Origin of the sequence: Photobacterium proteolyticum (assembly GCF_001939735.1) — a bacterium.
GTDB lineage: Bacteria > Pseudomonadota > Gammaproteobacteria > Enterobacterales > Vibrionaceae > Photobacterium > Photobacterium proteolyticum.
Genome location: NZ_MJIL01000079.1, coordinates 57,672 through 173,014 on the forward strand (window position 1 = coordinate 57,672; position 115,343 = coordinate 173,014).

82 protein-coding genes and 2 pseudogenes (1 of these 84 only partly in view) are annotated in these 115,343 nt (G+C 48.7%); 36 read left to right on the forward strand and 48 right to left on the reverse strand.

From position 1 onward, the window contains the following. The 3 genes from BIT28_RS15085 to ygeW form a co-directional block, all read right to left on the reverse strand. Positions 1-711, reverse strand: partial view of a YgeY family selenium metabolism-linked hydrolase gene (locus tag BIT28_RS15085; protein WP_075765137.1) — the 5' portion only. It extends 507 nt beyond the left edge of the window; the window shows 711 of its 1,218 coding nt (coding positions 1-711); its start codon is at positions 709-711; the stop codon falls past the left edge of the window. Positions 712-959: 248 nt separating this feature from the next. After that, on the reverse strand, positions 960-2,162 hold the full coding sequence (dpaL, locus tag BIT28_RS15090) for a diaminopropionate ammonia-lyase (RefSeq protein ID WP_075765139.1): 1,203 nt from the start codon (positions 2,160-2,162) through the stop codon (positions 960-962). A 142-nt stretch (positions 2,163-2,304) separates the two neighbouring features. Beyond that, positions 2,305-3,492: a knotted carbamoyltransferase YgeW gene (gene ygeW, locus BIT28_RS15095; protein WP_075765141.1), complete on the reverse strand. Its 1,188-nt coding sequence runs from the start codon at positions 3,490-3,492 to the stop codon at positions 2,305-2,307. A 408-nt stretch (positions 3,493-3,900) separates the two neighbouring features. On the opposite strand from ygeW, the gene BIT28_RS15100 reads away from it, so the two are divergent. Next, on the forward strand, positions 3,901-5,658 hold the full coding sequence (locus BIT28_RS15100) for a sigma 54-interacting transcriptional regulator (RefSeq protein ID WP_075765143.1): 1,758 nt from the start codon (positions 3,901-3,903) through the stop codon (positions 5,656-5,658). Positions 5,659-5,743: 85 nt separating this feature from the next. On the opposite strand, the gene BIT28_RS15105 is transcribed toward BIT28_RS15100, so the two are convergent. Next, positions 5,744-6,202, reverse strand: coding sequence for an RNA-binding S4 domain-containing protein (locus BIT28_RS15105; RefSeq protein WP_075765392.1), 459 nt, complete (start codon positions 6,200-6,202; stop codon positions 5,744-5,746). Between the two features lie 448 nt (positions 6,203-6,650). On the opposite strand from BIT28_RS15105, the gene BIT28_RS29585 reads away from it, so the two are divergent. The 13 genes from BIT28_RS29585 (at position 6,651) to BIT28_RS15170 (ending at position 22,298) form a co-directional block, all read left to right on the forward strand. After that, complete coding sequence (locus BIT28_RS29585; protein ID WP_175577542.1) at positions 6,651-6,824, forward strand: hypothetical protein; 174 nt, start codon at positions 6,651-6,653, stop codon at positions 6,822-6,824. A gap of 213 nt (positions 6,825-7,037) precedes the next feature. Next, on the forward strand, positions 7,038-7,850 hold the full coding sequence (locus BIT28_RS15115; RefSeq protein ID WP_425439638.1) for a TPR end-of-group domain-containing protein: 813 nt from the start codon (positions 7,038-7,040) through the stop codon (positions 7,848-7,850). Between the two features lie 167 nt (positions 7,851-8,017). Next, positions 8,018-9,412 (forward strand): DEAD/DEAH box helicase, encoded by a 1,395-nt coding sequence (locus tag BIT28_RS15120; RefSeq protein WP_075765147.1) that lies wholly within the window; start codon positions 8,018-8,020, stop codon positions 9,410-9,412. Between the two features lie 149 nt (positions 9,413-9,561). Next, positions 9,562-10,854 (forward strand): rhodanese-like domain-containing protein, encoded by a 1,293-nt coding sequence (locus BIT28_RS15125; protein ID WP_075765394.1) that lies wholly within the window; start codon positions 9,562-9,564, stop codon positions 10,852-10,854. A 311-nt stretch (positions 10,855-11,165) separates the two neighbouring features. Continuing rightward, entirely contained in the window at positions 11,166-12,314 is a 1,149-nt protein-coding gene (locus BIT28_RS15130) for an aminotransferase class V-fold PLP-dependent enzyme (protein WP_075765149.1), read from the forward strand. Between the two features lie 100 nt (positions 12,315-12,414). Further along, positions 12,415-13,590 carry a double-cubane-cluster-containing anaerobic reductase gene (locus BIT28_RS15135; RefSeq protein ID WP_083651871.1) on the forward strand — a complete coding sequence of 392 codons (1,176 nt, stop codon included), beginning with the start codon at positions 12,415-12,417 and terminating at the stop codon, positions 13,588-13,590. Further along, positions 13,587-14,375 (forward strand): acyl-CoA dehydratase activase, encoded by a 789-nt coding sequence (locus tag BIT28_RS15140; RefSeq protein WP_075765151.1) that lies wholly within the window; start codon positions 13,587-13,589, stop codon positions 14,373-14,375. The genes BIT28_RS15135 and BIT28_RS15140 overlap by 4 nt, the downstream gene beginning before the upstream one ends. 10 nt (positions 14,376-14,385) lie before the next feature. Further along, positions 14,386-14,652, forward strand: a complete 267-nt coding sequence (locus BIT28_RS15145; protein WP_075765153.1) for a putative Se/S carrier protein — start codon at positions 14,386-14,388, stop codon at positions 14,650-14,652. After that, positions 14,636-15,202: a sulfurtransferase-like selenium metabolism protein YedF gene (gene yedF / locus BIT28_RS15150; RefSeq protein ID WP_075765155.1), complete on the forward strand. Its 567-nt coding sequence runs from the start codon at positions 14,636-14,638 to the stop codon at positions 15,200-15,202. The genes BIT28_RS15145 and yedF overlap by 17 nt, the downstream gene beginning before the upstream one ends. A gap of 242 nt (positions 15,203-15,444) precedes the next feature. Beyond that, complete coding sequence (locus BIT28_RS15155; protein ID WP_075765157.1) at positions 15,445-16,068, forward strand: NAD(P)H-dependent oxidoreductase; 624 nt, start codon at positions 15,445-15,447, stop codon at positions 16,066-16,068. Continuing rightward, a complete protein-coding gene (locus tag BIT28_RS15160; protein ID WP_075765159.1) occupies positions 16,065-18,002 on the forward strand; it encodes a monovalent cation:proton antiporter-2 (CPA2) family protein in 1,938 nt (645 codons plus the stop codon). Before BIT28_RS15155 ends, BIT28_RS15160 begins: the two co-directional genes overlap by 4 nt. A 287-nt stretch (positions 18,003-18,289) precedes the next feature. After that, on the forward strand, positions 18,290-20,563 hold the full coding sequence (locus tag BIT28_RS15165) for a DUF4062 domain-containing protein (RefSeq protein WP_075765161.1): 2,274 nt from the start codon (positions 18,290-18,292) through the stop codon (positions 20,561-20,563). Next, on the forward strand, positions 20,547-22,298 hold the full coding sequence (locus tag BIT28_RS15170) for a hypothetical protein (protein WP_075765163.1): 1,752 nt from the start codon (positions 20,547-20,549) through the stop codon (positions 22,296-22,298). The genes BIT28_RS15165 and BIT28_RS15170 overlap by 17 nt, the downstream gene beginning before the upstream one ends. A gap of 69 nt (positions 22,299-22,367) precedes the next feature. On the opposite strand, the gene BIT28_RS15175 is transcribed toward BIT28_RS15170, so the two are convergent. Further along, positions 22,368-23,252 carry a hypothetical protein gene (locus BIT28_RS15175; RefSeq protein WP_245823704.1) on the reverse strand — a complete coding sequence of 295 codons (885 nt, stop codon included), beginning with the start codon at positions 23,250-23,252 and terminating at the stop codon, positions 22,368-22,370. Between the two features lie 91 nt (positions 23,253-23,343). After that, on the reverse strand, positions 23,344-24,294 hold the full coding sequence (locus BIT28_RS15180; RefSeq protein ID WP_075765165.1) for a LysR family transcriptional regulator: 951 nt from the start codon (positions 24,292-24,294) through the stop codon (positions 23,344-23,346). 138 nt (positions 24,295-24,432) lie between these two features. Between BIT28_RS15180 and BIT28_RS15185 the strand changes: the two genes are divergently transcribed. Further along, positions 24,433-25,245, forward strand: a complete 813-nt coding sequence (locus tag BIT28_RS15185; RefSeq protein WP_075765167.1) for an enoyl-CoA hydratase/isomerase family protein — start codon at positions 24,433-24,435, stop codon at positions 25,243-25,245. Positions 25,246-25,453: 208 nt separating this feature from the next. Here the strand turns inward: BIT28_RS15185 and BIT28_RS29590 are convergent, their stop codons facing one another. After that, entirely contained in the window at positions 25,454-25,609 is a 156-nt protein-coding gene (locus BIT28_RS29590; protein ID WP_175577543.1) for a ribosome modulation factor, read from the reverse strand. Between the two features lie 373 nt (positions 25,610-25,982). On the opposite strand from BIT28_RS29590, the gene BIT28_RS15195 reads away from it, so the two are divergent. Beyond that, positions 25,983-27,209 (forward strand): M20/M25/M40 family metallo-hydrolase, encoded by a 1,227-nt coding sequence (locus BIT28_RS15195; protein WP_075765171.1) that lies wholly within the window; start codon positions 25,983-25,985, stop codon positions 27,207-27,209. A gap of 128 nt (positions 27,210-27,337) precedes the next feature. Next, positions 27,338-27,490, forward strand: coding sequence for a hypothetical protein (locus tag BIT28_RS29595; RefSeq protein ID WP_175577544.1), 153 nt, complete (start codon positions 27,338-27,340; stop codon positions 27,488-27,490). Between the two features lie 82 nt (positions 27,491-27,572). Here BIT28_RS29595 and BIT28_RS15205 read toward each other — a convergent pair whose 3' ends face one another. After that, positions 27,573-27,974: an H-NS family histone-like protein gene (locus BIT28_RS15205; RefSeq protein WP_075765175.1), complete on the reverse strand. Its 402-nt coding sequence runs from the start codon at positions 27,972-27,974 to the stop codon at positions 27,573-27,575. 141 nt (positions 27,975-28,115) lie between these two features. Between BIT28_RS15205 and BIT28_RS15210 the strand changes: the two genes are divergently transcribed. Further along, positions 28,116-28,340 (forward strand): ParD-like family protein, encoded by a 225-nt coding sequence (locus BIT28_RS15210; RefSeq protein ID WP_075765400.1) that lies wholly within the window; start codon positions 28,116-28,118, stop codon positions 28,338-28,340. Beyond that, on the forward strand, positions 28,333-29,121 hold the full coding sequence (map, locus tag BIT28_RS15215) for a type I methionyl aminopeptidase (protein ID WP_075765177.1): 789 nt from the start codon (positions 28,333-28,335) through the stop codon (positions 29,119-29,121). Before BIT28_RS15210 ends, map begins: the two co-directional genes overlap by 8 nt. A gap of 22 nt (positions 29,122-29,143) precedes the next feature. Here the strand turns inward: map and BIT28_RS29975 are convergent. Beyond that, positions 29,144-29,325 (reverse strand): annotated as a pseudogene (locus BIT28_RS29975) (LysR family transcriptional regulator); the annotation flags it as partial. On the opposite strand from BIT28_RS29975, the pseudogene BIT28_RS29020 reads away from it, so the two are divergent. Continuing rightward, positions 29,282-29,434: pseudogene (locus BIT28_RS29020) on the forward strand (glutathione S-transferase); the annotation flags it as partial. The pseudogenes BIT28_RS29975 and BIT28_RS29020 overlap by 44 nt on opposite strands. A 77-nt stretch (positions 29,435-29,511) precedes the next feature. On the opposite strand, the gene BIT28_RS15220 reads toward BIT28_RS29020, so the two are convergent. Next, positions 29,512-30,423: a LysR family transcriptional regulator gene (locus BIT28_RS15220; RefSeq protein ID WP_075765179.1), complete on the reverse strand. Its 912-nt coding sequence runs from the start codon at positions 30,421-30,423 to the stop codon at positions 29,512-29,514. Between the two features lie 126 nt (positions 30,424-30,549). Between BIT28_RS15220 and BIT28_RS15225 the strand changes: the two genes are divergently transcribed. Then, a complete protein-coding gene (locus tag BIT28_RS15225; protein ID WP_075765181.1) occupies positions 30,550-31,449 on the forward strand; it encodes an MBL fold metallo-hydrolase in 900 nt (299 codons plus the stop codon). A gap of 121 nt (positions 31,450-31,570) precedes the next feature. Here BIT28_RS15225 and BIT28_RS15230 read toward each other — a convergent pair whose 3' ends face one another. Together BIT28_RS15230 and torS are read right to left on the reverse strand one after the other, a co-directional pair. Then, positions 31,571-32,209: an HAD family hydrolase gene (locus tag BIT28_RS15230; protein WP_075765183.1), complete on the reverse strand. Its 639-nt coding sequence runs from the start codon at positions 32,207-32,209 to the stop codon at positions 31,571-31,573. A gap of 60 nt (positions 32,210-32,269) precedes the next feature. Continuing rightward, on the reverse strand, positions 32,270-35,227 hold the full coding sequence (gene torS, locus BIT28_RS15235) for a TMAO reductase system sensor histidine kinase/response regulator TorS (RefSeq protein ID WP_075765185.1): 2,958 nt from the start codon (positions 35,225-35,227) through the stop codon (positions 32,270-32,272). A gap of 101 nt (positions 35,228-35,328) precedes the next feature. On the opposite strand from torS, the gene torT reads away from it, so the two are divergent. From torT to BIT28_RS15250, 3 genes are all read left to right on the forward strand, one after another. Next, positions 35,329-36,402, forward strand: coding sequence for a TMAO reductase system periplasmic protein TorT (torT, locus tag BIT28_RS15240; protein WP_075765402.1), 1,074 nt, complete (start codon positions 35,329-35,331; stop codon positions 36,400-36,402). Positions 36,403-36,597: 195 nt separating this feature from the next. After that, complete coding sequence (locus BIT28_RS15245) at positions 36,598-37,056, forward strand: methylglyoxal synthase (RefSeq protein ID WP_075765187.1); 459 nt, start codon at positions 36,598-36,600, stop codon at positions 37,054-37,056. 180 nt (positions 37,057-37,236) lie between these two features. Further along, positions 37,237-38,217: an alcohol dehydrogenase catalytic domain-containing protein gene (locus BIT28_RS15250; RefSeq protein ID WP_075765189.1), complete on the forward strand. Its 981-nt coding sequence runs from the start codon at positions 37,237-37,239 to the stop codon at positions 38,215-38,217. A gap of 59 nt (positions 38,218-38,276) precedes the next feature. On the opposite strand, the gene helD is transcribed toward BIT28_RS15250, so the two are convergent. Continuing rightward, complete coding sequence (gene helD, locus BIT28_RS15255) at positions 38,277-40,367, reverse strand: DNA helicase IV (protein WP_075765191.1); 2,091 nt, start codon at positions 40,365-40,367, stop codon at positions 38,277-38,279. Between the two features lie 191 nt (positions 40,368-40,558). On the opposite strand from helD, the gene yccS reads away from it, so the two are divergent. The 3 genes from yccS to BIT28_RS15270 all read left to right on the forward strand — a co-directional run bounded on the left by yccS (position 40,559) and on the right by BIT28_RS15270 (position 43,530). Next, a complete protein-coding gene (yccS, locus tag BIT28_RS15260; protein ID WP_075765193.1) occupies positions 40,559-42,730 on the forward strand; it encodes a YccS family putative transporter in 2,172 nt (723 codons plus the stop codon). An 86-nt stretch (positions 42,731-42,816) separates the two neighbouring features. Further along, positions 42,817-42,990, forward strand: a complete 174-nt coding sequence (locus BIT28_RS29600; RefSeq protein ID WP_175577539.1) for a hypothetical protein — start codon at positions 42,817-42,819, stop codon at positions 42,988-42,990. A gap of 30 nt (positions 42,991-43,020) precedes the next feature. Then, complete coding sequence (locus BIT28_RS15270) at positions 43,021-43,530, forward strand: GNAT family N-acetyltransferase (RefSeq protein WP_075765195.1); 510 nt, start codon at positions 43,021-43,023, stop codon at positions 43,528-43,530. Between the two features lie 40 nt (positions 43,531-43,570). On the opposite strand, the gene oleD is transcribed toward BIT28_RS15270, so the two are convergent. From oleD to BIT28_RS15290, 4 genes are read right to left on the reverse strand one after another with little or no spacing between them, the layout of a single operon-like run. Next, positions 43,571-44,656: a 2-alkyl-3-oxoalkanoate reductase gene (gene oleD, locus BIT28_RS15275; protein WP_075765197.1), complete on the reverse strand. Its 1,086-nt coding sequence runs from the start codon at positions 44,654-44,656 to the stop codon at positions 43,571-43,573. Positions 44,657-44,677: 21 nt separating this feature from the next. Continuing rightward, positions 44,678-46,441: an olefin beta-lactone synthetase gene (oleC, locus tag BIT28_RS15280; RefSeq protein WP_075765199.1), complete on the reverse strand. Its 1,764-nt coding sequence runs from the start codon at positions 46,439-46,441 to the stop codon at positions 44,678-44,680. A 5-nt stretch (positions 46,442-46,446) separates the two neighbouring features. Next, positions 46,447-47,337, reverse strand: coding sequence for an alpha/beta fold hydrolase (locus BIT28_RS15285; RefSeq protein WP_075765201.1), 891 nt, complete (start codon positions 47,335-47,337; stop codon positions 46,447-46,449). A 39-nt stretch (positions 47,338-47,376) separates the two neighbouring features. Further along, positions 47,377-48,426, reverse strand: a complete 1,050-nt coding sequence (locus BIT28_RS15290; protein ID WP_075765203.1) for a 3-oxoacyl-ACP synthase III — start codon at positions 48,424-48,426, stop codon at positions 47,377-47,379. A 262-nt stretch (positions 48,427-48,688) separates the two neighbouring features. Here BIT28_RS15290 and BIT28_RS15295 point away from each other — a divergent pair, with 262 nt between their 5' ends. The 5 genes from BIT28_RS15295 (at position 48,689) to pfaD (ending at position 67,100) form a co-directional block, all read left to right on the forward strand. Continuing rightward, the gene (locus BIT28_RS15295; protein ID WP_075765205.1) at positions 48,689-49,090 is read left to right on the forward strand and encodes a thioesterase family protein; all 402 of its coding nucleotides are present in this window, start codon (positions 48,689-48,691) and stop codon (positions 49,088-49,090) included. Positions 49,091-49,671: 581 nt separating this feature from the next. After that, positions 49,672-57,519 (forward strand): type I polyketide synthase, encoded by a 7,848-nt coding sequence (locus BIT28_RS15300; RefSeq protein WP_075765207.1) that lies wholly within the window; start codon positions 49,672-49,674, stop codon positions 57,517-57,519. Next, on the forward strand, positions 57,519-59,609 hold the full coding sequence (locus tag BIT28_RS15305; RefSeq protein ID WP_075765209.1) for a PfaB family protein: 2,091 nt from the start codon (positions 57,519-57,521) through the stop codon (positions 59,607-59,609). Before BIT28_RS15300 ends, BIT28_RS15305 begins: the two co-directional genes overlap by 1 nt. Next, positions 59,606-65,446, forward strand: coding sequence for a hotdog fold thioesterase (locus BIT28_RS15310; protein WP_075765211.1), 5,841 nt, complete (start codon positions 59,606-59,608; stop codon positions 65,444-65,446). Before BIT28_RS15305 ends, BIT28_RS15310 begins: the two co-directional genes overlap by 4 nt. 16 nt (positions 65,447-65,462) lie before the next feature. Then, complete coding sequence (gene pfaD, locus BIT28_RS15315; protein ID WP_075765213.1) at positions 65,463-67,100, forward strand: eicosapentaenoate synthase subunit PfaD; 1,638 nt, start codon at positions 65,463-65,465, stop codon at positions 67,098-67,100. A gap of 106 nt (positions 67,101-67,206) precedes the next feature. On the opposite strand, the gene BIT28_RS15320 is transcribed toward pfaD, so the two are convergent. The 10 genes from BIT28_RS15320 to BIT28_RS15365 form a co-directional block, all read right to left on the reverse strand. Beyond that, a complete protein-coding gene (locus tag BIT28_RS15320; RefSeq protein WP_075765215.1) occupies positions 67,207-68,583 on the reverse strand; it encodes a hypothetical protein in 1,377 nt (458 codons plus the stop codon). Positions 68,584-69,182: 599 nt separating this feature from the next. Continuing rightward, the gene (locus BIT28_RS15325) at positions 69,183-69,536 is read right to left on the reverse strand and encodes a GGDEF domain-containing protein (RefSeq protein WP_139310478.1); all 354 of its coding nucleotides are present in this window, start codon (positions 69,534-69,536) and stop codon (positions 69,183-69,185) included. Then, positions 69,529-69,891 (reverse strand): hypothetical protein, encoded by a 363-nt coding sequence (locus BIT28_RS15330; RefSeq protein WP_075765219.1) that lies wholly within the window; start codon positions 69,889-69,891, stop codon positions 69,529-69,531. Before BIT28_RS15330 ends, BIT28_RS15325 begins: the two co-directional genes overlap by 8 nt. Positions 69,892-70,040: 149 nt before the next feature. Beyond that, positions 70,041-72,272: a M9 family metallopeptidase gene (locus BIT28_RS15335; protein ID WP_075765221.1), complete on the reverse strand. Its 2,232-nt coding sequence runs from the start codon at positions 72,270-72,272 to the stop codon at positions 70,041-70,043. 350 nt (positions 72,273-72,622) lie between these two features. Further along, positions 72,623-76,306, reverse strand: coding sequence for a zinc-dependent metalloprotease (locus BIT28_RS15340; protein ID WP_245823705.1), 3,684 nt, complete (start codon positions 76,304-76,306; stop codon positions 72,623-72,625). Between the two features lie 9 nt (positions 76,307-76,315). Further along, the gene (locus BIT28_RS15345) at positions 76,316-77,170 is read right to left on the reverse strand and encodes a hypothetical protein (protein ID WP_075765223.1); all 855 of its coding nucleotides are present in this window, start codon (positions 77,168-77,170) and stop codon (positions 76,316-76,318) included. Positions 77,171-77,904: 734 nt separating this feature from the next. Beyond that, on the reverse strand, positions 77,905-79,770 hold the full coding sequence (locus tag BIT28_RS15350) for an MFS transporter (RefSeq protein ID WP_075765225.1): 1,866 nt from the start codon (positions 79,768-79,770) through the stop codon (positions 77,905-77,907). 154 nt (positions 79,771-79,924) lie between these two features. Further along, on the reverse strand, positions 79,925-80,386 hold the full coding sequence (locus BIT28_RS15355) for a GNAT family N-acetyltransferase (protein WP_075765227.1): 462 nt from the start codon (positions 80,384-80,386) through the stop codon (positions 79,925-79,927). Between the two features lie 26 nt (positions 80,387-80,412). Next, complete coding sequence (locus tag BIT28_RS15360; protein ID WP_075765229.1) at positions 80,413-80,877, reverse strand: MarR family winged helix-turn-helix transcriptional regulator; 465 nt, start codon at positions 80,875-80,877, stop codon at positions 80,413-80,415. After that, positions 80,874-81,497, reverse strand: coding sequence for a DJ-1/PfpI family protein (locus BIT28_RS15365; RefSeq protein ID WP_075765406.1), 624 nt, complete (start codon positions 81,495-81,497; stop codon positions 80,874-80,876). Before BIT28_RS15365 ends, BIT28_RS15360 begins: the two co-directional genes overlap by 4 nt. A gap of 266 nt (positions 81,498-81,763) precedes the next feature. Between BIT28_RS15365 and BIT28_RS15370 the strand changes: the two genes are divergently transcribed. Continuing rightward, the gene (locus BIT28_RS15370; RefSeq protein WP_075765231.1) at positions 81,764-83,140 is read left to right on the forward strand and encodes an L-serine ammonia-lyase; all 1,377 of its coding nucleotides are present in this window, start codon (positions 81,764-81,766) and stop codon (positions 83,138-83,140) included. A gap of 86 nt (positions 83,141-83,226) precedes the next feature. Here BIT28_RS15370 and BIT28_RS15375 read toward each other — a convergent pair whose 3' ends face one another. The 4 genes from BIT28_RS15375 to BIT28_RS15390 form a co-directional block, all read right to left on the reverse strand. Beyond that, on the reverse strand, positions 83,227-84,114 hold the full coding sequence (locus BIT28_RS15375) for a DMT family transporter (protein WP_075765233.1): 888 nt from the start codon (positions 84,112-84,114) through the stop codon (positions 83,227-83,229). Positions 84,115-84,152: 38 nt separating this feature from the next. After that, positions 84,153-84,893: a DeoR/GlpR family DNA-binding transcription regulator gene (locus BIT28_RS15380; RefSeq protein ID WP_075765236.1), complete on the reverse strand. Its 741-nt coding sequence runs from the start codon at positions 84,891-84,893 to the stop codon at positions 84,153-84,155. 86 nt (positions 84,894-84,979) lie between these two features. Then, complete coding sequence (locus BIT28_RS15385) at positions 84,980-87,403, reverse strand: formate C-acetyltransferase/glycerol dehydratase family glycyl radical enzyme (protein ID WP_075765238.1); 2,424 nt, start codon at positions 87,401-87,403, stop codon at positions 84,980-84,982. A 2-nt stretch (positions 87,404-87,405) separates the two neighbouring features. Continuing rightward, a complete protein-coding gene (locus tag BIT28_RS15390) occupies positions 87,406-88,305 on the reverse strand; it encodes a glycyl-radical enzyme activating protein (protein ID WP_075765240.1) in 900 nt (299 codons plus the stop codon). Between the two features lie 154 nt (positions 88,306-88,459). On the opposite strand from BIT28_RS15390, the gene BIT28_RS15395 reads away from it, so the two are divergent. Beyond that, a complete protein-coding gene (locus tag BIT28_RS15395; RefSeq protein ID WP_075765242.1) occupies positions 88,460-89,134 on the forward strand; it encodes a fructose-6-phosphate aldolase in 675 nt (224 codons plus the stop codon). A gap of 251 nt (positions 89,135-89,385) precedes the next feature. Here BIT28_RS15395 and BIT28_RS15400 read toward each other — a convergent pair whose 3' ends face one another. The 7 genes from BIT28_RS15400 to BIT28_RS15430 all read right to left on the reverse strand — a co-directional run bounded on the left by BIT28_RS15400 (position 89,386) and on the right by BIT28_RS15430 (position 101,254). Then, positions 89,386-90,123 carry a hypothetical protein gene (locus tag BIT28_RS15400; protein ID WP_075765244.1) on the reverse strand — a complete coding sequence of 246 codons (738 nt, stop codon included), beginning with the start codon at positions 90,121-90,123 and terminating at the stop codon, positions 89,386-89,388. Positions 90,124-90,210: 87 nt separating this feature from the next. Further along, on the reverse strand, positions 90,211-91,380 hold the full coding sequence (locus BIT28_RS15405; RefSeq protein WP_075765246.1) for a PDDEXK-like family protein: 1,170 nt from the start codon (positions 91,378-91,380) through the stop codon (positions 90,211-90,213). Positions 91,381-91,660: 280 nt separating this feature from the next. Next, positions 91,661-92,737: a toxic anion resistance protein gene (locus BIT28_RS15410; protein ID WP_075765248.1), complete on the reverse strand. Its 1,077-nt coding sequence runs from the start codon at positions 92,735-92,737 to the stop codon at positions 91,661-91,663. 8 nt (positions 92,738-92,745) lie between these two features. Continuing rightward, positions 92,746-93,447, reverse strand: coding sequence for a phospholipase D-like domain-containing protein (locus BIT28_RS15415; RefSeq protein WP_075765250.1), 702 nt, complete (start codon positions 93,445-93,447; stop codon positions 92,746-92,748). Beyond that, positions 93,434-98,365 carry a DNA repair ATPase gene (locus tag BIT28_RS15420; RefSeq protein ID WP_083651878.1) on the reverse strand — a complete coding sequence of 1,644 codons (4,932 nt, stop codon included), beginning with the start codon at positions 98,363-98,365 and terminating at the stop codon, positions 93,434-93,436. Before BIT28_RS15420 ends, BIT28_RS15415 begins: the two co-directional genes overlap by 14 nt. Positions 98,366-98,450: 85 nt before the next feature. Then, positions 98,451-100,544 carry a flotillin family protein gene (locus BIT28_RS15425; RefSeq protein ID WP_075765254.1) on the reverse strand — a complete coding sequence of 698 codons (2,094 nt, stop codon included), beginning with the start codon at positions 100,542-100,544 and terminating at the stop codon, positions 98,451-98,453. A 101-nt stretch (positions 100,545-100,645) separates the two neighbouring features. Then, entirely contained in the window at positions 100,646-101,254 is a 609-nt protein-coding gene (locus tag BIT28_RS15430; protein WP_075765256.1) for a hypothetical protein, read from the reverse strand. 365 nt (positions 101,255-101,619) lie between these two features. Between BIT28_RS15430 and BIT28_RS15435 the strand changes: the two genes are divergently transcribed. Continuing rightward, positions 101,620-102,258, forward strand: coding sequence for a LysE family translocator (locus BIT28_RS15435; protein ID WP_075765258.1), 639 nt, complete (start codon positions 101,620-101,622; stop codon positions 102,256-102,258). Between the two features lie 95 nt (positions 102,259-102,353). Here BIT28_RS15435 and BIT28_RS15440 read toward each other — a convergent pair whose 3' ends face one another. The 4 genes from BIT28_RS15440 to treR form a co-directional block, all read right to left on the reverse strand. Further along, a complete protein-coding gene (locus tag BIT28_RS15440; protein ID WP_075765260.1) occupies positions 102,354-102,980 on the reverse strand; it encodes a DUF1349 domain-containing protein in 627 nt (208 codons plus the stop codon). 32 nt (positions 102,981-103,012) lie between these two features. Further along, a complete protein-coding gene (gene treC, locus BIT28_RS15445; RefSeq protein WP_075765262.1) occupies positions 103,013-104,689 on the reverse strand; it encodes an alpha,alpha-phosphotrehalase in 1,677 nt (558 codons plus the stop codon). A 97-nt stretch (positions 104,690-104,786) separates the two neighbouring features. Then, positions 104,787-106,217 carry a PTS trehalose transporter subunit IIBC gene (gene treB, locus BIT28_RS15450; protein ID WP_075765408.1) on the reverse strand — a complete coding sequence of 477 codons (1,431 nt, stop codon included), beginning with the start codon at positions 106,215-106,217 and terminating at the stop codon, positions 104,787-104,789. Between the two features lie 221 nt (positions 106,218-106,438). Then, a complete protein-coding gene (treR, locus tag BIT28_RS15455) occupies positions 106,439-107,383 on the reverse strand; it encodes a trehalose operon repressor TreR (protein WP_075765264.1) in 945 nt (314 codons plus the stop codon). Positions 107,384-107,748: 365 nt separating this feature from the next. Here treR and BIT28_RS15460 point away from each other — a divergent pair, with 365 nt between their 5' ends. Further along, positions 107,749-108,915, forward strand: coding sequence for a Card1-like endonuclease domain-containing protein (locus tag BIT28_RS15460; RefSeq protein ID WP_075765266.1), 1,167 nt, complete (start codon positions 107,749-107,751; stop codon positions 108,913-108,915). A 72-nt stretch (positions 108,916-108,987) separates the two neighbouring features. Here the strand turns inward: BIT28_RS15460 and BIT28_RS15465 are convergent, their stop codons facing one another. Genes BIT28_RS15465 through BIT28_RS15490 form a run of 6 tightly spaced genes read right to left on the reverse strand, consistent with a single transcriptional unit; the run spans position 108,988 to position 114,786 of the window. Beyond that, complete coding sequence (locus BIT28_RS15465) at positions 108,988-110,118, reverse strand: hypothetical protein (RefSeq protein ID WP_075765410.1); 1,131 nt, start codon at positions 110,116-110,118, stop codon at positions 108,988-108,990. A 41-nt stretch (positions 110,119-110,159) separates the two neighbouring features. Then, the gene (locus BIT28_RS15470; RefSeq protein WP_075765268.1) at positions 110,160-110,843 is read right to left on the reverse strand and encodes an ABC transporter ATP-binding protein; all 684 of its coding nucleotides are present in this window, start codon (positions 110,841-110,843) and stop codon (positions 110,160-110,162) included. Positions 110,844-110,845: 2 nt separating this feature from the next. Next, positions 110,846-112,063, reverse strand: a complete 1,218-nt coding sequence (locus BIT28_RS15475) for an ABC transporter permease (protein ID WP_075765270.1) — start codon at positions 112,061-112,063, stop codon at positions 110,846-110,848. Next, positions 112,053-113,282 carry an ABC transporter permease gene (locus tag BIT28_RS15480; protein ID WP_075765272.1) on the reverse strand — a complete coding sequence of 410 codons (1,230 nt, stop codon included), beginning with the start codon at positions 113,280-113,282 and terminating at the stop codon, positions 112,053-112,055. Before BIT28_RS15480 ends, BIT28_RS15475 begins: the two co-directional genes overlap by 11 nt. Before the next feature lie 18 nt (positions 113,283-113,300). Further along, positions 113,301-114,053, reverse strand: a complete 753-nt coding sequence (locus BIT28_RS15485; protein WP_075765273.1) for an outer membrane lipoprotein-sorting protein — start codon at positions 114,051-114,053, stop codon at positions 113,301-113,303. 55 nt (positions 114,054-114,108) lie between these two features. Beyond that, positions 114,109-114,786, reverse strand: a complete 678-nt coding sequence (locus BIT28_RS15490) for a TetR/AcrR family transcriptional regulator (RefSeq protein WP_075765275.1) — start codon at positions 114,784-114,786, stop codon at positions 114,109-114,111. Between the last annotated feature and the right edge of the window lie 557 nt (positions 114,787-115,343).

Consider the following 115,343-nt stretch of genomic DNA (forward strand, 5'->3'; position numbering starts at 1 on the left):
ACCTTTACCCAGGAATGGGTCGTCTTTCAGGTTGTGAGACAGATCTTCCAGCTGGTTCAGGATTGGGCCCATCTTGAAGATAGCGTTGTCACCACGCTCTGGCGCAGAACCGTGACAGCTCACACCCGCAACGTCGATGCGAATTTCCATACGGCCACGCTGACCACGGTAGATCTGGCAATCTGTTGGCTCAGTAGATACGACGAACTCAGGACGGATCTTGCTTTCTTCGATGATGTACTGCCAGCATAGACCGTCACAGTCTTCTTCCTGAACGGTACCAGTTACCAGCAAGGTGTACTCGTCTTCAAGACCAAGATCTTTGATGATCTTGCCGGCATAAACCATAGAAGCCATACCGCCTTCCTGATCCGATGCACCACGGCCACCGATCACTTCGTCATCTTCCATGCCCTGGTACGGGTCGAAATCCCAGTTGTCCATGTTACCCACGCCAACGGTATCGATATGGGCATCCATTGCAATCAGATGCGGACCATGACCGATCCAACCCAATACGTTACCCATAGGGTCGATTTCTACTTTGTCGAAACCAACTTTTTCCATTTCCTCTTTGATGCGCAATACGACTTTTTCCTCGTCGCAGCTTTCGCTTGGGATTGCAATCATGTCACGTAGGAACTGGCTCATATCCGCTTTGTAGTCTTGGGCTTTTTCCAACACTTTGTCGAATGGGATGTTCATTGTCATTGTAATTCTCCTTGGGCCGAACGGTGGTCATCGCGTCCGGCATGATGTTTTGTATTTGAAGTTGATTCGCCCTGTTTTCGATGACATCTACAGCGCGCTAATTAATTCTTTTTTCTGCTATTCTTTCACCTGGGCTTTGTGGATTTAGTGCAGCTCGTTAGTACTAGGACAAAGAGAAAGCGCGGAGTTGATACCTATCAATGAGCACTTTCGATGCAGTCATTGTGCTAACGAGCAAAAATAAATCCTCAAAGCGTTGGGTGCTTGCCTTGCCACACTACTTCACGGTAGTGAACAGGATCGGTATCCCCTTCGGTGTTTACTAGCAGCACGACTGAGTCTTTGTTCAGGCCCAGTTTTTCCATCAGCTTTTCGCGCTCTGGGTGGTAGTAAACAGCGGCCAGCATACCTGCGCCTACGGCACCGGATTCACCGGAGACAACCCTTGGGTCTGTGCCTAGCGGGTTACCCAGTACTCGCATACCTAGTGCGGCTACACTGTCCTGACAAGAAACGAACTGAGTCGAGCAGTCGCGCAGTACCGGCCAGCCAATCGGGTTAGGTTCGCCACAGGCCAGGCCAACCATGATGGTTGCCAAATCGCCTTCGACATTGACCATTTCGCCTTGCTCGCTGATACCTGAGCGATAGATACAGTCAGCCAGATCCGGCTCGACAATCACGGAATGTAGCTTGTCGGCACCGTATTGGTCACATAGGTAGCCCAGTACACCGCCGGCCATTGCACCAACGCCTGCCTGCAGGAAGACGTGTGTCGGACGCTCTACCTGCTGCTCTTTCATTTGGTCGACAGCTTCTGCAGCCATGGTGGTATAGCCCTGCATGATCCAGGTTGGGATTTCTGTATAGCCTTCCCAAGCGGTGTCCTGCACAACTTTCCAGTTATTCTCCTCGGCTGTTTTAATCGCCAGGCGAACGGTGTCGTCGTAGTTCATATCGGTAACAATACATTCCGCGCCCAGGGCACGAATGTTGTTAACACGCTCGTCGGCTGCGCCTTTTGGCATGTAGACCACGGCATTCTGGCCGAGTTTATTGGCTGCCCATGCCACCCCACGTCCGTGGTTACCGTCTGTGGCGGTCGCAAAGGTCATTTTTTCAGGGATATCGTTTTTCAGTTTGTCGAAATCAAAAGCATTGATGTCGAGCTTGAATTCGTCGCATAGCAAGCGGGCAATCGCGTAAGCACCACCAAGCATCTTGAAGGCACATAAATCAAAACGGTGGGCTTCGTCTTTAATTAAAATTTTGCCAACGCCGATCTCTTTGGCTAAGCAGTCGAGAGAGTGCAAAGGCGTGGGTTGGTAGCCTTCAACTTTCTGATGGAAGGCGCGGGCTTTTTCCGCTTCATCAATGGTGAATAGAGGAGATTGCTGACCGTTATAATGGCGGTTATCGGCTATCTCCATTTTTAGAGAGAATGTAGACACGACCAGACCTCATTGAATGAATTGAGTTAAAAATGCGGGGGAACCGGGATCTGTGCCCCCGCGAAAGGGCTAGAATTAGCCAAGTTTTGTAGCTGTGGCATATATCAGATACTGATAGGGTGGAGTATCCGATATCAACTCGTTACTTAACGCGCTTTTCAGCTTCGTCCAATAACTGTTGCAGAACATCACCAGGTTCCTGGTACTTGCGGTTCATAATCATTGCAGCAATGATATATGGCTTCCAGCTTGCTTCTTTGTAAGTGGCGATACGGTATTTCTCAAATACTGACTCTTCCACTTCACCTTCTTTACAAGAAACACCTGTGATATCGGCAGGCAGACAGTGCATGTATAGTGCTTCACCGTCTTTGGTCTTCTTCATCATTTCTTCGGTGCAGTGCCAATCTTTGTGGTTGGCGTTCTGAGCCAGACATTCCTGCTCAAGTGCTTTCAGGCCATCGTGGTCATTGGCACGAAGCAGCTCGGTACGACGACCCATTACCTGGTAAGGTGCCCATGATTTTGGATACACGATGTCAGCATCTTCGAAGGCTTCTTCCATTGAGGAAACCTGAGTAAAGCTACCGCCAGATGCTTCTGCATTCTTACGCGCTTCTTCAACTACTTCAGGGATTAGGTCGTAACCTTCTGGGTGAGCCAGAGTCACATCCATACCGAAGCGAGTCATCAGCCCGATGATGCCCTGAGGCACAGATAGCGGCTTACCGTAGCTTGGAGAGTAAGCCCAAGTCATTGCAATCTTCTTGCCTTTTAGCTTGTCCAGGCCACCGAAGTGCTCTTCCAACCATGCCAGGTCAGCCATAGACTGAGTTGGGTGGTCGATATCACACTGTAGGTTAACCAGTGCAGGGCGGTGTGGTAGTACGCCTTCCTTAACACCATCATCCAACGCTTCGCCAACTTCACGCATATAGGCGTTACCGGCACCTAGGTACATGTCATCACGAATACCGATAGCATCGGCACAGAATGAAATCATGTTGGCTGTTTCACGGACAGTTTCACCGTGAGCGATTTGAGATTTGCCTTCGTCAAGATCCTGCTGGGCTAGGCCTAGCATGTTGATGGCAGATGCATAAGAGAAACGGGTACGGGTTGAGTTATCACGGAACAGTGAAATACCCAGACCATTTTTGAATACGTTTGTTGCAATATTTTCCTGGCGCATTGCTTTTAGTGCCTGCGCGGTTTTTAATACGCGCTCCAGCTCTTCCGGGCTCTGCTCCCACGTTAAAAGGAAATCTTTATTATGAAGTTCAGATTTTAGTTCATTGATTTCCTTGATTAGTTCATTAATGCTTTTCATTTTATTCTTCCCAGTAATTAAATTTGTTATATCGTGTCCGGCTGGAAAAAGTCTGTAGGGTTAAAACAGACAGCTGACTCACCTATTCCAATATCTGTGCCAACAACGAAACAAAATGGAAAAATAAATTAAAAAAAGCCGTCAGCCCTTGAATTACAAGGGGTAAGAAATTTAGAAGCAATTTATCGCTAACTCATGTTCTTGTCGCACGCTATCACTCACTATCAGTGATAGCGACCAAAATGATAGCGCCCCAGATGCGCTTTATCATATTGATATTCAGGTGTGACCTCGCTTGCAATTCCTATTTCGCATCACGAATCCAATGGGAAACACTGACTTATATCAAGCAGGCATCATTCATTCTTGAGTAACTTTGTTAAGCCTTTCCCAAAAAAGACCTGAATTATGTTGAAAAACGCCCAGCAATCCGAACTCATGCAACTGCAGCCTACTATACTGCGCTTTACACAAATGCTTTCAGCCGTACTTCAGCTGGACGCAGAGGTCGTTGATGCCGATTTGGTCCGTATCGCCGGTACCGGGCCTTACAGCAAATTCTTTGGTAAGAAGCTCAATACAAGCTCAAGAATCTTTCGATATATTCTTGAAACACATAGAGAAAAGGTTGTTGTTAAATCACGTACCGATCCACTGTGCGATGGCTGTTCCAACAAAGGAACCTGTCGAGAAACGGCATTCCTCGGTGTCCCTATCATGGCCGAGGATCGCTGTATCGGGGTGATCAGCCTGGTGGCCTTCACCGAGGAGTCGCGCGAGAGAATCAAGGAAAATGTTCAGTTATTCTCTGACTACATTCAGCACATTTCCCAAATAGTAGTCGCCAAAGTCTTGGCCAGTAACAATGAACATGATGACGGACTTGATGAAGTATTTACCAGCCTGATCGAAAATATGGATCAGGGGGTATTAGTATTAGACGGTAACAGCCGGGTAAAATATGGTAACCAACCAGCGCTGAATAACCTCAATATAGAACGCGAAGAGTTGTCCCGCGTCGAAGTCAATATTCAGCCGCTATCGTTTCACAATAATGAATTAAAGGGACACCAGCAGCACATCATATCTCTTGGCGAACGTCAGGAACTCGTTGTCGGCCAATTTCATGACGCCCGTGGTCACCAGCTTTTTTTAATGGCCTTCCATCAACCAAATAAATCTTTTGCAATCAATGAACCGCAGCCGCAATTTACCAGTGTGATTGGTGAATGCAAAAAAATGCGCCAGTTAAAAACCTTAATATCACGTATTGCCAGCAGCCCGTCGAGCGTGCTAATTAACGGTGAAAGCGGTACGGGTAAAGAAGTCATTGCCCATGCAGTGCATGATTTAAGTACCCGAAGCGATAAGCCCTTTATTGCCATTAACTGTGCCGCGATACCAGATCAGCTTCTCGAGAGTGAACTGTTCGGCTATGTCAAAGGCGCATTTACCGGCGCGTCCAACAAAGGCAAAACGGGTTTGATACAGGCTGCCAACAAAGGCACCTTGTTCCTGGATGAAATTGGCGACATGTCGATGACCCTTCAGGCCAAACTGCTGAGGGTACTGGAAGAGCGCGAAGTCATGCCGATTGGCTCTAACACCGCGATCCCGATTGATATTCGAATTGTATCGGCGACCAACCGCAATTTCGCTGAAATGATTGCCTCGAACAAGTTCCGGGAAGACTTGTACTATCGTCTCAACGTGATCCCTATTCACCTCCCGCCGCTGAAAGAACGTGAAGGTGATGTCGAGCTTCTGGTACAGTTTTTCCTTGATATACATACCCGAAAAATCGGTGTGAGCTACCCGGGCATTGCATCCGAAGCCATGGCCCGACTCAACGCCTATCACTGGCCTGGCAATGTCCGTGAACTGAGTAACCTGATTGAATATTTGGTGAATGTCGTACCGGAAGGCGACACGATTGATGTCGACTTACTGCCTCCCTATTTCGAGCAGACCAAAGTCGAGCACCAAGTCGAGAGTATTCACGCGGACGAGTGCGCTATGAGCCTTGAAGAAATGGAAAAAATCCGCATTGAAGAAGCGATTAATCGGTTGAGCAACCGCAAACTGGTTGCCGACGAGCTGGGTATCGGTATTGCCACGCTTTACCGAAAAATCAAGAAATACGGCCTCAGCGTCAACAGCCATTAATACCGAATAACCAATACTACGTACTCACCATAAAAAGAAACTGCCATTTTAGGCAGTTTCTTTTTTCTTAATAGCACCTATAGAGCTAGAAGCTAATTGGCTTACGACCGGTAGACTGATCGGCCGGCCCGGCTTTGCTCTCCGATTTTTTCTTTCCGCCAGCTTTATTGCCGCGTGTCTTTTTGCCCGATGCCGACTTGCTGCCTCTGCCTTTTCCTGATGCCTGCTTGGCACCTGGCTTGTCTGCTTTTTTTGCCGGTTTAGGCATTGCCAGCTCAGGTTCCTGCGGTGATTCATCAACCGGCTGGTCACAAATCACAACGTAGAATTCATTGTTAAATTCGATCACATCGCCGTCATACATCTTACGGCGCTTACGCTGCTCCAGCTCGCCATTGACGGCGACATAGCCTTCGGCAATAGCATATTTTGCTTCACCGCCGCCACTGACCGCATTGGCAATTTTCAAGACCTTGTAGAGCTCGATAGGCTGGGCTGATACCTCAACCGCCAGCGCTTCTACTTCATATTCTTCTTCAGACATCATATAAACCGAACATGGACAATTTCGAGCTATAGTACCTCATTCTACGGCTTGATATATACCCGAGTAACTTGGCATCACTGGCAATCCTCTATCGGCTACGCTATCCTCGCGCCTTTCAACCAACCGGTAGCATAACGATGTATTGCCCTTCGTGCGGACAGCCGACCTTCTCCCCTCAATCCGAGAAATCGTTTCAGTGTAGTCAGTGCAACTTTACCTTCTTTCAAAACACTGCCTCGGCGGTCCTTGCGGTTATTCGCTGCCAGGGCGAGATTCTAATTGCTACCCGACTAACCGTTTCTACGCCTACAGATGTTGCACCGGTGTGATCTACGCCTGTTTACTCATCCCTAACAAATCATAACAAGGATGATGATTTTTTAACCACCAGACGACAGGATGTTGTTAATTTACCAATTTCTATTTCGCTCGAGGGTATTTCTTCATGCTTACGTTTAACAAAGTGCATGTCTTTTCTAACCTGCCAGACGCAGATATTTGCGATAATGCACCGCAATCTTCCGACGCTGAACTTGCGCGTGAAAAGAAACGCCTGGCCATGCTGGCATCCGTTCAACAAGCCGGTGGTTTTGAGCAAGGTGAATGCCTTCAGGCATAGTCTGCTCTCCCTGTTCTCAGAATTGCCATGGCAACAAATTGATAGCGATGGCAATTCTAAAAACAAAATCAAACGATTATATCTCCCCTATCTCAAATCTCTCGACATCCCCCCTTTAACTGCCCGGCTTGTTAGGTATATAGTCAGCAACTACTAGCAAATTGACTGTTAAAGGACTCAGAGATGTATAAGTGGCTGTTATCTTTGCTTGTTATGACTATGCTGTCTTGGCCGGCATTGGGCGAAGAAAAATACTCGCAGGAAAGTATGTATGACAAACCCCTGATGGAAAGGTATGTCCTTGACGAACTCAAAGCGCTGCGTACCGATCAGCAAGATCTTGAGCGCAGGCTCACTATCGAGATCACCGACCGCGAGCTGAGTGTCGCCGACAAGTCGATGAACTATGCCAATGTCACCGTCACTTACTTCTTCTACCTTATTGCCGGTGCCGCTTCGCTGTTTGCATTGATAGGCTGGCAGTCATTGAAAGAGATCAAAGAAAACACCAAGCAAATGGCCGATCAGCAGCTGCATGATATCGCTGAACAATATGAGAAGAAGTTCCAGTTACTTGAACGCGACCTGAAACGAAAAACGCGGATCATAGCCCAGAACAACAAGGAGATTGAGATCATCAACGAGGTCCACAATCTCTGGCTAAGAGCTCAAGGTTCACAGACTCCCGAGCAAAAGATGGAAGTGTACGACGAGATCCTGAAAATTCGTCCCGGCGATCTCGAAGCCCTGACCCATAAAGCCGATGCGGCCATGGAAATTCGTGAATTCCACTGGGCACTGAGTATCTGTAACCGGGTACTTGAAGTCGATACCAGCAATGCCCACGCCCTGTATCAGCGTGCCTGCGCCTATGCCTGCCTGGGAGCCGAAGAACAGGCCATCATGGATTTGGAACAAGCCATTTTGGGCAGTGCCTCGCTCAAAGAGCTGGCTAGTGAAGAGCAAGATTTCGAATCACTCCAGGGCAACGAGCGCTTTGAGAACTTGATTGCGACAACAGACTAACCGCTGACAGTCCAACCTTAACATCAAAATTATCCGGGCCCGGTTGTCATTCACCGAGAAACGCTGAAGATAAACGGCCCCTAGCACTTTCCCCTCCTCTGCTGTAAGCTAGCCGGCTTCCTGCCTCACGCTATGAGGCGGTTTTTAATTTTGATTGAGACTATCTTATGAGTTTTGCCTCTCTGGGCCTATGTACCCCAATCCTTGAAGCTGTTGCTAACCAAGGCTATGAAAAACCTTCCCCTATTCAGGCTCAGGCAATCCCTGCTGTGCTCGAAGGCAAGGATGTCATGGCGGCGGCACAAACAGGAACAGGCAAAACTGCAGGTTTTACCCTACCAATTCTGGAGCGTTTGTCGAAAGGTCCCAAGGTCCGTTCCAACCAGGTCCGCGCTCTGGTTCTAACCCCTACCCGTGAACTTGCAGCACAGGTTGGCGAAAACGTTGCTACCTATTCAAAGCGACTTCCGCTTAGCTCGGCGGTTGTTTTTGGCGGGGTCAAAATCAACCCTCAGATGATGCGCATGCGCCAGGGCGCTGATGTACTGGTTGCCACACCGGGCCGCCTGTTGGATCTATACAATCAAAACGCAGTCAAATTCAATCAACTTGAAGTGCTGGTACTCGATGAAGCCGATCGTATGCTGGATATGGGCTTTATCCGCGACATCCGGAAAATCCTGGCAGTACTGCCAAAAAATCGCCAAAACCTACTCTTCTCGGCAACTTTCTCTGACGAAATCCGCGCGCTGGCAAAAGGCCTGGTAAACGATCCGGTTGAGATTTCTGTTACCCCGCGCAATGCTGCGGCGCCGAGCGTTAAACAGTGGGTTCACCCGGTTGACAAGAAAAAGAAATCGGCCGTTCTGACCAAGCTGATCCAGGAAAACAAATGGAAACAGGCACTGGTCTTTACCCGTACCAAACACGGTGCTAACCGTCTGACGACCTTTCTTGAGGCTCGTGACATAAAAGCAGCTGCCATTCACGGCAACAAAAGCCAGGGTGCCCGTACCAAGGCCCTTGCTAATTTCAAGAGTGGTGAAGTACGTATTCTGGTTGCTACCGATATCGCAGCCCGTGGTATCGACATCGACCAGTTGCCTCAGGTCGTTAACTTTGACCTGCCAAATGTAGCCGAAGACTATGTACACCGTATTGGCCGTACCGGTCGTGCAGGCGCCGAGGGTCAGGCTATCTCACTGGTCTGTGCCGATGAATATAAAGAGCTGACGGCTATCGAACGCCTGACTCAGCAGATCCTACCGCGCGAGGAAGTGTTTGGCTTTACACCGGCCAACAAGCTACCTGAATCACAACCGCTTCGTCCGCTGAAAGCCAAGAAACCAAAGAAACCGAAAAAGCCGAAAGCTGAACACAAAGACGGCCAGCGCTCTGGTGATAATGCAAGCGGCCACCGAACTGCGCCTAAAAAACCGGGCGCCAACAAGTCAAGTGGCAACAAGAAGCCTCATTCTCGTCGCAACAGCAGTGGCAACAATGACAGCAAGCCGCAGGGGAAGAAGCCCAACGGCAGTAAGTCCCAGAGCCGAAAGCCCTAGGATCGCAAACCCCAAGCTAACAAGCCGTCAGGCTCTGGAAACAAGAGCAGAAAAACACGTACAACAGCGTAAGTCTGTGATCTTATATAAATTATGAACCTGGATGGCGTTATATAATGCCATCCTTATTTCACTACTGGGCCATGCACATGTTTTCTGTCAGACGGTTACTATTCCCACTCATAACCCTTGTAAGTACCCCGCTTATGGCAACCACTTTTGATGAGCTAGCCAAGTTACCACCTAGCGATATTCAGGTGATCGACTGTCGCTCCAGCAACAACTACAACGGATGGCCCGAAGCTTCACAAACACGTGGCGGACACTTTCCCGGTGCAATCAACTTTGACTCGGACTGGTTAAGCACCCTGCGACCTCCGCACCTCGAGCAACTGCTTCAGAGCAAAGGGATCGAGTTAACCAAACCGACTTTCCTTTACTGCGAACCAGAGAAGGCCAATGTCCTGCTTAAGCAGCTTGATAGCATCGGCATCAACAACGTTTCGACTATTTCGCAGAAAATCAGCGACTACTCCGGCCAGCTAGACCATCTGGCGAAATTTGAGAAGTTGGTGACGCCGCAATGGCTAAAACAGGTAATCGACGGCGAACAAGCGCTGTATGCACCGGAAAAAGGCTTCAAAGTTGTCGAAGTCGCGTGGGGGCCACCAACAAAATATCTGGCTGCACATATCCCAGGTTCACTGTATCTCAACACCAACAATATCGAGTCAGAACCTTGGTGGAACCGGGTAGACGACCAGAAGCTTGCTGAAACTATCAAGCAGCTTGGTATCCGGTTTGATACAACCGTCGTGCTGTATGGTCGAGACAATACCGCAGCTGCTCGCGCCGCCAGTATTCTTATGTACGCCGGTGTCGATGATGTTCGCTTGCTTAACGGCGGATGGAAGTCTTGGGTTAACGCCGGTTACCGTACCGAGCCAATGCTCAATAAAGCACCAAAGCATGTCGACTTCGGACGTCCGATTCCATCCCGGCCTGAGCTGATCATTGATGTACCGGAAGCCAGAGCGATCCTCGATGATCCTGAGCACAAATCTCTGGTCAGTATCCGTAGCTGGGAAGAGTATATCGGCAATACCAGTGGCTATAAATACATCAAGCCAAAAGGTCGAATTACCGGTTCCAAGTGGGGCCATGCCGGTTCTGACGCCTACCACCTTGAAGACTTCCGCAACCCGGATGACACCATGATCAGTGCCGATATCATTGAGGCCTTCTGGAAAGACTGGGGCATTAACGAATTGCAGAAAGTCTCCTTCTACTGCGGTACCGGCTGGCGCGCGTCTGAAACCTTCTTCTATGCCTATGTCATGGGCTGGGAAGACATCAGCGTCTTCGACGGCGGCTGGTTCGAATGGAGCGGCGATCCTGCCAACCCAAGCTCAAAAGGGGATGTGGCTCCTGACCACAGCTAATTCACCTATACCCATTTCAATCTGACTGACACTGCTGACACAGAATTATCACCGCATAATATCTGTGTCAGCACGACTTCCATACATTTAATTTACATACCACGTTATCAACTCAAATTATCAATAATTACTGGTAGTTGAACGCCCTTATATGCGATCTATTTCACTGAAATCCTTGTGGTAAATACTAATATATACGCCGCATCTCCTTAAGGGGCAGCACTTCGTGTCGTTATTCCGCGACTAACTGGTGTTTCTGGCTGGATTCTTCTGAGATACACATGACAGCCGAGTATAGGGATAGTGAAATCATGATTTACCTTGATCACGCGGCAACCAGTAACCCTAAGCCTGCACAGGTTGTTGAGGCTATGACTCGTTATATTAGTCAGGATTGTGCTAACCCCGGCAGGGCAAGCCACCCTTTGGCCAATGATGCAAGCCGCCTGATCTTTGAAACCAGAGAAAGACTACTCAATTTCTTTAGCGCCAGCGATGATGCCCATGTTGTATTTACCGGCAACATTACAGAGTCCCTAAACTTGGCATTAAAAGGCCTGTTGGTACCCGGTGATCAAGTAATTGTGAGCAGCATGGAACACAACGCCATGATGCGGCCATTACGCCAGCTGGAACAAGAAGGCGTCATTGTTACCGTTGTCCCTTGCTGCCCGAACACAGGCCTTATCAAGGCAGATAATCTCAAAGCGGCAATGACCCCAAAAACCAAGCTTGTTGCCATCAATCACGCATCGAATACCTTTGGCACCATTCAACCTATCGCCCATATTGGCCTGTTGTGCCGCCAGCAAGGCTGTTTATTTCTCGTTGATACCGCTCAGACTGCGGGAGTCATACCTATCGATATGGAAGCATCCTGTATTGATTTGCTGGCATTCACCGGACATAAAGGACTAATGGGACCAATGGGGATTGGTGGCCTGGTTATTGGTAACAGCCTGCAAGGCGTGACTATCAAACCACTCATCACTGGTGGAACAGGAAGTAACTCAGAATTAGAGGTGCAACCTGACTTTCTACCCGACGCCCTGGAAAGCGGCACGCCAAACCTGCCGGGAATTGCCGGGTTAAATGCGGGGATTAGCTGGTTACAAGATAAAACCGTCGATGCTGTATCCCAACACGAACTAACACTGACCAGACAACTAGTTAAAGGGCTTCAAGCCATTCCTGGCGTGATTCTTTATGGTCCGGACCATACTCAGCCTCGTGTCGGCGTCGTCTCCTTTACGATCAAAGATAAAGATAACGGCGAAATCGATGAACTGCTGGCCTACGAACATGGTATCTACTGCCGAACCGGCCTGCATTGCGCACCTGCCGCACATAAAACGCTCGGCACTTTCCCTAACGGCACCATACGGCTAAGCATTGGCGCGTTCACGACATCAGAACAAATCGAGCAGGCCATATCGGCAATAAAGCAGCTGGCCTCCTAAGGTTACTAATCCAGAACGATTTCTCGGTATCGGGAGCTATCCATAGCCAACACCTGATAGCCGTCAGCTAATTACAATTCAATAAATATAAAGGGATGCTATGTTAGAAGCGAGCAAGGGCGGTGTCACGCCAGAACAAACAGTACCATCACCATTGGACTACTTTAAAAGTGCCATATCTGATGAAATCCGCTACGTCTCAGAACAAAAACAAGCGGGGCATGGGATCGTCGGTTTTTACTGCGAATTCACGCCAAGAGATCTGATTCTGGCGGCCGGTGCAACCCCCATATGTCTTTGCGGTACCAGTCAAAATACCATTACCCATGCTGAAACCGTACTGCCTTCGAATTTATGTCCTCTTATCAAATCATCCTATGGTTACGCCCTCACCGGAGGCTGTCCATTACTCAATGATTCGGATCTGTTAGTCGCCGAAACAACCTGCGACGGCAAAAAGAAAATGTATGAAGTCTTGTCACGGGACAAAAACATGCATGTTCTTGAGCTTACTCAGAAGTCAGACAAAGAACGTGCTTTTCGGCACTGGCTGGCCGAAGTCGAGGAGTTGAAGCAGAAGCTCGAGCAAACCTTCCAGACAGACATCACAGAGGCAAAATTACGCACAGCGATTAAGGCGATGAATGAAGAACGCCGCCTGATCCTTGCCATTCAAGAGCTCGGCCAGCATAAGCCTGCTATCGTATCGGGTTATGAAATCGCCCAAACCCGCTACCGTGTGGCTGGCTTTTCTAAACACCTCGAACAAATGAAGCACTTTTTGGCAATGGCCAACCAGCGATTAGAACAAGGCCATCAGGTCGCGCCGGCCAACGCACCTCGCGTTCTTCTTACCGGCTGCCCTACCGGCCATGGGACAGAAAAACTCATTGAGATTATCGAAGAGTGTGGTGGTGTGGTCGTCGTCCAGGAAGCCTGCTCCGGGATTAAAGGGGTGTACGAAGAGGTTTCTGAACAAGGCGATCCACTAGAAGCGATTGCTCGCAAGCACTTTAATATCCCTTGCTCTTGCATGACCCCAAATGAAGGCCGAAAAGAGTTATTGAGAAAACTCGCCAAAGATTACCAGGCTGACGCTGTCATAGACCTGGTATGGCAAGCTTGCCACACCTATAACGTTGAGTCTGTTTTGATCAATGAATTTGTACGTAAAGAACTAGGGCTTGCTTACCTGAAGGTAGAAACCGACTACTCCAGTTCGGACCGTGAACAACTCAAAGTTCGAGTCCAGACTCTGCTGGAGTTAGCACAATGATCACATGTGGCGTGGATATCGGGTCCCGAACCATAAAGATGGTGTTGTTTGACGGCCAGAATATTATTGATTCAGCTATCACCTTAAGTGGTGCAGCGCCGAGAGACAACGCAGAGCGTTTGTATTCTGACATGCTTGCAGCTAACAAATTTAACCGCTCTGATGTGGCAATGACTGTCGCAACAGGCTACGGCCGTAACTACTTCGAACTGGCCGATAAAGCCTCTTCGGAAATTATCTGCCACACGGCTGGCGTTGCCTACTTATGCCCCCAAGCCAAAACCATCATCGACATTGGCGGCCAGGATTCCAAAGTGATTAAGGTTTCCGAGAGTGGCAAGGTAGACGACTTTGTGATGAATGACCGCTGCGCTGCAGGTACCGGGAAATTCATCGAGATGGTCGCCCATACCCTGGATATGCCTTTGGATCAAACGGGAGCTGCCGCTCTGACGACCAACGAGGTTTGCGAAATCTCTTCAATGTGTGCCGTTTTTGCCGAATCAGAAGTCATTGGTTTGCTCCATAAAGGTGTACCCGCAGAAGTTATTCTCCGCGGTGTATTCCACTCTGTGGCCAAACGAGTGGTATCGCTGGGTCGAAAAATCGGGTTTGCCGAACCTATCGTGTTTACCGGTGGTGTGGCACAAAACCCAGGCGTACTGGAAGCGATTCAGGCCCAGGTAGGAAGCCTGTCTGTTGATATTCCAAGCCACCCTCAACTTACCGGCGCATTAGGTGCCGCCATTATTGGCCAGCAAGTTGCTGCCCAACATTCATTGTAAAGCGAGTTCAATGGAAGATTCAGTTACTTACATTATTACTTTCAATTCAAGCCATCAGGCATTGAAAGCGGAAAGCAAACTCAAAAAGGCTGCATTACTGCCAAAGCTGATCAGCTCTCCGAGAGCGATTAGCTCAAAATGCGGGTTCTGCATCGCACTGGAAAAGTGTGACTGGCCGAATATGACGGATACGCTCAAACAGTTAAACGTGGAATACACCCATTTATATACAAGAAAACTTCTCAATGGAGTAAAACATTATGATCAACAAGATTGATGTTCGCGGAGTCTCACAACAGCAGGCTCTCAATCTGGTAGAAACTGTTTTCGAAGACCAAAACTATAGCAACGTCGAAATTCTCAGCTCAGATCAAGCGATTACGACAGCCCTGATAGACAACCTGATAAAGAAAGGGTTAACCGTCGAGGAAGTGCTGCAAACGCCTGAAGGACAAACGATTATCGCCAGCTCTGGTCACAAGCAGGCTATATTGCCTAAATCCTATGTCATCGCCAATGACAGTCTTGGCCAGGGAAATGAAGTGATCGGTCAAAAGCTGATAAATGCTTTCTTCAATGTCAGTTCCGATTATGAACAGGCGCCAACTTCGATCTTCTTTGTTAACACTGGCGTGAAGCTCTGTATTGACCAGGCTGACACGGTCGATGCACTGCAAAAACTGCAAGAGAAAGGCACTGATATCATAGTTTGCGGTACCTGCCTGGACTTCTTCGAGCTCAAAGATAAGCTTGCGGTGGGTCGTATTGGCACCATGCATGATCTTATTGGTATTTATCACGGCCAAAATCAAGTGATAAGCCTTTAGGCTGTAACGGCCAAGCGCCATGTCGCGCAGTCCATTACCTGCGCGACTATCAAACCGCTATTACCACCTAGAACAGACTTATGCCGCATCTGATCGTTGAACAATACCCCTTACCCGCCCGACGAGCCTCGCTAACAGAACGCCGCTATCTTCTATAATGGTTGCAAGCAACCAGGCAAGAAGTAAGATGAGAAAAATCTGAACATGTTGCAACCAATCTTCGATTTATAGTAAGGAACACTATGAGCCAAAAGGTATTGGTGCTTTTTGCACACCCTTCTCAGCATCGCTCTGAGGTCAACCAGCCATTGTTTGAATTGGCCAAGCAAATTGACGGGGTCACGGCCATCGACCTGTACGCGGAATACCCGACTTTCAACATCAATATTGACCGCGAACAGCAGCGACTGGTCGACCATGATGTGATTATTTTTCAGTTTCCCCTCTACTGGTATTCCACCCCTGCAATTTTGAAAGAATGGCAAGATTTGGTGCTGGAATATAGCTTTGCATATGGTCCTGATGGCAACGCATTAACGGGAAAAGCTTTTTTCTGCTCACTGACGGCAGGCGGAAAGGCCGATGCTTATCATGCAGACGGCTATAACCATTTCACAATTCGCCAACTGCTCTATCCTCTTGAGCAAATGGCAAGCCTGACCGGTATGCTCTACCTGCCGCCTTTTGCCCTGTTTGGTTCGCGCACGGCCCAGGAAGAAAAACGCATTGATAGCCACCTTGCTACCTGGCGCGATCTGCTACAACGACTCGTCGCAGATAAGATAGAGCTCGATGTTGCGGCCCCGGCAGAAAAACTCAATCACTACCTGGAAGCCAATCCGATCAATACAGCGGAGGTCAAATGACCAGCATCTTTTTGCAGGCCTTCGTGTATCTGGTTGCCGCTGTTATCGCCGTACCGATCGCCAAGCGACTCGGGTTAGGTTCGGTGTTGGGCTACCTCATTGCCGGCGTTGTTATTGGCCCGGTTATCGGTCTGGTGGGCGAAGAGACCACCACCATTCAGCACTTTGCTGAATTTGGGGTCGTGATGATGTTGTTTCTCGTCGGTTTGGAGCTAGAACCCAAGATGCTGTGGGCGATGCGAAATCGCCTGATGGGGCTTGGCGGTCTGCAGGTTGGAGGAACGGCTGCCGCGATGATGGGAATCGCTTTGTTCTTTAACCAGCCCTGGACTGTCGCCCTGACTATCGGCCTTATTTTTGCGCTCTCTTCTACTGCGATTGTACTGCAAACCTTCAATGAGAAAGGCCTGACCAAAACCGAAGGCGGCCAAAACGCCTTTTCAGTCCTGCTGTTCCAGGATATTGCCGTTATCCCTATGCTGGCATTTATTCCGCTACTGGCCCTCCCCGAGCTGATTGAACAGGCACAATCTGCCGCTACGTCTGCTGCAGAGCATCATGAGGAATTAAGCCTTGTAGCCGGATTGCCAGGATGGGCATATGGCCTGGTGATCACCGGCTCCATCATTGCAGTTGTGGTTGGCGGCCATTTTCTCAGCCGTCCGCTGTTTCGTTTCGTGGCCAGCTCTGGCCTGCGCGAAATTTTTACCGCAACGGCATTAATGCTGGTGATCGGCATCGCTGCCCTTATGAGCCTGGTGGGCCTGTCTCCGGCACTAGGTACCTTCCTGGCCGGGGTCGTATTGGCAAACAGTGAGTTTCGTCATGAGCTTGAGTCCAACATCGATCCCTTCAAAGGGTTGTTGCTCGGCTTGTTCTTTATCACTGTGGGTGCCGGTATCAACTTCTCAGTGCTATTAAATGACTTTACTGTCATTATCGCTCTGACACTGGGTGTTATGCTGGTTAAAGCCCTGATGCTGTACAGCCTTGCGCTGATGTTTAGAATCAAGGGCAGTGACCGCTGGCTGTTTACACTCAGCCTCGCCCAGGCCGGTGAATTCGGTTTTGTACTGCTGAGCTTCTCGCTGCAAAATCACGTTATCCCTGCCGATATCGCACAGATGCTTTCCCTCGTGGTCGCACTATCAATGTTCCTGACACCGGGGCTGTTTATCCTGTTTGACAAGGTGATCCTTCCCCGGTTCGAGAAGACCTCTAACGACCGTGAAACAGATGTTATCGACGATCAAGGCACGGTCATCATCGCTGGTATCGGCCGTTTTGGGCAGATAGTTAACCGCCTGCTGGTATCCAACGGTGTCAAAACCGTTGTCCTGGACCATCAGGCCAATCAGATCGATGTCATGCGCCAAATCGGAACCAAGGCTTACTTCGGTGATGCCACTCGCCCGGATCTTCTGCATACTGCCGGCATTGAACATGCCGCTGCCCTTGTGGTGGCTATCGACGATCACGAGCACAGTGTCGAGATGGTGAAATACGTCAAACACACCTATCCGAAAGTCAAAGTCATCACCCGCGCCTTCGACCGTGGCCATGGCTACCTGTTAAGGCAAGCAGGAGCAGATATCATCGAATCTGAAACCTATCACTCGGCGTTAGAAATTGGCGGACACGCGATGAAAACACTCGGCTTGCATCCTTTCTTTGTCGAGCAGCAGAAAGCCACCTATAAACGGGTCGAAGACCGTAAATCCGACAAGTTGTATGCCGCCTGGGAAGACGACTCAGAAGACGAGCGCTTCGATAATAACTACCGTGAACTGTTCATTCGCCTGGAAGAGGTAATGGCAGAAGAAATGAAAAAGGATCGTAGCGACAAGCATGCCCGCTCGGAACGAGGCTGGACACCGCCGCCGAAAGGCTATGCCGAAGCCATCAGCGACGAGGAGCAGTCGCAGAACAGTTGATCTCCTCCTCCCCCTGCTACAGCCTTTGGTGCTCAAGGGCTGTAGCCCCTCCAACAGAGAACAATTGATGTCACGTTAGTGATTTCTGCTAACTGCTGTCAGCTATGCACCTTCCGAACATCCTCTGATGATCATGGATCCTTTAAAAACAGATCATTAGCTGTTTTTTTGTTTGTGAATCACCCTATAATCATACGCATTTGATGTCATTGACAATGTGAATGACAGGGGACATTGCGCAATGCAGGGAAATATCCCTGTTGGCAGGTAAGGGACAAACGCCTTTTATGGATAACATCTTTTTTTCTTTCTCTTTCTCTGAATTCAAGCCACTGGTTGAACACATTTCCAAACGTATGGGAGAGTCGGTAACCCTCCAGCGTTGTGGCCTGAAACCTTTCCATTTGGCTCAACTGGAAGCCTTTAAAGCTGCACCGTTAGAAAACAGCCTGCAACAGGTAAGAAACAGCCGCTATATGATCTGTTTGCTGGGGCAGAATATCGGCAGCGAGGCTGAAAGTGGCAAGACTTATATCGAACTTGAAATTGAAGCCGCGCTGGAAGCCGATGTGGATGTCTTCGCCTTTCTGGTTGGTCCTGAATACGACACGCTCGGTAACATGCCGCCAGCTGTACGCCGAGTATATGAGCGCCTCAGTGACTGTGTCACAATCGGTCAGCTTGCAACAAACGATTCGGAGAGCGTAGCCCGGCAAATCACCAACAAGCTTGAAGACGATGTATGGCAAACGCTTGGTGAGGAAGAAAAACTGACCCTGGCCTCGGATTTGCTCGATGTGTCCGGCTTTCCCCGTCACCGGCTCGACCGCCTGCCAGACAGTATTCGCAAGCAGTTAACCCGCATTTACCGCCCAGGCACGCCTGATAATACCAGCAGTCCATTAGCCGCTGATCTTGCCCAACGTAAGCAATGGGCATATCAGAGCCTAACGTATGGCCATCAGGAGCAGGCACTTAAAAACCTGCAAAAAGCCATTAAAGAGTTCGGTTCAGACTTTTTCAGCTGCTTCTGGCTCAGCCGACTTTATGCTCTTCATGGCACCCGCGAAGAACACTGGCGCAGCAGCCATCAATACGCCGAAACGCTGGAAAAAATGCTGAAGGATGAAGATACCCTGCTCACTTCGCTGCACCTTACCCACCTTGGCAGGGCGTATTGCTTTCAGAAAGACTTTGCCAAAGCAGAAAGCCTGTTGCTTCAGGCGATAGAGTCCTACCCGACATACGAAGCACTTGAGTTTCTGGCCGAAGTCTATTTGATGCAAAGGGAGCAAAACAACAATATAGAATGGCTTCACAAAGCCGTTGATACCATGTCATCGCTATTGCGGTTCAAGCTCTCCCACTATGTGCTGGTTGCTGACCGATTTACTGAAAAATATCCCTATACCTTTACTGAAGTAAACACTGAGGTCTCCCATAAACTCGACAGCTTTTACTTCAACATGCACAAATCGCTATCAGACAACCAGCAATGGGCAAAACAGCGATTGTCACTCTCCGCCCCGCAGCCACCTGCGCTTCTTAAAGATGCAGCACTACTGCAACGCGCCTATGTGGCTTCACAGTATGTATGGCAGAACTATCGACTGCTGCGTCGGGCATCATCGCAGTTAACGACTCGCTATATTAATCTTCAACAACAGCTAGACCAGCTCCGTGAGCAAAAAAAGTTCCAGGATCAAGAGCATCAGCTATTATCAGAAGCCCTGACCGAAGCACGCGACTTTCTGAAGGCACGCCATGAACGGCTGGAAAAAGTCATTACGGCGAAAGAGCAAGAACAAGCAGCACACCGAAAATTGCAGGCTGGTAATATCATGGGTGTCATCATGTTCATTGCTATGGGGGCGGGATTCAACCAATCACCAAACCTAGGTATCCCGCTATTGGTCGGCTTCATTCTAACCTTGTGTATCAGGGCTGTTTTCAGCAAAAAGAAAGCCAAGGCAGTGAAAAGTTCCGAGGAAGAAGTCAACTACGTCAGTGAAATTAATCGCTCCCTGGCGCTTTCGCTATCCAGTTTCAACAACAAGATAGTCCAAATCGAACTGAAAACCCTGCTTCATCCGCTGCTCGAAGAGGTCGAGAAGCTGCGCGAGTCTGATATCACTGAGGCTGAACATCAACTCACTACCCTCTATCAAAATCAGTCAGAACAACTCAACCAAACCGCAGCAACCTGTCAGCAAGAGCTCGCTTTGCTCAGACATCAAACCAGCACCTGGCTCACTAAAGTTAACGAGTTTGAACAATACTCCGTTTCTGCTCACAGTGGGCAATATAACCACCTTATGACACGCAAAGGGCGTATCGACGTTGCACGCAAAGTCGAACTGGGTAGCGGTTCATTGGAATCAGCGCTCTTTACCGCCGAGGAAAGCTCGTTAACCGGCCGGGCGCTACATTTAGATGGCGATCGTCTTAAGGCCTGGTTCGATGACTCAATCGTTGCGCGCAGCCTGATAGCCCTGACGGATAACCACACTCAAGCGCAACCAACCACACAGCAGCAGACAAACCATGAATATGGACAATAATACCGGCAGAATGCCACTGGTTATTGCTGTTACCGGGCATCGTGATATCGATGCCCTGCAAGATAGCCGTGACCACCGTAGCGTCTCGGATGCCTTTACAGCCTGCCTGCAATATTGGCTGGACACCGTCGGCCCGGATACTCCGGTTCACCTGTTATGCGGTATGGCACAGGGAGCCGATCTGTTGGCAATGAAGGCCGCCCTGCAATTGAAATCCGCAGGAGCAAGGATCACCCCGCTTCCCTGTCTTGTCGCTCCCCTATCTCAACTAAAGGAGAGCTACGACAACCAGGAGGACTATGAATACGCGGCAAAAATTTGCGAAAAGTATGATTGTACCATCACAGCACCCAGTCAATCTGTTACAAGTGACATGGATGAGGCATATCCTTATCTCTACCAAGGCGCAGTATTTACCCGCTATGCCAATGTCGTTATCGCCCTGTGGGACAGCAAACCAGCCAAAGGGCATGGTGGCACCGCCGATGTTGTCAAAATGCAGCTTGGCGATATTCCCGATATCCCGGAAATAAAAGCCTTGTTCCCCAAAGGATTCGATGGATCCAATGGTGGGGTTGTACAACATATTCCGGTCACGCGTTGCAGGCCTGCAAGCGATGAGGCCGATATCAGCTATCTGACCACGCCTTTAAAAGGATCACCCTACTCCGTTTATCTGTCTTGCAGCCACCATCAAAGCATACAGGACTTTCTGTCTCACGAGTTCACCACGCTGCTTGAACAAATACGCCTGTTTAACCGCAAGTACAAGGGGAACGATACACAAAAGGCCGAACAAGACAGCGCACAGCCAGGCTTAACGCCAGCGTTAAACCGGTTATTCCACTATGCCGATACCAAGGCGGTGAAAAGGCGGGATAAATACCAGAAATCTGTACTGACGTTTTTCTTCTGTGCATTTTTCGCCCTATTGGCACTGGAATTTGTTGAATGGGGTGTGAGCTCAGCCTCGGGGTATATGGTGACAGGCGGTGTCTTGTTTGCCCTTGTTGCCTGCATAGGCCTTTACTGGACATCCAGGCTCAGAGGCTGGAAGCGCGACTATCAGCTATATCGCGGCGTTGCCGAAGCCATTAGATTGAGAGGGTATCTGAACCTTGCCGATATTGCGCCCTGCGAAAGTTCATTGCTGCCAAGACAGATGCGCAATAACCTGCCACTGTTCCAGCAGGCTGTGTACTTAACCGAGCTGGCCTGGTGGCAGGACAAGAGCATCATTGATCCTGACAAGATCAAACACGCCTGGATGGAGAGTCAGATCTCATACCTCAAAGCGCGGCTTACCGCGACACCCGGTAAAGGTTTTCGGGAGATAAAAAAGATTCATAGCAACCTGCTAAAAATGCCAGGCCATTATCACCGAACCCTGGGCAAACTATCTAAATTGCTGATGACGAGTTTTGTGGTATTGCTGGCTTCATTGTTCACCTTGCAGCTCACCGGTACAGCCGATTACTACACCTGGCTCTACCTGGGCATCAAGGTAATGCTATTTGCCAGTGGTATTCTGGCCCTGTGGATCAACCTCGCAGGCTACGAGCACTTGTGTGTGAGTTACTCCCGGCTCATTGCCTTATACCAGCGCGCAGCTACTGAACTGGAGAACACCTCTGATTATCACTACACCCTGCAGGAGCTGGCAAAAGAGGCCTTCAGCGAGCACTGTGAGTGGGTCTACTACAACGCCAAGTCGGAATATAACAGTGGGCATTAAGAACGGTTGACTTACAATTCACCTCAACTAGGCGATACCTGAATGAAATCAGGTATCGCCTAGCCAGCCTTATTTTGGCTCTTCAAACTTGTATTCCTGACCTTTAACCAACACATATGGCGCGCGGTTGTACGTCGCCGTTTTATATTGGACAGCCCAATCAGGGAAAGCATTATTTAAAGGCAAATTAAAACTGGCTTGGATCGCTTTTTCATTCGATGTGATCTGATTTAAGTTGAACGTTGCGAGATCAGAAAAGTTCGCCACATCATAAATCGCAATCGATGGTGTATTCGTAGAGGCACTACTCCACACCCAAGCCTTATAACCACCGAGTAATTCAGGAGCATAGGCAACAACAGGTTCCTTCACCCGAATGCGATAGCGGCAGTTAGTATCAAGCTTTGTGCATGTTGGATGGGAAAACGGCTGGCCGACACCGTATTCATACTCAGAGTCGACATCTTCAAGCTCTAACCCCATATCCTTCATTAAATAAATGAAGTGATTGAAGACATACTTTCTCGCCTCTTCTGGGCTTGCGGCCAACTCGTAAGGCAGGTAGAAGGCTACGCTATCGTAGTCTCTGGCAGTTTTCTTTTTTGTTGAACCTGCGCCAAGAATAAAATGGTCCTGAGCCGTGTCCGTTGCAAGATCATGTGACAAAGAAGTAGGCAAACCAAGCGTTTTGGCGAAGGCGAAAGAGACAACATATCCTGTTAGGCTGCTATTTAAGCCAGCCTCTATCATCGCTTCTTCACGCTGTTTCAAGAGCCTTTCTGCTTCTCCTTTGGGTAAATCATAAACATTTTTTAACCCGAGAGCATTGGCGTAATGCAGAGCAACTGAGTGCTCGGGATTATAGCTATACGGGTGCTGAGGGAGTGGTGTTGGCTTGACGGCGCAACCTGAAAGAGAGCCAACCAATAGACTTAGAACGAGCTTTTTTTTCATTTTATTATGAACATCTGTTTTGTAAGAAGCTGAATTCTATACAGCACCTCACATAAAACAACAAATATCATATAAAACAGTGATATAAAACCTACCCAACACGGCCATACAGCTTTTGAAAATTAGGGATATGCTTTTCCCATATCGGAACATCATCACCGACGATGGTTTTGAGAGTATCAATGAACAGCTTAGTTTTGATGGGGGCATCTCTGTGCGGATACACAGCATAAAAGGTACCGAAGTCATCTAAATGCAACTGCGTCATTATCGGGACAAGTTTGCCCTCAAGGATTTCATTATCAATCATCTGGGCGGTAACCACCGCGAGCGTGTTCCCCGCTACCGCACTTTTCGTGACCATTTCGACATCATTCACTTTATAGGCCACCTTCAGTTGAAAGTGCTTGCTCTCGCTGTTGTCATCCAGATACCTGAATTTGTCGATCAAGAGCCCCGGCGCGGCGTAAGCTGTCGCCGGTAAAGACTCCAACTGTTCAACCGTGTTGATCTCTCCATGCTTTTTGATAAATGCCGGAGATGCCACAATCAATAACCTGTTTCGCGCTATTTTTCTAATAATCAGACTGGAGTTTTTCGGCTTGCCAATACGAAAGCCAATATCAAACCCTTCCCTGACCATGTCCACAACCCGATCTTCTAAACGCAGTTCAATATCGACATCCGGATATTGTTGCTGAAATACCTCTACTGCTTGCTGAACATACTGGCGACCAAACAAGGTCGAGCTGGTGATGCGCAATACGCCCTTGGGCTCGGCATGGTAATTCTGTGCCAGCCGATGTGTCTCATTTAGCAAAGTCCGCAATGACTTAGCCTGATTCACCATTTCGTTCCCGGCGGCAGTTAAAGATAACGAGCGCGTCGTTCGGTTTAGCAAACGAACGCCAAGCTCATCCTCTAATCGGCTGATATGTTTAGAGATGACCGATCGATCAACATTTCTTTGCTCAGACACTTTGGTAAATGAACCGAGTTCTATCACTTCGAGTAGCAGCAATAATCGACTAGAAAAATCCATATGCTTTCTTTTTGTTGCATTATCAGCACCAATTATATGACATTTAGCGCATTTTTCATCACCTATAATACTCCTATAGTAACCACACATTGAGGGCCTGAACTAACAGAGCCTATTTACTCAAGTGAGGAAGATTCCATGAACACACTATCGATTACCCACAACAACGGCATCGCAACAGTCGCTATCAATAATCCGCCAGTGAATGTTCTGACGATTGAACTGATAAACGAAATCAACGAGTTCGTGCTATCGCTAAAAGATGATCGCGATACAAAAGTGGTGGTATTCAAGTCACTCCACGAAAAGTTCTTCCTGGCTCACTTAGATTTGCATGTGATCAACGGTACTCAAGGTGGCCAGGCAGCATCTATCGAATTCAATCACATGATTGCCAACATTAAAGCAATGAAGCAGGTCTCTGTGGCTGTGGTAGACGGTGTAGCGCGAGGGGGCGGTAATGAGTTCGTGATGGCGTGTGACTTGGCTTACGGCACAGAAACTGCCGCCTTTGCCCAGCCTGAAATTCACGTCAACATCCCGACTGGCGGCCAGGGTGCGGTTCATTTTGCAAGAAGAATGGGCAAAAACAAGGCACTGCAAGCGTTGCTTCTTGGTAATGACTTTACCGCCCAACAGGCAGAAGCATTGAACATTATTACCCAGTATGTACCCAAAGCTGAAATGGATGCCTTCCTGGCTCAAACACTTGGGGTGATTAGCCTGCTAGAAGTTCGAGATATCGTGATGTACAAGGCAATCATCGAGGCATCTATTAAAGATGAAAATGCAGGTGCTGAATTGGAATTGCGTTACTTCCTGGAACGCGCAAAGGAAGAAAAAACTCAAGCCATTATCGAGGCATTTCTTGAACATGGCGGACAAACGGAGCGTGAAGCAAATGATATTCAAGGGATCTTTGTCGACACCGCCGCCGAGCTTGCCAAGTAAATCTTAGCCTTAAATCATCAACAGCAGGCGAAACGAAACATAGTCGTAAGCATTAGGAACGAAGTGCTTAGGCGCTCCCCCCCAATATACTGAGACTGGGGGAGCGCCATGACAAGTATCCTATTTAGTATCCGGCTCTAAGTTGTATTAGTACCGACTAGTTAAGTATTCCCTATCGCTTCATCACGATTTCACGTTACCTGCTGCTCTAACCACTGACCTCGTGGTAAGAATCGTTTGCTGCGTCAAGATAACCCTTTATCCAATTGATAATGTATTCTTTTTCATCATATGGGCAATGCTCTATTGTTTCTTGTGATAAATACGCTCTATATCCTTGGTTCCAAAGTTTATCAATGTTCATAACTAATCCTCCGTGATAAATTCCGATAAGACAATGCAAGTCACGTTCCAGTTTTATACCTCTGTTTTTAAACAGGAATTGGAGCGTCGTTTGCGGATTGCGTTGAATATTAAGAGCGAGTAGCAGGAATGTCTCAGAAATAAACTTCAAATAAGAAAGGGGCATAACATGCCAATATAGACGACAAAGGCAATATTTTTACACGCCATTTTGATGAAGCAGATCACAAATTGATGACTCTTACTCTCATTTGAGTATAACAAGCTTTAGGTTAACGGCTTTCTTCTATGGTAAATTTCCATATCAAAATACTGGCATATGGAAAATTGGCAGTAAGATTGCTTTGCACCTAAATAGATTAAAGGGCTAAATAATGAGTTTAGAGAACAACACGGAACAAAAACACGCTTGGCGTACCACTATGCCACACGACCAGTTTGCGTTTATGAAGAAGGTACTGGCCTCACCTTCGCCAATTGGTTTTGAAGCCGCAATGAGCTATGGCGTTATTAAACCTGAATTTGAATCTTTTATGCCAGCCGGCTGGGGAATTCATCAGTTTAAAGGGAATGCAGGTTTAGTTTTTGATTCACATCCTGGTCGTGATGACTTGGTAAGCGTGATGATTGTTGGCCACGCTGACAAAATCCGCATGCAGGTACGCAAAATTGATGATGATGGCAAAGTATGGATCAACACCGACTCTTTCTTGCCTACAACTCTGATTGGTCATGAAGTCAAAGTATTTTGCCAGCACCCGGATGAAGCGGGTAAGTTCAAAGTGATTGAAGGGTGTACGGTTGAAGCTCTGGGAGCGATTCACTTCTCCACTCCTGCTCAGCGCACAGGTGAACAAGGTATTAAGCCAGAATCGATTTATCTGGAGCTACACACTCACGGCAAAGATCGTAAAGCACAAGTTGAAGCTTTAGGGCTACGCCCGGGTGACCCGATTCTTTTAGACCGCCCAATTAAGCATGGTGTATCTCAGGATACTTTTTATGGTGCTTACTTAGATAATGGTCTGGGTTGTTTCTCTGTAACAGAGATTGCGCGTTTAGTGGCAGATGAAGGTCTTGATAATGTTCGTGTCCTTTATACCATTGCAACCCATGAAGAGATTGGTCGGTTTGGATCTACACAGTTAGTGGGTGAGCTTAAGCCAGACGTATTAATTGCTACTGATGTAAATCATGACTACGAAGCAGCACCGGGAATTGGTAACCGTAAAATGAACCCACTTAAGATGGGTGATGGCTTTACCATTGGCCGTGGCTCTGTCATTTCAGAGTTTTTAGTTCAGTCTCTAGAAAATGTCTGCCGTGAGCAAGATATTCCTTACCAGTTAGACTTCTCTGGTCGTGATATGGGTACCGATGGTATGGCAGCTGCGTTAGCCGGCGTTGATAGCGCGGCAATCACCATTGGTTACCCAATTCGTAACATGCATACATCGTCAGAATCTGCCCACACGGGTGATCTACTGGCTTCTATCCATGCTCTTGCCGGGCTATTACGCCAGTTTAATGCAATGAATGATGGTAGAGGCATTACGCATGATGATCTGAAAAATAGCCACATCCGCCTAGACCACATCTAACCAATTGTTTATTAAAAACTATTCAGAGGCGCATAGAAGCGCCTCTTGTTGTTCTTATGTATACCCGTGAGCGTAATCCAAACGACGCCAGATCGAAGTTGGTATGCCCAACCGACAAAGCGCTATCATTGAAACCTCAGCTACTGAAGATTATTGCTAACTGGAATGACACTCTTACTCAGGGGATCACAGAAGAAGAGATCGAACTGGTTAAACGGATCAATCCACCATATCCATATATTCGAAGATATTTGCGTGAAGCTACAACCAAACGTGAATAAGAATTAAATGGAATCCCAACGGAATGCTGATAAGCTTCCAATAAGTTAAAAAACAGCCCCGATAAACGGGGCTTCACAACGATTAAATCAGAAAATCTTCCAGAGATTTTCCTTCATTATCGATAGCGTGTTTCACTGGGGCAGGCATTCGACCTTGACCAGTCCAGGTACGCTCTTCACCATCAATTGTGTATTTATACTTGGCTGGACGAGGCGCACGCTTAGATTTTTTAGGCGTATCAGCTAGCGTTGCCAGCAACTCTTCTGGGTCGATACCGTCAGCAATCAGCATTTCACGGTATGCGTTTAATTTGTGTTCTTTTTCTTTCTCGGCCTGACGAGATTCCGCTTCCGCTTCTTCACGCTCAGCAACCACTGTCTGTAGTTTTTCCAGCGCTTCTTGAAGTTGTTCTAGAGTAAATTCTTCTCGTGCAGCAGCGCGCAGAGAGCGCAAGTTCAATAGTGTTTTAAATACGTCGCTCATAATTCTGATTTTAATAGAAATTTGAGCGGCTACTTTATATCAATTTAAACAGTTGGACGAGGGTTACTTAACTCATGGTGCTTGACTCCACAACATCAGGAGATACAATCCGAATATGTTTTATATATGAACTATATATCAATGGGTATTGTGAAAATTTCTGAAGAACTTCATGAAGAGATAAGAAAAGCAAGTTCTGTTATGTCTCGTTCTATCAATTCACAAGCAGAGTTCTGGATAAAAATTGGCATGCTCGCTGAGCTGCACCCACAACTATCGTTCAACCAGATAGTCTCAGAGCTGATGAAATCAGCCGATGTCTCAGTGGCAAAAGCAGCGAGTGAGAAAGGAAGCACCAATGAATAATAGTGTGAAGATAAAATCGGCTACCGAAGTTGTTTTAATGCGCAACGCTGGCAAGTTGCTCGCGCAGACCTTTCATATGTTGGATTCATATGTAAAACCAGGCATCTCAACCATGGACATTAACGACAAGGTAGAGAACTTTATTATTAATGAGTTGAATGCTCGCCCCGCAAGCAAAGGCCAATACGGCTATCAGTATGTATTGAACTCATCAATTAATGAAGTCGTCTGCCATGGTGTCCCCAACACAACCCAGTTACTGAAAAGCACAGATATCATTAACCTGGACATTACTCTGGAAAAAGACGGTTTTATTGCCGACTCCAGCAAAATGTATGTAATGCCAGAAGCTACACCTTTGGCTAGAAAGCTAGTTAAAGTTACGTACGACGCAATGTGGGCCGGCATTGAAAAGGTTAAGCCTGGAGCCAGGCTTGGCGATATTGGCCATGCTATTCAGCAATATGCTGAGAGCTACGGCTACAGTATTGTAAGAGAGTACTGCGGCCATGGTATTGGCCGAGAAATGCACGAAGATCCACAGGTACTACATTACGGTCTGCCAAACCAAGGACTCAAGCTCAAAGAGGGCATGGTTTTCACGATAGAACCGATGGTGAACCAAGGTGCAGCCAAAGTTAAAACGAAAAAAGACGGTTGGACTGTCATCACGCGAGACAAGAAGCTGTCAGCTCAATCAGAGCATACTATTTTGGTGACAAGTTCCGGTTATGAGGTCCTCACTCTTCGAGATGACGAAACACTGCCTCTCAAGAATTAGCAGCGAACCATGCCATAACGCGTTAGCCCATCAACTGCCCAAGGCACTCTTCACCCATCAACGGATGTGGCCGGGCGCCTAGCACCAGCACAATATCCACCGAAGGGAGGGCTGGCATGTTATCGAGAATTTTAGATCGTCGATGACACTAATTATTCCCATCACGCCAACGGCCAAAGTCCCAACCCTGGTTGATGATGATGTCACCGTATGGGATTCACGCGCTATTTCGGCTGAGATGCATTCCGGCTTCTTTGATGTCCGCAATGAGCTACCGATGAACTGCCACGCCAAAAGGAAGATCGCCCTCAGCGTGTTTAGAAACCGATATTGTCGACGAAGACGAAGCGGAAATACCCGTTTAAAACTGCTCAGTTCACAATGGGGCTCTTAGGGTAGGGCCCAACTGGCGCTTGCACAATGCTTCTCTAAAAAATCCAGAAAAATTCTGACCTTAGGCGGCAGGTGTTCGCGATGAGGATAAAGTGCATATATCCCCCGCGGTTCCAATTCATAATCTTCCAACAGCGGTATGAGCTTGCCGGTGCGAAGCTGTTCATACACTGTTATTTTTGCCATCGCCGTTATCCCCAACCCCTGAATAGCAGCATCAATGACAGCATCTACCGAGTTGATTTTCAGCATGCCACCACTCACCTGATGATCAACACACTTCTGAGTCGCCTTATGACGGAAAGTACCGACTATAGGCGCAGACAGAATGGATAAGGTTATCCAGTGATGCTTTATTAGATCGACTGGAGCCTGTGGCGTACCATGCCTGGCCAGGTATTCTGGTGAAGCAAACACCACAATTGGGGTATCGCATAGCTTTTTGGCAACCAAAGATGAGTCCTGCAATTGTCCTATACGAACCGTCAGATCAATACCCTCCTCTACCATATTGACCACCTGATCATTGAGCTGCAAATCTATCTTCAACAGAGGATATAGTGTCCGCAATTCCTTTATAATCGGGATCAAAATCGCGCTGCCAAACGAAACTGGGCTAGACACCCGCAGAGTACCCGTCGGTTGGTTTTGATATTGTCTCAACTCGCTAAGAGCTATCTCAGCACGATTCACAATCTGCTCACAGTGGCGGTAGTAAATCTCACCGGCCTCAGTGAGACTAAGCTTTCGGGTGGAACGATTAAATAAACGCACCCCGACTTCTTGTTCCAACAGATTGATTTGCTTGCTTACCGCAGACTTAGCAACTCCCAACCTACGTGCAGCTTCAGAGAAGCTCTGTGCCTGTACCACCTTGGTAAAAACACCCACCCGTTTTAGTTCATCCATTTAATCGCTTGCTCAGTACGTTCACTTTTAGTGAACACTGTAGTTCAAAACACCCATCTAGTAAATATAAAGAGAACTGTCAAACTATTCATAGCTGAATGATTAGACAAAAACGAGGAGTGATAAATGTTAAGAAGAAAAAATATTTTAATGCTTATGGCCGCTATTCTCTCATCTCTATTATTGATGAAAGAAGCGATCGCTCAGGAGCAAGTATGGGAGGCCGCTGATGGCGTATACAAATACGGCCCCGGGCATGGATTCAACTCCATGTTTGTGGTCACCAATGAAGGTGTGGTTGTTTTTGACTCTGCGAACACGCAACATTCAAAAGGAATGTTAAATGCCATTAGAGAGATCACCGACCAACCTATTCGCTATGTTATACAAAGCCACAACCATTGGGATCATGCCGGTGGAGGTCAGGTTTTTCGCGACCAGGGCGCATCTATCCTGGCTCACGTAGAAGCTTATGAATGGATGAAAGCCAACCCCCACCCCGATCTTGCGCTGGCAGATGAAGTATGGGCAGGTAAACAAAAAAACATTGTTTTAGGAGGAAAAACGATAGAGCTGCATTACGTAGGAATGAGCCATGGGCTAGGCATGACAGTTTCAGTACTACCTCAGGAAAAAGTGGCCTATATTGCCGATATCGTCACGCCAAATCGTGTAATGTTCACTGTCGTACCAGACTTTAACATTAACGAGTGGAAAAAAGTGCTGGCAAATGTGGAGCAAATGGATTTCGACACGGCCATTTTCTCGCACTCTCACGCCAAAGAACCACTAGGTACAATGAAAGATGTAACACTAGAGCGTGAATATATTGAAGACTTGCAGGCTGCGATTATGGCTGAGTTCAAAAAAGGCACCCCTTTCGAGGCCGTTCCAGGCAAGATCAAACTCGATAAATATAAAGACTGGGCAGGGTATGATGAGTGGCTATCTATGAATGTATATCGCGTGATGCTGGATATGTGGATGGGACCGTACCCTTGGCGTCCTGAGCAGGCATATGAATAGAGATACCCAGCTTTAAACAAAATACTTAGTAAAGTATTCACGCTTTCTCAAACCAGAGTAAATTCATAGAAATGTCGCTGATAACTTAGGCTATCAGCGACATTAATAATAATTAACGCCATCAACCAAGCAATTCAAGCAGCTGCTCCGGGCGGTCAAAAAGATGCGTTGGTGAGGCTTGCTCAAGTTCATCCCTTGAACCATAGCCCCACAGCACGCCAGCCGAGTCCAACTTATTATGCTGTGCAGCGGTCAGATCAACGGCTCTGTCACCAATCATTACAGCATTTTGGCTAATCGTACCGGCCTGGCGAATCGCCTCAAGCTGCTGCCATTTTTCAATGCCAATATCACCACCGCTTACAAACTCAAATACATCAAGCAAACCGAACATAGCCAGGATTTTCTCTGCAAAGTCAGCCCGCTTTGACGTACAGACACCTAGCCGGCAGCCTTCTTTTTCCTTCAATGACAGCAGTACCTGCTTCATATCCGGATACAGATGGTTTTCTGAGTAACCTACTTCGGCATATCGCTCACGATACTTGGCAACTATCATTTCAATGAACAGCGGATCATGGTTACCTGTCAACTGAACAAAAGTTTGATCCAGCGGCGGACCAATATAAGCCGCTATATCGGCTTCGCTTTGTGGAACAAAGCCATAATGTTCAAGGGCGAAATTAAACGACCTGACAATACCTAGCTTTGGATCGCTTATCGTGCCATCCAAATCAAAAATCAACCATTCATAGCTCATGAGACCTCCTTGTTCACTTTCATATTCCTTTACATGTCAGTAGCCTACAAGCAGGGTCTGCTAGGAAGAAAAGGCAGCAAAAAGAGCCTGCTTAGACTCGTCAAAAACTACTGACAATTCTGAGGCATCCAGCTGACTAATATCCCCTTCTTTAGCCGACTTCTCAAACGCCAGGCACACTTTGTGAAGCCTTGTCAGTCCCATCGTTCCTGCCGCCCCTTTCAGGGTATGGGCAAGGCTTGAGACTTGCTGCAAATTACCGTTATCAATTTCAACCAGCAGCTTATCGAGGGTCTCTGATGAAGAGTCGACGAATAAGCTAATCAACTTATTCACCTGCGCTTCACCCAACACCTTCAAATCGCTGCCTAATACGTTTTCATCCAGTAAAGGCCATACTTGTTCGTTGTCCACTTCGTACTGCTCCTGGTTTTGTTCTTTCTCGTGATTCGGCCTGTCTTCTTGCACGGTCCGGCTTACCTTGTCTTCTACCACTACTCGCTTATCACCCGACAAAATACTGCCCAGTGTCTCCACCAGCTGTTTCTCGACCAAGGGCTTTGGCAAGAAACCGGCAAAGCCGGAAGCCAGGTAAATTTCGACTTCTTCGCGGAATACATGGGCAGAGAAAGCCACCATTGGCGTTGGCTCAAACCAAGCCTCCTTGTGCCGTGCCTCCTCGATCCGTCGCAGCTTATGCAGCAAGGTCACCCCATCGGTATCAGGCAGATTGATATCAAGCAAAGCGATATCAAACTTCTGCTCGGCGTAAACCTGCTCGGCCTGTTTGCCATCTTCGGCAATCACAACGGTATGGCCAAGTCGGTGCAAGAAACCTTCGGCAACCAGACTGTTTACCGGGTTGTCCTCCACCAGCAATATGTGTGCAGAAGACAAAGCCTGTGCCTGACTATCAACAACATGGGAGCGCTGCCCCGGCTGTAGCTTGAGGGTAAACCAGAAACAGCTCCCCTTGTTTGGGGTCGAGCGAACACCAATCTGACCGCCCATCGCCTCGATAATCCGCCTGCTGATGGCAAGTCCCAGTCCGGTGCCACCCATCGTTTGGCGCCCTTCAAGAGACTGCTGGAAGGCATCAAACATACTTTTCTGTTCACCCTCAGCAATACCGATGCCGGTATCTTCAACTTCAAAGAGCAACTCGTCGACAAAGGTCGGATCCTGGCTCACCTGTATCCGCACCTGTCCTTCATCGGTAAACTTAATCGCATTGCTAACAAGGTTAACCAACACCTGCCTCACCCGGGTTGCATCACTCACCCAATAATCATTGGTACCGGGTTCGATGTGGCTAACTAGCTTAATGCGCTTGGCCAAGGCACGACTTTCGAGCATATCGTAGACATCTGACACTAACTCAGACAGAGAAAAGTCGTTAAGGCGAATATCGAGGTGCCCGGCTTCAATTTTCGAATAGTCGAGAACATCATTAAGAATATCCAGCAGAGATTCACCACTACGGTTAATCACGTCGAGATATCTCGACTGTTTAGCCGTCAGCCCCGTATCGGCCAATAACGATGCCGTACCCAGTACGCCATTCATCGGGGTGCGGATCTCATGGCTCATCGTCGCAAGAAAGGCAGATTTCGCCCGGTTGGCCTTTTCAGCTTCAGCACGTGCCTTGGCGTGGTTCTCTACTTCCAGATTAAGTTTGCAGTTGGCTTTTTCCAGCTCACTGGTTCTTTGGGCAACTAAGCGCTCTAGGCTGGTTTTGTGTTGTTGTAACTCAGAACGAATTTTTGATTCGACCTGTGCCAGACGATGGCGCTCATAGGCGGTATCTCGCGCCACCATAATGGCCCGCCCCATCTGTGCTAATTCATCTTCTCCCTGAACAGACAGACGAATTTCCAAATCACCGCGAGCCAATGACATTAGCGCATGACTATAGTCGTTGATCCGGCTAATAACACGGGCATAAACATAGCGCCACATGATCAGTACCAGGACCAGCAAGCCAACCACGGAAATACCGATCAGGCTATTTCTCGCCACCGTCAGCGTCTCGTCAACTTTGGTTACGGCCTGCTGGGTGCCTTCATTCGCTGCGGTGATAATATCGCCAACCGTCTGGTTAAGCTGCTGGAACAGCACCAGATTTTGCTGCTCCATCCGCTCAACATCTTTCTTCGCATACAGAAGCTGTTCCTGCGTGCCGAATAACATCCCGCCATGGTTCAACGTCTGCGTTAATTCCAACAACTGCACCGAACGGCTCGGATCTTCTACCGATTTAACCCGATGATGCATCACCGAAACAGCATTGTTATAGCGCTCCTTAATCGCCAGCAGTGATGTAATGCTGTCGACCCGGTTAGAATCATCAAGCATGTTGATCACCTGCAAGGAAAGAAACCGCAGTTCAAACAGACGCTCGGTAAGATCCATATCCACCTCGACCAAACTATCCAGTGCCTTAAACACCGCAGGGGTATCACCGGCATCAACAAGATCGTATATACGGGAAACATTCGCCACCGCAATCGTATTGGCATTGGAAACCTGAGACTGAGACAGGGAGTCTATCTGCAAGGTGGCGTTGGCCATTTCTTCGGTCAGTGTATTGACCTGAGCCTGCAAATCGATTTTTCGTCCGACAAGCAGCCCAAGCATGGCGAGGTTGTCGACAATGCGCTTCACGTCATCCTCAAGCTGGCCCACCAGGGTAGATTCAAAAGAGTACTGCTCCAGCTCGCGCAAGCTATGCTTCAGCCCTTCGATATGAATCGTCAGTGCTTTACCCTGACGTTCTCGCTCCTGCTCAGTGGTCGACTTGGCCAGCACCTGTGCGGTGAAAATAATCCGGGTACTGAGGTCGGAAAGCTCGCGTGCCTCGGCTAGCGCAGGTACCGCGGAGTTAATTACCGTTCGTTCAGTTTTGGCGACCAAAGAGAAGCCAGCCACACCGATAACCGCGGCAATAATCATCAGCCCGGCCATCGACGAGAAGGCAATCAGCAATTTTCGACCGATGCCGCTAGGAGTGAATGTCATACAGAAGAACCACAACAGGAAAAATTAGGTTTAACCACACAAAATAAAGCATTACTATTTTGCCAGCGATACAGGTATAGATGCTATTAATCATGAATAAAATGCGAATTTTTTCTTTCTTATTACTCTTTTTTTCTTTTCAACCGGCCTACGGGGTAGAGATTATTACCCACAAGCCCCCTTTTGCCGGCGATAAACAGTCACGCACCATCACTTATCAACCGTTAACAACGGCATCTAAACCCTGGAAAATTTGCAGCGTGTACCCACACCTAAAGGATTCCTACTGGCTCTCGGTCAACTACGGCATGGTTGAACATGCCAAAAAGCTCGGTGTTGAACTGAAAGTGCTGGAAGCTGGCGGCTACCCGCACCTGGAAAAGCAACAGACCCAGATCAAAGACTGCCACCAATGGGGAGCCGATGCGATTATTCTTGGTACTGTCGACAGCACCGCCTACCAGGGAATACTGTCTCAACTCACCGGTGAAATTCCGGTCTTTGCCACAATCAACGATATTGATGTCACCGATCCCGATATCCGCAAAAACATCACGGCCAAAGTCGGGGTAGACTGGTACGAAATGGGCCAGGCTGCAGGCGAATTCCTTGCCAAGCGCCATCCTCGCGGCAGCGGTGTTGTTAATATTGCCTGGTTACCGGGACCTTCCCAGCGCGGCGGCACCAAGCCGGTTACCCAAGGTTTTCTGGATGCCGTAAAAGACAGTGATATCAATATCATCAAAACTATGTGGGCAGATAACAGCAAAGAGCTGCAACGCAACCTGATCCAAAAGCTCTTTGCCAGTGGCCAGCACCTTGACTATATCGTTGGCGGTGCGGTTGCAGCAGAAGTAGCAATCAGTGAATTGCGCTCCAACCACAAGTCAGACGATATCAGCATCGTTTCGACCTACCTCAGTCACGGTGTGTATCGAGGTCTGCGTCGCGGCAAAATTTTATTCGCCCCGACCGATAAAATGGCTCAACAGGCTATGTTGTCTCTCGATCAGGCCGTTCGCCACCTTGAAGACAAGCCCATCGAACGCGATCTGTCACCCAAAATTGAATGGCTGACTCCGACACACCTGCCAAAAGATGTCATCGCTGATTCCCTGTCACCAGCAGAGTTTCGGCCAGCCTTTAGTGTCTACAACCACAAGGTTCGGCGATAAGCAGGCTAAGCTCTCGCATCACTATGATTTATTGGCATATTATCGTTGTAAGATAGCTCAGGCTATACCCATTAGGCGATTAATGTTACCCACCTTTGATTTCAACTCTTTGGGTTGTACTTCTTTGGTTCGCTTTGATATTAATGTTTATAGTTTTTTCTATTGATAATATTCACCATCTTAGTGGAGTCCTGAATGCAAGTAACGACCCGCACAATGCAAGCCAGCAAGCACATTGCCCTTGTGGCACATGACAACTGTAAAACGCACCTTTTGCGTTGGGTATCAGAGCATAAGGACAAGTTGCGCGCTCATACATTGTACGCAACAGGAACAACCGGCCACATGCTATCTCGCGAGACTGGCCTTGAAGTAAATTGCTTGCTGAGCGGCCCGATGGGTGGTGATCAGCAACTTGGCGCCCTTATCTCTGAAGGAAAAATCGATATGATGATTTTCTTCTGGGATCCACTCAATGCGGTTCCGCATGACCCGGATGTGAAGGCACTTCTGCGTATTTCTGCGGTCTGGAATATCCCGGTTGCAACAAACCGTGCCAGCGCTAACTTCATGATTTCTTCGCCTAAACTTGAGGAAGAAGTGGATATCGAAATCCCGGATTACAACGCCTACCTTTCAGAGCGCCTGGACTGATATACCACTCTCAATATCATCGACAATACATATCGAAGCCTTCTCTCTGAGAAGGCTTTTTCGTTTTCACCCCGAAAATCTTGATTTTACTCACCTATTCTCATTCCTTGTCAGGCAAGAAGCTAAATTTGGCCTACGTTTATAAAAACTAAGACAAAAAAATAACAGAAGTGGTGGCACATGAAAGCATGGAAATTAACCCAACCGGAAGGACTCGGCTCCCTGACGCTATCCCGCGCCGCAAAGCCAACTCCCGCCTCGGACGAAGTCTGTATTGAAGTTAAGGCCGTTGGCCTCAATCCTATCGACTATAAACTCGCAAGCTGGGGCTATGCCACCTGGCAATACCCACAGATCATCGGGCTTGATGTTGCCGGCATTGTTTCCGTGGTCGGAAAAGGTGTCACCCACTTTCAGCCGGGTGATCGGGTGTTCTGCTTTGCCGATCCCCGCCAGGCGGGTGGGTTTGCCAACTACACAGCCGTCAAGGCCCATGCTTTGAGCCGCATTCCTGACTCGGTCAGCTTCGAGCAGGCCGCTGCTCTGCCCTGCGCAGGCTATACGGCGTGGCAGGCGGTCCATGACAAACTGGATATCAAACCCGGACAAAAAATAGCAATTACGGGAGCAGGAGGAGGCGTCGGGGGATTTGCCGTCCAGCTGGCAAAACTGGCAGGCGCAACAGTCTATGCCATCGCCGAAAAGCAGCATCATCATCGCCTGCTTGATTATGGTGTCGATGCCGTGATCGATCCGAAAAACGAGAATGTTGCCATGCGATTGATTGAGCTGACCGAAGACCAGCTCGTACACGCCGCCATCGACTGTGTGTCAGCAAAGTCCGGCAGTATTATGAGTGCCCTCATCCGCTATAACGGCGAGATTGTCATGGTTGCCGATCAATTTAATCAGGTGCCGCTGCTGGCCACCACCAAAGCAATCAGCTTGCATGAGGTAGCACTGCACGGCACCTATGCCCATGGCACGCTCGAGCATATCCATCATCTCGCCGATATCGGCAATACGCTCAGCAACCTGGTTGGCGAAGGAAAGCTGGATCCCATGATTGAGGAGAGCCTGCCGTTTGACAAACTCACGGACGGGCTAGATAAGCTCAAACAGCAACAACACAGCGGCAAGCTGGTTGTTACTGTCGGATAAGCCTGCTCATCTTAAACGTGTTGTCATCATAGCTGCCAATTGCCAGTTGCCCGTGGCCATTAGCTTCTGGCAGCTTTCATCCGTTTGATTTTATTCATCACCGGGTATTTTTCATCAATCAGCTCATTGATAAACGGCGAAGTCTTTTCTGGATCTGCGCACACCCATACATGTTTTTTCGCCCGCGTCAGCGAGACGTAAAACAAGCGACGCTCTTCGGCATCGCTGAAGGCTTCATTACGGGCCTGAAGACAACCAGCCAGCCCAGTTTCACGATCAGGTGCCGGGAAGGTCCCCTTGTTCACATCCAGAATGAACACGTAATCCGCTTCCCGCCCTTTACTTGCATGGCAAGTCATGAAGTCCAGCGACAGCTGCGGCCACTGGCTCTGCCACTCTTTAAGCTTTTCGGGGCGCTGATTGTTATTGCGTCCTAGAAGCAACACCGAGGTCGGCTTGCTATTTTGCGAAGCAAGCTGTACCAACTCCTGCTCCAGCAGATCCTGACAAAGAAGCGTTACCGCCTTGCGTTTTTGCTTCTTGAAGCTGGTCAGGTTCTTTTTCAGCTGCTGAGGGTTTTGCTGAATAAACACGTTGGCAACTTCGCCGATCATGCTGTTAAATCGATAGGTAGTGCCTAGCTCGGTAATATGGCTCGAGCCAAAGCGCTCTTCAAAACCGGTCGTCAGGTTAACATCAGCACCGGCAAAACGGTAAATTGCCTGCCAGTCATCACCGACGGCAAACAACGTCGGGTGGCTCTTTCCTTCCTGTGACGACTTGCAAAGTGCCTCAATCAACGCCAAACGGTGTGGCGAGATATCCTGATACTCATCCACCATAATAAAGCGCCATTCCGGCACGTACTTTCCTTCAACGACATATTCCGTCGCTTTTTGGATCATGGTGTTGAAGTCAATTTGCTTATTAGCTTTCAGGTATTGCTGATAAGCGCGGAAACATGGCCACAACAAGGCCAGCTCGCTCTTCATCCTCGCATGCGAGGCATTGCCTTCACTGGTCTCGATACTCTGGCTCAGCTCCGACTTATTTGTCCCCCGCTGACCGATAAGCTCGATATGGCGCCAGATCCAGGCGGCCAGCTGCTCGCTTTTGGCCTGCTTCTCCATCGAGTTATCCGCCTTGAAGCCGGGGATCCGCCACTGAGTCAGGTGTTTTTGCCAACGTTTGGCGGACGCCGCAGTCTGCCATTGCTCAGTCAGCATCTCGGCTATCCATCTAGCGCGAGCCTTTTCATCCAATGCCAAGGGAGAAACATTCGGCTGCTCACCTTCCACCGACTTGATGATTTGGGTACCCAGGCTGTGGAAAGTAGCGACTTTGATGTTGTTATTTACTTTCTGGCCGAGACGCTCGCCCATTTCCTCGGCAGCCTTACGGCCAAAGGCAAGCATCAGTATCTCTTCCGGCTGCGCAACCTGATTAGCAACCAAATAACCCGCCCGTGCAACCAGCACGCTGGTTTTACCGGTACCGGCTCCCGCCAATACTAAGTTATGATCTTGGTTAATTAACACCGCTTCTCGTTGCGATTCGTTGAGGGGAGAAGACTCAAATTTATCAAACCAGGATGACCACTTTTCCGCTTCTTGTCGCAGCCATTGCTTATTGGTTTCTTCCACCCATGTAGCGTTATCTTCCAGCCAGGGAGTGACTTTCTCAAACGCCATAGGGCGAAAAGACGTCGCCAGTTCATGAGACAGCCCCGTCATTGCCAGCGATTGTTGCAGAAAATGGTTAAGGCACTGATGTTCAGACTGGCGCAAATAGCTTGTCTGACCGGCAAAGTCATCTATCCGGCTCAGCATGTCAGGCAGCACGCTATCAAGTTTCTCAACACGTCCCTGCGCCCAGCTTCGATAGGCTTCGAGCAATATCTCGGCAAACTGTTTGCACTGATTCCAAGGTAGCCCGTGCACCGTCCAGCAGTACTCCTGATCGGCCGAGGTGATTTCCAACGATCCCCAGATCACACCACGATGCACAGCAATCGCACCATCCCAGTCATCAAAAGGGATTTCCTCGGACTCGGTCTGGCTATCCAGGATCAGGCTATTCTCAGCCAATTCAATGCTGCAATAATCTCCCTGAACCAACCACTGTGCTAGCCAACTGGCTGTTAAACGCATGCTGTCACCCAAAGCTTTCCAAAAACAGGTAAAGAGTAACAAGAACTCCGGTTAGGCCATAGCACCTGAACAGCCATTTGAGTAAAATTTCTGCTAATAAATGCATTAGCCACTATTTTTACAAGGGGTATATACCCTTTGAGATATGAACTTTGGTATCTTTACCGCTTCACCTAACTAACTGAGCCAACATGCAAACCAGCCGCTTAAAACTTGCTTTTCGCCGCTACTGGGCGAACGACAGAATTAACTACAGTATTCGAGTTCTTATTGCGCTGGTCGGGATCGCCTTCCCCTGCTGGTATCTGGACGCCACGACCGAAGTCACACCGCTGGTATTGGGGATTATTGCCGCCGCTCTTGCCGAAACCGACGATAACTTGACCGGACGGATAAAAGCCCTTGTGATGACACTGGCTTGTTTTCTTATCGCGGCCTTTTCGATCGAAATTCTGTTTGATTACCCAGTTCTGTTTGCAATCGGTCTGTTTAGCTCGACCTTCGGCTTTATTATGCTGGGCGCAATGGGAGCACGTTATGCCAGCATCGCTTTTGCATCATTGTTGCTGGCGGTCTATACCATGCTCGGTGCCGATCATAGCGTGAATCTCTGGTATCAGCCGATGTTGCTGCTGGCCGGTGCGTCTTGGTATGGCCTGCTATCTCTGACATGGCAGGTCCTGTGGCCCAACCAACCGGTACAGCAAAGCCTGGCTGCCGTTTTTACTGAATTTGCCCACTACCTCGACAGCAAAAGCAAGCTTTTCGAGCCTGTTAACAATATGGTACCGCAACCCTTACGGCTAGAGGCTGCCGGACAGAACGCCCGGGTCGTCGCAGCCCTTAACGGAGCCAAGGCCACTTTACTCAACCGCGCCCGTCGTGGCCGACCGAACGATACCGGCGATAAGTTCCTCAAGATCTACTTCCTGGCTCAGGATATTCATGAGCGGGCAAGCTCTTCGCACTACCGCTATCAAGACCTGGCCGCCGCGTTCCAGCGCAGCGATGTTCTGTTTCGTTTTCAGCGATTACTGACCAGCCAGGCCAAGGCCTGTCGAGAAGTTTCGCATGCGCTGGCAATGGGCAAACCCTACCGGCACGGTGCAGACAGTGTCAGAGCACTCGACGAGCTTCAGGAATCGCTACTGTATCTGAAAAACCAGCACAACCCGAAGTGGCGAACCTATCTGATCCAGCTCGAGTACCTGTTCAACAACCTTGCGACAGTTGAACGCCAGCTTTCAAATGTGAGCAACCCCGATGTCGCACAGACCGGCAATGATATAGAGCTGGCCGACAACGAAGCACGCAATATGAAAGCGCGCTGGCAACGTATTACCAGCCAGTTCACACCGGACTCTATGCTATTTCGCCACGCCTTGCGGATGGCTATCGCATTGACCGTCGGTTACGGCGTCATTCAGGCTCTGGAGCTGGAACGAGGCTACTGGATCCTGCTTACCACCCTGTTTGTCTGCCAGCCTAACTACAGCGCTACACGCCAGAAGCTGGTCCAGCGGGTACTCGGTACATTGGGCGGCCTGCTAGCCGGTATCCCTCTGCTTTACTTGTTCCCAGGTCAGGAAGGACAATTGGTGCTCATGGTGTTAGCCGGGGTCTTGTTCTTTGCCTTCCGCACCGTGCGCTATGGGCTGGCAACCGCGTTCATTACCTTGCTAGTGCTATTCTGCTTCAATCAGCTTGGCGAAGGGTACGCCGTGATCCTGCCCCGTTTAGGAGATACCTTGCTCGGCTGCTTGCTCGCCGTGCTGGCTGTTAGCTTTATTCTGCCTGACTGGCAGGCAAACCGACTGCACAAGGTCATGGCCTCGGCCATTACCACTAACCGCGACTACCTTGGTCAAATCATCGGCCAGTACCGAATAGGCAAAAAAGACAGCCTGAACTACCGCATTGCCCGTCGCGATGCCCACAATACCGACGCCCAGTTGAGTACTGCCATCAGTAATATGTTGGCCGAGCCCGGCCGCTATCGAATGGCAACCGACGAGAGCTTTCGTTTTCTGACGCTCAACCATGCGATGCTGAGCTATATATCGGCCTTGGGAGCTCACAGGACCCAGCTCGATGATGAGCAAACCCATCACCTGGTCGCCAAGGCACACCGCCAGATCCACGCACACCTTGATTGTCTGGCAGAACAACTCGACGGCAACCAATGCAGTCAGGCACCAAGTTCGGATACCGATCTTGAGCAGCAGCTTGCCCAATGGCGGGATGAGGACTGTAAGTCCGTCCGTATGGTCTTGCAGCAGCTTCACCTGATCCAACGAATGCTGCCGGAATTGCACTCGCTGGCGAATAAGCTCGCAGCTCGAACCAACAAGCAAATGGCATGATACAAAACCTAAGACTTGAAGCCGGGCAGTGCAATCCTGCCGCTTCAGGCCATATCAATTGAACTACCACACTGAAAGGAATCAGTATGTCTGGGATTGCCAATACACCTGAACCACCTTATTACGCTGTTATCTTTACTTCCGAGCGTACTGAGGGAGACAACGGCTACGGGCTCATGGCCGATAAAATGGTATTCATCATTCAAGGTCAGAATATCCAAAGTCGAACGAGACTATGGCCTCTAAACCTAAGTATTTAGTTAGGCGGACTTAAAGAGTAGGACAACATTATGATTATTACCGAAACCGAGCGCCTGCGTATCCGTCAGTTGACGGAAGATGACGCCGCCTTCGCCCTCAAGCTCTATACCTCGGAACCTTTTCTTCGTTTTGTCGGCGACAAGCAACTCAAAACTGTTGAAGATGCACGACAATACCTTCTCGACGGCCCTATCAGGATGTATCAGACACGCGGGATTGGCCTGTACTTGGTCGAGCTAAAAGAATGCTGCACCCCGCTCGGTATTTGCGGATTGATCAAGCGCGATTCACTGGATGATATCGACCTTGGCTATGGCTTCCTGCCGGAAAATTTCGGTCAGGGGTATGGCTATGAGTCAGCGCTGGCGGTCATGGCGTATGGGCGACGGAAATTAAAGATGAAGAAACTCGTCGCCATTACCACAGCTGACAACCAACGCTGCATCAAACTGCTGAACAAACTGGGGTTACATTTTGTTGAAAATATCGAAGAGCCCGAAGCCGCACCGGCTCTCGGACTGTATGCCATGGAATTATAACTAGGTACCTGAAACTATAATTTAGCGTCTGGAACTATAATTAAGCGTCCGAAAGCGACGCTTTCAGTTTCTTCATACCGCTATCAATGCTGACCAGCGGCGTATAACCCAGATCACGCTTGGCGGCTGTGATATCAAAATAATGGCTCGTGGACAACTGCCTTGCCACAAAGCGAGTCATAACCGGCTCTTCTTTTTTGCCCAACGCACCGTATACCCACTCTAAAAGCGAGCCGACACAATAGGCCAAGCCTGCAGGCACCCGCTTGTTAACTTCGGGTAAGTCGGCGCTCGCCAGTATCTTGTTCAGCATCACTGCCATCGTAATAGGCTCGTCGTTGCTGAGAAAATACGCCTTGCCGGCACACGCTTTTGCATCCCCGGACAGGCTAACCGCAGCCAAAATATGGGCATAGGCGGCATTATCAACGTAAATCGTATCAACCAGTTTATCTTCCCTGCCAACAAGCTTTAAGCGCCCCACCCGGGCGCGCTCAATCACCCGCGGTACGAGATGAGGATCACCCGGGCCCCAGATGAGGTGGGGACGCAGAGCAACAGTACTCAAACTACTATGGTTTGCCTCGAGGATCAGCTGCTCAGCAATGGCCTTCGACTCGGCATAGTAGTTAAGGTAGCTATCGGCATAAGGGGCAGACTCGTCAATTCCCGCTTCATCCCTTCCTGCAAATGTCACACTCGGTGTGCTGGTGTACACCAGCTTATCTATATCGAGCGTCTGACACGCCTCAATGATGTTACGCGCACCATCCACGTTTGGGAGGAAATAAGCGTCCTTTTCGCCCCAGACACCCGCTTTCGAGGCAACATGGAAGGCCACATCACACCCTTGCATCGCAGCCAGTAATGCCGGCTTGTCACAGATGTCACCCTTGACCATCCTGACGCCCATCAGCTCAAGATCCGGATAACTCCCCCGTGCAAAACCCGTCACTTCAATCCCCGCTGCCCGCAGGTAGCGACAAATGGCCTTACCCAGAAAGCCTCCTGCTCCTGTTACAAACGCATGGCTAACCTTCAGCGCCAGCACCTGCAGTGCCTTTGATTCTTCAGGCAGGAGTTCATGATTAACCGTGCTGCCAGAGATAGTTAGATCACTTACCATCGAGTGCCTTTTGTATGCTCGTTATTCTGAAATACTGTCTTGTGCCCAGACGGCGAGTTTCTCTCGGAAGATTTTCGCATTGTGGCGAATATCAACAGGGAAGTCAGGATGGATCAGGAAATCAGCAATGCCTGCGGTTTGGCGATGTTTCTCACCTATAGCTCTGAGCTCGTCATAAAAATGCTCTACCGCTGATTCTGACTTTTCTAACTCAACCCCTTTTTCAAGCTCTACACACAGCAACGGCGCAGTCTCGCCCCTGATTTCTACACCGACTAGCGCGGTACGTCTGACTTTTGGGTGAGTATTGAAGATACGCTCACATGGGATCGAAAAATAAGGCTCATCATCGAATATCGAACCTGCACGATTGGCCTCGACCCGGTGGGCTTTACGACCACACATCCACAACTGGCCATGCTGATCAAGATAGCCTAAATCTCCCATACGGTGGCGAACACTGTGCTCAGCCGGGCCATCCGCGCTGTCTATGATCTTGGCTTGTTCAGTCGCACTGGCACGATGGTAATAAGAGTGGCTGACCATCGGTCCTTTGACGACAATTTCACCAATCGTACCTACCGGTAGCCGCAATGCCTCGTCCCATTCAGTGATTGGATCTTCTGTGATCGCAATGATCGCTACATCAACCCCATCAACTGGCTTCCCGACGCATATGCCTCCACCGCTATCAGTAATATCGGTCGTATTAAGCAACTGCTCACTCCCGATCATCGCCAGCGGCAAGGACTCTGTCGCACCATAGGAATTTAATACCTCGACACCGTCTTTCAGCATCTTGCTAAAGCGGGCAATCGATGAAATCGTCGCCGGCGCGCCGGCAGAAATCACTCGTCGAATACTGGGCAAGGTATGCGCTTTAGCTTCTGTGCTGGCAGCACCCGCTTGGCCCAGTCGCTCGATAAGGGCCGGATTCACAAACATATTGCTGCACTGATATTGCTCAATAGCAGCAAAGAGGTTATCAGGATTAGCGGTGATCGGCTTGCTGGCATCCATATCAGGCACAATCGATGCCATCCCGAGCGCTGGCCCGAACAGAGAGAACAACGGGAAAGTGGCAAGATCGCGCTCACCAGGAACAATGCCGTAATCATTTTTCAGCACATTGATTTGTGCCTCGAACATGGCGTGGGTATACACCACCCCTTTGGGCGTTCCGGTGCTACCACTGGTGAACAAAATCGCAGCCATTTCATCACTGCCAAGCAATGCCATGTTATGAGTTATTGGCGTCTCGTTATTCGCGTGTGAGGATTGAGAGTTTGCATCGGCTTTCAGCAAAGCCTTAAGGCTTGTACCACCAAAAGCTTTGGCAAATAGCTCACTGCCGCCGACAGTCAACAAACGGCGGACACTCGCCTTGCCCCAACCAAATAAACAGCGCGCAATATGGGCTTTTGGGATCCCGATAAACGCATCGGGTTCGGCCTCGGCGAAACACTGCCTGAGATTCTTTATCCCCATCCCCGGATCGACAAGGATCGGGATCACACCGGCTTTGAACAGGGCAAACGTCAGAGCAAAGAAATCCAGGCTGGGTGTTACCATCAACACCACTTTCATGCCACGGGTAATGCCATACTCAGCAAGTACCCGGGCAATACGATCACTCTCGGCATCAAGCTCCGCAAAGTTCAGTTCCTGATAGCGAAACCTGCCGGTCAGCAACCGCTTTTGCACCGCGACAGCAAGCGCGTCTGGCGTTTCTTCCGCAGCTCGCTTCAAGTGACGACAGATATTGGCCTGATGCTGTTCAGCCATGTGGGCTATACCTCGCTCGACGGCGTATCGTTAAGAAAATTAGTAATAAGAGGCACAACTTCGTCACTCGCATCTTCAAGAATATAGTGACCGCAGTCGGCAAATTCATGCACCGTTGCATGCGGCATTCTCTCACGCCACTCTGCCAAGAAATGCTTGTCAAAGACAAAGTCTTTCAGCCCCCAGCAGATTAACGTCGGCACCTGTGAGAAAGTAGGCAGGCTGGCGGCAATATCAGAGACGAGCTGATAGTTTCTGTCACCTTCGCGCAGCGGAATATCCTGAACAAAACGCAAGGTAGAGATCCGGTTTGCCCATGAATCAAACGGTGCCACATAGGCTTTGCGTACTTCCGGGCTCATCGGTTTACGTTTAACCCCCACATACGATGCTATTGACGAAAACGCATTGAAACCACGTACCAGCCCGGTACCTAGTAAGGTATTGCGGCAAATCCACAGCGCCCACGGGAAAGGCTTTGATTCGGGCAGGTGAAATGCACCGGTGTTCAAGACCACCAGACGCTTGATCCGATCAGGATAGCGGGCGGCATATCCCATGCCGATCATTCCGCCCCAATCATGGACCACCAGGGTGATATTTTCCCGTACATCCAAGTGCTCTAGCAGCGCCTCGAGATCGTCGATACGGTTGCTCAGGGTGTAGTCATATCCATCATCATCCGGCTTATCGGACAAACCGCAGCCAATATGATCCGGCACGATACACTGATGATTATCGCTCAGTGCTGTTACCAGATTACGGTAATAGAACGACCAACTGGGATTACCATGAACCATCACAACAGGCTCGCCCTGCCCCTCATTGAGGTAATGGAGCTTATGACCGTTGCGATCAAGAAAGTTGCGCTTAAAGGGAAACAATGTGTCTAACATGACCATCCTTATACTGTACTGTTTGGTAGTTACCGACTGCTACCACTTAAGGCCCAACATCATGCAGTTTAGCCCGCTCCCTATACCCAGGAAGCTTACATTGTTGCCCGGTTTCAAAAAGCCATGATCATGCGCCATCGCGGCAGTAACAGGCAAAGACACGCTGCCCATATTCCCCATCAGGCGATAGGTAGGGAACTCTTTACCAACGGGGATATTCAATGCATTTAGCACCTGTTTCCGGTTCGATGCCCCAACTTGGTGACAAATAACCTTGTCGACCTGATCGACAACCCAATCACGCTGTTCGAGAAAATGCTGCCAGGTATCACGCGCCAACTGAACCCCTTCCTTAAGCAGGCTCACACCGTCGGTACGCATATACTCACGGAACAACTGCGGCCCAACTTCCTGCAGGCCCCACTGGCAAAGGTCATGATGTTCCGGTGCCGACAGATGGCTCGCACCCAGCAATTGGTGCTGGCGAGTATTGCGAAGCGGAAGGCTACCGTCAGTCAGCAACACTGCAACAGCCCCCGATCCACCGGTCAGCGTTGCTAGCGACTGGGCAAAGTTCTGCATGGTCGGTTCGGCCAGCATATGATCAATGGTGATGTCGACAATGTGACGGGCTGACTCACAAGAAACCACCAGTCCTGCTTTAATCTGCCCCAGTTCGATACGGTTGGCGATATCCAGAATGCCGGAAAGCACGCCAAGACAGGCGTTGCTGATATCGTAAATGGCGGTATTGTTCGACACACCCAGCTCAGAGGCAATTCTACAGGCGGTAGCCGGTTCGTGCTGATCACGGCATACGCCGGTATATATAACAGCGCCCAGATCCTCGACTCTTACACCCGTCTCATCAATCGATTTACGGGCTGCGGCCAGTGCGCCATCAGACAATACATGCCCTTTAGGCCACCAGCGACGCTCTTCGATCCCGGTTAACGCGGCAAGCTGCCCCATCGGGATTCGGAATTTCTGATACAAAGGCGCTAAACGGGATTCAAGCTCGGAGCTTGTGACCACTTGTGGTGCTAGCTCGTAAGCCAGACTATTGATAAAAACGCGGGAATATTTCATTCAACTACTGTAACGGCTCACTATCTCGGCCCATACGGCACCGATCATCATTATTTATGCTTACTTGCGCGTCATTGGAGCAAGAAAAGAACGAGGATTCAATAAAAACTGCCAGATAACGCGATGTAGGCTGGCTCATATGACCAGTACAAAAGATATTATGTCAAAGGCAAACCTCATGTAGAGTGCAACTCGTGATACTTATTCTTGCTCAGGCAGGAAAGTATAGAACACCTTATTGATTTGAGAGACAGAAACCAAAATGAGCAAGGTATATCACCACCCGGTACAAATTTATTACGAAGATACTGACCACTCAGGCGTGGTATACCACCCTAACTTTCTCAAGTATTTCGAACGCGCCCGTGAACATGTCATTGATAGTGACAAGTTGGCGAGGCTATGGAACGAGCATGGGCTCGGGTTTGCGGTCTATAAGGCCAATATGACCTTCCAAGATGGTGTTGAGTTTGCAGAGATTTGCGATATTCGCACCACGTTTACCCTGGAAGGAAAGTACAAGACCTTGTGGCGTCAGGAAGTCTGGCGTCCTGGAGCCACCCGGGCAGCCGTTATCGGCGATATCGAAATGGTCTGCCTGGATAAAGAAAAGCGTTTGCAACCTGTTCCCGAAGAAATCCTGCGCTCCATGATGGATGAATGATCCACGCTTTCACGCCATTCCTGTCACCTTTCAATTATGCTTATTTATAAAAATGAGGTATAGGTCAAGTTTTGGTGAAAATCTGAGTATTTGCACTAAAAACACAAAATAAAGCCATTATATTCAAATGGTTATGAATATTGACAATACAATAAAATAGCTTTTCGATTTTTTAACTGGTCTGAAGAGATCCTACCTCCCCATTCAGGCGATTGTAACGAAAAGCGACCTCGGGTAGGCTGCTGAGCCATCAACGGACGTAGCTGGCTTTATTCTGGATGGTAAGTACCTCCTTTTCTGATAATCGCAGCAGAATTATGATGGATACAACTTATATGGATGAAAGCACTACCGCAAATCGTAGAATGACAGGAATATGCTACTGCTGATATGCACTTATCCATTTCTAGCACATTCCGGCGCATTGCTACTGCCAATCACTTCCTAACCAGTGTATTTCCACACCGGTTATTGCCATTTTTATTACACTTCTACCGACTTGCTTCGAACCAGTTGCCTAGCAGCAATACTCGCACCGAATATTTTGCACCCGATTTTCGGGTGTTCAGTGGAGACTCATAATGAGCCAAACCCCAAACAACACGCCTGAATCGCAAGAAGACAAGCGACTCAACAAGCGTTTGAAAGACATGCCAATCGCTATTGTTGGTATGGCAAGTATCTTTGCAAACTCACGCTACCTGAACAAATTCTGGGATCTGATCAGCGAAAAGATTGACGCGATTACCGAAGTACCTGAAACACACTGGCGTCCTGAAGACTACTACGATGCGGATAAGAGCACCCCTGATAAATCTTACTGCAAACGTGGCGGCTTCATGCCGGAAGTAGACTTCAACCCAATGGAGTTTGGTCTACCGCCAAATATTCTTGAATTAACAGATACCTCACAGCTTCTTTCACTCATTGTGGCCAAAGAAGTGTTGGCAGATGCAAAACTACCGGCAGATTACGACCGTGACAAGATCGGCATTACACTCGGTGTTGGTGGCGGCCAGAAGATCAGCCAGAGCCTGAATGCCCGTCTTCAGTACCCTGTTCTGAAGAAAGTCTTCAAAAATAGCGGGATCAGTGACGAAGACAGCGAAATGCTGATCAAAAAGTTCCAAGATCAGTACATTCACTGGGAAGAGAACTCATTCCCTGGCTCGCTGGGCAACGTCATCGCAGGCCGTATCGCAAACCGCTTTGATCTTGGCGGTATCAACTGTGTCGTCGACGCTGCCTGTGCCGGATCCCTTGCCGCGCTTCGAATGGCCCTTGGAGAATTAGTCGACGGCCGCAGCGAGATGATGATCACCGGCGGCGTCTGTACCGACAACTCGCCGACCATGTACATGAGCTTCTCCAAAACACCGGCATTCACCACCAACGAAACCATTCAGCCTTTTGATATCGATTCAAAGGGAATGATGATTGGTGAAGGCATCGGCATGATCGCGCTGAAGCGACTGGAAGATGCCGAACGCGATGGCGACCGTATCTACTCTGTTATCAAAGGTGTCGGCGCCTCTTCGGACGGTAAGTTCAAGAGTATCTACGCACCTCGCCCTGAAGGTCAGGCCAAAGCCCTCAAGCGTGCCTATGATGACGCCGGTTTCGCCCCTCATACCCTTGGTCTGCTAGAGGCCCACGGTACCGGTACCGCTGCAGGAGATGTTGCGGAATTCAAGGGCCTGAGCTCGGTATTCAGCGAAGATAACGACGAAAAGCAGCACATTGCATTAGGTTCGGTAAAATCGCAGATTGGTCATACCAAATCGACAGCGGGAACAGCGGGCCTTATCAAGGCTGCACTGGCACTGCACCACAAAGTGCTGCCGCCGACAATCAATGTCACTACCCCGAACCCGAAACTGGCTATTGAAGATTCGCCTTTCTACCTCAACACCCAGACTCGCCCATGGATGCAGCGTGTTGATGGTACTCCGCGTCGTGCGGGTATCAGCTCATTTGGTTTCGGCGGTACCAATTTCCACGTCGTGCTTGAAGAATACAACCAAGAGCATGCCCGTGGTGACAAATATCGCCAACGTGAAGTTGCGCAAACATTACTGTTCAGTGCGCCGTCTCGAGACGCATTACTTGCAAGTTTGAAAGAATCGGCAGCAGATATTACAGGCAGCAACACCGATCTCCAGACACTGGCAAAAACTCATGGGTTACGTAACATTGATACCACCCATGCACGTTTAGGCCTCGTCGCTAAATCCGAACAAGACCTCCAGGCTCAGCTAAGCCAAGCCATTTCAACGCTTGAAAAGCAGACGAAAGCACACTGGCAGCTACCAAACGGAACCAGCTACCGTGAATCTGCGCTTGTCTCTGAACAAGGTTCGGCGAAAGTCGCTGCACTATTTGCCGGTCAGGGCTCACAATACCTCAATATGGGTCGTGAACTGGCTTGCCATTACCCAGAAATGCGCCAGCAGCTCGCAAACGCCGACCAGGTCTTCGGCCAAAATAAGAAAACACCGTTGTCACAGGTGCTTTTCCCTATTCCGGCTTTCAACAAGCAAGACACAGCTGCTCAGGAAGCCCTGTTAACCAATACCGCCAATGCGCAAAGTGCAATTGGTGTGGTTTCTATGGGTCAGTACCAGCTTATGACCCAGGCCGGTTTCAAAGCCGACATGGTGGCGGGCCACAGTTTTGGTGAGCTCAGCGCACTATGTGCGTCGGGTGTTATTTCCCAGGAAGATTACTACCAGTTGGCGTTCCAGCGTGGCAATGCCATGGCAGCCAAGCCTGCCGAAGGGGATAGCGGTACCATGTATGCCGTGATTCTCGAGGCAGATCAGCTAGCCGCCGTCGAGACCTGCATCGGCGAGTTCGATAGCGTAAGCATCGCCAACTACAATGCACCAACACAGTTGGTCATTGCCGGTCCGACCGACAAAGCTCAACTGGCCGCTAAAGCACTGACAGGGCAAGGCTTCAAGGCTATCCCTCTACCAGTGTCCGGCGCCTTCCACACCCCATTGGTTGCCCACGCGCAGAAACCATTTGCTGCCGCCATTGATAAAGCGACATTCAGTGCCCCGGCTCTGCCGCTTTACTCCAATGCAACCGGTGAGCTGTATAAGAGTGACGGCAAAGCCATCAAGAAGGCATTCAAGCAGCACATGCTGCAGTCAGTTCGTTTCAGCACTCAGGTTGAAGCAATGTACGATGCCGGAGCCCGGGTCTTTATCGAGTTTGGTCCGAAGAATATTTTGCAGAAGCTGGTTGAGAAAACCCTCGCGGAGAAAATCTCGAGCGAGCAGGCAACCGAACTTTGTACGATTAGCATCAACCCGAACCCGAAAGGTGACAGTGATCTGCAACTACGCCTAGCCGCCGTTCAGCTTGCTGTTGCGGGTGTTACGCTAGACAGTATCGACCCGTATCAGGCCGATATCACCCAGCCAACTGCTACATCACCAATGAATATCAAACTCAATGCGACCAATTACATCAGTGATTCTACCCGAACCAAAATGGCCAAATCATTGGCAACAGGAACGGTAAGCCCAGAAACTGAAATTGTCGAAAAAGTCGTTGAGAAAATTGTGGAAAAAGAAGTGATTAAAACCGAAATCCGCGAAGTACCAGTTGCCGCAGCGCAACCCGCTGAAGCTCCTGTAACAGCCCCCGTACAAACGCCAGCACCTGCACAGCCAATCAACCAGGCAGCATCACCGCTAGCTACTGGCGATGCATCATTGCATGCCTTCTTTGCAGCACAACAGCAGGCCGCTGAACTTCACCAGCAATTTTTGGCTATTCCGCAGCAATATGGTGATACCTTCACAACCTTGATGACAGAGCAGGCGAAGATGGCTGCTTCTGGTATGGCTATCCCAGAGAGCCTGCAGCGCTCAATGGAAATGTTCCACCAGCATCAGGCTGAAACACTGAAAGCCCACGCGCATTACCTTGAGCTTCAGGCAAAGAGCAATAACTCTGCGTTAGGATTGCTATCTTCACAGCCTGCGTCACAGCCAGCTGCTGCGCCAACGGCAGTAGCTCCTGTTTCAAGAACTGTTTCAGCGCCGCTACAGCACGCTCCAGCAACTGCTGCGACACCTGTTGCTCAGGTGCCACACACTGTCGCAGCGACTCCAGCTCCGGTAGCAGCACCCGAGCCAGTACAGGCCAGTGCCCCCGTTCAACAACCTGTGCAATCAGCGACACCGACACAACCATCAATAACAGCACAATCACAGCCAGTAGCGCCTGTTCAAGCCGCAGCTCAGCCTGTTTCTGAAGCTGCAGCCACTGGGCAAACGGCCAATGCTGAAAACGTCATGCTGGACGTCGTTGCAGAGAAAACCGGTTATCCGACAGAAATGCTCGATCTTGATATGGATATGGAAGCTGATCTGGGTATCGACTCCATTAAGCGTGTTGAAATCCTGGGCACGGTACAAGAGCAGCTTCCTAGCCTGCCGGAACTGAACCCTGAAGATTTGGCTGAGTGTCGGACACTGCGCGAAATTGTCACCTACATGAACAGCAAGTTTCCAGCTGGCGCTGTATCGGCACCAGCGGTCTCTTCTGCCGCTCAACCAACACCAGCAGCCGCGCCAACATCAAATGGCCTTGATGCAACGCAAGTTCAAATTACCATGCTGGAAGTGGTTGCAGACAAGACAGGTTACCCAACCGAAATGCTGGATCTAGAGATGGATATGGAAGCCGACCTAGGCATCGATTCCATCAAGCGCGTTGAGATCCTGGGGACAGTTCAAGATCAGCTACCTACTCTACCTGAGCTAAACCCGGAAGATCTGGCCGAGTGCCGTACCCTAGGTGAAATCGTCACCTACATGAACAGCAAGCTACCTGCTTCTGTACCAGCAACTGCCATTGCACCTGTAACAACACCTGCATCAAATGGTCTGGATGCAGCCCAAGTTCAGAGCACCATGCTAGACGTTGTCGCAGACAAGACTGGCTACCCAACCGAAATGCTCGACCTGGCGATGGATATGGAAGCCGATCTCGGCATCGATTCCATCAAGCGCGTTGAGATCTTAGGTACCGTACAGGATCAACTGCCAACGCTTCCTGAGCTAAACCCGGAAGATCTGGCTGAGTGTCGTACGCTTGGCGAAATCGTTGACTACATGAACAGCAAGCTACCTGCAGTGGCAGTATCTGCAGCGCCAGCCTCGGCTACAGCAACTGCACCGGTATCAGCACCAGCTGCAAGCGGCCTGGATGCGGCCCAAGTTCAGAGCACCATGCTAGACGTTGTTGCAGACAAAACTGGCTACCCGTCAGAGATGCTCGACTTAGCGATGGATATGGAGGCCGATCTCGGCATCGACTCTATCAAGCGCGTTGAGATCCTGGGTACGGTTCAAGACCAGCTACCAACGCTGCCTGAGCTAAACCCTGAAGATTTGGCCGAGTGTCGCACACTGGGCGAAATCGTTGACTACATGAACAGCAAACTGCCTGCAGCGCCTGTCTCGACAACTGCGACGGTAGAAACGCCATCACCAGTAGCCGCTACAGTTGCAGCACCAAATACAGCAACAGGTTCAGAAAACGGCTTAGATGCGGCACATGTACAAAGCACCATGCTGGATGTTGTTGCAGACAAAACCGGCTACCCGGCAGAAATGCTCGACTTGGCAATGGATATGGAAGCTGACTTAGGCATCGACTCTATCAAGCGAGTTGAGATCCTGGGTACAGTTCAAGACCAGCTACCGACTCTTCCTGAACTGAACCCTGAAGATCTGGCCGAGTGCCGGACACTGGGCGAAATCGTTACCTATATGCAAAGCAAGCTATCAGGTTCCGCAACATCTGCCCCGGTGGTTGAAGCCATTGCTGAAACCGTAACTGAAGCTGCAAACGTAGAGCTTCCACCTCACAATGAGGTGGCGCTAAAAAAGTTACCGGCGGTAGATAAACTAACAGACTGTTTTTCCAAAGACGCATGTATCGTGATCACCGATGACGGTCACAATGCCGGCGTTCTGGCAGAAAAACTCAGTGCTCATGGCCTTGAAGTTGCCGTAGTACGTAGTCCCCTATCTGCCGCTTCGCCACTGAACAGCGAAATTGCCAGCTACCCGTTAGCCAGTGTCGATGAAGCCGGCGTAAAAGCCGTCATCACAGAAATTGAAGGCAAGCACAAAGCAATTGATGGATTCATTCACCTCCAGCCGGTTACAGCAGGTGCTCAAGCCGACAGCACAACAATTGCCTTGAACGGCGATGCGAAACACAGCATTTCAGTCGCGTTCTTGTTTGCCAAATTGCTTCATACCCAGCTGAACAGTTCGTCAACATCAGGCCGCCACTGCTTCTTTACTGTCAGCCGCATCGATGGTGGTTTTGGCTACCATGATGCTGAGCAGCTAGCCAAGGCAGAACTGAACCAGGCTGCATTGTCTGGCCTGACGAAAACATTAAGCCACGAGTGGCCGAACGTGTTCTGTCGAGCTTTAGATATTGCTCCTGCTGTTGATGCTCGTCACCTTGCAGAAGCCATCACTGCTGAACTGTTTGATATTGATACTCAAACCGTCGAAATCGGCTTTTATGTGCCAAGTAATGGTGAATCGGGCCGAGCAACCTTAACGGCAGTAGAAGCAGGAGCCGCGCTAACGAAGAACACAGCAGCAAAGCTATCCAGCACAGATAAAGTACTGGTCACCGGCGGTGCTAAAGGTGTCACTTTCGAATGTGCGCTAACACTGGCAAAACAGTGCAAGTCGCACTTCATCCTAGCCGGGCGCAGTAAGCATGTGTCAGCCAGCGAGTTGCCAGCATGGGCACAGGGCAAGCAAGAAAATGAGCTAAAACCTGCGGCCATTGCCCACCTTCAGGCTTCCGGTGACAAGCCAACGCCGAAGAAAGTCGATGCGCTATTAAAACCGGTATTAAGCAGCCTTGAAATCAATGCAGCACTAACCGCATTTGCCAATGTAGGGGCAAGTGCCGAATACCTCAGCCTGGATGTATCCAACAGTGAGTCTGTTGGCAAAACATTAGCAAGCCTGTCTCAGGGCGGTGACATCACCGGCCTGATCCATGGAGCAGGTGTACTGGCGGACAGACATATTCAGGACAAAACACTGGATGAGCTGAACCTTGTATACGGCACCAAGGTAGGTGGTCTGGAGGCGGTATTAAGCGCGCTAGATTGCAGCAAACTGAAACTGGTTGCGATGTTCTCGTCTGCAGCAGGCTTCTACGGCAACACGGGTCAGAGCGATTACGCGATGTCCAACGAAATCCTGAACAAGGCCGCGCTGCAATTCTCAGTACGTCACCCACAAGCGAAAGTCATGAGCTTCAACTGGGGACCTTGGGATGGCGGTATGGTCAATCCTGCGCTGAAGAAAATGTTCACCGAGCGCGGGGTATACGTGATCCCTCTACAAGCTGGTGCAGAACTATTCAGCACTCAGCTTCTGGGCGAAACTGGTATCCAGCTGCTTATCGGTTCAAGCATGCAAGGCGCTGAAAGCAAGGAAGACGCTGTAAAAAAGCCTGATGCGGAGTCTGTGCTGGTAGCAAAGAGTCCGCTGACAACAAGCATCACTGTAACTCGCGATCTTGACCCGAAAGCAATGCCTTTCATCAAGGATCACTGCATTGCCGGTAACCCTGTGTTACCGACAGTATGTGCCATCCAATGGATGCGCGAAACAGCAGAAAAACTGTTAGGTGCGAACGTCACTGTTCGCAACTACAAACTGCTTAAAGGCGTGATATTTGAAACGGACGATGTGCAGACCCTGACATTGACCCTGACACCGGAAACAAAACCGGGTACTAAGGCATATGGTCAAATCAAAGCCTTGATCAGTTGCCAGGGCCGACCTCAATATCAGGCGATGCTGGTTACAGAAACAGTCACTGACCCGGGAGAGCAACCGCAAGGAAAAGCCTTTGCGGCGAATACAAGCGAGCCAGTGACAACAGCGAAAGCCCTGTACAGCAACGGCACCCTGTTCCATGGTCCGAGACTGCAAGGTATTCAGGCTGTCGAACGTTTCGATGAATCAGGTTTGCTGGCAACGTGTCAGCTACCGACGGTTGCTGATACCGACTGCGGAGCGTTTGTCGCCACCTTGCATTCCGGTGGATGCCAGCCGTTCGCAGAAGACTATCTGCTTCAGGCGATGCTGGTTTGGGCAAGGTTGAAATACGGCGCAGCGAGTCTGCCTTCTGCAATTGGTGAGTTTGTTTCTTACCAACCGATGCGAGCAGGTGACAAAGGCAAGCTGGAACTAGAGGTCATTAAAACCACCTCCCGCTCTCTACAAGCCAACATCGCGCTCTACCATCAGGATGGTCGCCTGAGTGCCGTCATGAAAGGTGCCAAAGTGACGATCAGCAAGAACCTCAACGAGGCATTCTTGGTGAAGTCCGAGCCAGAAAAGGAGCTTCTGTCATAGTGACTGACTCTTCCAATAAAGCGATGCCGTTGCGCATCGCTCTTTTAGCCCGGCCAGCATCTGCTGCTGGGCTTTCTGCCGATTGTTTTCCTTCGCTCCCAGCCGCTGAGGCAATCTCTGTTTCTGACTTTTCGGAACCCACGATTGTAGAGAACAGTGCTTTTGAGCAAGCGCTTCAGGCAGCCGTTGAGGCCGTCAATCAGGGTAAGCTCGTTCGACTCATCGCAGATGCCGAAAAGGGTAACTCGCAGCCAGACGTCTTGATGCTGGCAGGGTTAACTGCGGCCCAGAACAAAATTCACCCTCATGCGTATCTTTCAGGTTTCGCTGATACTCTCGAGCAAGCTATTGCCCAGTCGCGCCGTCCAGCCGGTGATATCACTCATCAGCAAGATTTTGACACGCTGACAGCCACTCAGAAGTTCGCGGCGTTCTGCCAGTTGATTGAAGATATTGCCGGGCGTTCGCTTTCAGAGCATTACTGGTTTACCGAGCCGCACAAAGCACGAGTCGCCAGCCTCACGTTCAGTCAGCAAAGCAGTGTCGTATTGACTCAGGCGACAGGCCTGCAAGCGCCTCACTCGTTGTTAAATCCAGCTAGGCTGCTGTTTATCGTCTCCGGGCAGAACGAAGCCGAGCTACAAGCAAAGCTGGATCAGCTAAGCCAAAACTTGGACCGTCTGACTGAAAGTGACAATGAACCAGATGCCCTGATCCGTCTGATGAGCGAAAACATCAGACACTATCTGGACCAGACAGCCAGTAAGCCTGATTCATCGAATCCGCAATCACAACAGGTCACTGTGCTTCAGGGGGCTTCCGTGGCTGCCGTGCAGCAGGAAATCTCTGCCCTCCGCAGTGCCCTTCCCAAGGTGATGGCCGAGCACAGCCACTACAAGACACCGGCGGGCAGCTGTTTCTCGCCATCACCAAACAGCCGTGGCGGCGTCGCATTTGTCTACCCCGGTGTTGGTACGGTATATCCGGGCATTTTCCGCGAGTTACATCGCTATTTCCCGGCGCTTTACGCCCGCCTTGAGCGTGAAGGCAACCTCAGAGAGATGCTGCAGGCCGAAAAAACATACGGCACAGACCCTGCTGACATGACGTTGGGCGAACTTGCCATTGCCGGTGTCGGTAGCAGCTACCTGCTAACCCAGCTGTTATGTAAAGAGTTTGCGGTGAAGCCTGATTTTGCCCTCGGCTACTCCAAGGGGGAAGCCTCAATGTGGGCCAGCTTGGGCGTATGGAAAAACCCGCATGCCCTGATCGAGATGACCCAGACCAGCCCGATCTTCACCACGGCGATCTCCGGTAAGCTCACCGCCGTTCGTGAAGCGTGGCAGTTAGGTGACAACGATTCGATCACCTGGAATAGCTTTGTCGTCCGTAGTGAGCCGGAAGCCATTCAAGCTCTGCTGCCTGACTTTCCGCATGCTTACCTGGCCATTATTCAAGGTGATACTTGTGTGTTGGCTGGTTGTGAGAATGACTGTCGTGCCCTGCTTAAAAAGCTCGGCAAGCGAGGTATTGCTGCAAACCGGGTCACTGCAATGCACACGCCGCCGGCAATGAGCCAGCACCGGCAGGTCACTGATTTTTACTCTCAGCCACTTTGCGATCAGCTGCCAGAGCATATTCGCTTTATCAGTGCTGCTGGCCTCCTGCCCAAGAATCAAAGCAAGATCAGTAACCGAAATCAGCCTGTTCAGATTGATAGCCTGAGTATCGCAGACTCCATCGCCGATACTTTCTGCTCGACCTTGGATTTCACGGCGCTGATCCGCAGCGCACGTAAGCAGGGTGCCCGGTTATTTATCGAAGTGGGCGCAGACAGACAAACCAGCACGCTCATCGACAAGATCAACCGTGCTGATAATGTGACAACCGAAAGTTGCACCATCGCGGCAAATGCCAAAGGCGGGGAAGATATTCTCACCCTGCTCAAATGTCTGGCTCAGCTCATCACACACCAAATCCCACTGTCGCTGGAGCCTTTGTTGCAAGGGCTTGAACAGCAGCAATTGAATACCTCGCCGGCAGAAAATATTTCTCTATCGGTGAACAAAATACAAGGAGAGCCAGTTTGAGTTCTCAACACGAAACAACCGACGCGCACAGCACCAGCAAGAAAATTGCCATTGTTGGTTTAGCTAACCAGTACCCAGACGCGGATACGCCAACAGCATTTTGGCAAAACCTGCTGGACAAGAGAGACTCTCGCAGCACATTGAGCGCTGAAAAACTCGGTGCCAATCCCGACAGTTATCAGGGCCAACAGGGAGAATCCGACCGCTTTTACTGTGATAAAGGCGGTTACATCCAGAACTTCAGCTTCGATCCGAGCGGATACCGCTTGCCCGCAGAGAAGTTCGAAGGCCTTGACGACAGTTTTCTCTGGGCGCTGGATACCAGCCGAAAAGCGCTGGCAGATGCAGGGATCCCGTTAAATGCCGCGGTACTAGAACGTACTGGCGTGATCATGGGCGCATTGTCATTCCCAACCACACGCTCCAATGATTTATTCCTGCCGCTGTATCACTCTGCGGTTGAGAAAGCACTGAAAGCAAAACTGAACAACGAGCACTTTTCACTCAGCCCATCCAATACCGTGACACGAGACTCTAATCAGGCCAACGGTGCCGCAGCACATAATGCTTCCAAGCTAGTTGCAGACGCACTCGGCCTGGGGAGTGCCCAGCTCAGCCTCGATGCAGCTTGCGCCAGCTCGGTCTACTCGCTGAAACTGGCCTGTGACTACCTCAATACCGGCAAGGCCGATATGATGCTGGCGGGTGCCGTTTCCGGTGCCGATCCGTTCTTCATCAACATGGGCTTCTCGATCTTCCATGCCTATCCGGACCACGGCGTCTCAGTCCCGTTCGATAGCAACAGCAAAGGCCTGTTTGCCGGTGAAGGGGCTGGCGTCCTGGTACTGAAACGGCTCGAAGATGCAGAGCGCGACGGCGACCATATCTATGCCGTCGTCAGCGGGATCGGCCTGTCCAATGACGGACGTGGCCAGTTTGTCCTTAGCCCGAACAGCAAAGGACAGGTTCAGGCATTCGAGCGCGCCTATGACGCTAGCGATCTGGCACCAGAGAGCATTGAGGTGATTGAGTGTCACGCCACCGGTACACCGCTGGGTGATAAAGTCGAAATGACATCCATGGAGCGCTTCTTTACCGACAAGCTAAACGGGACTCAGGCCCCGCTTATCGGCTCGGCAAAATCCAACCTTGGTCACTTACTCACAGCAGCGGGTATGCCCGGGATCATGAAAATGATCTTCGCCATGAAAGAAGGTGTGCTTCCTCCAAGCATTAATTTATCAACCCCGCTGTCTTCACCTGATGGGTTGTTCGGTTCGCATACGTTGCCGACCCAGGTTCAGCCATGGCCAGATAAAGCCGGGAACCCTGCGCGACGCGCCGGTGTTTCGGTGTTTGGCTTTGGCGGCTGTAACGCACACCTGCTGCTGGAAGCCTATTCTTCTCATCAGGAGCGCCCCGGAGTTACGGCTACCGCTCATGTACACAATCAAGTACAAAATAAAAAGTCGCAGGTATCAGCTCCGCTGAAAATCACCGGCCTGGCCTCGCACTTCGGCTCGTTGAAAACCATTAATGCACTTAATAAAGCCATCGAAACGGGGGCAGATGCCTTTGTCTCTCTGCCGAAAAAACGCTGGAAAGGACTGGATCAGCACCCTGAGCTATTAAGCCAGTTCGGGTTGCATACCGTGCCACACGGTGCCTATATTGATCAGTTCGAGCTGGATTTCTTGCGTTTCAAAGTCCCGCCCAATGAGGATGACCGTCTGATCTCCCAGCAGTTGCTGCTCATGAAAGTTGCAGACGAAGCGATTCGGGATGCCAAGCTTGAAGCCGGACAAAAAGTTGCCGTACTGGTCGCAATGGAAACCGAGCTGGAAATGCACCAGTTCCGCGGTCGCGTTAACCTGCATACCCAACTTGCCGATAGCCTGGACAACATGGGGATCACCCTAACTGACAGCGAATACCAGTCGCTTGAAGCCATTGCCATGGACAGTGTGTTGGATGCCGCCAAGCTCAACCAGTACACTAGCTTTATCGGTAACATCATGGCGTCGCGTATTGCCTCGCTGTGGGACTTCAACGGCCCGGCCTTTACCATTTCTGCTGCGGAGCAATCTGTTGCCCGCTGTATTGATGTCGCCCAGAACCTGATGTCACAAGAATCTCTGGACGCCGTCGTCATCGCCGCCGTAGATCTCAGCGGCAGTGCCGAGCAAGTGATTCTCAAAAACAGCATTACCCCCGTCGCCTCGGCGGCACAAGACAGAGGATGGCATGTCGGCGAAGGTGCCGGTGCAATAGTTCTCGTTGATGAACAAGAAGCGTCCGCTAGCCATAGCTACGGCTCAATCGATGCCCTCGGGTTTGGTTCTGTCAGTCAGAGCCCGTCGGTTACCGACCGCCTTCTGAGTAAAACAGGTATTGCAGCAGACAATATTAGCTTGCTGGAACTTAACCAAGCACCGGAAAACATCGATAGTATCCATCTGCCGCTTTCCCATGCATCACAAACACAAGCCAGCCAGCGTCTGGGCCACTGCTCCGCCGCGTCTGGCATGGCGAGTATGCTCCACGGTTTGCTGAGCCTGAATAAAGTCGCCTCACATACCGACAGCAAGGCTGCTATCGTGGCGAATGTCAGTGAGGGGCAATGCTCACAGCTTCTTGTCACCCAGACAGATACAGAAACACGATCTCTGACTGCACGTCTTGCAAGCGAACTCGCCGTTGACTCAACACGCCAGCTAATCAAGCAGGTTACTCTGGGCGGGCGTGATATCTACCAACATATCGTGACAACGGATCTTCCTGAGCTACAGCAGATCCAGCAAAAAGCTGCTAACGCAAGACCGCGTATACAGCCTCAGGTGAACGCAATGGCTAAGGCTATGCCCTTAACTATGCCCGAGGCCCAGCCTTTAACCAGGCCCGTGGCACCGACGCCATCCGTATCCCCGACTCTGGCAACACCAGACCAGAGTCCGAGCACAGGTATTCAAAGCAATATGACCAACGTCCTATCCGCTAACGATCACAATGACTCAGTTTCAACGCAGAACGCTTCATTTGTCGAAAATCAACTGCTGGCACAGCAGGTCCATCAGGCCTTCCTGCAAAACCGCGAGCAAGGGTTGAAGATGGCTGATGCCCTATTGAAAGCACAGCTTAACGAAGTCACCGCGCAGATGAATGCGGGCAATGGTCAGGGTGTTAACTATCAGCCTGACACAGTTTCAGAGCCGATCTCACCAGCACAAAACGTAATGGCACAGCCAATCCGTAAGCCCTGCATTTGGGACTATGAAGACTTGGTCGAGTATGCCGAAGGTGACATCGCCAATGTCTTTGGCCCTGACTACGCGATTATCGACAGTTACTCGCGCCGGGTAAGGCTGCCAACTACCGATTACCTACTGGTATCGCGAGTGACCAAACTTGATGCCCAAATGCTGGAATTCAAGCCAAGCACCATGACCACGGAATACGACATTCCTGTAGATGCCCCCTACTTAGTCGACGATCAGATCCCTTGGGCAGTCGCGGTCGAATCTGGTCAGTGTGACCTAATGCTCATTAGCTACCTCGGTATCGATTTCGAAAACAAAGGCGAGCGAGTCTATCGTCTGCTTGATTGCACTCTCACCTTCCTCGGTGACTTGCCGCGTGGTGGCGATACCCTGCGATACGATATATCAATCAACAACTTTGCCCGTAACGGTGACACCCTGCTGTTCTTCTTCTCCTACGAATGTTTCGTCGGCGACAAGATGATCCTGAAAATGGATAACGGCTGCGCAGGGTTCTTTACCGATGAGGAGCTCGCAGACGGCAAAGGGGTTATCCGTACCGAAGATGAACTGAAGGCACGTAATCTGGCCGTTAAACAACGTTTTAACCCGTTATTGCATTGCCAGAAAACCCAGTTCGATTATCACGCCTTGCATCATCTGCTGAGTGCCGATATTGCCGGTTGCTTTGGTGACAGCCACATCTCTGACCGAAACCAGCCATCGCTGTGCTTCAGCTCAGAGAAGTTCATGATGATTGAGCAAGTCAGCCACGTTGATCCGCATGGCGGCGCCTGGGGACTCGGCTTGGTCGAAGGCCACAAACAGCTTGAGCCTGAGCACTGGTATTTCCCTTGCCATTTTAAAGATGACTCCGTGATGGCCGGTTCGTTGATGGCTGAGGGCTGTGGTCAGTTGCTGCAGTTCTTTATGATGTATTTGGGTATGCATACTCAGGTCCAGAGTGGTCGCTTCCAGCCGCTTGAAAGCGCACCGCAAAAAGTTCGCTGCCGTGGTCAGGTCGTACCGCAATCTGCCGTTCTGACTTACCGGATGGAGGTAACAGAAATAGGCCTGAGCCCGCGTCCGTATGCAAAAGCAAACATTGATATCCTGCTCGATGGCAAAGTCGTGGTCGACTTCCAGAACTTGGGCGTGATGATCAAAGAAGAAGCAGAATGTACCCGTTACATTAGCTCCTCAGACTATATTGCTGAAAACCATATAGCTGAAGATCATATTGTTGAAAATGTTGTTGCTGAAGCGAAAACAGTACAAACGGCAGCACAAGCAGTAAACCAACCAGCCTCTGCCAACGCACCGCTGATGGCGCAAATTCCCGATCTGAATACAGCAACGAACAAAGGCGTTATCCCGCTTCAGCATGTCGAAGCACCAATAACGCCGGATTACCCAAATCGCACTCCTGACACGGTACCGTTCACGCCGTACCATATGTTCGAGTTTGCTACCGGTGATATCGAGAAATGCTTCGGCCCTGACTTCGCTATCTATCGCGGGATGATCCCACCACGTACCCCGTGTGGCGATCTCCAGCTGACCACCCGTGTCATCGAAGTCAACGGCACCCGTGGTGACTTTAAAACACCGTCATCATGTATCGCTGAATATGAAGTGCCAGAAAATGCCTGGTACTTCAACGAAAACAGCCACAACGCCCTCATGCCTTATTCGGTATTGATGGAAATTTCGCTCCAGCCTAATGGCTTTATTTCAGGCTATATGGGTACCACCCTGGGCTTCCCGGGTCAGGAGCTGTTTTTCCGTAACCTTGATGGCAGCGGCAAGATGCTGCGCAATGTTGACCTGCGCGGAAAAACGATTGTGAATGACTCCCGTCTGCTTTCAACGGTGATGATGGGTACCAACATCGTGCAAAGCTTCAGCTTCGAGCTAAGTACTGACGGCGTACCTTTCTATGAAGGTACCGCGGTATTTGGTTACTTCAAAGGTGAAGCACTGAAAGATCAGCTGGGACTGGATAACGGCAGAGTGACACAGCCTTGGCACATCGAAAATAATCGCACACCTGATGTCACTATCGACCTGCTTGATAAGCAAAGCCGCTACTTCAACGCCCCTCTGTCAGCAACAGGTGAAGCACGTCCACATTACCAACTGGCTGGCGGACGCCTGAACTTCATCGATAAAGTTGAAATAACCAGTGACGGTGGTAAATCAGGCTTAGGTTACCTGTATGCAGAGCGAACGATTGATCCAAGCGATTGGTTCTTCCAGTTCCATTTCCACCAAGACCCGGTCATGCCGGGCTCTCTGGGTGTAGAAGCAATTATCGAACTGATGCAAACTTACGCCCTGAACAAAGATTTAGGTGCCGGTTTCCGTTCACCGAAATTCGGCCAGATACAATCTGAAGTGAAATGGAAATACCGTGGCCAGATCAACCCGCTGAACAAACAAATGTCACTGGATGTCCACATCACAGCGATTAAAGACGAAGACGGTAAACGCATCATCATCGGTGATGCCAACCTGAGCAAAGACGGCCTGCGTATTTACGAAGTCAAAGACATTGCCATCTGTATTGAAGAAGCTTGAGTTAGGAACGAATACTATGACTACACAAACAACCATGAATAACGAAAAGCTATCTCCGTGGCCGTGGCAAGTTGATGAAAATGCTACCCACTTCGATACCAACGCAATGTCACAAGCCCTTAAAGACTTGAGCTTCGGATGTTACGTGATTAATCACCCTGAAAAGGGCCTAGGGATCAGCCAGCAAGCCGAGCTGACCTCTGGCGAGAGTGCCAGTGCCGCCACGAGTCACCCAGTCAGCGCTTTTGCGCCAGCACTCGGTACGCAAAGCCTGGGTGACAGCGACTTCCGGCGTGTACATGGCGTGAAATACGCCTATTACGCCGGTGCAATGGCAAACGGTATCTCTTCGGAAGAGCTGGTTATCGCACTGGGCCAGGCTGGTATTCTGTGCTCCTTTGGTGCTGCGGGCCTGATCCCGTCACGTGTCGAACAGGCTATTCACCGCATACAGGCAGCCCTGCCGAATGGCCCTTATGCCTTTAACCTGATACACAGCCCGAGCGAACCGGCACTGGAGCGTGGCAGCGTCGAGCTGTTCCTCAAGCATGGAGTGCGCACTGTTGAAGCATCGGCATTCCTGGGGCTGACACCGCAAATCGTTCAGTACCGTGCTGCCGGCCTTAGCCGCGATGCTCAAGGTGAAATTATCATCGCCAACAAAGTTATCGCCAAAGTCAGCCGGACAGAAGTTGCCCGCAAATTTATGGAACCGGCACCGGCAAAAATTCTGCAGAAACTGGTTGATGAAGGCCGTATTACAGCCGAACAAATGAATCTGGCTCAGCTCGTTCCGATGGCTGATGATATTACCGCGGAGGCTGACTCTGGCGGCCATACCGATAATCGTCCGCTGGTAACACTGTTGCCGACAATTCTGGCACTTAAAGAAGAGATCCAGGCGAAATACCAGTTCAAGACTCCACTGCGTGTTGGCTCTGGTGGTGGTATCGGCACCCCTGATGCCGCACTGGCGGCGTTCAACATGGGAGCAGCCTATATCGTCACCGGCTCAATCAACCAGGCTTGTATCGAGGCAGGCGCGAGTGAGCATACCCGTAAACTGCTGGCGACAGCTGAGATGGCCGATGTCACTATGGCACCAGCAGCCGATATGTTCGAAATGGGTGTCAAGCTGCAGGTAGTCAAACGCGGCACTCTGTTCCCGATGCGTGCCAACAAACTGTATGACATCTACACCCGCTACGATTCAATTGAAGCGATCCCGGCTGATGAGCGTCACAAACTCGAGACACAAGTATTCCGAGCGACACTGGATGAAATCTGGGCTGGCACCGTGGCACACTTTAACGAGCGTGATCCGAAGCAAATCGAGCGTGCGCAAGATAATCCCAAGCGTAAGATGGCTCTGATCTTCCGTTGGTATCTTGGTCTTTCAAGCCGCTGGTCTAACACCGGTGAAGCAGGTCGTGAGATGGATTATCAAATCTGGGCAGGCCCGGCACTTGGCGCTTTCAATGCGTGGGCAAAAGGCAGCTACTTGGATAACTATCAGGATCGCCGTGCCGTTGATCTTGCCAAGCACCTGATGCACGGTGCCGCCTATTTGGCACGTATCAACCTGCTGGCTTCACAAGGTATCCGGCTACCGGCAGATCTGGCCCGCTGGAAGCCAGAACAAAAAATGGCTTAACTGCATCAGCAGCCAGTCGTATATAGAAAACCAATAAAATCGGCCTTCAGGTGAAGGCCGATTTTTATTTAGCACATAGAGGCTATCAGTCTCAATTTAGCAACTATTACTCTTTAACTAAGTAGCCAATAAGTGAAGTCAGATTATCAACATTGGTATGCATCAGTACAATTTCGCTTGCGTCAGACTTAGTCGGGATAATTGTAAAGTCCAAAACTTCCCCATCCAATTTGACATAAGATTTCTCAAGTGAAACAGACGCCGTATCGATGGTTTGATCTGAAATAATCGTCCCCACACCATTATCGCCTTTACTGTTAGGCTGCTTAATGGTCAGTGTTGAGCTATCGACAGTGATTTCAAACTTGTAATCAAACTCAGCAGAAAGCTTAGATTTATACTTACCATCTAGCTTTGATAAGCTATCTAGCTTCACACCAGTAACAATTTTTCTCATGTCTGGTTTTGGTGGATTACTAAAGTCATCAACAAGCACTGTCCATTCATGACCTGAGATGTTCACAGGATTCAGGGTGAAATTATTCATACGCTCCGCAGGTCCAAACATTAAATATAAGTGCCCCGCCTTGCCTTTATCACCATCAGTTCCAAATGGCTTGCTCAAAATACCCCACGTCTGAACAGCACCACTCTCCTCAGCCGACTTGGCAAATACTTCGCCCTCGCCTTCAACGCTGTAGTAATCCCGGGTAGACTGATTAAATGCCTGATCTAAGTGGAGAACAAGATCATCGGCAAGAATTAGATACTTATCAGATAAATCACTCGCAGAGAAAGCCGTATTTACACTGACCTTTTCAAGTGTTGACTGAAGTTCAGATTGAACGGTGGCTTCCGGAATAAAATCATCATGCTTAAAGTTCATATTGCTATCACGGTTAGCAAGCTTAACCTTATCAAGCAGTTCTTTTTTCAGTACCGTTGTTCTGTCAGCCGCCGGATCATTAATTAATGCTTGAAGATAATTAGTAACATTCTCGCCATTGTTATTAAATTTCAAGCCAGTCAAATCAAGGCTAGTCGCATCTGAACCACGATTAAATGATTTTAAAATGGTCGCGATTGTAATTGGATCGGCATTATTATTAATGTTGCCTACTTTTAGATCGTAAGGCGTTGTGATGCTAGATGGTTGAGGAACAAAACCAATCTGGATCAAATTCTCATCGCTCAAAGTAGCCTTGTTACTCTCATCACACTTACCGATATAAAATGAAACACTCTCACCTTCTACTACTGAATATGTACCGCTTTCATCAGTACAACCTGCGCTATTTTCTGACTTGTAATACAGACCTTTTACAGGCTCATCAATAAAAGAATAGCTATTCAATTGCGGTGCTGTTGGTGTTGTTTGTCCTGCACCTGCTGTAGATGAGCTGGTTGAGCTGTCATTACATCCTGCTGCGGCTAAGGCCGATATTGCAATACAAAGTACTGAGAGTTTCGTTTTGAAAGCCATATTTACTCCGAAAGTAGAAATAAAGTATCAAGGGAAATCATTCACTAAACGCTTACCTTTATAGAGAAGCGTCGATTCTATTTTTGTTAAGAACATTTCCTTCTCCCTTGCCTGACATTGCCTGTATTCATGTCAAAAACGATACTGACAGGATCCATGCATTACACAGCTATCACCTGCAACCGAATCCGACCAAGCCTGTACAGAAGCTGAACAGCATCGTTTTCGAGCACATACTATATAAATTAAATTGCATTAAAATTAATTTTATATAAAAGCTAATGATGGATCACAAAATTAGAGTAAATAAACTAAATATTGCAGGTATGTATAAACAACAATATAAGCAGTTAACCTTGATTCAATGGGTGTAAACACCCATTAAAACTAGGCATAATAACTCGTTAAATGCCTAGATATAGTTACACAAAGATAACCTTACAGTGCACATTGAAAATGGGTTTTCTTAGCCATTTTCATTTTATAAAGAGTTTCGTCCGCCAAGTTAATACTTGTCCTTAACTCTCTTCTGTCAACCGAATATTCGACCCCAAAACTATAACGAATCCTCTTTGATTCAAGTTCTAATTCTATTTTACTCAAAAAATCTTTAGCTCTAGAAGAATGCAATATTGCAATATTGCAATAAACTCATCACCTCCAAACCTAATAATCATTTCATTTTTCTTTGTGTTTTTCATTAAAACATGGGAGAAATTAATTAGTACACTATCACCATACTTATGACCTTTAGTATCATTCAATAATTTAAAGTTATCTAAATCAAAAAATATTAGATCGAACTTTCGCAACCGAATACGATTAAACACTTTCCGATTAAATGCTGATGTTAATTCATCAACGCATTCCGCTAGCTCATGGCGTTCTAACACGCGCTTTATACCAATCGCAATAAACGTAATCCCCAATAGCAGCATACCGTCATCAAGCAATACAACTATTAGCTCTGGCTAATCTATCAAATTGATTATCCAAAAATTCAATTTCAGCAAACATACGATAAGTTGCCTGCAGGATGAACATTGTCATCCCGCCAATAGCCAAGGGTTCATATTTAAACGCAGTAAAACCTGATATAGCAATAGCGATAATTACCACTAAGCTAAGGTACTCAAAAACAAACTCAACCTCAGACTTAAAGTGTAAACTATCAATATCTAAGATAATCAACAATACCGTTAGAGAAAATAAGACAGTCATTAACAATATACGTTTCATTGCAGGAACTCTCACTTCAAATGAAACCAGCTGATTAACCAAATCACTATTAACAAAATGATTATTCATATGATTGCCAACAGGCTATCCCTATCATAGGAAAGCTCCTGCACATTTAACAGCAAGAGTACGGTAAAAAACGTATTCTCTGACGTAAATCAACAAAAAGGCCTTCCTCCAGGTTATGGAGAAAGGCCTTAATCATAAGATCACATCGTTTACTTTGTCATCTCGATTTTTAGACTGGCACCATTGCTTGACGGATTACTTAGCGCTGTCACATATTGCCAGCCACTTGCAGGATTATTGATAGTAATTGACTCCACATTGCCCGGCTCGGTTGAGCTCAACACATAGTTGTTGCTCTCAGCCCAGGTCCACGGGCTATAAAACAAGTCAACATTGCCCTCGCCGTGCCCGCTATTGATATCAATACGGCTAACATCAGCGTCTACATAAAAGTAGTAATATGCCTTACCGTTGCTGATACAGACGGTATTGCCATCATAAATCTGGCCATAACCGTAGGGCCCCTGGACTTTACAGCTATCAGGTATTAGAGCTGGCCCCTGTCCACCGATTGGAGAGTCATCACTTTGCACCACCTGCAGCCAGTTATACCACTGATAGTCTAGGGAAGTGCCAATCGAGGTATTGAGGAAATTAACCCACCCTTGCACATCACCGGCACGGGCATATTGCATTAATTGCTCAACGAGCTCTGGGGACGTTTCAAACAGGAAACGAACTGCCAGATAGCCCCAACGATAAACACGTTCGTCGCCGCTGTTATAGGTGTTATTCAGTATTTCACTAAAGCGGTATCGCTGCTCACGGCCAATCTCTACCGCCTCGTCATAGCGATTTTGATGAGAAATATACTCGGCTAACCCTTCAGACCACCAGACAGATTTATCCTTGTCGATACTGAAGTAATTGAACGGACCATACATGTTGAACCGGCCGTCGAGGTAATGAATATACTCATGGCGTAGGTTCCAGACCAGAATATCGTCTCGCCACGTTGCCTCGTGAGCAATAAAACGAGCCTGATTTCCTTCAACCGAAGGATCCCCTTCTAGGTACATGCCCCCGTTATCGGTACTAATACCAAAGATGGTGCCGGCAAATGATTTATAATCCTCGGTCGAATCAAAAATATTCACTTCGAGGTTGGTGTTATAATCATCATTCACTGGCTGATTGTTAGTATTCAGTACCTGATGAAATAGCGTTTCTTCCTCCGCCAGCAACGCACAAGATTGCTGAAGCTCGGACTGCATCATGCTCTGGGCACGAATCTTTATTGTATCACTACAGGAATGATGGATACTCAGCACAGCATCTTTGAGCTCTTCCTTCCAGCCGCAAATACCAAACTTTTCACACTCTCCCGGATTATAGCGCTCTAATGCCCCGGCAGCAGTTGCCCACGCCTTGGTATTGCGATCGAAGTGGGACATGAAGCTGACGATGCCCTGATTGACTTCCTGTTTCAGGCTATCCGAGAGCCGCCAGTATTTCTGATATTCAAGAAAACGGGCATATTCATTTAGCGCATCAGTCGACTCATAGCTGTAATCAGAATTGTAAATATATTCTGAGGTTGCAACCTTAAGTAAAGCTGCTCGCAAGGCTGTTTGTTGCTCGGCTGATTTCGTATAGGTTTCATCCCAACTTCCGCGATAGAGCGTCGTTAGCGCCTTGGTTAACGCACTACGGTGCGACCATTGTGCCAAGTGTGCCGGGCTAAACTCATTCAAATACCGGGTAATGGATGTAACACTCTGAATATAGTTTTTACTGCTATCCCATGCAGTAAAATACTCAGCCATTGTATTACCCTGAATATCAGTTACTTCAGAAATAAAGGGATTGTTTCGGTAGGTTTCAAGTAAGGAAAGCAACGCTTTATGAGGTCGCTGGTCTTGATATTTCAGCTGCTCATTATTGTACTCTATATAAAATGCACCCCGAAGGTAATAAAACAAATTATAAAGATCATCACCAGTGGATGAATTATAATCCGCTGCTATCACGGCTGCTCGGCGGGCAATATCAATAACATTTTCAGCTTGGTATGTAGCCAGTGAAACGCTGTCATTGCGGCGATACAATTCACTAATACACTCCGAAGATGTATCGGCTATAAACCTGAACAGATCATCGCCGGTAAGCACCGAAAACTGACGATAGTCAGAGCAACCCACACTGTCAGTGAATAGTTCAACATCCCGTTGCCGACGCTCTGATACTGTCGGCGCAGGAATAGTGATAGGAGCAATAATAGTCTCCGATTCACTGTATTTTCTTAGCGGTTCATTATAACCATGTGTTGTTTCACCATCCGGAGAAAACTGAACATTGGTATTATTATCTTCTGCAAATACTGAGTAGCTAGTTAATAATGAAGTAACAAGTAGTGATAACCATCTTTTCCTGATAGCCATAATGTTTCCTTTCCTTAGTTATTATTAATCAAAGGCAACACCTCCCATGCAAAAGGACATGAGTTACCTTTGAATTTTCTGTATTAATTAGAACCAACTGCGAGGAAAAGTATAAACACCAGTGCATATAAAATTTGAGATAAGAATCACTCACCATAGATAAATCTACATTTTACTTTCATTATTGGATATTTGTTCCAATAAATACCAGATATTCAACAGTAAAAGTCACACCGGTTCATCCAGCGCAAATGCTAGCCAAGATAAGCGCTAACATATCACGATAAAAAAGCCCCGGCATATATAACCGGGGCCTTCATTCATATTGCGAGGCTTGATAAAGCGCTCAATTAATGACTTAGTAAATCACTCTCAAGGCTTGCAGTCGAATTATAGACAGGCAGATTTTCCAGGCTTTGTTTCTGATAAGCATATTGCTTGGCTAACAAGGCCTTCTTGGTTTCATCCTGATAGTCAGCAAGTGCAATCACGCTTAACTGAACAGCAGTCAAATCAGCACCACTTTTCTCTGCTGCAGACAAGGCATCAAAGTCACGAACAAATTTGATCATAGCCTGAGCATAAGTGTTATCTGCCGCCGCATAATACGTTTTACCGTTACTGCGGACATAAGTCAGTGGATCAACCTGCCAGCCTGGCTCGCCGCGCATGGTAATTGATCGGGCGAATACCTCATCACGTTGATCTGACATATTTCCGGCCGAATGTTTGACCATAGCCGTCAAGATAGCCTTAATCAACGAAGCTTCTTTATACTTGGGCAGGCCAAAGTAGTTACGAACTGAATAGCTACCCTGGTAAGGCATCTGCTCCAGAGTATCATCCCAGGTAATGCCGCTAAACTCCCCCTTCGGCGCAACAGTATTGCCCTGATCATCTAGAAATGAAAAGTTCAGCTTTTTACCAAGTATAAGTGCATCGAACAAGCCTTTCGTCGGGTCTGTGTAATAAAAGTCATCTGTAACACCATTTAGATCCGCTAGTGCTATATCTGAACGATCTGTCGAAGATCTCGTACCGACACGGTCAACCAATGTCGCTGCCGCCGCCAACTTATCACCCCATTGACCGAGGTAGTCAATATAGTTGGAGTAGTTATTAACCGGAGCCGGACGAGGCGCCTTACCACTATTAAGGTATTTACCCACTTCAGCAGTCACAACAGCCGGAGCTACCGAATCTTTCACGCTGTCATCAAAACAACTCTCTGGAACCTGGTTAATCGCAAAGTTATTTCGATTGCCCCATTCACCAATGATTTCAGCCAGCTTACGGTACTCATAATTGTCATTACCTTCACTGTTTGTTGTTTTTAGCTCACAAACATGATCCGGTTCCAGGATAATATCGATAAGTTTATTTCGAACGTCATTTACTGCTATAGCACTACTACAGAAATACTCGTATGAGAAAGAGGTGTGATCGACATCTTCACCATTACAGATAGACATTCCCTTTGCTACATACATGCGATCACCTAAGTTATTCAACCAAGAGTGCTCTTCGGTAAGAAACTCAGTATATCGATCATAATTATGAATCACATTCCGCCAATCTTGGAACTCTCTGATACGACGGAGAGCATAAGCAGAGATCGTATCTTCATCGAAGTTCGCAGAACTACCACGAATAGTACGGGTGTAGTACAAATCATCATAACGCTCTTGTTCATAGGCAATAATCTCAGCCACGTTGCGCCCTTCATCATGGCGGTTGCAGTCAACGTTTAGTGATACGTTACCGTCTGTACAATATTTATATTCTTTCAGTGATTTAGACGAGTCACTCTTCAACCTGGCTTCCATAGCAGCCACAATACCGTCATAAGCTTCGTGATCCGCTCCAAGCGGGTTTTCTTTATCAAACAGCGCCTTATACAGGGACTTATCCAGCTCAGCAACATTTTCAAATTGTGACTGAGTAGACGTGGATTTAGTGCCGTCTTCAGCGGTAACCTCTACACCTGTAAGTGTTTCCAGCTCACGCTTATAACCAAAACGCAGTGCTGCAAGATCATAAGGACCATATACAGGCAGTGCATTCAGCATAGATGGGTTGTAATCCATGATTGAGGTGTAACCTGGTACGGCTTTAAGACCATGCTCATGCGCTTCTTCCTCAGTGAAGTAGTTATTCGCATCATTACTGCCCTTAAAGTTATGGCGCAAACCCAAGTTATGACCAAGTTCGTGAACGATAGTCTTGCCGTAGTAGACACCAGCAAGGTAGATACCCAGTTTAGCCTTTACCGTCTCATCCAGTTCATCCCATTTTTTCAGCTTGCCGACTTCGCCAACAGCGCCTTCTTTCCAAAGCGTAGGAGCCTGGAAGTCAAATGAGCGACCACCAATTACGGAAGGCATGGTTTTGATCGTTGCACCCAGGCGCATCTCTGAAACCGGGAACATATTGTTCTCAGACCACAAACGGCGCTCAAGCTTCTTAAGCAGGTCCATCTTATACACGGCATTACTTTCATCACCGTTATTCCTTACCTCCTGATAAGCTCGCAGCACCTGCTCTAGCGTCTCTTCAGCCTCCGGTTCTTGAACTTTATCAAGATTAACATCCTGCTGGGCACTGCCCAGATCCATTGCTTCGGTGACTGCCGAAACTACCTCTGTCTCCGTACCGCTGCTATCAGCAGCAGAGCCTTCATCGGGGGTATCATCCTCTGCATGCGAATTTAATACATGCACAATCCGGTCGTTGTTATAGTCAGTAACGATATTATCCCACAACCAGTCAGAGATAGAGCGAAGCACGCCAGAGTACTGGTTTACATGAGCGTGAACAATTTCACCGGTTAACGGGTTAGCCGCTGAAGGGCCGTAACCCGCCAGACCATTGGACAATGGCTCATCAATCAGGTTAATCACATTATACCGCAGGTCTCCCGGCTGTTTACCTGATGGCTCTACCAGTCGGATTGGAGGCACACCAACTTTCACCAGTTGCTTGTTTATCTTAGCAATAGCATCGATAGTGATTTGCTTAAAGAATTTGGTATCTTCGTTCTCATCAAAGCTGTCAGATAGGTGGTATACCAGCGCTTCGGATTTCGGATTAAAGCGATGCAGATATTCAAACTTTTGCTCGAAGCCCCCTGAAATATAAGAGACATCCGTTGTTGTATGACTATTCGCAAAGAAACCATAGGCGTTATCATCACCATTACGGTAGATAATAGGCTCATAATCTTTTGAACGAACAAGATCCAATGGAACCAGTGAATAGAACTGAGAAGCCGTAAAGCTCATCTCACCCATATTCCAGTCAGTCTGGCTTAGAGCATTGATCATACAGCTCCAGTTATTGGCAACAGTGTAGTCCTGCTCCAACTCAAAATTAATTGAGCCGTCTGCTGCTATCTCATACCCCTTCCAGCCGGTATCAGAATTAACAGCCAGTCTTGCTGAACCTACCGGCGTGATACAACCATCAGCAAAGGTGAATAAGTCATCCCAGGTACGCTCTTCGATAGTTACGTCCTGAAATTCTGGGCGGAAGTATTTACGCTCCTGCCAAGCCACCTCGTCTGTATCAACTTGTTCTTCTTCATTAATACAGTCGCCATAGCTATCTTCAGCACACTGGTAATCAACAAAATCTCCCGGTAGAGAGATAATTGGCGCATTGGCGTCGGTATCTCTGACCCAACGCCCCAGATCACCACTGTCCAGTTGTTCCTGATTAATTACATCAGGACTTAGTTCGCGAACCTCAAGTCGACCGGATGAAGCATAGTCCGAGTTTGCATCATAGCTAAGGGTAACCAGCTTTTCCTGACCCTGAGTAAAAGGAGACATCGACACTGCATATTTTGGTGCACGCCCCATCGACGGCATATACAGATAAACCTGATCGGTTTTTATCTGTGACTTTTCGATCTGCTCCTGAGGTTTAGGCAAAGTATCGTATGCCTGATCATCGGCACCACAACCAGCCAATGCTGTTGCTATAGCTGACACCAACGCCAGCTTCCTAAATAAAATTTGTTTTTCCTTTCTCATTTTTCTTCCTTAAAACGAGAGACTTATATTTGCGCCAAATATTGCCTTGTCGCTATCAAATAACTCGAGATCACCCAGATTTCCTCGCTCGGCATCGGTATAAAATCCTGATGTTGATGCGCTAAGCGAGCCGGACAAAACATCTGTAAACTGGTATTCCACATAAGCAGATGCTCCGTAATCAAAAGTGTCACGGCGGGTCCCCTGATAACTAACGGTATTTCCGACCAAAGCCGAAACTCCTGTCGAAAACTTGTTCCGTGAATAATCAGCAGCCATGGATAAGCTATATATCCATTCTGTTAGCGAACGCCCTCCGGCAGTTTTATATTGGTGAAAGTTTTTCCTTATTCTGGGTGAAACGGATATATCCGCTTCCCATACTTTAAAACCGACCGGAAGATCAATACGCAAAGCGGTTTGTAGATCATCATCCCGGGACGCTTCTGAAGTAGGGATAGTCAGTTGACCTGATAAGTCAATCGTTCCGCTTTCTCCAAAGTTATATATAGAATAACGCTTTAATTTGATTAAAGAATCATTCCAAAAGTCTCCTGTTTCATCTTCGAGTGCTCGGTATGCGCCAGTTACAAAATACACTTTATACTGTTTGTTAATTGGTGAGTTTAGTGACAAATCCCAAGATAAATTACGCACCGAACGGTGATCGTCTTTATCATAGATATTTGACTCATAGCCAAAGGTTAAGCTACCACCTAACTTGTATCCAACTACTTCTGTGTTATTTTGACTCGTTTCTTCAGTCGTCTGCTCAGAGTTTACTGCTGCCACTGATGACAAAGAAAACAGTGAAGAAATAGCCAGCGCAGCTATCCGAACACAATAAGAGTGTGTGTTCTGCATACTATTATCCTGTGAAAATACAACTCAAGATATTGTTGATTGTCGTTATTATTTATTAACTCAGCATAAAATTCCGAGCATGAACTAATCTAATTACAATACCTTGGCGACCTAATAATCTCGCTGTTTATTATCCTCCTCAACATTTCCATTCTAAATTAATGAGTTAATATAAAAACAATAACACTCCCTACCCACCAAGCTAGTTGATAGGCTGCTTATTAAAAGCTGATATATTGCAAACTGCTATAACAAAAATATTGAATCAGGCTCAAGGTGACACGTTAAACCACTCATTGAAGTGATTAATGATTATCAATCATTATTGAAATCACAACTAATCATGAAAGCTAACTACTTATTTGCCACAATTTAATATCGGTACGGATCAGCTGTTTACTCAACAAACCCGGTTCAATAAACCAAGTCTGAATAGCTTTTATGATTTGAGTCCAATCAATGCAGTGGAGTAGGTATCCGGAGGGGCTATGTGAGTTATAAAGTCCATTTTAAAATCCATTTATTATCCGTGCTTCAAGAGCTGTGTAAAAATCCATCTAGAGTAAAAAATCTAATCAAGTCCAATATATTATGCAACAGTTGTAACAAAGTTATTTTTTGAACTATAAAACGGAACCGGAAGTCTCATATAGTGATACTTTTTTGCTTGCAATAAAGCTCAACCTGCCTATGAAAAGCAGGTTGAGCGAGTAGTGACTATGTGATTCGAGCTCTTAGCTGGCTATCAACTGCTGTACTTTCGCCTGCAAATCTTTCGCCGACACCTGTTCCGGTTCGACTGCCTTGCCGGCAACAATCTCTACTTTTGACCAGAAACGAGATGGCAAAGTCGTAAACGCACGTCCTCTTTCATGACTAAAGAACGAGCCCCAAACGCCAATCAAACCTAAAGGAACAACCGGTACTGGGTTACGACTGATGATCTTCTCTATTCCTTTTTTAAACTCGTTCATCTCACCAGTTTTAGTCAACTTGCCTTCGGGAAAGATGCAGACAATCTCACCAGCAGCTAACTCCTCGCTAATCCTGTCAAAGGCCTGCTTATAGACTGTCGGTGACCTTCCCTGCGCGCAAATGGGAATGGCTTTAACCCACTTAAAGAAATACTTTGCTACCGGCATATTGGCGATGCCTCTGTCCATTACAAACCTCACCGGACGACGGCATGCGCCTGCTATCAACAACGCATCAACGTAGCTAACATGGTTACAGACCAATACCGCAGCCCCACTTTCGGGAATATTATCCAAACCTTTGTAGTTAAGGCGGTATACAGTGCGCGTCAGCAACCAGACTACAAAACGCAGCATAAACTCATGGACCTGTGAAAATACGTAGATGGCTACCAGCGCATTGCCAACCGACAGCACAAGGAACAATTCAAGGATAGAGAGCTCAAACACATTCAGCAGAAAGACTGCAACAGCCGCACTCAACACCATAAACAAAGCGTTCATAACATTATTGGCAGCAATAATCTGGGCACGACTTTTTTCTTCACTGCGTTGTTGGATCAGAGCATTAAGCGGCACGACAAAGATACCGCCGAAGGCACTTACCATGGCCAAATCAAATAGCATCCGAAGATTTTCGCCATAAGTAACGAATTCACTAGCTGTAATACCCGACTCGACAACAACCTGCTGGCTGGCAAAGTACAAATCAAAACCGAATACACTTATACCAATGGCACCAACAGGAATAATGCCCAACTCAACCTGACCGCCGGATAACTTTTCGCAAAGCAGCGATCCGACAGCAATGCCAACAGAGAAGATGGTCAGCAATACAGTCACCAACTGAGGATTGCCCCCCAGATAATCACGGGCAAAGTTCGGCAGTTGAGTTAAATATGTCGCGCCAATAAACCAGAACCAACTAATAGCCAGTATTGACAGGAAGATCGTGCGATCTTTACGAGCATGATTAACTGTTCTGACCAACTGGGTGAAGGGATTCCAGTTCACCACCAGTGATGGATCATTCGCCTTGGCGTGTGGTATCAAACGGCTGCTCAGGTACCCTAACACAGCAAGCGAGAGCACAGCTCCCGTCACCAATAGCGTTGAATCCTCGGTGGTAAATAGCAAACCGGCAGCGACCGTACCCCCGAGAATCGCCACAAATGTCCCCATTTCAACAACCGCATTGCCCCCCACCAGCTCACGGTCGGTCAGATGCTGTGGCATCAGGGCAAACTTTACCGGTCCGAACAACGCAGACTGGGCTCCCATCAGGAACAGGATCACCAGCAGTGCCGGCACATAGTTAAACCACAGGACGATTGCACCTCCGGACATAATGGCAATTTCAGCCAATTTTATTTTCCGGATCAGCGCAGACTTCTCGTACTTGTCTGCCAGTTGTCCACCAATTGGTGAGAGCAGGAAGAATGGCAGGATAAACAATCCGGCAGCCAGGTTGATTAAAGAAGTACTTTCCGCCTGACTGTAAATCCCGGAGAACGCAATAAACAGTAGCAACACATTCTTAAATAGGTTGTCGTTAAACGCCCCTAACGCCTGTGTACCAAAGAAAGGAAGAAAACGTCTCTTCCCCAACAATGTAAACTGATTCATGTCCTGCCCCTTGCTGTATTCGATCTTTGATTTCCCTTGATGATGCTAATCTACACCACAATCGAACGCTGTTCAATTATATTTTGCAGTATTATTGAGCACAGTTATGAAAGCTAAGGGCATAGAGCTGGATGCTGTAACTTTAGCTCAATCGTTACAATGGCTTAGAGAGAAGATATTGTTTCGACTTGAAACCAGCCTTTGCGTAGCATTGATTGGCAACACTGTTGTTCGCCCAAACATGGAGCTCGACACTCTCTGCGCCATGTTCTTTGGCCCAAGCTTCAAAGTGACAAATCAAGCTTTTCGCATACCCCTGACCGCGGGCAGTTTCGGCAACGACCAGCTCTTCAACATACCCGTAGCTTCGTGGTCGATTCCAGCGCTTTCCCTCTACTTTAACGACATTTCCCAGTAATACCCCAGCAACACCATTTTGCTCTACAACATATAGGTATTGATTATCATCAGACAGAATTTCTGTTAGTTCAGACTCAGTCAGGACATCTTTCGTCCGATTAACAACATCCGGAGCAAGCGCTGCGTTGTGCTCATTTTCAATCATGAACAGCTCTACCAGCGGCTTGTAATCTTCAGGCTTTGCTTTTCTAATCATTGTGTTTTCCTAGTTATTTTCATTTGTTAACTGGCAGGGTCCTCATTTTCCTGCAAGTCAACAACCTCAAGTGCATATTGCAGTTCAGTAAGCGCTTCTGACAACTCGGCCATTCGCTCTTTGCCAAGTTTGATTTCAAGCCGATTTGCAAAATTAGCATGTTGCGGGCCGATTTTCCCGATGGCCTCCAACCCTTTTTCTGTCGGTGTTAGCAGCATGGCTTTGCGGTGAGATGGGTTCGGCATGAACTGAATCATTCCATCTTCTATCAGCTGGGTGCTGGTTCTCTGGACACTCTGTCGTGTTATGCCCATGCGACGAGCTATTTCCGCCTGCGTTAGCGGTTCGTTGAGCACCGCCCCCAGCACCTGCCAACGTGTTGCCGTCAGCCCTGCTGGCTCAGCAAGCTGATCAGCAATTTTCAAAAAACGACCATTAAGCGCAAACACTGTCAGTGCCATTGAACTCAACCTGTCTTGGCGATCACTCACTTTGAAGGTTCCTCCATCAATTGATAAAAACCTGCCGGATCCTTATGTTCAAATAACTGCCACCAGGCTTCCAGCGTATTGTCTGCAAATAGGCCAAGCATACGAAAAATCTCTGCCGCAAAGGCTACCGGCGCGACCCCGCTTGCCGTAATCAGGTTCCCACCCGTTACAGCAGGTTTATCGATATAACAGTCGCTCCCCTTGTAGCCTGTCATTTGCAGAAATTCTTTGGCATTGCTGGTATGTGGCAGCTCATCAAGTAACCCACGTTTTGCCAACGCAGCGGTCGCACCACATATTGCGGCAACAGGAACATCAGCACTCAAATAACGCGCAGCCATATCAACGAAAAGTTCGATCCCACCCTCTGCTGCAGTATCCGCACCCGGCAAAATCAATAGTTGGCTGTCTGTGGGTGACAGGTTATCGAGGCACATATCAGGAAGAATGCGGATCCCCCCCTTGGTCGTGATCGGCTCAAGCGTCTCACCGACAGTCCTGATCTCAAAATGTCCCGGTGATTTCTGAAATTCTGCTGAGTTGATATGAGCAACGACATAGCCATACTCCCAGTCGGCCATCGTGTCATACACTGCCAGATGAATTGTTGCCTTATTCATATGTAACCCCTCCCTTATAAAATTGACAGCATGCTTACACTTTGACAGCGCGCTGTCAATTTTATTGTTAATTCTAAGGATCAGATCTGCCATTTCTTATCATCTATTCCTTATAGCTATTTTTCTCAGAGGTGTGATGTAGATTAAGTTTCCTAAAAGAAACCTTTGTTCATCACAGTGGAATTTGTCTAATATGTTTCGCAATTGTTAAGAAACATGGCGAACGCAGCAGTCCTCGCCCGTTAGAAAAGCATGGAGACAGGTAAATGCCACATAGTATTTTTGAGCTATTCAAGGTTGGAGTCGGCCCTTCCAGCTCCCATACTGTAGGACCGATGGCAGCGGCTGCAGGCTTTGCCACTTTCTTAGTTGAGCAAGAGCTGCTTGACCAAACATTTTCGGTGAAGGTTGACCTTTATGGCTCGCTCGCCTTAACCGGCCTTGGGCATGCCACCGACATTGCCTGTGTCATGGGGCTGATGGGAGAACTCCCTGAAACGATAGAAGCCGATGACATCCCTACCATGGTCAGTATGGTTAAAGGCTCCCGCGATCTCCCATTGGCCGGCAAGCGTTTTGTTCCTTTCGACTGGTCAAAAGATATCGTGTTCCACAACGATACTTTCCTTCCGGAGCACCCTAACGGCATGACTTGTACGGCATACGATCAAGAAGGCAAGATCGTAGCCGAAAAAACCTACTTTTCTATCGGTGGCGGAGCCATTGTCGCCAAAGGTGACGCTGAACAAGAAGCGGCTTCAACATCGCCTCTTCCTTACCCGTTCAGCTCCGGAAACAAGCTATTGGCACTGTGCAATGAGCACCAGCTAACCATTGCCGAAATTATGCTCGCCAACGAACAGGCGCGTAATAACGAGGATCCAACCGCTCGACTTGATCATGTCTGGTCAGTAATGGATCAATGTATTAAGCGCGGAGTAGCACAAACAGGGGTACTGCCCGGCAGCCTCAAGCTCAAGCGTCGTGCTAACAAAATCCACCAGGATCTGACGGCAAGAGAAGAACGTGGCGAGCAGGTAGACTCTCAGGAATGGGTCAACTTGTATGCCATGGCCGTCAACGAGGAAAATGCGGCCGGAGGCAAAGTCGTAACGGCCCCGACCAACGGTGCGGCTGGCGTGATCCCTGCTGTTCTGGCCTACTACATCCAGTTTGTCGCCCCCCAAAATCAGGACAACGTACAAAAAGGCATCCATGATTTCCTGGCAACATCAGCAGCCATCGGCTCACTGTACAAAACCAATGCTTCGATTTCAGCTGCCGAAGTCGGCTGTCAGGGAGAGATCGGAGTTGCCTGCTCTATGGCCGCCGCTGGCCTGACAGAAGTGATGGGTGGCACCCCGGAGCAGGTAGAAAATGCGGCAGAAATTGCCATGGAGCATAACCTCGGACTGACGTGCGATCCTATCGACGGCCTGGTTCAGGTGCCATGCATCGAGCGTAATACCATGGGAGCAGTAAAGGCCATTAATGCCTGCCGATTGGCCCTGAGCGGTGACGGCTCCCATCATGTCTCATTGGACGATGTCGTCAAAACCATGCACCAAACCGGGCTGGATATGATGAATCATTACAAGGAAACCTCTCTCGGCGGACTGGCGATTAATGTCACTGCCTGCTGATATCGCCTAACATCCGCTACACCAATAACCTCCGGTTTTACCGGAGGTTATTCTTTTCTCGCACCACAATCGGCGCACTACTATTGTCAGCTATTCGCAATTGCCTTCTGCCTAAGGAGCTGCTTGGGAGAAAAGCCTGTTACAAACATGGTTCCCACTACGACGAGCACCGAACCGACCAAAGTGTTCATGCCGATTTCTTCACCGAGGAAAAGGTGTCCCCAAAAAATACCGAACACAGGTATCAGGAAGGTTACCGAGAGCGCGGAAGACGCCCCTAGATCAACAATCAATCGGAAATAGATTAAATACGCGATACCTGTACACACCACGCCGAGCAAGAAGACCGCCAGAGCAATATTAAGATTAGGGTTTTCCCGAATTGGTACAAACGGCAGGAAAGGCACAACGATAAGGACCGCAGCCCACATGCTGCCATGGGCATTGTTGAACGACTCAATTTTCGGTGCATTTTTGGCGTAGTTAGAGGCAATACCATAACAAAACGCCGCCATTATCGCGGCCGTTATAGGCAAAATGGCATTCTCACCGATATTGGCAGCTTCCCAGCCAACCAACACACTTACCCCGACAATACCCATGCATAACCCGAGTAAGACGCGTTTAGACAGGGCCGTCTTAGTCCAAATCGCACCAATTATCGCCCCCCAGATAGGCGCGGTAGAGTTCAGAATCGAGAGAGAAGAAGCGTTCAGCGTCTGCGCAGAATAGGCGAACAGCAAAAATGGCAAAGCTGTATTGAACAGCCCCAGGATAAAATAGTGCCTGGCATTGGCAACAAACTGGAGGTTCTTCTTTAGGTAAAAAGAAACCGCCAGCAAGGTAATCGCCGCAAATGCTACCCTGGCTTCAATCAGAACAGCGGGCCCGAGCGGGGTTGCGGCAATGCGCATAAAAAGGAATGACCCACCCCAGATTGCAGCTAAGGTAAGAAGTCTGAAAAAGCTTGCCATATAATTCTTCCAATAAAGCGGTTAGTTGCCAGCTTGTGTTAACCACACAACACGTCTACACCCTGGCTTTTCAGAGCGTTGATATCATCTTTAGGTGCAGCATCATCGGTCAGCAAAATTGATATTTCACTGGTTTTGCCGATTGAAGACGGATAAATCTGACCAAACTTGCTGGAGTCGGTCAACACAATATTGCGGCGGTTCTTGCCGATAATCGTTTCGGCAATTTCTGCCCGCATCATATCCCGACTGGTAAAGCCGGTATCCTGGTGATAGCCGTCAATGCCCAGAAAGGCGGTGCTGAAATGAATATTCTGAATACACAGCTTGGTTAACGGGCCAACCAGGCTCTCCCCCTGATGCTGGTATACGCCGCCAAGCAAGATAATATTGGCTGCAGAGTTGCGAATAAGATGGGCAATATAGGCCGAAGGCGTAATGATCGTCACATCGCCGCGTTCAGCCAGTGTCCGGGCCAACAGTGCATTGGCACTGCCTCCTTCAATCAACACCGTTTCGTTCGGTGCCACCAGCTCGGCCGCTTTATTGGCAAGCTGCTGTTTGATATCGAAGCGGACTTCAAGACGCGCATTCACATCATCACTCTGAAGCGCCATCGCGGCGCCATGAACACGTTTCAGATAACCCTGCTGCTCAAGAAAATTAAGATCCTGACGGATGGTTACCCCCGAGACACCCACTAAATCAGACAAGTCGGTAACCTGTACCCGCTTGCGTTCGTTGACGATTTGTAAGATCTCGTTTTGTCTTGAATTCACAGCGTTTCTCCATAAAAAAGGCCGAGTCAGTGTAACTCAGCCTTCTTTCATTTGAAACTACTGTAAGCGCGTAGTTGAAAGTCTACTTACAAGTCATGCTCAGTACGGGCAATGATATCGTCCTGCGCATCTGGCGACAGCGCAGTAAAGAATGCCGAATAACCGGCTACCCGCACCACCAGATCACGGTATTGCTCAGGGTTCTTCTTCGCCGCCAGCAAGGTATCACGCGACACAATGTTGTACTGCACGTGCCAGCCCTTGTGATGGTTAAAGAAAGTACGGATCAACATAGACAGCTTCAGTTTGTCCCCTTCCGAGGCAACCGCAGCCGGTGACAGTTTCTGGTTCAGCAGAACCCCACCCAAAATCTGGTTAACCTGAATTTTGCCGACCGAGTTATAAACCGCCGTCGGTCCCAGACGGTCCGAACCTGATGACGGGCTTGCGCCTTCCGCCAGTGGTGTGGTTGCCTTGCGGCCATCTGGCGTTGCCATGGTGGATGCCCCGAATGGCACATTGGCAGAAATGCTCGAGGTACCTGCGTAGTAACCGCCACCAATTGGGCCTCGGCCGTAGCGAGTATTCACAAACTGGGCAAGCTCGTCGATATAGGCCTGATATGCTTCCGCCAGCAGGCTGTCAACGGCATCATCATCGTTACCGTATTTCGGTGCGAAGTTTATCAGGCGCTGACGAAGCTGTTCGTTCTCACTGCCGGCAAAATCTTCTGCCAATGCTTTTGCCAGTTCAGGCTGGCTGATTTGCGCCTCGTCAAACACCAGGTGCTTAACCGCTGCCAGACTGTTGCCCAGGTTGGCAATACCGACCTGCAGACCAGAAACCCAATCGTATTTTGCCCCGCCCTCTTTGACGGTTTTACCGCGTTCCAGGCAATTATCGACCAATGACGAACAGAAGATATCCTGCGCCTGCTGCTCCAGCACCGTATCGACTACAGTATCAATCTCAATCGACTTACGCGTGTAGTAACGTACCTGATCGCGCCAGGATTGCATCACTTCAGCGAAATTCGCAAAATTTCCTTTCACCAGCGATTTGTCATGCGGCAGGAAGGCCTTACCCGATGTGGCATCCACACCTTCATTGAGTGCTGCCAGCAAGATACGGGCAAAGTTGATAAAGCTCATACCCGTACAACGGTAACCCCACTTGCCCGGCACCGCCGTTTCGATACAACCGATCGAGGCATAGTTATAGGCGTCTTCTTTCTCCACACCCAGCTTGATGAACTCAGGGATCACGATTTCATCGTTGTTAAATGCCGGCATACCAAAACCGCATTTGATCACCTCGATACAGTCCATTAAAAACGCTTGGTCTAACCCTTCGTGATAACGAACACTCAGGTTTGGCTGGGTAGAACGCAGCTGGCCGCAAGATTCCAAAATCGCCCATGACAGAGGATTGACCGCATCTTCCGGCGTCCCGTCTTTATTCAGCTTCTGACCACCAATACAGACGTTTTGATACAGCGGTGAACCTGCCGATGCTTTAGAGTGTGCCCCCGAGCGGATCTTGTTAACTTCCAGCAGCTTAAGCCAGCAGCTTTGCAGCAGTTCGAGCGCAAAACCCTTCTCAATAGCGCCGTTCTCAAGATCGCGCACGTAGTAATCATTCAGGAACTGATCCATCCGGCCAAACGACACCGAGTGACCATTTGATTCAATTTGCAGCATCAGCTGAACAAAGTAGCTCAGTTGCAATGCCTGCCAGAAAGTCTCTGGAGCATCAGTAGACACATTACGGCAGTTCGCCGCAATCATTTCCAGTTCTGCCTTACGTGCCGGACGCGCTTCGTCATTTGCCATTGACTCAGCAAGCTCGGCATAGCGCACCATGTGCGCCTGGATCGCCAACAACACAATCTCGACCGCCTTATAGAACTGCTCTTTCTTCAGTCCCTCAAACGTAGACACATCATTGGTTGCACGGTACTGGCGAACTTCCTCAATCAGGCCGTTCATACCCAGCTCAAGGATCTTCTCGTTATCCACCGCAAGGTGAGCATCACCTGAGGTCATATTACCTTCGGCCTTGATGATGGTGGTTGCCAGAATGTCCTGCTGCTCGTCGGTAAACAGGCCATAACAGCGATCTTGTACTGTCTTGCCACGCCAGTAAGGTGTCAGACGGTGAATAATCTGCTTGTCTTGTTCGGTTACCGCAAACCCCGCTCCCGAGCGGTCAGCCAGCTCATCAATCTCGGCCTCAATCCAGCGAACCGTGTATTCAGGGAATATAGGTGCAGCACGCACTTTACTTGCCTGGTTACCGATCACCAGTTCATCGTGTTTGATCCAGATAGTACGTGTACGCAGGTGCTCCTCTAGCGCCAATGCACGCTGGACAATCACAGGCTTGTCTTCATTGGCTTGATAAGCCTTGGTATATGCCTCTGCACGTTCGGTACAAATCGGCGGGGTGACAATATTAACCAGCTCAGCTTTGTGTGCTTTGATGCGCTCAGGCAGAAAATTTAAGTCCATGATTAACCTCTGATGGTCACGTTAAGTTGGGTATTGTTGCTCGCGTATTGCTGTGCTCTCTGGAGCAGCTCCGGATTATTCAGCGGTTGGTCCGAACATTCGTAGGGCATATCGAGCAAGCGATATTTGTTGATGCCGAGGGTGTGGTACGGCAGCAGATGAAGCTCTTTGCAGCTTTCAAGTGAAGCTGCAAAATCAATAATTTGTTGAAGCTCTTGGTCTGTATCGTTAAAGCCCGGTACGACAGGCACACGGATCACAATACGTTTGGCAATAGGCGCCAGCTTGCGGAAGTTTTCTTTGATGCGCTTGAGCGAGCCCTTCGCCCAGCTCAGAAACTTCTCTTCATCGGTATGTTTGAGATCAGCCAGCCAGCAATCGATATGAGGCGCCGCTTTCTCGATATTCTTCCAAGGCACATGCATGCATGATTCTATCGCCGTAGGGACATCAGCATCGTGCAACCGTGTTGCGAGATCGGTCACCAAGTCTGGCTGCATAAGCGGCTCGCCGCCCGAGAAAGTCACCCCGCCACCACTTTGGTCATAAAAGGGCTTATCTTTCATTAGGGTATCGAATAGGTAGTCGCTTTCTGCCTCTTTCCCACACACAGTTAACGCCTCAGTCGGGCAAACTCTTTTCAGCGCGATTAGCTCGTCGTCCCTGATCTGCTTGCGATTGATGACAAGCGTATCGCCATCACGCTCAATGCCCTGGCTGGCACCGACGCATAGGTTGCAATCAGCCATGCAGCTTCGCTCGTCAAACAAGACAGAGTGCTTTTCACTGCGGCTTTCAGGATTTTGACACCAAGGACAAGCCAGGCTGCACCCCTTCAAAAACAAGATAGAGCGAATGCCGTCCCCGTCATGAGTCGAAAATCGTTGAATATTAAAATACATCCTATTCCTCGCTGTCGGTTTGATAGATAACCGCGACACCTTCATTAAATGAAATTATTATACTTTCAAATGAAAGCTCAATTGATCTTAATCAAGATCTAAACAACTAGCGGGATCTATAGTTTGTCTATCAACTGAAACGAGACCTATACCCATGATCGAACTCTACCTAGACACTGCCGACATTGAAGAAGTAAAGCGTTTTGATAGCTGCCTGCCACTGAAAGGGGTAACAACCAACCCGAGCATTCTGGCCAAGTCGAAGCAAGGGCTTAACGAAACCCTAAAAGGAATGAGTGAAGCATTAAGTACAACACCAAGGTTTCACGCCCAGGTAGTCAGTACCGATGTAGAGGGAATGGTTGAAGAAGCACGCCAACTCAATGAAATGCCTTATGATATGGTGGTAAAAGTACCGGCAACAGAAGTCGGCCTTGCCGCTATTAAGCTGATGAAAAAAGAAGGTATTCAGGTACTAGCCACCGCAATTTATTCCGCGCAGCAAGGTTTTCTGGCGGCACTTTGCGGTGCTGACTACCTGGCACCGTACGTAAACCGCATCGATGCCATGAATGGCAATGGTGTGGAAGTGGTTGCCGATCTTCAGTTACTGCTTGATCAGAACCAGTTGCCGACCAAGATCCTGGCGGCAAGCTTTAAGAATACCCAGCAAGCAATGGAAGTGATGAAGCTAGGTATCGAGGCCATCACACTGCCTGTCGATGTTGCCGCTCAGATGTTCGGCCACCCGGCAGTACAACCAGCGGTTGATCAGTTTGATCAAGACTGGAAAGGTGCGTTTGGAGATAAGCTTTCATTTGAAAGTTAATTGAAAATTTGAATAAACAAAAGCCACGATAACTACTAAAAACAGTTATCGTGGCTTTTGGTGTGCGACTATAGAATGCGACTATCGAGACCTTTTTAGTATATGGCTAACGTGGAATTGGACATAAACACGTTAGAGTATCAGCTTTATTTCTTGCATTTGGATAACTTGTAGTAATGCACACGATTAAGACTAGAGCTAAGACTACTCTAGGCGGGCTGTTTCAAAGACGCAATAAATCGACACCGTGCTCAATCTGCCTTTTTTATTAATCCTATAACTTTTTGCCTGAACTTTGGATGTTCATTACCCATTGCTCTTGGGTGTGCAATTCTGTAACACCTTGCACCAGCAGCTTCAAATTGCCACAACTTTTTTGGCTCGACATGATTTGTTTTGTACCCCTGAAATTGTTCTACAAATAATTTTTTGATTATTGGATCAACCTTTAGAACACCAGTAGCAAAGATGATATGCTCAGGTTCGTACAGTCGTATTTGCTCTGCCAGAAGCTCAATAGACAAATTGGTGATTTTCTCAAGCTCTTGTTTCGGTCGTCTTAAAGGAGACCTCTTATTGAAATCCCATGCAAACAAGTTTGCGTACACTATACCTTCAGGTTCAACTTTTAACTCTTTCGCTACAGTTAAGAAAAACCTTTTGAAATGGCTCCTATGTTTGGTTCTTACCCTACCATCCTTTCTGTCCTTCAAATGCCATGAATACCTAGACAATGACTCATTAACCACATCATCCAACTGATTTAATTTGTTTTTATCAACGATCCTTTTTATGGTGTTCTTACCATTGTTTGTATTCCAACCCGCTGTTTCCCTACCAACTATCATCACTTTTATTTTTGAAGTTCGGTAAGCCTCAAACGGATAAGTTAAGAAAACACCTGAGTATTTATCATTCTCGAAGCTAAATTCATCTGAGTTGATCGTTGAAAGAATACGCTTGTACTTTTCCTTTAATACACTATCCATATCAATTACCATACATTGTCATTGTATCACCTGATTATAGGTGATGTTCTCACCTATAATCAGGTGGCTATATTCACTATTCCACTTCTATTCTAAAGCAGTCGTAATCTCTTTAAGCATATTAACTATAAAGTCTGCATATCTTTGTCTGTTTGCTTCTATCTTTAGGTAGTTAAGGTTTTCTGGCGTTAGGTTCTTAAAGTTTATTTGGGGGTCGACATATATACCGATTGGCATCGAATTCCAGCGATATGAGTTTACGAAGTTTTCTGTTTTTTTTGCGATTTCTTTATATTCAGGGGAGTTAGAGCCATTTTCACAGTAGATACCAAAGTAAATGTGGTGATCTTGCTCTACTAGAATATATGTATTTTCATAGCCATTCAGTTTTACATTAACATTGTAGTATTTTGAGTTGCGCCTGTTTTCTACATAATTTCTGACTAATTCTTTTGGTGATTCCTGTTCTGTAATGGAGTCGTGGTGTAGTTCACCAAATTCTTGTCTTATGCCTTCTGCAATCTTGTTCCATATGTCGAACTGTAGATCTACCAGTACTTCGTTATATGCACTGAAAAGATCAGGGAATCTCGCCAAGTTGCTGTCTGCAAGTAGTAACGTTTTAAGTTCTTCCATATGATCTTGGTTCTCAATTTTGTTGGTGATCTTGCTGATGATATCTAGGTACTGAATACAAGCTTCGCGTAAAGGAGCATCTCTGGCTGCGACCTCTGTACATTTAGAGATCCATTCGTAGATATCATGTTCATAGCTAGCAAGAGTTAAAGCTTTCTCTTTTACTTTGTCAGGTAGTTCATCTGTGCTTTGGTCACTAGGTTCATAGCCTGTTCGAGTTAAGTAGATGAGTTTGATATTTTCATACCCCTCATCTTTCATTTTTCTGTAGTAGTTCGAGAGTTGTTTTTCTTGGTCTGAAGCGTAGATCTTGTTTTCAATTACGATTGCTGTTTTACCGTTGCGAATGAGGATGTCGATATTCTTGTATTCATTGTCTACCGTAACTTCTTGTGTGAGGTCGAGTTGAAAGTTTTCTTTGAAGTGTTTTAGGAATAGTTTTAGGAAAGCGTTGTGGTGGTTGTGGCTACCCTTTGGATTAAGAAGATCACTTAGGAACCTTGAATGTAGCCTCACTTCATCTGATTCAGATCGCAGTACACAGAATAAGTTGTATTCTGGCTTTCTGGTGTACTTTTCATGTAGAAGCTGGACGTACTTGAAAAACTGGTTGTTTATCATGTTGAGTGCTCTATTAATAAATATGGGGTCAGTCATGCCTTTTGTTATAACATGAGCATTAGTACATGTAGGGCTAAACCCATCAGACACAATTTACAAATAAAGAAGGGGCTCGGGCTTGTTCAACTCTGAATAAAGCTGTCGGCTACGCGACAGCTATTCTTATTTGTTAGACACCAAACGACCAAGCTGTGAACACCAAGCCTGTAAATAAGCCGCTCATTGCCATCTAATCAAAACAAAGCCGCGACACTTCGCGGCTTTGTTATAAGGCTCCACCCTACCCCGGCATTTCCTCAAACGTATCTTGCAGAGCAAACTTCAGATCCTGCTCGGCTTGGACCAGAGCTTCGCTTGCCTGCTGACGTTTAATTCGGCCTTCTTTAACATGGCCCAAGGTATTTTTCAGGGTATCGATGGTGAGCTGATTAACGGTTTGAAGCGATTCGATATCCAAGATACCACGCTGGTAGTTTTCGGAGATCTGCTCTTCCAGTGCCTTTAGCTTCTCGGCATTGCGGACATACTGCTTGTTGGTGTAGTCCTTCACAGTGCGAGTAACTTTCAGTGCTTTCTCTTTCTCGAAGTTGGAGATCGCAATCAGGAACTGGCGCTTCCACAGCGGCAAGGTGTTGTGAATGATATCCTGGATATCTTCCATCAACATCTTGTTGCCTTCCTGCGACAAGCGGATCTGCGGCGCGGTCTGAATCGCGGCCATTCTAACCAGGCTAAGGTTGTGAACCCGCTTTTCAAGCCGTGTCATTGCCTGCAGGGCATCACGATAGGCCTGACCATCAAGCGCGTCATTACTGGCATCGGCTTTTTCTTTCAGTGCAACCAGCTCCTGGTTTTTCAGCTTATCGAGACGCAAGTTGCCAGCATAGATATAGATATCAAGCTGCTGCAACAAGCCCAGGTTTTCGTCATACAGGCCATCTAGCTGCTGGATATCCTGCGCCAGCTTGGTTTCCTGTGCTTCAAGCCGCTTTGCCAGCTCTTCAAGCTGGTCTTTAACGGTATCGAAGCCTTTGACAAACTTACCGAACGACTGGAACAGTTCTCCGATTAGTGGCAGACGAGACAAGAAGCTCTCTTTGCCCAAATCATCAAACTGGGAGCTGCTCATGTTGGTAACCATGGCATGAAGGATATCTCCGGCATCACCGGTATCCTTTGCCCTGATATCTGCCAATACCCGATCAGAAAATGCAGTGATACTTTGCAACGCCTCTTTCCCGAACACCAAGGTAGAGACTGTATCAAACGGATTGAGCTGCTCGGCCAGATCAGCAGCCTGCTGCTGCTCTGTACCGCTTAACCGCAATTCGATTGCACTGGATAATTCTTGAGTCATAACATTCCTTAGTGACTATAGTTAGGGAAGTAGTGCCAAAGTTGCTCGAAATGGCGACTAAAAGCCTGAACATGACGGCCATCGTCGGTTAAAGTGATATCTTCGGAGTTATACTTCGAAGCACTACGCGTCCAGTTAAAACTGCCGTTAATCAAACGTTCACCGTCAAACAAGGCAAATTTATGATGCATATGGTAGCTAGTGTTATCGAGTTTTATCTCGATACCCTGACGGGCAAGGTAGTCGATATCACTACCAACATCGTTGATTTTGTCGTTATCGGTAATTATCCGTACCTTAACACCACGCTTATGGGTCGCTAAGATAGCCTCGGTCAAATCATCATCAGCGATAGTAAATACACAGATATCGACCGATTTCACAGCCCGTTTTAGCTGATGGCGAATACCATTCACACAACTATTGCCCGGCGAGAACCAAGACTCTGCCAACACCTCGCCATCACTGCCGCGCGCCTTGTCCAGCTGCTTGATCACCTGCTCTAGCCACTTCAGCGCCTGCAGGGCATCGCCAGACTCACGAATGATTTGCTGCACCAAGCTAAAGCTCTGGTTACGCAAATACGATAAGTCATCCGCCTTAAGTTCGGCCGTTGCCAGCTTATCAGCCAGCGCACGGCGCTCCGTGTTATCTAGCTTGTAGTCTTCAAAACTCTCAATCAGCAGAGTCTGGATATCAAACTTCGTCACCGTTGGCCTCCTTGTTCGAACGATTCGGTGAATGTTGCTCTTGCAGTAGCGACTGTGCCACCTTAGTGACACTCTGGTTCAATGCCACCATCTGCTGCACCATCTGTCCGGCGCGATCATCCGAGTCACCCATCTGCTGGCGGCGGTGGTAACCGTCTTTAATACTCTGCCAGCGTTGTTGCTGCTCATCGGTCATATCACCACGCAGTTCTGCAAGCTTGAGAAGGTTCTCTTCCGTTCCGGCGGTTAGCGTCTGGGCTTCACCCTGATAGTGATCCTGAAGCAGGGTTTGAAGCTCTTCATCGGTCATCACCGGCGAGATCTTTTCACCCAGCTTGTTCATGTTCCGGTACGAGCCCTGAAGCTTGAACGGTGGTTCAACGCGGTATTCATCCGCCATGGCGGCAGAGGCAATGTACTGCTGATTCACTTTCAGCACGGTTTGCTGCACTTTCAGTAGCTTATCGAGAGTTGCAACAATCTCGTTGGCCTCGGTCGACGAATACGGATGGCTAAGATCACTCAGTGCAATGTTCTCCCCTCTCGCCATCTCGATCATGCTGTACAGATCATTCAGATCCCTTGTCGCCAGCGGCGCCAGAATCGAGTTAGAGGTCAGCGAGTTCTCAATAAAGGACAGCTCAAAGGCCGCTTTCTGATCAGAGAGCATGTCACCCAAGTTGTAGATATCGGCACGGTTTGCCAGCATATCAGGGATTTTGAAGACATCGCCCGACTCGGTATACGGGTTACCGGCCATCACAACGGCAAACTTCTTGCCGCGCATATCGTAGGTTTTGGTTTCGCCTTTCCAGCTACCTTCTACCCGTCGCGTACCATCACACAGCGAAATGAACTTCTGCAGGAACTCAGGGTTAGTGTGCTGAATATCATCGAGATACAGCAGAACATTGTTACCCATCTCGAATGCCAGGTTGATCTTCTCGACCTCACGAGCTGCATTCTGATCTGGGGCATCCTGAGGATCGAGCGAGGTGACCTCATGGCCGATAGACGGGCCATTGATCTTCATAAATACTAAACCGAGTTTGTGGGCAACGTACTCGATCAGCGTTGTTTTACCGTAACCCGGAGGTGAGATCAGCAATAGCATCCCCATTAAATCGGTTCGCTTGTTGTCTCCCATTGCCCCCATCTGTTTTGCCAGGTTGTCGCCAATTAGCGGCAAGTAACTGTCACTGATCAGCTTGTTGCGGACAAATGACGTCAGAGGACGCGGCTTGAACTCACCCAGGCGAATAGTGTGCTTGGCCTGTTCCAACAAAGCTGCACGCTGCTTCAGGTAGGCATCATATTGCGGGATAGTGTGGCTATCATGATGCTGACAGCGCTGAAGAAACTCATCCAAGGTAATCGTCAGCGCACCATCTTGGATCCGCTGGTGCTCACCCAGCAAGCCAGTAACTTTGAGCTGTAAGGAGAAATCGACCGGGCTTAACATTACACGGCTATTGTCGCGAATTGTCGCCAATGCCGCCGCCTCGGTGACAAATGCCTGCCCTTGCTGCTGGTGCTCGCTATAAGCTGTCAGCCATTGCAGATGATCGGCAAATTCCGATGCATCGGATGATGATTCAGGCAACCAGCCCAAACTCCGGCGAAATGCCAGATAAACATCACACAACTCGATAGCATCACGGCTAACCTCAGCCTGCAGTGAAGCTTGCCCCAGAAGGCGGATGGCATAATCGGCACTACGTTCGAGATCGCACGGCACATATTGCGGCAGTTCTTCTATCAGCGCCTCTTTGAGGGCATCAAATGCCGTCACTGATGAAAGATGCTGTTTCATCAACAAGGCATTGCGAGCCTGCTTGCGCCACTGCTCGATATCTTCCTCAATCGTCTCCACCAGCCAGAGCAACGCATTGGCTCTTGATGACTGATCAAAGCGCAGCAATCCAGCCTGCTCATAACATGGCAGCACTGCCTGCAGAATCTTCTCGGCATCGTGGTCATGCACACCTTTGACGTAACCCTCGCGGTAACGTGGCGCGGCATAGGTCTGGATCAGCTTGAGCAAGGTGTTGTCTTTGAGCGCCTTAAGCAGCTCTTCTACCGTCAGGTTCTCCTGCTGTTGCTGAGCTGATTTGAGTACGTTGTAGGCAAGGTATTCGGCACGATAGACATTGTCGGTCTCTGAAGCCACATCCAGTTTGGCCATCGACTGCAAGTCCAGAAATTCCTGGTTGGTTACCGGTTCATAGTAGTCGGTACCAGAGATATGCAAGCTCAACGCGCTATCGTGTTCAACTAAACTAAGATCCAGTGCCTGTTGGTTAACGCTAAATCGATGCTTGCCAAGGCGCAGTACTTTACCGCCCTGCTCGAAAATGTCCTGGTTATCGCGAAGGGAGCGAAGCGCCTGATCCTGTGCAGCCTTAAGGCGACTATCAATCGTATCGGCTTTAACGCTATCACCAAGATCACGAATAGACTTAGACAATTGGTGCAGCTTCTGAACCATGTTATCGGTTGCAAAGAAGCTATTAAGTGCCGCGACATCTTCAAAGCGGGCCACCCGCTTCTCAATACTTTTGAAGGTGACATCCGCCGCCTGATTCAGGTTTTGCACCCGACGTTGCTGCGCGGTGATCAGCTGCTGTTTATGGCCTTCCAGTGTCGACTGGATTTCATCACGTTTGGCATAAATTTCAGCCAAAAACTCATCAAAGTCGGCAAATCGTGATTCCAGCTTTTCCAACTGGCCAATCAGTTTCGCCAGTTGTTCATCGCACTGTTCAGGGGTTTGTGCCTGCTCCATTGCGCTATTAACGGACTGAGCCAACAGCTTGAACTGCGAACTGAACTCGGCTTTCGCCTCGCCACCACGCAGTGCCTGATGCTTTTGCTTGAGGCGGGCCGACGTTGCATTCAGCTTGGCGGTCACTTCCGTTGTCAGATCGAGGATACGTGTAGACTGAGTCGGGTCATCAGTTTCGATATCAGCAACTTCTTCCGTTACCAATGCCAGATTATTACGGACGCGATCGACACGCTCCTGCAATGCTGCCAGCTCAGTGGTTTTCTCGGAAGTTAACAGCTGATCATCAATTGACGCGATATCTTGCTTATACGGGAGATAGGCTTTTTCATCTTGCAGCAGATCCAGCAATACCTTGTTGAGATCCTGCCTGTGATGATCAAGTTGCTCCTGTAGTTCAAGCACCTGATCTTCAGGCATATAGCGATGATCGCGCAATGCCATCACATTGCCCACTTCCGCTTTTAGCTGGGCGAGCAAATCCAGCAGGGTATTGGCTTCATCACGGGGCGCCAGTTTCAGGCTACCCACCAGCTCAGTCACTTTTTCCTGCTGCCGGGCCATAGCAGTTTCAGCATGCTGCTGGAGCTGGCGAACTTTGGCGAACTCATCGATGATGAGATCAGCCGTTGCCATTAGCTGACTTACCGCATCACCAAGGCCGAGCGCTGTCGCATTGCTTAGCCAGTCATAGGTATCCAGTGTTGTCTGACAGGTTTTAAGCAGCGCTTCATAGGCGGTTTGGCTTACTTCTTCGCTTTGCGCCAGCTGACAGATAGACAACAGCGACGAAAGCGCGCGGACTAACTCGGCGTTACCCAGGTTGACCAGAAACGGATCCGCCCCTTCCCTGTTTGTCTGGGTGTAGTTTTCTATATCGGTGAACGGCGTCTGCCAGATCCGCAGCGGGTGGATGGTCGAGGCCTCGGCATTCTCGGATACCCGGAACATCAGCATGCGACCATCGGGATACACACTATAACCATGGCTGTGCATCGGCGCGGAAAATGCCTTCTCAATCAGGTTATAGGTGTAGATAACGTAGGAGCCTTTCTCGACATCAAAGAAGAAATAGAGAATATCTTCGCCATTTGGCGAGGTCACCTGCTTGAAGAAATGCAGCTCTTGCCATGATTCCTCGAAGCTCTTGCTCTCACCGTTAGCCAGTACATAACCATGAGAGTATAAAATACCGTGATTTTCCGGCAGTTCCTTGCCACTGACACCGATGGCATCTGCTCTGACAACTTGCAGGTTCAGCGAGTTATAAATGAAATAGCGATACTCTTTTTCCCGGTTCGGCAGCATTTTCAGCAAGATCAAATCGCCGACTTCAGCATAGGCGATCTCGGCATCGGCGATGGTCTGATAGGCATCATCAACCGGTTCGTCGTAGATCCCCTGTCCTTCTTCGGTATTATTTTCGACCTTGATGGTCAGGTCGCCGCCGACACACTCGACAAACAGACGATCTTTAATCGATACATGCGGGTGTTCGCCGCTGATGTGATCGTCGCGGGTTGTCATCACCCATTCAAAATCATGCTGCTGGGCAGAAGCAAGTGCTCGCTGGCCCTGAGCATCGAGATATCGCACCGAGTCCTTGCCGATTTCAAACCGGAACACTTTACGGTCTTCCGCCCGCATCCCAATTTGAAACGCCAGATACAGAATATTTTCCTGGCGGGAGATTTGCGATAAGCGAGCATCTTTGTAGTAGGTAAACAGCTCGGTAAATTCGTGGCTGAACTGGGGGTCGCTAAGAAATGAGTCTTCAAGCCCTACCGGGTCCATTCGGAATGTGCCGTCATTCTCAGACAGGGTATACAAACCAAATACATCATTCAGAGCGGGCGCTGTTTTAAGCCCCATGAATACCTGATAGCCGAACAGCAACTGGCCATTTACCTGGGCCATGTCGACCGGAATACTTCGGCTATCGGTCTGAACATTGGCTTTGCCGGTTAGCGAGAACTCACTGCCGCCAAAGGTTTCCTGACGCTTTTGATTAAATGTCTGCGCCAGAGATTTTAATGCATCACCTTGCTGGGAAAGCCGGGATTTAAGAACTTCATAGGCCCCAGCTTCGCCAACAGCTTTATCAATTGCACTATCAGTCGTAGTTTCTGTCACTTTACTCAATCCTTGAACCCCCCTCAGGCATTAAGTCTCAAGCCTCAAGCCTCAAGCCTCAAGTCCTAGGGGGGTTGCCTGTCAGTTAACTATCAAGCGAGCTATCTGTTTTAGCTGATAACTTTTCTTTCAGCGTCGATAGCAAGTCAGCTGGGCTGTTGGCCGAATTCAGCAGATTCGCAATGGCGATATTGCTGATATCGTTAGATTTGAGTTCAGTGTTTTCAAGAATATCTTTCAGATCCTGCGGCAGGCTGCGATTACCGTTCATGTACTCGCTAACCAATGGCGACAAGACCTCAGACTCGCTAAAGCGATTATCCAGCGCAGCTGAATCGATCACCGTACGGCGAATCTGCTCCATACCTTCACCACCGAACAGCTTAATATCCGCTGCTGCCAGTGCCTGAGCCAGCGCTTTCGCACTTTCGGACGACACTTCCTGCTGGGCGTTAATACGGGCAATTTCCAGATCTTTCTGCTGCTGAAGCTGCATCACCCACTTGTCGTGCTCACGTGTCTGATCGTCATACTGGCGCGCTGCCTCGAAGCGAGCAGTCTGAGCTTCGGCTTCTGCCAAACCTTTCGCACGCAGTGCTTCTGCTTCCGCCTCACCGGCAGATTGCAGTGCAAAGGCTTCGGCTTCACCCGTTTCCTTAATCGCTACAGCACGTTCGCGTTCTACTTCAACCTCGGCCAAGCCTGTGGCACTGATCTGTTCTTTCTCAGCCTGCGCCATACGCTCTTTCGCAGCCGCTTCACGATCCTGCTTAACAAATTCCGCTTCTGCCTGCTTGGTCTGCACAGCATATTCAGCTTCGGCAATGCGCGTTTTCACAGCCAGCTCATTCTCGGCATCACGGGTACGGATCTTAATTTCCGCTTCGTTTTCAATAAGCAGCTTGTCAGCCTGTTCTTTGGCTGCTTCTTTCTCGGCTTTCGCCGCCACCAGCAATTCAAGCTGTTTGGCTTCTGCTTCTGCCTCGGCTTCAATCATCCGGACTTTCTTCTGGCGGTTAACCTGCTCTGTGGCACGCAGGTTCTCTGTCTCTTCTTCCTCGCGAGCAATCTTACGTTCAATCTCAACACGCTGGGAGCGAGTTTCCGCCACCGACTTCATCGCCTCTTCGACGGTGGTCTCTTTATCCATCTCTTTCTGCGCAACTTCCGCTGCCGTTCTGACTTTTTCAGTTTCTACTGCCCGGCTCAGCTCTTCTTGCTGAATAGCAACCTGACGCTGGTTGGCAATACGAGTCATCTCGACTTCCATCTCGACCGACTCTTTCCTCTTCGAGACTTCTTCTTCTGTCTCTAGCTGAGCCAGACGAGTAATACGCTCGTACTCCTGACGCTTTTCTTCAGCCAGTGCCTGCTCTTGTGCCTTGATAATATCGACCTCACGCTGGGTACGGGCGATACTTTCTTTTTCCTGCTTGTCGAGTTGCAGACGGTTGGCTTCTGCTTCGACATTTTTCTTCTTGATCGAGGTTTGCTCATCCTGACGGATCGCATTGGTTTCCGTGTTTTTCACCGATGTGATCGAGGAGATCTTACGGATCCCTTCAACATCCAAAATGTTGTTAGGATCGTGCGCTTCCAGCGCCGTTTGATCGACCTTGTCGATAACCACATCGTAAATTTTGAAGCCATCCATCTCGCTGCCGATCACTGTGACTACGGCATCACGGAACGCACGGCGGTTCGTCAGCAGTTCTTCAAATCCAAATTGCTTCACGGCTGTCTTCAATGCTTCGGAGAATTTCGGCTGGAAGTGTTCTTTCAGGCGCTCCGGGTTTGATGCACCGATGGTGGTAAATAGCTTGGCGACACGAATAATGTCATCTTCTTCGTGGTTGACACCAATATAGAAATCGACTTTTAAGTCAGCACGAATGTTGTCTTTACAATGCAGGCCTTCGTATTCTTCACCTTCCTGATCTTTGCGACCGCTGCGAACCACCGAAATCTTCTTACGGGTGATGTCCATATATTCCGCACGGTTAACGACCGGCCAGACGAACGTACCAGTCAGAGAGGCACGGGTACGATCAACGCCGTTGATGATCAGGGCTTCACCTTCGTTGCGAACTTTACGATAGCGTGAGGTCAGGAATAGCAAGATCACCAAAACAATTCCAATACCAGCAAGAATAAACATCATGCTTGGAGACAAAACCATCGGACAACTCCTTTGTAAACTTAATAAATAATATAAGCCGTTAGCCTGTTATTCAGGCCAACGGTGTAATGGGTAGGCTAGAAGCAAATAAAGGCAAGAAACTAAATCTTGGCGACCAGGTATTTTTCCAGGCTTGGGTGTTTCGAGATGATGACGACTTCATCGCCGTAGTGAATATCACCCTCTCCCTCAATATAGGCATCTAACTGAATTTCATTTCCGTCCTGGCGGATCACAACCTCGCCATGCTCTGCAGAGATCTGGTTGCTGCGGACACTGGCTCTCATCCCTTCATAGCTAATTTTGGCGAATGCATTTTTGGCATTGAACACCGGCCCTAGCGGCTTAAGTACAAAGGCAGAAATATGAAGAGACAGGTAATAGATAACAAACAGTGCCGGCACGGTAACCGCGTAAAAAACAGCACCAGAAAGCAGGCCAAACAGATATTGATCGAGGTAATACGTCAGCACCACCGCAAAGAAGCTACTCACCGTCAGTGCTACAGGCAATGGAACCTGAGAAACAATTGGCGGCAGCATTAACTTGGCTGACCAGCCCGAATCCAAATCCACGCCATCTGCATCGCCGAGGCTGCCGTCAGACAAATCAAAGATCAGGTCGATGAGCATCAATCCGAAAAAGAGACAGAAAGGAACAGAGAAGATAACGACAGGATAGGACAACAGGGCATTAATGAACGCAGACATTAATAGACAAACCTCAACAGATAAAGCCCAACTATCAAGACATAATATGCAACTCTCTATTCCCCAACAAGATGATTATGATGGCGACAGGCATTTTTGCGGTTTAGCTCACAGCGCGCAAACTTAAATAAAAACAATAACTACCATAAAAAAAGTGCTCAATATTTCACCACTCTTTCTATAGCGTTAACTCCATCCAGCAGCAATAGCGTATAACGCATAAAATTCACTTAGTCATAATTAGTACAAAAAACCACCAAAGAATAATACCGCGGAAATATCAACCAATTTATTGACATCAATTATTCTATTCGACTGAATTTGGAGGTAGAATCCAGCCCTTCTTTCTGAACAGCACCTTGATAATGATAGATTTCACCGTACTGCCGGTATACCTGACGGCGGTAGTCGCCCTATTACTTATGCCCGGACCGGATATGTTACTGATCGCCAGCTCTAGCCTGAGCTATGGCAAAAAAGTCGGCGTATTTGCAAGCCTTGGTAATGCCACCTCTGGTGTCGTACTGACCATTCTTGCCGCAATGGGCGTTTCAGCACTGATCGCCATGAACCCTATTGCCCTTCAGGGCCTGCGCCTGCTAGGTGGTGCCTACCTGCTTAAAATGGGCTGGGACTGTATGCGCACCAACCCGGCAGATGCACCGGATGTCGAACATACTTCAGGCCTGGCTAAAACTCTCTACCGCCGCGCCGTGATCAGTAACCTGCTAAACCCAAAAGCACTGATCTTCTTTGTCCTTTTCCTGCCACAGTTTGTCTCGGGCCAGGTTTCGGCGTCATCGGGCGAACAAATGCTGGTACTTGGACTGTTACTGAATGTGCTCGGACTGCTGTTTAACCTGTTCCTGGTCACTATGGTCGGCAGCCTGGGACAGCCTTTGCTTAAAAATGAAAAATTCAGAACCAACCAGCACAAATTTATGGGGCTGGTGTTCTTTGTTCTGGCTATCTGGCTTTTGGCCTCACAGTTACCGACAGCCTAACCAGAACCTGCTCTTACCTATATACAAAAACACCTCGGCCAGATATCTGGTCGAGGTGTTTTTTTATCTATCTCTAGATATAAACAAGCACTGAGTTACATCTTGGGTGCCGTCCAGCTGCATAGTCCCAACTGAACCTCATCAAAGCGAGCTTCAAAACTCGAATCGAGCGGGCTGCATGCATAGTAGCCGACGCTAACAGGCAACGAGGCTGGTGGCGGGGGGTCCACCTGCCCCATTTCCTGAGTCGTTTCCCCCAGCAAGTGAAGATGAAACACCCGCATCTGACTGTAGTGCTCGCCGTCAAACGAGGATTCAATCAGAAAGTCCGGTCCCCGACGGCTGAGCCTGAACCAGACTTCAGTGGTCGAGGCGATATCCGTTCCCGACCAGTCTGAATATCCAAAGTTTGTCACGACACTACTGAGCCTCGCCAGATGCGGGTTTTCATGCTCGATCGATGCCTTGAACCAATTGTCCTTATTAAGGTAGATAACGATCCCGGCCTGATCCAGCCGGGCTTTATAGTCAAAACGAACCCTAACTGACAGGGTGAAGTTTTCGTCAATGCTGGCCAGCAGCGCCGGAGCATTTTCGTTCTGAAAACCATAATAGCTACGTTGCCAGAAGTCCGTTTCTGGCTCGGTGACGATTGTTAACTCGCCACCGTCCACCAAAAATTGTTTTGGCTGGTTAAGCCAAGTCATTGCTTCAGCATTCATTACCTAATCCCTGTCAACAATGCTCGTTGTTATTATCGGTTGATCAGCAGTACTCGGGTTTCATACGGTTGCAGAGCAAAACAATGTGTCGGTTTTTGCTCGGTAACACCGGCATAGTTCGACAGCACATACTCACTCTCTTCAAGCTCCAGGGCTTTAGGCAGGAAACATTCAACCACTTCGCCATAGTAGTTATTGATACAAACCAGTACCTGAGACTCGGATTCCCGCTTGTAACAGAAGATGCTGTCGTGCTCCGGCATCATATCGGTGTAGTCACCAGTCGTGATAACTTCGATTTCCTTACGCAGCTCAATCAGGCGGCGATAGAAATGGAAAACCGAGTTGTCATCGGCAACCGCTTTTTCCGCATTGATTTCCGGATAGTTAGCAGCTACTTCCAGCCAAGGTGTACCCGCAGAGAAACCAGCATATTGGCTGTCGTTCCACTGCATTGGCGTACGAGAATTATCGCGAGATTTCTGGGCCAGGATAGCCAGCATTTCCTGCTCGGTTACGCCATGTTCGTTAACCATGATGTCGTACATATTGGTACTTTCGACATCACGATACTGATCTATTGATGTATAGCCCGGGTTGGTCATGCCAATTTCTTCACCCTGGTATACATATGGTGTGCCCTGCATCATATGGACAGACGCGGCTAGCATTTTGGCCGACTCGACACGGTATTGCTGATCATCACCGAGGCGGCTGACAACACGCGGCTGGTCGTGGTTGCACCAGAACAGTGCTCCCCAGCCTTTGCCATTGAGGCCTTGCTGCCAGTGGTTAAAAATCTCTTTTAACTGCTGGAAGTCAAACGGCGCCTTGGTCCATTTCTCGCCATTCGAGTAATCGACTTTGAGGTGGTGGAAGTTAAAGACCATCGACAGCTCTTTACTGTCCAGCGAAGAGTATTGCTGGCAATGCTCCAGTGTCGTGGATGACATTTCGCCAACGGTGACCGAACCATATTTCTGGAACACGGCCTCGCTGATCTCCTGCAGGTACTCATGCACCCGAGGACCGTCAGTGTAAAAGCGGCGACCGTCGCCCAGACAGTCATTCGGAAAATCCTGTTGCTTGGAAATCAGGTTGATAACATCCAGGCGGAAACCATCAACACCTTTTTCAGCCCAGAAGCTAATTACATCTTTCACTTCCTGGCGCACCTGCGGGTTTTCCCAGTTCAGGTCAGCCTGCTCTTTGGCAAACAGGTGAAGGTAGTACTGGTCCGTTGCTTCATCAAGCTCCCAGGCATTACCGCCGAACTTGGACTGCCAGTTGGTTGGCGCTCCGCCATCTACCGGATCTTTCCAAATGTAGTAATCACGATAAGGGCTGCTCTTATCCCCCAGTGCCGACTGGAACCAAGCATGCTCGGTCGATGTGTGGTTGACCACGATATCCATTACGATACGGATCCCACGCTGGTGAGCTTGCTCTAGCAGCTGGTCGAAATCGGCCATGGTGCCAAAGTCAGAGTTGATGTTGTAATAATCGGAAATGTCGTAGCCGTTATCGATCATTGGCGAGCTGTAAACCGGCGTCAGCCAAATCGCGTCGACACCTAATGTTTTCAGATAATCGAGCTTTGAGATAATCCCTTGAATATCACCCGTACCCTGACTTCCGCTGTCGCAAAAGCTCTTAGGATAGATTTGGTAAATAGTCGCCGTACGCCACCATTCAAATTGCTCTTTCATCGTGTCTAGCCTGAATGTTGAATTGAAGTTTGATGTGGCTGCCTATGAATACCGGCAGCCAGTTTTTATCGCTGTATTTTGTAGGTTTATCTACTTATTAAGCAGTTTGAGGAGATTGTTCGATTTCGCCTTTCGCCTGTGCACGCTTGTACATAATCAGAGTAAGAGCGATTGGTACAATAACTGCAACTAGCATGGCGACTAGGTATACCATCCAGTACTGAGGCTGGATTGACAGGATACCCGGCAGACCGCCCACACCGATACCGTTCGCCATGACACCGGCGCTACCACAGATTGCAGCGGCAATCGCAGAACCAATCATGGCACTTAGCATCGGGAACTTGTACTTAAGGTTAATACCGTACATCGCAGGCTCAGTAACACCCAGGTAGGCAGAGATTGCAGCCGGTACAGAGATTTCACGCTCGTTGTGTTTTTTGCTGATCCAGATGATACCCATAACAGCCGATGCCTGAGCAATGTTAGACAGCGCAATCAGAGGCCAGATTGGCGTACCGCCCATGTCTTGCATTAGCTGAAGGTCAATCGCATTGGTTGTGTGGTGAACACCGGTGATTACCAGCGGTGCGTACAGGAAGCCAAAGACCATGGCACCCAGAATCGCAAAGTCACCTGTCATTGCCACTTTCGCCGCGTAACCAACTACATCACCCAGCATACGACCGAACGGACCGATGAATGCGTGGGCAAGGATCACTGACACAATGATAGAGACAAACGGTACAATAACCAGGTACAGGTACGCCGGAATAATCCGCTTGAGGTTGGTTTCAATAAACGCTAATGCGATACCTGCCAACATTGCCGGGATCACCTGAGCCTGATAACCGACCTTTTCAATGACGAACAGGCCAAAGTCCCAACTTTCGGGTACTTGCTGCCCGATGAGATAGGCATTCATCAGCTGCGGTGATACCAGAGTCACACCCAGTACGATACCCAGAATCGGGGTCCCGCCCAGTTTCTTCACTGTCGACCAACACACACCAACCGGCAGGAAGAAGAAAATCGCTTCGCCAATCAGCCACAGGAAGGAGTGCACTGTCGCCCAGAACTGGCTGATTTCGGTCAGAGTCTGACCATCAAACATCCGGATGTCGCCGATAACATTACGGAAACCGAGGATCAGACCACCGGTGATGATTGCTGGCAGCAACGGAACAAATATTTCGGCAAGGTGTGAAATTCCTCGCTCCAGCAAGCTCATATTCTGGCGGGCTGCCACTTTTGCCTCTTCCTTGCTGGCGCCGGCACTGCCCGTCATCTCTGTTAAAACTTTATATACCTCGTCTACTTCGGTACCGATCACTACCTGAAATTGACCCGCATTGGTGAAACACCCTTTCACCATTGGGATTTCTTCAATTTCTTTGACGTTAGCCTTGTCAGTATCGCTAAGAACAAAACGCAGTCGGGTCAGACAGTGACTAACGCTAGCAATGTTGTCACTGCCACCGATTAACTCCACCAGACGCTCGATTTGCTGTCGATTAATCTTACTCATGCCGATGTCCATGTTTATATTTGATAGGGAATGTCGTTATTGTTATCCCGCAATGGGAATGTTCCCATCGCTCGGGATAAATAATGGCAAAGCCACCCAAAAAAGGAAATGGGAACATTCCCACAACGTGAATCAGTTCACACATTCAGGTTACTTATTAAACGAGCCCCACCTATAACACGATTGTAGGATAAGCGAGCCCGTTTAGCTTTTCGCCCGGGTTAGAGGCTTGCCTCTTGGGTCAAATGGGTAATAGTCTGCTGCCCGGAAAGCTGCTTAATCAACAAGTTAGCCGAAGCATGGCCTGCCTTGAAGTAGCCCGGATCAATACTGAAGGTATTGGGGAAAATGAAAGAGAGAAGATCTGTGGCCCCGACACCGGATACTTGAATATCGCTGCGCCCCAACTCCTGCAATCGTTTGGCAACGCCCATGGCCAAGGTATCACTGGCACAGACTATCGCCTCTGTTTCAGGTCGGATCACATCATCCGTTAGCTGGTAGGCACTTTCATGGCTAAGCTGGCCAGTCTGATAACACGGGGCGATATCAGCCTTCTGACAGCAGGCCTTATAGGCGTTCAAACGCATCAGGCCGGTGGTCTTATCGCTCGGATCTACCCCCATATAACTAATGTGTTGCTTGCCCTGCTGTACGAAATGGTTCATGGCAAGTTCGATAATGCCATGATTGTCGTAACCGACTGACGAGATCCTATCGGTATCCACCGCAATGACGACCGCTTTATGCTTGAGCGCCTCTATCGCCGACAAATCGCAATCGGAGAAGCCAAACACTATCACCCCATCGACATTACGCTTCTGCAAAACAGCAAGATGTTCGTTGGTTTTCTCGGCACTGAACTGGCTTTCCATGATCACGGCATCGTAGCCAGCCTGATAGATCACTTCCAGGATCCCGCTTACCGCTTTATTTTCTGACGGAGAGTCCAGACGCGAAAGAATGATCCCGACCACCTTGGCGCTGCCTCCCCGCATAGCCTGTGCAGACTTGGACGGTACATAGCCGGAATCCCGGATCACCTGCTCAACCTTTTCACGGGTTTCCGGTTTTACCTTTGGATCATTGGTGAGGACACGGGATACGGTTGATTTTCCGACCCCAGCCAGTTTGGCAATATCAAGAATAGTGAGCTTCTGAGTCATAATTAATACAAGCTAATACAATCCCCTCTATTGTCACCGTCATACTTAGGATTTCAATCATTTTCGGCAGCATTATCTCAAAATCCTTCCGGATACCGGCAAATATTCCCAGCCAATAATCAAATCGCGAAAAAATGACAAAGTAGTGATTAATGACAAATACTTACAGTAAGCGGACATTCCCTGAAGCAAAACCGGATAAATTGCTCACGGTGACGGTATTTACTTGAATTCTTTATATTCCGTCCCCATATCTATTATCGAACTAAACATTAAAAGCTATAAATTGCTAAAAGTCGTGTTGGCCTGTTCTTTTGCTCCCCACTCTTTAATATGCCTACACGAGTAAAAGCATAAGGATGATTATGATTACTCACGTTGGCATTATCGATCAGGACCCCGTAAGACTGATAACCCCTTTACTCGACCATGGCATCCCTGCCGATAAGATGGTTTTTATCGGCACTCTGGATCAGCAGGAACAGTATGACCGACTGGCTTCGATACTTGCACCTCGAAATATTCAAGCCGAATTCTTTACCATTCCAGATTCCATCAACATCACCTGCATCCGCCGCCGCCTTAACGAACTAGCCGCCGAGCTAAAACAGCAACAGTCCGAAATTTGGTTCAATGCCAGCTGCGGACTTCGCCACCGCCTGTTATCGGCCTATGAAGTATTTCGTACCTACCACTGGCCGATTTATGTCATTGAGCCATACAGTGACGAGATGTGCTGGCTATATCCAAATGACCGCGAGCAACAGCAGGTCGAAGACAGAATCCAGCTTACCGACTACCTGACCATTTTCGGCGCCCGCTGCGAGCTGCCGGAAAGCACTGTTCCAGAAGCGCTAAACGACCAGCTGTGGGAGCTGGGTCAGCGCTGGGCAAGCTCAGCCCTGGAACTTGGGCCAGGACTTGCCACCCTTAACTACCTTGCGACCACCTGTCGCAAAGAGCAGAAACTCGATGTCGCGCTGAGCGAAAAACAGCAAGGCTACAAAGAGCTAGGGATGCTGCTGGCCGATTTGGAAGATACGGGGCTTGCCACCTACAACAATGGCATCCTGACATTCAAACACGAAGAAGCTCGCCGTTTTGCCAATGGTGAATGGCTGGAAAATCTGGTACACAGCACTGTCCGTGCAATTCAGAACGAGTTGCCGACCATTCAGGATCACTCTCTGGGTGTGCAGGTATACCGTAAAATTGGCGAGCGCGAAGTCCGAAATGAGCTGGATGTGGCTACCGTGGTCAATAACAAGCTTCATATCATCGAATGTAAGACCAAAGGAATGCGTGACGACGGCGATGACACACTTTACAAGCTGGAATCTCTGCGAGACCTACTTGGCGGCCTGCAGGCTCGTGCAATGTTGGTCAGCTTCCGCCCGCTACGCCACCATGACCTGGTCCGAGCCCAGGATCTGGGGCTGGCAATCATCGGCCCTGATCAGCTTGGTGATTTGCAAACCCACCTGCACAACTGGCTAAGAGATGCTGGTGGTCAAAGCCACAACATGGCCTAACCAAGCCTAAAACCATGAGTAACGGGTAACTCGCTGCCCGTTACTCACCTTCAGCAGTTATCTTCCAGAGCTCTAAAAACTCCACCTTACCTGCCAGAACAGCTGTGTATTGGCCGTTTGCCCAAACAGGCTATCACTACTGCCGTCAAACCGCTGGATGACTGTGAGCATCTGCCAGTCATCGGCCAATGAATAGGTATTGCTTGCACCGACAAAAAACGAGCCGTCATCATAGTAGGTCCCCGAGAAAGTCAGCCGGCTCAGCGGTGAAATATCAAAACTGGCATCGGCGTAACTACTTAATTCGGTAAAGCTCAGGGTACGGGCAGTGAGTGGCAAATTAAGAAATGCCAGAGCATTTCGCGGCTCTTGTGGATCAGAAGTATGTAAAAGCGCTGCACGTGCCATCCAGTTGCGTTTCCCGCCGAAACTGTAATCGACCTCGATACTGGCAACAGAGGTGGATGTCAGGCTTTCACCCCGCCATTCGTCTCGGACCGGATCGAACCAACTGATCTCACCGCGAAAACCAGCCCCTTTAATGTCTCCGGCAAAGCCTGCCCCAACCACATTGTCCAAACCCGATTTGCCCACCAGCAGCTGCATATCCCATTCCTGCCAATTAAAGAAATAACGTCCTGCATAGCTGTGCAGCTCGCTGTCCTGGCTTGGGCTGTAAACCACATCAACCGCACTGGCAAATCCTAACTTGCGGCTGATCATCACCGCATCTGTGCCGGAACGCTCTTCGTAATCAAAGTCATAAATCGAATACGAATTGAAGATATCATTGGGATTCCACAGCGTTGCCATTCCCCAGTTAATCCGAAAGCGACCAGTTTGCAGCTGCCAGTCCTGATGCTGCCAGGTGAGATACAGGCGATCAAATTGCGTCGTTCCGACGATACCGTTCTTATCGAGCCAATTGGTCGTTAGGTCCATATAACCGGGGTCAAAACCCACCAGCTGACCAAATCTTGCTGTTTCTGCGCTATCACCGAATAACAGGCGATTGCGCATGCCGACATTAAAACGTACATCCGGATTAAAACGATATTCAAAGTTAAACCGCTGGTGGATGAGATGATCGAGCCCTTCACTTTGACCGTCGGGCAAAATTACCGTGGCCATGTATTTGACATAACCGTTTAGGTCCCAGTTTTGCTCCGGCTCCAGTCCCGGAACTCCCGGTACTTGTGCCATCACCGACACACTGGCGATGGCGGCAAGTATACAAAGCCTCTTCACTGGCGACGATCCTCTTTAAGCTCCCCATCTTCAAATACAATCACCCGGCGTGCCCGTTTGATCACCCGCGGATCATGGGTCGAGAATATAAACGTCGTGCCTTCTTTCTCGTTCAACTGCTGCATAATATCAAGCAATTCGGCGGTGCTTTGCGCATCGAGGTTGGCCGTCGGCTCATCTGCCATCACAAAGCGCGGCCTTGGGGCCAGCGCCCTTGCTACCGCTACCCGTTGCTGCTGACCACCGGATAACTTGGCTGGTATCTTATGTTGCTGATCGGTAAGACCAACCTGCTCAAGCAGCTCTTCGGCTCGCTGGCGGCACGCTTTTTCACTGTGTCCCTGCAACTGCATCACGAACTCAACATTTTCCAATGCAGTCAGTACCGGAAGCAGGCTATAGTCCTGAAAAATGAAGCCGATATGGTCACGACGAAAGGCTATCAGCTCTTTCTCTTTCAGTACGCAGATATCGCAATCATCAATGCGTACCTCGCCCGAAGTCGGTTTATCAATGCCACCCAACATATTGAGCAGCGTCGTTTTGCCAGACCCCGAGGGCCCCATTACCGCCACAAATTCTCCCTGCTCGATGGACAAGTCCAGGCTCTTTACGGCCCGTACCGGAAAGTCCGAATCAGGGTTATAGATCTTACAAAGCTGGTTGGTCTGAATCGTCATGATCAATGTTTCTCCGCCATTGCATCAACTGGACGCTGCTTTAGAATTTGCCGCGCCGGATAAAGGGCAGCTAACAGGCTCGCCGCGACGACAGTGATAAAAATCATCTGATAGTCCGTCAGAGACACCTGAGGGTACAAGGTGGTATCAACACCGAACGCCCCCAGCCCTTCAGCCACCTTACCGAGCGGTACACCGGTATGCTGCAGCAATTGCATTAATCCGAGGCTGCCAGCTATTCCCAACAGAGCTCCGCTAATACCCAGCCAGGCCGTTTCCAGCATAATCAACAAAAAGATATTGTGCTTTTGCATTCCGACCGCCATCAGCACACCAAATTCCCGGGTACGCTCGAATACTGACATCAGCATGATGTTGATAATGCCGAAACTCAGAGCGAGGACGAAGATGCCCAGCATGATTGCATTACTGGTTCCCATCTGATTAATGATTGATGCCAGCATCGGCTGTACCTGCTGCCAGTCACGAGCGGTATTTTGCGCTGATGTTTGCTTCTGCAATTCATCTCGCAGCGCAAATGCCGCCTGCTCATCATCCAGCAATACCGCAATTTCATGGCTGCCTTCGATACCGGCCAATGCGGTTAAATCACTGCGCCTGACAAAGACATTGCCTTCATCGAATCCCGACGAGGGCGTTTTAAATATCCCGCGAACACGAAAAGCAGCACCGGTTACATCACCGCTGGCGTTGGTAAAGGTCAGCACGACCTTGGATCCAATACGCAGCCGCAATCGCTCAACCGTTTTGGTTGAGACCAGTATCGGATTTCGTCCTTCAGCCGATAACCACTCCCCTTGCCTGATATTGGCTGCCAGCGGAGTAACCGACGCTTCGGATACCAGATCGATACCATTGATCCTGACCCCGCGAGCACTGCGCGCTGAGGCAACCATCCCATCAGCCAAAAACCGGGCAGACAAGGCTTTGACCTGCGGCAACTGTTCAATCTTTGCAATAAGTTGGCGTGAATCAACAATGGTTGAGTTGATATCTGGATTAGTAAGATAGCGGCTGTTGTGAATCTGAATATGGCTGGTCTGCCAGGCGATGGCATTATCAATCATGCTGCCATACATACCAGTCATGAACCCCATCATACTCACCACACCCATGAGGCCGAAAACCATGGCACTGAGCATGATGCCGGTACGTAATTTATTGCGCCAAAGGTTGCGCCAGGCCAATTTAACCAGCATGTCCACCTCCTTTTAGCGCACTGACCAAATCCAGCCGATAGACACGCCACATCGGATAGAGCATGCAAAGCAACAACAGGCCCAATACTATGGTTATCTGATTGACGAACAGCCAGGGCTCCAGCAATACCGGCAACACGGGATCCCAGCCCATTTCCAGGATCATTTCCGCCGTCTCGCCCGTCAGTACTATCGGGTAATAATAAAACCAGATCAAAAACGGTGCTGCGATGACCAAACCGATAACCACACCCAGCAAAGCGATAAATAAGGATTCAATAGTGATAAGGGCAATCAGCCGCTTTCGCAGCAGCCCAGTGGCCAACATGACCCCAAATTCCCGCTGACGTTCCAGCGTCATCATCAGCAAGGTCGCAAACAAACCAAAACCCACCACACCATAAAGCAGATACATCATGATGATGCCCCCCGCCTTATCCATCAGGATTTGCTGGGCCATTTCAGGAGACAAGTCTTGCCAGTCCCGCACATTGGCCTGTCCGGCATAGTCTGCAGTTAGCTCGGCAACCGTCTGTGGCAAGGCCGATAGGTGGCGGGTGTGGAGTACCCATGCGGTGATCTGCTGTTCTGTACTGTATAACGTCTGGGCAAGCGCCAGCGGCATATATACCAGTTGGTTATCAAGCTGCGGCATCGGAAAATCCAGTATTCCTTTGACCGGATATAAACCCGCTGCAGTCTGCCCCCGGTATCCCTGCCCATAAAGAATGATCTCATCACCAACCTGCAATTCCAGATAACGGGCCAGTCCCTCGCCTATCAGCACCTGCTTATCATCGGCCGACAGAAACGTCCCTTCACTGAGCTTTCCGGCGATATTCGAATAATCATCTTCTTGCTCGGGGAGTACCCCCATCACCATGACACCTTTGGACTTATCACCGGCAGCCGCCAAAGCAAAAGACTCTATTCTCGGTAAAATACGTTCGATATTCGGGTGGTTCTTTGCCGCTGCAATGAACTGGCCATTGGCTGGCAGCAAGTCATCAATGCTCTGGCTGTCTGAAAATTCCGGGTGCTGTACCTGGATCAAGCCGGTATAGAAGCGAGCAGCATTTTCAATGTTATTGGCATAGCTTCCCTCTTGCAGGCAGCGCATGAACAATGACAAAGCGAGCGCCAATGCCAGTGCCGATGCCGTCAGCACCGTTCGTCGCTTCTGGCGCCATAAATTACGCCACGCTAACTTCACTAACATACCGCCTCCTGGTTTGCGTTAGTCGCGCAGCGCTTTCATCTGGCTTAGCGAGAAGAAGCTGTCTTTGACGGCAAAATTAAATTGCGCCTGATGAGTAATAATTTGAGTTTTATTTCCCGGCTTATCGGCTGGCAGCATTTCCATCCTGGATGTTAGCTGACGCCCTCCGAGCATTTTCACATCATAGGTTTTCATGGTATTGACCAGCTCATCGAACTCATCGAAGAACTCAACCTTGCGTTGCAGATAAGTCGATTGTGAAATCCACAATCGCACCTTGTTCCACACTACAGGGGCATTCGGCTTGGCAATAGCATCGATAACCCAGGTCTGGTCGCCATCAAACACTTCCTTGCCAACCATCTGGTGCCGGTAGTCCACCACAATGGAAGACTGGTTGATTAGATCATCATTGGTAAAGTCCGATCCCATCCAGGACTGACTCAGCATTGATGGTGCAATTTTGACAACCCGCTCGATACTCGGGATCCAGTTCCACATTTCCCGATGACGCTTGAGCGAGGCACTGCCTTTGTCTTTGGCCGGGGCTGTTACCAGCACTAGCGACAAATCCATGCCCTTGCTCCAGGTCTTCATGCTCATGGTGCGGGTCCAGGTCGGGCGAATGATCTTCATGGTTGCTTCGGTATAACTTGAATCACCCCGCATTTGCAGATCAGATTTTCTGACAATTTCTGTTGCCGTCTCGGCTAACAAGGCTGATGAAAACAAGCTAACCATCATTGCGATTAAACAGGGAACAACACGCATCACTTATTCCTTAGCAAATTGTTTTTAACTCGCCCTACTGCTTAAACAGGCGCGTTTATTTAAACCAGGCTGCCAATGTCGCCTGATCGATGAGCATCAGAGAGCCTTTCTGCGCACCAAGAATACGTTCAACAGATTGCTGGGCTGCCTCTACTTTCCTGATTGCCTTCTGAAGTGGCTGCTCACACTGCTCTTGATGCAACAGCAAATCAGTTACCGCTTCAGAAAAGGCATACAAGAGTGAAACCACCAGCTCGGCAACATCTGTCGGTGACTGAGTATCAAATACTCCTTCATCAATTCCTTGCTGGATAATTACGGCGTAGTCGGCAACCAGTAACTTCGCTCTTCCCTCCATCAACTTATGTTTGAGGGTCAGGTTCTCATCCATGTTGATGATCCTGGCAAAGCTGAGCAGCCCGTCTTTTTGTTCAATCTTCCACTGGTTAGTCATCGCCAGCAGCTGATTCCATTTACTGATCGCATCGAGATCCGGTGACGTTATGAGATCGCCAACCACAGCTTGATACTGCTGTTGCATGTCATCAACCAGGGCCTCCAGCACCGCCTGCTTGGAATCAAAGTAATGATAAAAAGCACCTTTTGAGACACCGACAGCGTTAATCAGATCATTTACTGATGTGCTCTCATACCCCTTGCTATAAAACAAGGTTTGCGCTGCTGTAATAAACTCGCTACGTCTCTCGTCTGCTGCTTTAACTACTCTCGCCATAAGGCTCTTCTCACACATTCTCAATGATATTTACAACCGACCGACCGTCGGTATGTGTATAAAATATATGCAGACAGTTTTACTTATGCAAGAAACATGGTTGTTATTTGACCGGTTTATAGTTGAACTGTGAGCTCAAAAGCCAGATGGCAAAGAAAACAGCGAAGCCAGAGGCAAAAGACATCTGAATTAAAGAAGTACTCTGTTAGCCCAAATGATGGTGACACTTTCGATGTGAAGACAAGAGTTGGAGGCATAAAAAAACCGACGCCTAGGCATCGGTTTAATGTATTTAGTGGTAAACAACTTCGCCCTAATCAATAAGGCTCGTTAGCACGCAGGAATTTGCCTCAAGGTCGCAGAGGGAACGCGGAGTTTATATACATAAATGAGCATTCCCAAACAAAACTGTAGAAATAGAAAACCGACGCCTAGGCATCGGTTTAATGTATTTAGTGGTAAACAAACTCGCTGGAATTTAATTCGATAGCAAGGCGGAAGCGCGCAGTTGATAACTATCAATGAGCACTTCCAACACAGCTATCGTGTTAAATAAC

Coding starts and splice junctions, on each gene's coding strand:
- BIT28_RS15355 (WP_075765227.1), bottom strand. CDS start 80,386: ATGATTAGAAAAGCAAAGCCTGAAGATTACAAGCCGCTGGTAGAGCTG.
- BIT28_RS15395 (WP_075765242.1), top strand. CDS start 88,460: ATGATCGAACTCTACCTAGACACTGCCGACATTGAAGAAGTAAAGCGT.
- BIT28_RS15160 (WP_075765159.1), top strand. CDS start 16,065: ATGACCAGCATCTTTTTGCAGGCCTTCGTGTATCTGGTTGCCGCTGTT.
- BIT28_RS15435 (WP_075765258.1), top strand. CDS start 101,620: ATGATAGATTTCACCGTACTGCCGGTATACCTGACGGCGGTAGTCGCC.
- BIT28_RS29585 (WP_175577542.1), top strand. CDS start 6,651: ATGCTTACGTTTAACAAAGTGCATGTCTTTTCTAACCTGCCAGACGCA.
- map (WP_075765177.1), top strand. CDS start 28,333: ATGAATAATAGTGTGAAGATAAAATCGGCTACCGAAGTTGTTTTAATG.
- BIT28_RS15485 (WP_075765273.1), bottom strand. CDS start 114,053: ATGCGTGTTGTTCCCTGTTTAATCGCAATGATGGTTAGCTTGTTTTCA.
- BIT28_RS15220 (WP_075765179.1), bottom strand. CDS start 30,423: ATGGATGAACTAAAACGGGTGGGTGTTTTTACCAAGGTGGTACAGGCA.
- BIT28_RS15365 (WP_075765406.1), bottom strand. CDS start 81,497: ATGAATAAGGCAACAATTCATCTGGCAGTGTATGACACGATGGCCGAC.
- BIT28_RS15100 (WP_075765143.1), top strand. CDS start 3,901: ATGTTGAAAAACGCCCAGCAATCCGAACTCATGCAACTGCAGCCTACT.
- BIT28_RS15155 (WP_075765157.1), top strand. CDS start 15,445: ATGAGCCAAAAGGTATTGGTGCTTTTTGCACACCCTTCTCAGCATCGC.
- BIT28_RS15115 (WP_425439638.1), top strand. CDS start 7,038: ATGACTATGCTGTCTTGGCCGGCATTGGGCGAAGAAAAATACTCGCAG.
- BIT28_RS15300 (WP_075765207.1), top strand. CDS start 49,672: ATGAGCCAAACCCCAAACAACACGCCTGAATCGCAAGAAGACAAGCGA.
- helD (WP_075765191.1), bottom strand. CDS start 40,367: ATGCGTTTAACAGCCAGTTGGCTAGCACAGTGGTTGGTTCAGGGAGAT.
- BIT28_RS15245 (WP_075765187.1), top strand. CDS start 36,598: ATGCAAGTAACGACCCGCACAATGCAAGCCAGCAAGCACATTGCCCTT.
- BIT28_RS15165 (WP_075765161.1), top strand. CDS start 18,290: ATGGATAACATCTTTTTTTCTTTCTCTTTCTCTGAATTCAAGCCACTG.
- BIT28_RS15370 (WP_075765231.1), top strand. CDS start 81,764: ATGCCACATAGTATTTTTGAGCTATTCAAGGTTGGAGTCGGCCCTTCC.
- BIT28_RS15340 (WP_245823705.1), bottom strand. CDS start 76,306: ATGAGAAAGGAAAAACAAATTTTATTTAGGAAGCTGGCGTTGGTGTCA.
- BIT28_RS15440 (WP_075765260.1), bottom strand. CDS start 102,980: ATGAATGCTGAAGCAATGACTTGGCTTAACCAGCCAAAACAATTTTTG.
- BIT28_RS15125 (WP_075765394.1), top strand. CDS start 9,562: ATGTTTTCTGTCAGACGGTTACTATTCCCACTCATAACCCTTGTAAGT.
- oleC (WP_075765199.1), bottom strand. CDS start 46,441: ATGGCTGAACAGCATCAGGCCAATATCTGTCGTCACTTGAAGCGAGCT.
- BIT28_RS15180 (WP_075765165.1), bottom strand. CDS start 24,294: ATGGATTTTTCTAGTCGATTATTGCTGCTACTCGAAGTGATAGAACTC.
- BIT28_RS15230 (WP_075765183.1), bottom strand. CDS start 32,209: ATGAGCTATGAATGGTTGATTTTTGATTTGGATGGCACGATAAGCGAT.
- BIT28_RS15175 (WP_245823704.1), bottom strand. CDS start 23,252: ATGAAAAAAAAGCTCGTTCTAAGTCTATTGGTTGGCTCTCTTTCAGGT.
- BIT28_RS15385 (WP_075765238.1), bottom strand. CDS start 87,403: ATGGACTTAAATTTTCTGCCTGAGCGCATCAAAGCACACAAAGCTGAG.
- BIT28_RS15290 (WP_075765203.1), bottom strand. CDS start 48,426: ATGAAATATTCCCGCGTTTTTATCAATAGTCTGGCTTACGAGCTAGCA.
- BIT28_RS15105 (WP_075765392.1), bottom strand. CDS start 6,202: ATGTCTGAAGAAGAATATGAAGTAGAAGCGCTGGCGGTTGAGGTATCA.
- BIT28_RS15225 (WP_075765181.1), top strand. CDS start 30,550: ATGTTAAGAAGAAAAAATATTTTAATGCTTATGGCCGCTATTCTCTCA.
- BIT28_RS15210 (WP_075765400.1), top strand. CDS start 28,116: ATGGGTATTGTGAAAATTTCTGAAGAACTTCATGAAGAGATAAGAAAA.
- torT (WP_075765402.1), top strand. CDS start 35,329: ATGCGAATTTTTTCTTTCTTATTACTCTTTTTTTCTTTTCAACCGGCC.
- BIT28_RS15465 (WP_075765410.1), bottom strand. CDS start 110,118: ATGGCACAAGTACCGGGAGTTCCGGGACTGGAGCCGGAGCAAAACTGG.
- BIT28_RS15285 (WP_075765201.1), bottom strand. CDS start 47,337: ATGTTAGACACATTGTTTCCCTTTAAGCGCAACTTTCTTGATCGCAAC.
- BIT28_RS15170 (WP_075765163.1), top strand. CDS start 20,547: ATGAATATGGACAATAATACCGGCAGAATGCCACTGGTTATTGCTGTT.
- BIT28_RS15120 (WP_075765147.1), top strand. CDS start 8,018: ATGAGTTTTGCCTCTCTGGGCCTATGTACCCCAATCCTTGAAGCTGTT.
- torS (WP_075765185.1), bottom strand. CDS start 35,227: ATGACATTCACTCCTAGCGGCATCGGTCGAAAATTGCTGATTGCCTTC.
- treB (WP_075765408.1), bottom strand. CDS start 106,217: ATGAGTAAGATTAATCGACAGCAAATCGAGCGTCTGGTGGAGTTAATC.
- BIT28_RS15320 (WP_075765215.1), bottom strand. CDS start 68,583: ATGGCTTTCAAAACGAAACTCTCAGTACTTTGTATTGCAATATCGGCC.
- BIT28_RS15295 (WP_075765205.1), top strand. CDS start 48,689: ATGAGCAAGGTATATCACCACCCGGTACAAATTTATTACGAAGATACT.
- BIT28_RS15145 (WP_075765153.1), top strand. CDS start 14,386: ATGGAAGATTCAGTTACTTACATTATTACTTTCAATTCAAGCCATCAG.
- BIT28_RS15480 (WP_075765272.1), bottom strand. CDS start 113,282: ATGTTAGTGAAGTTAGCGTGGCGTAATTTATGGCGCCAGAAGCGACGA.
- ygeW (WP_075765141.1), bottom strand. CDS start 3,492: ATGAAAAGCATTAATGAACTAATCAAGGAAATCAATGAACTAAAATCT.
- BIT28_RS15135 (WP_083651871.1), top strand. CDS start 12,415: ATGTTAGAAGCGAGCAAGGGCGGTGTCACGCCAGAACAAACAGTACCA.
- BIT28_RS15330 (WP_075765219.1), bottom strand. CDS start 69,891: ATGAATAATCATTTTGTTAATAGTGATTTGGTTAATCAGCTGGTTTCA.
- BIT28_RS15270 (WP_075765195.1), top strand. CDS start 43,021: ATGATTATTACCGAAACCGAGCGCCTGCGTATCCGTCAGTTGACGGAA.
- BIT28_RS15400 (WP_075765244.1), bottom strand. CDS start 90,123: ATGGATAGTGTATTAAAGGAAAAGTACAAGCGTATTCTTTCAACGATC.
- BIT28_RS15460 (WP_075765266.1), top strand. CDS start 107,749: ATGATTACTCACGTTGGCATTATCGATCAGGACCCCGTAAGACTGATA.
- BIT28_RS15350 (WP_075765225.1), bottom strand. CDS start 79,770: ATGAATCAGTTTACATTGTTGGGGAAGAGACGTTTTCTTCCTTTCTTT.
- BIT28_RS15335 (WP_075765221.1), bottom strand. CDS start 72,272: ATGGCTATCAGGAAAAGATGGTTATCACTACTTGTTACTTCATTATTA.
- pfaD (WP_075765213.1), top strand. CDS start 65,463: ATGACTACACAAACAACCATGAATAACGAAAAGCTATCTCCGTGGCCG.
- BIT28_RS15490 (WP_075765275.1), bottom strand. CDS start 114,786: ATGGCGAGAGTAGTTAAAGCAGCAGACGAGAGACGTAGCGAGTTTATT.
- BIT28_RS15430 (WP_075765256.1), bottom strand. CDS start 101,254: ATGTCTGCGTTCATTAATGCCCTGTTGTCCTATCCTGTCGTTATCTTC.
- BIT28_RS15475 (WP_075765270.1), bottom strand. CDS start 112,063: ATGCTGGTTAAATTGGCCTGGCGCAACCTTTGGCGCAATAAATTACGT.
- yedF (WP_075765155.1), top strand. CDS start 14,636: ATGATCAACAAGATTGATGTTCGCGGAGTCTCACAACAGCAGGCTCTC.
- BIT28_RS15205 (WP_075765175.1), bottom strand. CDS start 27,974: ATGAGCGACGTATTTAAAACACTATTGAACTTGCGCTCTCTGCGCGCT.
- BIT28_RS15375 (WP_075765233.1), bottom strand. CDS start 84,114: ATGGCAAGCTTTTTCAGACTTCTTACCTTAGCTGCAATCTGGGGTGGG.
- BIT28_RS15410 (WP_075765248.1), bottom strand. CDS start 92,737: ATGACTCAAGAATTATCCAGTGCAATCGAATTGCGGTTAAGCGGTACA.
- BIT28_RS15140 (WP_075765151.1), top strand. CDS start 13,587: ATGATCACATGTGGCGTGGATATCGGGTCCCGAACCATAAAGATGGTG.
- BIT28_RS15470 (WP_075765268.1), bottom strand. CDS start 110,843: ATGACGATTCAGACCAACCAGCTTTGTAAGATCTATAACCCTGATTCG.
- BIT28_RS15130 (WP_075765149.1), top strand. CDS start 11,166: ATGATTTACCTTGATCACGCGGCAACCAGTAACCCTAAGCCTGCACAG.
- treR (WP_075765264.1), bottom strand. CDS start 107,383: ATGACTCAGAAGCTCACTATTCTTGATATTGCCAAACTGGCTGGGGTC.
- BIT28_RS15345 (WP_075765223.1), bottom strand. CDS start 77,170: ATGCAGAACACACACTCTTATTGTGTTCGGATAGCTGCGCTGGCTATT.
- BIT28_RS29590 (WP_175577543.1), bottom strand. CDS start 25,609: ATGAACATTGATAAACTTTGGAACCAAGGATATAGAGCGTATTTATCA.
- BIT28_RS15250 (WP_075765189.1), top strand. CDS start 37,237: ATGAAAGCATGGAAATTAACCCAACCGGAAGGACTCGGCTCCCTGACG.
- BIT28_RS15185 (WP_075765167.1), top strand. CDS start 24,433: ATGAACACACTATCGATTACCCACAACAACGGCATCGCAACAGTCGCT.
- BIT28_RS15425 (WP_075765254.1), bottom strand. CDS start 100,544: ATGGTTTTGTCTCCAAGCATGATGTTTATTCTTGCTGGTATTGGAATT.
- yccS (WP_075765193.1), top strand. CDS start 40,559: ATGCAAACCAGCCGCTTAAAACTTGCTTTTCGCCGCTACTGGGCGAAC.
- BIT28_RS29600 (WP_175577539.1), top strand. CDS start 42,817: ATGTCTGGGATTGCCAATACACCTGAACCACCTTATTACGCTGTTATC.
- oleD (WP_075765197.1), bottom strand. CDS start 44,656: ATGGTAAGTGATCTAACTATCTCTGGCAGCACGGTTAATCATGAACTC.
- BIT28_RS15195 (WP_075765171.1), top strand. CDS start 25,983: ATGAGTTTAGAGAACAACACGGAACAAAAACACGCTTGGCGTACCACT.
- BIT28_RS15405 (WP_075765246.1), bottom strand. CDS start 91,380: ATGATAAACAACCAGTTTTTCAAGTACGTCCAGCTTCTACATGAAAAG.
- BIT28_RS15390 (WP_075765240.1), bottom strand. CDS start 88,305: ATGTATTTTAATATTCAACGATTTTCGACTCATGACGGGGACGGCATT.
- treC (WP_075765262.1), bottom strand. CDS start 104,689: ATGAAAGAGCAATTTGAATGGTGGCGTACGGCGACTATTTACCAAATC.